Source organism: Reyranella sp., from assembly GCF_004297405.1.
In the GTDB taxonomy this organism is placed as follows: domain Bacteria; phylum Pseudomonadota; class Alphaproteobacteria; order Reyranellales; family Reyranellaceae; genus Reyranella.
The window spans coordinates 835,118-924,814 of sequence record NZ_SCVC01000006.1 but is presented as its reverse complement, the minus strand read 5'-3'; the positions used below and the strand labels follow the sequence as shown (position 1 = coordinate 924,814).

Below are 89,697 nucleotides of genomic sequence, written 5' to 3'. Positions count from 1 at the left end.
GCCTGGTACGGCATCCTGGCGCCGCGAGGGACTAACCCTGCCATCGTCAACAAGATGAGCCGGGCGATCGGTGAGGCTGCGGCCATGCCGGACATCAACGAGAAGCTGGTCGCCAGCGGCAACTACCCGAGCTACCTCGAAGCGCTGGCATTCCGCGAAACCATCGTCCGCGAAGCCCAATCCTTCGGCGAAATCATCAAGAAAGCCGACATCAAGATTTGACGTGCGGCTCCCATGTCTTGTTGCGTCGTCCGTTCGGCGCGACAATGGGGCATGACTGGAACATCGCGCCGTACTCTTCTCAAAGCTGCCACGGCCAGCTTGGCCTTTCCCGCTATTGTCCGCGCTCAGGGGACCTGGCCCAACCGGCCCATCCGCTGCATCGTGGCGCTGCCGCCGGGTGGTGGCACCGATGCGATTGGGCGCAAGGCCATGCAGCGTCTTTCGGAAGTGCTGGGCGTTCCCGTCGTTGTCGAAAACAAGCCCGGTGCCGGCGGAACGATCGGCAGCGATGTCGTCGCCAAGGCCGAACCGGATGGCTACACGCTGGGCATCGCGACCGCGAGCAGCCATGCCGCAGCGCCCGTGTTTCGCAAGGACCTGCCGTACGATCCCGTCAAGTCGTTTACTGCCGTCACCTTGCTGGGCACCACGCCCTATATCCTGATCGGCGGACCGGCAGCCGGATCGAAAGATCTCGCGGGTTTCATCGCGGCCACCAAGGCCAATCCCGGCAAGGTCGCCTGCGCGTCGCTCGGTACGTCGACCCTCGGCTACCTGCTGACGAAGCAGTTCGAGCTGATCGCCGGGTTGAAGATGATCGACGTACCCTACAAGGGTTCGGGCGTTGCCTATCCCGACCTGATGAACGGCACCGTCGCGGTAATGCTCGACAACCCGTCGGGTTCGGCCGGTCTGGTGCGCGAGGGGCGGTTGACGGGTTTTGCCGTCACGCGCAAGTCGCCGATGCTGCCGGATGTGCCGACCTTCGAGAGCCTGGGCGTGAAGGGCTTCGACAACGTCTTCTGGTATGGCGTGGTGGCGCCGGCCGGCCTGCCGCAGGAGATCGCGCTGCGTATTCAGAAGGCGCTGGCCGACGGCTTCCTCGTCGATCCGGGTCGCGCGGCGCTACGTGCGATGGACGTCGAGCCCGTCATGTCGACGCCGCAGGAGTTCGCGAGCCTGATGGCGAAGCAGACCGCTGATCTGCGCGCGCTCGCAGACCGTCTCGGCATCAAGCCGGAATAAGAAAGGACAACACCATGGATGGCAGCACGAGCCCGGCCTTCAAGGTCAACGAACTGACGCCCGATCCCAACGTCCAGTTCGATCCCAAGGTGACGAAGAGCTACGTCACCTATGCCCATCGCCTGGCCGCGCGCGGGCTGGTCAACAGCAGTGTCGGCGGCATGGTGATCCGTGTCGCTCACCCCGATCACGCCGATGGCGTCTGCTACGCCAAGCCCCAGGGCATCAGCCTTGAGGAGGTGGAGGAAGAGGATCTGGTGATCACCGACATCCCGTACGGCCGCATCCTGCGCGGCGAGCGGGCGACGACGGTGGGCCATCAAATGAATCGCGAGATCCTGCGCCTGCGGCCGGACGTCAACGCCGTGATCCACTTGCATCACGACGAGATGATCGCCTTCATGGCCGCCGGCTATGACCAGATCCGTTCGTTCAGCCTGACCTACGGCTACCTGATGCAGAAGCCGGCGCACTATCTGCCGGCCAGCATCAACGTCGAGGAGGACGTCAGCCCGATCAAGACGTTCATCCAGGACACCAACTGCATCATCATGAAGCGCCACGGCTTCACCGTGCTCGGGCGCAGCGTGTCAGAGGCCTACCATCGCACCTGCGTGCTGGTGAGCGAGATCAAGCGCAACATCATCGTCGAGCAACTGTGTGCGGCCAACGGCCGGACGCCGGAATACATCACCGACGAGGAGCTGGCGCACATGTTCTCCCATGGTGACGCAGTGATGTATCCGAAGGTGGTCAAGAGGAACGGATAGGGGCGGGCGGCCGTCAGGCCGCCGCCATCCGCACCATGTCCGCGCACTTCTCGCCGATCATGATCGAGGGAGCGTTGGTGTTGCCGGCGACGATGCTCGGCATGATCGAGGCGTCGGCAACGCGCAGCCCGGCGACGCCGTGGACCTTGAGCTGCGGATCGACCACGTCGTCAGGGCCGCGTCCCATGCGGCAGGTGCCGACGGGGTGCAGGTTGGAGACGCCGGTGCTGCGCAGGTAGTCGCGTAGTGCGGGCTCCTCGGTGACGCTGGGGCCGGGCATGATCTCTTCGACGATGAACGGCTTTAGCGCGGGCTGCTTGCTGATTTCGCGGCAGATGCGCATGCCCTGGAGCATGGCGCTCCAATCGTTGGCGGTTCGAAGGAAATTGAACCTGATCTCGGGCGCGGCCATCGGATCGGCTGACTTCAGCCGCACCGTGCCGCGGCCGTCGGGCCTGAGGTGTACCGGGCTCAAGCCAAAGGCGGAGAAGGGCTGGGCGACCACGCCGTTGCGGTCGCGCGTCTTGATTGCCCAAGCGAACATGTTGATCTGCAGATCAGGCCGCTCCAGGCGCTTGTCGCTGCGCACCATCGCGCCAACGTACAGGCCCATGCTGGCCAGCGGGCCGGTGCGGCCGAGGGCGTACATCGCGCCGGCGAGGAGGCGGCGCGGCAGGCTGTTCGCCAGGTCGTTCATCGTGACCGGCTGGCTGCACTTGTAGGCGATGTAAGTGTTGAAGTGATCGTGCAGGTGGCTGCCGACACCCGGCATATCTCTGACGACCCCGATACCATGTTGCTTGAGATGCTCGGCCGGGCCGAGGCCCGAGAGCATCAGGAGCTGCGGCGAGCCATAGACGCCGCCGGAGACGATCACCTCGCGCTTCGCCCGCACCGTCTGCAGGCCAGCCGGCGTCCTGTATTCGACGCCAACGGCGCGGCCGTTTTCGATCAGCACCTTCGTGGCATGAGCCGAGGTCGCGACGGTGAGGTTCCGGCGCTTCTTCGCGTCGCGCAGATAGGCCCGCGCGCTCGACCAGCGCCGCGCGTTGTTGATGGTGGTCTGGTAGTAGCCTACGCCTTCCTGCGTTGCGCCGTTGAAATCGGCATTGGCCGGAATGCCGGCTTCGACCGCGGCGTCGTGCATTGCCTTGGCGAGTGTCGGCTGCCAGCGGTGGTCCTGGACCTTGAGCGGACCGCCGGTACCGTGGAATTCATCGGCGCCACGTTCATTGTCCTCCGCGCGCTTGAAGTAGGGCAGGACGGAGTCGTAGTCCCAGCCCTCGCAGCCGCGCTGGCGCCACTCGTCGTAGTCGGCGGCATTGCCGCGCATATAGACCATGCCGTTGATCGAGCTGGTGCCGCCCAGCACCTTGCCGCGCGGCTGGTACATCACGCGGTTGTTGAGCTCGGGTTCCGGCTCGCTGTCGAACATCCAGTTGACCTTCGGATTGTTGAAGGTCTTGTGATAGCCGAGCGGCACATGGATCCACGGATAGGTGTCGCTCGGGCCTGCTTCGAGCAGGAGCACCGAATAGCGGCCATCCTCGCTCAGCCTGCCGGCGACGGCGCAGCCTGCCGAGCCCGCGCCCGTGACGATGAAATCGTATTTTCCCCCGTCCATGTCGCAGAGCGTACCGTCTCGGGGGAGAGTGCGCGACTCCCGCCGCGTTGCCATGTCATGCTGGGCGAAACTGAAGATGGCAGCAGGAGCCCGGCGATCTCCAACCTCTACCTCGCCCTCGGCGTGATGACGGTGCAGCAGACCTTCGCAACGATGGGTCGCTCGACCGTGCCGCTGATCGCAGCCGCCATCGTCGCAGACCTCGACGTCGATCCGGCGCTGGTCGGCGTCTATCTCGCCATCGGCTCCGTTGCGGCCTTTCTCACCACGATGGGATGCGGTGGCTTCATCCTGCGCTACGGTGCCTTGCGCATGACTCAGGTCGGCATGTTGGCGTTGGGCGTTGGCCTCGCCGTCGTGGTTTCCGGCTGGCTGATCCTGTTCGCCGTCGGTGCGTTCATCGGGGGCCTGGGGCAGGCACTGTCGACGCCGTCCAGTTCGCATCTGCTAGGCCGGCTCTCGCCGAAGCACCTGGCGCCGCTCGTCTTTTCGATCAAGCAGACCGGCGTTCCGGTGGGACTGATGCTGGCGGGTGTCGTGGCGCCCGTGCTGGCTACCGAAGCCGGCTGGCGTATGGCGCTTCTCGTTGTTGCCGGCATCTGCGCGCTGACCGTGATCGCGCTGCAGCCGTTGCGGGGGCGTTTCGATACGGACCGCAATCCCAACCAGCCGCTATCGCCGGCCGATATCCGGGCCAATGTTGCCGGCGTGCTGCGCAACCCGGCGCTGCGGGCGCTTTGCCTGGCAATGTTCAGTTTCGTCGGCCTGCAGACGCTCTTCACGGGCTTCTTCGTGCTCTATCTGGTGCGGGGACTCGGCTACGACCTGGAGCGCGCCGGCTTCGTGTTCGCCATCGCTGTCGCCGTTGCGGTGCCAGCGCGTATCGGGTGGGGCTGGCTCGCTTCGCGTTTCGTGAAGCCCGCAACCTTGTTGGCGTTTCTTGGAATCGGCATGGCGGTGGCCGCGGCGCTCACCGCTTCCATCGATCCCGCCTGGCCGACCTGGGTGGCCGCCGTGATCGCCACGTTGCTCAGCGTGTCGGCCGTGAGCTGGCACGGCGTCCTGCTGGCCGAGGTGGCGCGGCTCTCGCCGCCCGGCCGCATCGGCGCCACCACCGGCGCGGTGCTGGCATTCGGCGACGCCGGAGCGTTGCTCCTGCCGCTGTTGTTCAGTGCCGCGCTCACGCTGACCGGCGGCTATTCCACGGGATTCCTGATCGGTGGTGGGCTTGCGTTGATCGTTGGAGGGCTGGGCCTGCGCCAGCGGGTTCGTGCTAGCATTCCCTCATGAAGACCAAACTCCTCGGCCGCACCGGCATCTCCGTCTCCCAGCTCTGCTTTGGCACCATGTCCTTCGGCGGCGACGCCGACGAGGCCACTTCCGCTTCGATGTACAAGGCGGTCCGTGACGCCGGCATCAACTTCTTCGACACGGCGAACGAATACAGCAAGGGCAAGTCCGAGGAGATCCTGGGTCGGCTGACCAAGGATCATCGCGACGATCTCGTCATCACAACCAAATGCTTCAATGCCACGGGGCCCGACGTCAACGCGCGTGGCGCCAACCGCCGCCATGTCGTGCAGGCGGTCGAGGCGAGCCTGAGGCGCCTGCAGACCGATCGGATCGACGTGCTGTTCCTGCATCGCTTCGATCCGGTGACGCCGATCGACGAGATGATGCGCGCCCTCGAAGACCTCGTGCGCTCCGGCAAGGTGATCTATCCCGCCGTCAGCAACTGGTCGGCCTGGCAGACGCAGCGCGCCGTCGATATCCAAGAGCGTCACAACTGGGCGCGCCTACAAGTCGTTCAGCCGATGTACAATCTCGTGAAGCGCCAGGCCGAGGTCGAGATCCTGCCGATGGCGGCCGCCAACGGCATCGGTGTCATTCCCTACAGCCCGGCCGCGGCGGGGCTGCTCTCGGGCAAGTATCTTGGGCAGGCTTCAGGCCGGCTCAAGACCAATAAGATGTACGAGGCTCGCTACGGCGAGGCTTGGGCTTTCGAGGTCGCCGAAAAGTACGTGGCCTTCTGCAAGGAGAAGGGTCTGCATCCCGTCAGCGCGGCCATCGCCTGGGTCGGTGCGCATCCGGCGATCACGGCGCCGATCGTGGGCGCGCGCAACCTCGACCAGCTCAAGGATTCGCTGGCCTCGGTGAAGATCGACATGACGCCCGAGCTGTATCGGGAGATCGCCGATCTGTCGCGGACTCCGCCACCGGCCACCGACCGACTGGAGGAGCAGAAGGTGGCGAAGGGCTGACGCGCTTCAGCCCCGATCGCAGACATCGACCCATTCGGCGTTGACCAGCGTGGCCATGCGCTCGGGGCTGATCCGCAGGGCGGAGTTGGTAGAGCCGGCCGCCGGCACGACCTCGTCGAATTCCTTGAGCGAGACGTCGCAATAGACGGGTAGCGGCGTCGCGAGTCCGAACGGGCAGACGCCGCCTACCGGATGGCCGGTCAGCGCCACGACCTCGTCCTGACCCAGCATGCGCGGCTTGCCGCCCAGCACGTCCTTGATCTTGCGGTTGTTCAATCGCGCATCGCCCGCGGTGACGATCAGCAACGTGCGCTCCTTGATGCGCAGCGACAGTGTCTTGGCGATCTGCGCAGGCATCACACCGTGACCCTTGGCAGCCATCTCGACCGTGGCGGTGCTGGCATCCAGTTCGACGATGTCGATGTCGGGGGCATGTGCAGCGAAGAACGCACGCACGGTCTCTACACTCATGTCTCTGCAACCTTGCTATGTCGTCACGCCCTTGAACATCAGGGCGGGGCAACTTAGCGTCGCGCTTCACAAGAGGTAAGAGCCCAGCAGGTGGGCAAGAGGGAAGGACGCACATGCCGACGATCGACGCTCAGGTCCATTGCTACGAACGCAATCATCCGGGCCGGCCCTGGGCGGCAGTGCTTGCGGGACCGCCCGAGGTCACTGCAGAAGACATGATCAAGGCGATGGACGAGGTCGGCGTCGACGGTGCGCTGCTGGTCTCGGTCTATACGATGTATCGCTGGGACGAGAGCTATGCCGTCGCGGTGCAGAAGGCTCACCCCGGCCGCTTCGGCGTCATCAAGCCGGTGAACGCCAACGACCCCAAGGTCGCCGACACGATCGCGGCCTGGGCGGCGATGGACGGCACCGTAGCCGTCCGCATCATGTTCACGCCGGAAATCTCGACCGATGCCGCCGATCCCGGCATCAACCGCGTGCTGGCGGCCGCGGCGAAGCACGATCTGCCGGTGAACCTGATGGCGCGCGGCCGTCTGGAGCAGGTCGCGGAGCTTGCCAAGCGCAACCCGAACACGACGCTCGTCATTGATCATCTCGGCCTGGAACAGCCCTTCGCGCCACCGGCACCGCCCCAGCCGTGGCACGAGCTGCCGAAGCTGCTGGCGCTCGCCGCGCATCCCAATGTCGTGGTCAAGATCACCGGCGCCTGCACGCTCAGCCACGAGAAGTTCCCGTACAAGGACATCTGGGATCCGCTCGGCCGCATCTTCGATGCTTTCAGCCTCGACCGCTGCATGTGGGGCACCGACTGGACGCGCGCGGTGGCGTTGCTCACCTACAAGGAGGGCGTCGATTCCTTCCGCGTCACCGATCGCTTGTCCGACAGCGACCGTGCCGTGCTGATGGGCGGCTCGCTGCAGAAGATCTACGGCTGGTCGCCGAAGAAATGACGCTCTCTGTCTCGCGGGTGATCAAGGCATCGCCGCGGGCGCTCTATCAGGCGTTCCTCGATCCCCGGGCGATCGCCAAGTGGCGGCCGCCGACGGGGATGACGGCGCGCATCTTCGCCTTCGATGCTCGCGAAGGTGGGGGCTACCGCATGGCGTTTGACTATGCGGCTACCGACCACTCAGCACAGGGCAAGACGTCGGAGCATTCCGACGGCTTCGAGGGACGCTTCGCGACGTTGGACCCCGACCGGCGGATCGTCGAAGAGATCGACTTCGAGTCCGACGATCCCGCGTTCACGGGCACGATGCGTCTGACCACGACCTTCGAGCCCGTCGCTGCCGGAACCATGGTGACCGTGCTTTGCGAGAATGCGCCCTCGGGCATCAAGGACAGCGATCACCGCGTCGGCATCGAATCGAGCCTGGCGAACCTCGCAGCCTTCACGGAGTAGGCAGGCTCGCATTGCCGCCGCACAGCGGCCGCTGCATCAGCACCGAGTCGACCCAGCGCCCGAACTTGAAGCCCACGGCATCGAGTGTGCCGATCTGGCGAAACCCCTGGCTGGCGTGCAGGCCGATCGAGCCGGCGTTGTCGCTGTCCCCAATGACGGCCAGCATCTGGCACCAGGGGCCGGTCTCGCAGCGCTTGATCAGCATCGCGAGCAGGGCGCGGCCGATGCCGTGGCCCGCCAACCCGTCGCGGACATAGACCGAGTCCTCGATCGTGTGACGATAGGCAGGGCGGGGGCGGTAGCTCGAGGCGTAGCTGTAGCCCACGATACGGCCGTCCATCTCGGCCACGAGATAGGGCAGGTCGAGCTTCAGGACACTCTCGCGCCGACCGATCATCTCGGCCACCGTCGGAGCGGTCTCCTCGAAGCTCGCCAGCCCATGCCGCACGTGATGGGCATAGATCTCCTGGACAAAGGTCATATCGGCTTCGCGCGCATCGCGCACGACCACCGCCGTTTTCATCATCGGGCCTCCTGAAAGCACCTGCTCCCGCGTGAGGCCGATATCGGCCAGCAAGCGGTCGTCGAGGTTTCTGAGCGCCGCCCGCTGCCGGGTGCGCGACCAGGGTGATCCGCCGATGTAACGAGCGATCTCCACGATGACGTCTCCAAGTGAACAGCTACGCGACATGGGACCAATCTGCTGCCGCTGGTGCCATAAGGGAAATCTTGTCATTTTATGCGATCCATAAGGAGTTCTTTGGATGCGCGGCCTCAATCTCGACCATGTCAGGGCCTTCACCGAAGTGGCGCGGCTCGGCACCTTCTCGGCGGCGGCCGACCAGCTCAACCTGACGCAGCCGGCGATCAGCCAGCAGATTGCCCAGCTCGAGAAGCGGCTCGGGGTGGCGCTGGTCGAGCGGCTGGGCCGCCGTGCCACGCCGACGGCAGCCGGCCTCGAACTGCTCGACCATGCCGCGCGCATCGATGGCGCGGTGACGGCGGCGCTGGAACAGCTTGCCCATTACAAGAGCGGCGAGGTCGGCCGCGTGCGTCTGGGGACGGGCGCAACGGCCGCAATCTTCCGCCTGCCGCAGATGCTGCGCCGTTTGCGCCAACGCCTGCCGTCGCTGGAAATCACCATTGCTACGGGCAACACCTCCGATGTCGTGAAGGCCGTGCAGGACAATGCCCTCGACGTTGCCCTGGTGACGCTGCCGGCCGGCGGCCGCAATCTCGACGTGACGCCGGTGCTGGACGATGAGTTCGTGGCCGTGACGTCGCGCGATGGCGTGAAACTGCCGGCACGTGTCACACCGGAAGTGATGGCCCGCTTGCCGGTGATCATGTTCGAGCCGGGCGGGCAGACGCGACTGGTGACGGATCAATGGTTCTTCCAGGGTGGCGTCGAACTCCGGCCCAGCATGTCGTTGGGCAGTGTCGAGGCGATCAAGCGGCTGGTCGGTGTCGGGCTGGGCTGTGCGATTCTGCCAGCGGTGGCACTGCAGGAGCCGGGTGATCGCGCGCGGCTCGTCGTGCGCCGACTGTCGCCGAGACTTTACCGCAAGCTCGCCATCGTCGTGCGCCGCGACAAGGTCCTGCAGCGCGGCCTTCGCGAGACGGTGAAGGCCTTGCACGAACTGGCCGAAAAATCCTGAGCAGGAGTTTCAGTCCAAGCCTCATCGCCACTGCATGATGTTGGCCATGACGCAGGGCTCAACTTTGCGATAAGGGGAGCCAAGCGTTTTTCAGAGTAGGTGAGTCATGGCCAGTTTCGTCATTCCGAATTCGACCTTTCTTGACATGACCAGCCACGGAATGACGAACGCGACCAGCGTCGCGGAAGCCTACGGCCTTTCTGGCGATCCCGTCGCAGCCACCGCCACGATCAACGTCGCATTGGTCCTGGAGCGGGCCAACGATCCGACGGCGCTGCTCAACAGCGACTGGGGTACACGCCAACAACAGCTCGAGCAGCTCAACAGCGACGGCACACTGTGGTCGACTTACGGTGCCACGACGGACAACTACACGGCCGTCACCAATGCCTTGAACGACATGGGCATCCCAATCGTCGGCGATGCCAATGGCACCGGCGGCTACATCACCTCGCAGGAGTCGCGCACGATCTGGGTGTCGCTGACGCCGGAGAACTTCCAGACGCTGTTCAGCACGACGCCCTATCAGACAGCGTCGCTCGAGCAGGGCGGCATGCTCTACTGGGAGGGGCACCTCTCGCTGCCCGAGGGCATGAACGTCGCGGGCCTGTGGCTCGATGCGCCGCCGGTCTGGGGAACAGAGCCTGGGACCTCGAACCTTGCCGGAGAGGCGTCGGTGTCACCGCCAGAGGGTGCGCTCAGCATTGGCAACTCGCTGTCGAACAATCCGTCGACGCAGTATCCCAACGAGATCGCCGAGAATTTCTACAACTTCCCGCTGACGGGAAAGAACGTGCCGACCGCGACCGTCGCGCTGGTCGAACCCGGTATTGGCGGGGCATTGCCGCCGGGCTCCGACTACACCCTGCAGGAAGGTCTGAAGTCTTACCTTGAGAGCGCAGGCATCGACGCGGACGGTGAGTTCTATGTCGTCGCGAAGAACGGCGAGAAGTATAGCTGGGGCAACCCCGACGTCTCCAATCCCGGCGAACGGTCTCTTGATCTCGGCGTCGTCGCCGCCATCAATCCCTACGGCAAGGTCGGTCTCTACGCCGGCTCAGGCTTCGCGCCCGAGGGCGGAGCCTACGCGAACTCCTACACGGCCTACCAGTCGTCGTTCTGGGACCAGACCAACAATCCGGCGGCCGTCTCTTCGTCCTTCAGCATTGTTTCGCAATCGGCACCGAACTCGCCCTTCGCGTTCGCGGTCCGGGAGCTTTTCGTCGACGCGGCTTTGCGCAACGTCTCGACCTTCATTGCCAACAACGACTGGGGCTCGAGCTACAGTTTCTCCAACGGCCTGGCCAACCAGAACGCCAACCTGAGTTCGCCTTACGCCGTCCTCGTCGGTGGCACCTCCATCACCACGGTAGCCGCAGCACCTCACGATCCGACGGTCGCGCACGAGCCGTCGCCTTCGCAGTCGGTCTATGGCCAGGCGATGGCAGGGCACATGTCGATGCTGTGGCGGCTGATCGAAGGCGGCCTCACGCAATTGCCGAGCGGTGTTTCCGGAACCGACGCGACGCAAACCACCCTGCTCGAATCGGTGTGGAACAGCTACGTCATCGGCAAGAACAACGTCATCGGACCGGACGGCGGCCTGGAAGCTGCCGCTGGAAGCGATGGCGGTGTGGACACGACGCAGCCGACGCCCTGGTACCAGACGGCATTCGGCCTCACGCCGACCTCGGCAAACCCGTCGGGCGGCACCGGTCGCGGGGCACCGGACGTTGCGGCCAATGCCGGCGGCAACATGTTCTATCTCGCGCCCGGCGATACGATGCAGCCCGGCGACATCTGGGAAGACCTCGGGACGAGTGCTGCCACGCCGCTCTGGGCGTCGCTGGCGGCGCAGATCACCACGATCTTCGGCGATCAGGACCTGCCCAGCCTCGGCTACCTGAACGATCTTCTCTACACCGCAGCCGCGATCGCGCCGGCATCGTTCAACGACATCACCTTCGGCAACAACGTCACGTCGTTCTACTACGACAATGACGGCCAGTATTCGAGCGGCGGGTGGCCCATCACCTTGACCGGCTTCGGCTATTCGGCAGCGCCGGGTTATGACCTGACGACGGGTCTCGGGACCCCGAACGGTACGCTGCTGGCGCGTGCCCTGACGACGATTGCTCACGAGCAGTACACCTATAGCTCGACGCCCGATGTACTCGACAATACCGAGTCCGGCGCCTGGACGACGCCGGTCAGCGAGTCACTGCTCGTACAGTCGATGTCAAGCAAGAACGCAGCCATAGACGTGACGGCCGGCGAGCACAGCCTGACCTTCGGTAGCGGCACCTCGTCGGCCTTCGCCTGGACAAGTCAGTTCGCGCAGCAGTCGCTGCAGGCCGACTTCGATCCGCAACTCGTGCGTCTGTTCGACAAGCAAACGCATGGCTGGGTCGGGCAGTCATCGGCCTCGGCCGACGGCAGCTTCGCTGTCGAGATCAACGGCACCTCGACCACCACGCCGCAAGGAACACTGACCAACGACTTCGGCTTCGTCGATTTCGTTGGCAACGACGGCAACACCGTCGTGCGTGTCGCCTCTGCGGTGGCGGTTGCCGAGACGGTGAGCAACGCCAACGACCAGCAGGCCGTGGTGCGCATCCGGCAGAACGGCGAGGATTCGTTGTCGATCACCTTCTACAAGGTCGACGACCATAACGGCACCATCGGCAGCCTTCGGCCGGGAGAGGCGGGCTATGCCGAGGCGGCCGCCGGACGGGCCTACGCGACGAGCGTGGGCGGAACGTCAATCGCCGGGCCCGGTTATGGCAACTACGGCCAGGCGATGCTGACGAATGTCGATGCGGGCAACATCATCGCCATGCACCTTACGAACGACACTTCGGGAGAGTCGTTCTGGGCGTTCTCGGAGGCCAACGAGGCCAATGCCAGCGGCGGCCATGTTGGCCACCTGTGGAACTACGGCTTGAACACCTGGGGCTGGGAAGACACCTACGGCGGTGGCGACCGCGACTACAACGATCTGGTCGTCCAGCTCGACTTCACCAGTGCCTCAGGCCACGGCTGGCTCGTCTAGCCGAGGCGCCCATCAAAGCGCCGCCAGTGCCTCGCGCACTTCGTCGACGTGACCCTTCACTTTGACCTTGTGCCAGACCTTGCGGACGACGCCGTCCTTGTCGATCAGGAAGGTCGCGCGGTCGATGCCCATGTACTTGCGGCCGTAGAGGCTCTTCTCGATCCACGTGCCGTACTTCTCGCAGATCTTGCCGTCCTCGTCGGAGACCAGCGGGAAGTTGAGGTCGTACTTGGCCTTGAACTTGTCGTGGCGGGCAACGCTGTCCTTCGAGACGCCGACGATCTGCGCCTTCAATTTCTTGAAGTCCGGCGCGGCATCACGGAAACCACACGCTTCCGTGGTGCAGCCCGGCGTATCGTCCTTGGGATAGAAGTAGAGCACCACAGGCTTGCCGCGCAGTTCGGAAAGCTTGAGCTTCTTGCCGCCGTCGGTGGGGGCGGTGAAATCCGGAGCCTTCTTGCCTTCCTCGACGCTCATCGTTCGCTTCCTTTGCCTTCCTTGCGAGGGACCCAGCCGGCAGCGCGGGCCGGGGCCTCGACGATACGCTCGTATATAGCACGCACGGTGTCGGCTTCGCGGCCGATCCGCATCTGCAGATCGCCGAGATCGCTCGCGCCTTCGGTCGCCGCGATCAGGCGCCGCTGGCCTTCGGGTGCCTTCGTCTCGTCGAACGCGGCTTCATCGCCGTTCAGGGTGAGCCGCAACAGGCTTTGCACGTCCGACAGCAGGGTGCGCGTGGCGCACAGGCGATCGGCATCCTCGGTGGCGATCAGGCCAGCCGTTGCCATGCGCTGCAGCATCTCGGCGGGATGCGGATCGAGGATGTCGGGGTGCTTGGCGGCGTGATGCAGTGCCAGGTATTGCGCCACGAAGTCGATATCGAACAGGCCGCCACGCAGGTGCTTGAAGTCCCAGGCGCTCTTGGGTGGCGCATGCTGGGCGATGCGGTCGCGCATGTCGGCCACGTCGCGCACGAGCGTTGCGGGATCGCGTGTCCTGCAAAGGGTCGCCTTCACGATCTCGGTCAACCTGCCCACCAGCGCGGACGGGCCATGGATCACGCGCATGCGCGTCAGCGCCATGTGTTCCCAGGTCCAGGCGGATTGCGCGTGATAGGTCTCGAAGCCTTCCAGCGAATTGGCGAGCGGGCCGGCGCGACCTGACGGGCGCAGCCGCATATCGACCTCGTAGAGCGCGCCTTCGTTGGTGTGGGCGGTGAGCGCCGTCACGATCTTCTGGCTGAGCCGCGTGTAGTATTGGATCGGCGACAGTGGCTGGGCGCCGTCCGACACTTCCATGCCATCGGGGATATCGTAGACGAAGATCAGGTCGAGGTCGGATGTCGCCGACATTTCGCGGCTGCCGAGCTTGCCGAGGCCCAGCACCGCGAGCCGCTGACCCTGGAAACCACCATGCGTGTCGGCGAAGCGTTGTTCGACCCGGTCACAGAGAGCGGAGATCGAGGCGGCAGCGATATCGGAATAGGCGTGACCCGCCTGGGCCGGCTTCACGATGTGCTTGAGCTGCTGCACGCCTACCTGGAAACGACGGTCGTTGGTCCAGCGCCGCGCGAGATCGAGAATGTCCTGCTCGTGATCGACACGCGCCAGTATCGCGGCAAGCTCCGCGGTCATTTCCGCCGCCGGCGGCAGTGGCCGGTAGAAATCGGGTGAGAGCACCGAATCGAGGAGGAGGGCACGCCGGGAAAGATGGGCGGCGAGCCCCGGCGCGCTGCCCATGATGGTGGCCAGCAGTTCGAGCAGCGCCGGGTTGGCCTTGAACAGCGAGAAGAGCTGCACGCCGGCCGGCAGGTTGCCGAGGAAGAGATCGAAGTTCAGCAACGCCTGGTCGGGAGACGCCGTCTCGCCCAGGGACTTGAGCAGGCCCGGCATCAGTTCGGTGAGCAGCTCTCGCGCACGAGCCGTGGCGGTCGAGCGATAGCGGCCATGATGCCAGCGCCGCACGATCGCAGCGGCGGCGGAGGTATCGCGGAAACCCAAAGCTTTCAGGGTCTCGAGCGTACCGGGGTCGTCGTCCGTGCCGGTAAAGACCAGATTGCCACCAGGCCCAGCAAGGCTCGGTGCTTCCTCGAACAGACGCGCATAGTGGCTTTCCACGCAGCGTAGCGTGTCCAGGAGATCGGCCTGGAACTTCATCGGGTCGTCGTAGCCCAGGAAGGTCGCGACGGCAGCGACGCCCGCTTCGTCCGCGGGGAGCGAATGGGTCTGGCGGTCGTCGATCATTTGCAGCCGATGCTCGACCCGCCGCAGGTAGCCATAGGCCTCGATCAGTTCCTCGGCCGCGCGCGACGTGACGTGGCCCGCCGCGGCGAGGGCACGAAGCGTCTCGCAGGTTCCGCGCAGACGAAGCGAAGGATTGCGTCCGCCGAAAATGAGCTGCTGGGTCTGGGCGAAGAACTCGATCTCGCGGATGCCTCCGCGGCCGAGCTTCACATTGTGGCCCAGCACCTTGACCGTGCCGCCGCCGCGATGGGCGTCGATCTGGCGCTTGATCGAATGGATGTCGTGGATGGCCGCGAAGTCGAGGTGCTTGCGCCAGATATACGGCGTCATGTCCTTCAGGAAGGCCGCACCTACCGCGCGATTACCAGCCACCGGATGCGCCTTGATCATGGCGGCGCGTTCCCAGTTCTGGCCGACGCTTTCGTAATAGAGTTCTGCGGCCTGCACCGACATGGCCAGCGGCGTCGAGCCGGGGTCGGGGCGCAGCCTGAGATCGGTGCGGAAGATATAGCCTTCCGCCGAAGCCTCGGACATGAGCTGCACCAGGAGGCGGGCGCCGCGCACGAAGTGACGGGAAAGCTGCTCGTTGCCAGCCAACGCCGGCGCATCACGGTCGTAGAGCAGGATCAGATCGATATCGCTCGAATAGTTGAGCTCACCGGCGCCGAGTTTCCCCATGCCGAGTACGGTGAAAGCCGCCGCTTCGGGATCGTTGCCGATACCGAGCTGCCCGTCCCGGGAGAGCTGCAGGAGGATGGAGTCCATGAGCGCGCCCAAGCAGCCTGACGCAAAGTCGCTGAGTGCGCCGGTGACGCGGTCGAGCGACCAGACGTCGGCGATGTCGGCGACAGCGACAGTAAGAGCCACGCGACGCTTGAGCCGCCGCAGAGTTGCCCCGATCGCCTCGGGCTTGGCACCGGCCAGCGCGTCGGCATGCGCTGCGGCGAGTTGTGACATCTGATCGGCGAAGGCGGCGTCCGGCCCGTGACGCCATATATCGGTCATAAAATCGGGGTTTTGTAGCGCCGTCTCCGTCAGGTAGGGGCTGTTCCCGAACAGTGCATCGAGCAGGGCAACGCCTGCTGCGTTGTCCGGTGGTGCGGTGCGCTCTTTCCAGCGGGTCCATGCCACGCTCTGCCGTTCGGAATCGTGCGGTCGCGGCAGGCGGGTGATCGAAAGCCAAGACATTCAATACATCGACAGTTAAATTGCTCTTGTCCGTTGGCACGCTCGCTCAAGCGAGTCACCATCGTCAAGAACCGGGAAGAGTCGGTTTTGGTCAAGCGAACCTATCGGGTCTGTGTCCGTGCTGTGGCCGGTGTCGTGCTGGTTCTGGCTGCGCTGGTCATTGTGGCCGCGATTCGCCTGTCGGCCGGCCCGGTCGATCTCGACTTCCTGAAGCCCCAGATCACGCGACTGATCGACGTGCCGGGCAATGAGATTCGCCCCGAGTTCGACCGTCTCGCCTTCGAGTGGACCGGCATCAGCGAGCCCATGAAACTGGTTTTCCATGGACTGCGCTTCGCCAACGGCCAGAACCAGATCATCGCTTCGGCGCCGGATGCGGCGTTGACCTTCGAGCCCCGGTCGGTCTTTCAGGGCGTCTTCCTGCCGACCACGATCGTGGTCGAGCGACCGGTCATCGAGGCCGACATCGCCCGCGACGGCGGCGTGTTCAAGCGCATCTTCACGTCCGATTCAGGGGGCGCGCAGGGAGAGGCGGTGTCGATCCTGATCGACCAGCTTCTCGCCGAGCCGAACTACAAGTCCCTGATGGGCCAACTCGACTCGGTGAAGGTGGCGCAGGCAAAAGTGACCTTGCGAGACTTGAGGTCGGGCCTGGTCTGGACGGCGCCGGCGGCGAATGCCGAACTGAGGCGCGATGCGGCCGGCGTGTCGATCAAGGCCAATGCCCGATTCATCGGGCATGGCGACCCGGTCGATACGTCGCTCTCCGGAGTCTATACGCGCGACCGCAGCCGCATCTCCGTCGAAGCCGGGATCGACGGCTTCAAGCCTTGGGTGTTTGCCGACCTGTCGCCCGATCTCGTGCTGTTGCGCGGTGTCGACGTCAAGTTGTCAGGCCGCATGCAGATCGAAGCGACCGGGCAGGGCGAAATCCGGACCGTTGGCGTGGACATTACCGGTGGTGCAGGCAACGTTACCCTGCCGGGTATACTGCAGGCGGCGCACGAGGTGCGCGGCTTGACGGCTCGCTTCTCCGTCGACACCACCCAGCACACGGCCAATATCGACAAGGTCGAGATGGATTTTGGCGCCGCCAGGATTCTCGTTACTGGCAGTGGCACGCGGACCTCTGACAGCCGTACGTTCGCTGGCCGGGCCGAGATCCGGCAGATCCCGATCGACAAGCTCGGCGACTACTGGCCGCTGGAGTTCGCGACCGGCGGCCGGGAATGGGCGATGACGAACCTCAGCAAGGGAGCTCTGGACGTTGCTGCAGAGTTCGCGCTGAGTTCACCGGTCGATGACATCTCAGCCATGAAGGTCGACCGGCTGGTCGGCCTGCTCGACTACGGCGGCATGACCGTACGGTACATGCCGCACATGCCCGAGCTGCAGGACGTCTCGGGCAAGGCGCGTTACGAGAACGGGACCTTGCGCTTCGATGTGGAGCGGGGCAGCGCTGTCGGCCTGAAGGTTACCGATGGCACCATCGAACTTGCTGCCCTCGACAGCGCGCCGCCGCAGACGGCGACCTTGCGCCTGCCGATCACAGGCTCGGCGCAGGATGTCATCCGTTTCCTGGCGCGGCCCAAGCTCGGGCTGTCCAAGGACGTGCTCTACGACCATCGGCGATTGGGAGGCGAGGCCGCGATCGACCTGTCGCTGAGCTTCCCGCTCATCAACGCACTCGCCGTTTCCGATATCGACATCAAGGCCGACGCGACCCTCACGTCTTTCTCGTTGAAGGACGTGCTGGGCGAACTCGATCTCACCGATGCCACGGCGCGCCTGAAGTATGGCGACTCCGAATTCAATGTTGCGGGGCAGGGCAAGCTCGACGGCAATGCGATCGAACTCACCTGGCGCGAGATGTTCGCGGCCAAGGCGCCATTCCGCCGTCGCTACGACGTCAAGGGTACGGTGAATGCCGGGATCGTCGCGAAAGCGGGCTTTCCTTCGGTCGACGCCTTCATGTCCGGCCCGATCGGCACGACGCTGTCCTATCAGGTCGCGACCAACAACACGAGTGAGGTGGTAGGCCGCTTCGACCTCAAGGGGGCCAAGGTCTTCGTCGAACCACTCTCCCTCACCAAGGAGGCGGGCGCCGATGGTCTCGCCAATCTGACCCTGAAGCTCGCTCCCGGCGGCAAGCTCACCGCGGCTGAGTTCGAGGGCCGCGGTGCCGGCCTGCAGGCCAAGGGCCAGGCGCGTTTCGGTCCCGACAATGTGCTGCAACAGGTCACCATGCAGCAGGCCAAGCTTGGCCGGTCTGACCTATCCTTCGATTGGAAGCGCGTCCCTGGCGGGGTTGAGGTGGCCTTGAAGGGGCAGTCGCTGGAATTGGCGCGCGTGCAGGAAGCGCTACGCGCTCGCAACGAGATCGCAAAGCGGGAGCCCAAAGGCCCGGCAGCCGACGCACGCGCCAGCACGAAGATGACGATCCAGATCCAGGACGTGATCCTGAAGCACGGCTCGCTGGGGTACCTCAACGGCCGCTTCGAGATGATGGGCGATCGCGTGACCTTCGCCGATCTCGGCCTGGGTGGTGGCAAGGGCTCGACCTTCCGCGTGACGCCGGGACAATCTGGCCGCACGCTCTTCCTCTATGTCGCAGACTTCGGACAGCTCCTGTCGCAGGCCGGCTGGATGGACGGGCTGGTCAACGGCTACCTGCACATCGAAGGGAAGTTCAACGATCTCTGGGCGGATCCGCCGCTCGACGGCACTTTGAAGATGGGCCCCTATCGTCTGCAGAAAGTGACGCCGCGCGCGGAGATCGGAACGCTCAATGCCGCCATCGACGGGTTGAACAGTGCAGGCAACGCGCTGCAGCAGTTCGACAGCTTGAGCGCCAACGTTTCCAAGGCGGCCGATCGCATCCAGATCCGCAACGGCCGTACCAGCGGTCAGTCGATCGGGCTTACGACACAGGGCACCGTCGATATCGGTAACGATACGGCGCAGCTCTACGGCGTGATCGTGCCGGCGTTCGCGCTGAACAATCTTCTGTCGAATGTACCGCTGCTGGGGCCGTTGCTGACCGGCGGTAAGGACGGCGGCCTGTTCGCCATCTCGTATCGGCTGCACGGCCGGTTCGACGATCTCAAGAGCGACGTCAACATGATGTCGGCCGTGACACCTGGCGCTCTGCGCGAGATCTTCAACACGCCGCCGACCGATACATCACAGGCGCCGCCACCCCGCTAACCGGGAGATGTGACTGACGCGCTGATGCCGCGGCTCAGACCGCGCGCACCAGTACGTGCCGCTTGCGGCCGGCCGAGAGCTTCAGCGTGCCCGATGAATCGAGATCGCCTTCGCCCACCGTGGCCGTATCGCTGGCGATCGGCTTGTCATTCAGCCGTGCGCCGCCACCCTTGATGAGCTTGCGCGCCTCGTTGCGGCTTTCCACCAGACCAGCATCGTGCAGCAACTCGAAGGCGGGGATGCCTGCCTTGAGCTTCGCGCGCGCCATGTCGATGGTCGGCAGTGTATCGGCCTTCGTGCCTTCCTCGAACGTACGGCGCGCCGTCTCGGCGGCGCTCTCGGCCGCCTGCTTGCCGTGCGCCAGCGCCGTCACTTCGGTGGCGAGGATCTTCTTCGCCTCGTTGATCTCCTGGCCCTGCAGCGCTTCCAGCTTGGCGATCTCCGACAGAGGCATGTCGGTGAACAGCCTGAGGAAGCGGCCGACGTCGGCGTCCTCGGTGTTGCGCCAGTACTGCCAGAAATCGTAGGGCGACAGCCGGTCGGGATTGAGCCACACCGCGCCCGCCGCCGTCTTGCCCATCTTGGCGCCCGATGCGGTCGACAGCAGCGGCGAGGTCAGAGCGAACAGTTCGGCGCCTTGCATGCGGCGGCCGAGGTCGGCGCCCATGACGATATTGCCCCATTGGTCCGAGCCGCCCATCTGCGCGATGCAGTTGTAGCGCTTGTGCAGTTCCACGAAGTCGTAGGACTGCAGGATCATGTAGTTGAATTCGAGGAAGGTGAGCGGCTGATCGCGATCGAGCCGCAGCTTCACCGAGTCCATGGTCAGCATGCGGTTGACCGAGAAGTGCCGGCCGACGTCGCGCAGCAACGGGATGTAGAGCAGCCCGTCGAGCCAGTCGGCGTTGTTGGCCATGACGGCCTCTGTCGGGCCGTCGCCGAAGGTGAGGTAGTTCGAGAAGCTCCGCTTGATCGTCGCCATGTTGGAGTCGATCTGGGCCGTCGTCAGGAGCTGGCGCGTCTCGTCGCGGCCCGAGGGATCGCCGACCTTGGTCGTGCCGCCACCCATCAGCGCGATCGGCCGGTGGCCGCTCTTCTGCCACCAGCGCAGCAGCATGATCTGCAGCAGATGGCCGATATGGAGCGAATCGGCGGTGCAGTCGAAACCGATATAGGCGGTGCGGACGCCGCTCGCGAGAAGCTCGTCGAGGCGCTGGGCGTCGCTGCACTGATGCACCATTCCGCGCTCGTGCACGATCCGCATGAAATCCGACTTGAAACCAGACATTTCGCCGCCTGTTACCGCTTGGCTCGTTTGTTCATGGAGGGTCGTGGATGTAACATGAGCGCATCAGTGCCTCAACGGAGCCGTCGGGTCCGCATGTCGATGAAATCGTCCCCGACGACATTCGCCAAGGTTGCCGCCGAACGGCCGTTGCGCGCTCTCGGCCTGATGAGCGGTACGTCGGTCGACGGTGTCGACGTGGCCCTGATCGAGACCGACGGGGAGAGCATCGCTTCGTATGGACCCAGCATCACCGTTCCCTATACTGACGACGTGCGCCGCACGATCCGTGCAGCCTTTGGCGCGGAGCAGGCCTCCGAGGCGACACGCGCTGCCGAGCAGGTGGTGACGGAGGCTCATGCCGATGCTGTGCGGCGCTGGTCGAAAGAGCAGGGCATACCGCTCTCCACGATCGATCTCGTGGGCTTCCATGGCCAGACGATCACGCACCGTCCGGAGCGGCGCTTCACCTGGCAGATCGGCGATGGTGCTGCACTGGCGCGTGCGCTCGGCGTGCGCGTGGTCAACGATCTGCGGACTGCCGATGTCGCGGCAGGCGGGCAGGGCGCACCGCTCGTGCCAGCCTATCATGCGGCCCTCGTGCGCGATCTGCCACGGCCGCTTGCCGTGGTGAACATCGGTGGAGTCGCCAACGTCACTTGGGTAGGCGCCGATGCGTCGCTGCTCGCCTTCGACACCGGCCCCGGCAATGGGCCGATCGACGATTGGTGCGCGCGTCGTGCCGGTCAACGCTACGACAAGGACGGCACCTTGGCGGCATCGGGCAAGGTCGACCGTGCGAGGCTCGAACGCTTCAGCGAGCATCGCTATTTCGGGCGCACGCCACCCAAGTCGCTCGACCGTGGCGATTTCAACGATGCCTGGGCAGAAGGGCTGAGTGTTGCCGACGGCGCGGCCACGCTGACGCGCGGCACGGCGCGCGCCATTGCCTTGGCCGCCCGGCACTTCCCCGCGCCCGTCCTTCGATGGGTGATCTGTGGTGGTGGCGCGCGCAATCCGACGTTGTTGCGCGCGATTGAGGATGAGACGCACGGCAAGGTCGTGACGGCCGCCGATCTCGGCTGGGACGGCGATGCGCTCGAGGCGCAGGCTTTCGCTTTCCTGGCCGTGCGATCCTTGCGCGGCCTGCCGCTCACTTATCCGACGACCACCGGCGCGCCGCGTCCGATGACGGGCGGCCGGCTCAGCGAGCCTTAAGGCTCTTTGTTGCTCGTCGCACGGCCGGGTGGATTGAGCAGGCTCTTGGCGACGTACCGGTCGACATCTATGGCGAGCTTGTCGAGCGAGTCGTGGAAGAAGTGGTTGGCGCCCTTCACGGTGCGCGACTCCACGGTGATGCCCTTCTGCAAGGAGAGCCGTGCGACCAGCTTCTGGATGTCAGCCTGCGGCACCACCTCGTCACGCTCCGCACCCACGATCAGGCCCGAGGAGGGGCAGGGTGCGAGGAACGCGAAGTCGTAAGAGTTGGCAGGCGGCGCCACCGAGACGAAGCAATCGATCTCAGGGCGGCGCATCAAGAGCTGCATGCCGATCCAGGCGCCGAACGAATAGCCCGCGATCCAGCACGACTTGGCATCGGCGTTCATGCTCTGCAGCCAGTCGAGTGCGGCTGCTGCGTCGGACAGCTCACCCATGCCGTTGTCGAAGCGGCCCTGGCTGCGCCCGACGCCGCGCGTGTTGAAGCGCAACACTGAGAAGCCGCGATTCACAAAAACGTGGAAGAGCGAGAACACGACCTTGTGGTTCATCGTTCCGCCGTATTGCGGATGGGGATGGAGGATCAGCGCGATCGGCGCACGTTCTTCCTTGCTCTGGTGATAGCGGCCTTCGAGGCGACCTTCGGGGCCGGTGAACATCACATCAGGCATGGAGACTCCGGTTTTTCACCCTGTTGACCTCCGGTCGTAACCGATTTGGGGCGTTGAATGGGGGGGATTCTTGATACTTGACCGACTTACTCGGATTATTTAAATCCGAGCTACGCAGTTGGTTTTTCCCCGAACCCCGACTTGAGGGGTCGGAATATCTTAGTAACGCCTTGGTTTTCAAGACCTTTAGGCGTTCGGTAACGCAAGGCCGGGCGATCCGGCCATGAGGAGGATGCTGTGAAGCTCAGCACCAAGGGTCGTTACGCCGTTATGGCGATGGTCGATCTGGCGCGCCACGCCCAGGCGAAGCCGGTTTCCCTGTCGGATATTGCCACCCGGCAGGAGATTTCCCTGTCCTATCTCGAACAGCTCTTTGCCCGGCTGCGGCGTGCCGGCCTCGTGAAGAGCGTGCGCGGTCCCGGCGGCGGCTACCGTCTGGCCCGCTTGTCGATGGAGACCCGGGTCTCCGAGATCATTCTGGCGGTCGACGAGCCGATCAGCGCCACCCGCTGCACCGAGATGGGTGCCACCGGCTGCCGCGCCGACCGCAGCAAGTGCCTGACCCACGATCTGTGGGAGGAGCTGGGCAACCAGATCCATATGTTCCTGAGTTCGGTCACCCTGCATGACGTGCTGGAGCGCAAGCTTGCGCCGCGCATCATCGAGGCGCCGGGCGTCCCCGGTTCTGAATCGTCGATGGCTGCCGCCAGCTAGGAACTGCCTGGATCATGGCCGCGTCCGCGTACCTCGACCACAACGCCACCAGCCCTCTGCGGCCGGCTGCGTTCGAGTCGATGGTCGAAGTGCTGCGTGCCGGCGGCAATCCGTCGTCCGTCCATGCAGCCGGGCGCAAGGCCCGCGCCGTCGTCGAGGCGGCACGCCGTCAGGTGGCCTCGCTCGTCGGTGCATTGCCGACCGAGATCGTTTTCACCTCGGGAGGGACGGAGGCCAATAGCCTGGCGCTTTCTGGTGCTGGCCGCCGTCGCGTACTGGTTTCGGCCGTCGAGCACGACAGTGTGCTGCGGGCCGTACCCGGCGCAGAGATCGTTGGCGTGGATGGCAACGGCGTCGTCGATCTGGTGGCGCTGGAGCAGGCGCTGGCTTCGTCCGGAGACGAGCCGGTCCTGGTATCGGTCATGTTGGCCAACAATGAGACCGGCGTGCTGCAACCGATTGCCGAGGCCGTGCGTCTGGCGCGCGGCGCCGGCGCCCTCGTGCACTGCGATGCTGTTCAGGCGGCCGGCAAGGTCCCGGTCGATGTGCACGGGCTCGGTGTCGACTATCTCAGCCTGTCCGCTCACAAGATCGGTGGTCCGACCGGTGTCGGCGCGCTGATGGTGCGCAATGGCGCGCCCTTCGCGACCGACCGCAGGGGCGGCGGGCAGGAATCCAATCGCCGCGCCGGCACGGAGAACGTGGCCGGGATCGCAGGCTTCGGCGCGGCCGCCCAAGAGGCTGGCAAACAGGCCGCCGAGGGGCTCGACCTCGCCGGCTGGCGCGATCGAATCGAACTTTCTCTTGTCCAGATTGCGCCGCAGGCGCGTATTTTTGGCGCCTGCGCGAAGCGGATCACAAACACGAGCTGCATCGCCATGCCAGGAGTACCGGCCGAGACGCAGGTCATGGCGCTTGATCTTGCCGGCGTCTATATCAGTGCCGGAGCGGCCTGTTCCTCTGGCAAGGTCCAGCGCTCGGCCGTCCTGGCGGCTATGGGCGTACCGGCCGAGGAGGCCGCGACCGCCGTCAGAATTAGCTTGGGCTGGAACACCGAACTGGCCGATATCGAGCGCTTGATCACCGCCTGGCGGGACCTATATATCCGAGTGACACAGTCGGATATTTCTCAGGCTGAAGCAGCGTAGGAGTATCAAGGGGTTAGCATGACAGCCATTACCCAAATCCGGCGCAACGACCAGCCGATCTACCTGGATTACCAGGCTACCACCCCCATGGATCCACGGGTCCTGGAAGTGATGATGCCTTACTTTACCCACAAGTTCGGCAATCCCGGCTCGCGCAGCCACGCCTACGGCTGGGAAGCCGAGGAGGCGGTCGAGAAGGCGCGCGGCCAGATCGCCAAGCTGATCGGGGCGGACGAGAAGGAGGTCATCTACACCTCCGGCGCCACCGAATCGAACAACCTCGCGATCCGCGGCGTGGCCGAGTTCTACAAGGATCGGAAGAACCACATCATCACCACGGTAACGGAGCACAAGTGTGTGCTCGATACCTGCCGCCATCTCGAGCAGCAGGGCTTCGAGGTCACCTATTTGCCGGTCCAGCAGAACGGCCTGCTCGACCTCGACGTGCTGCGCGCGGCGATCACCGACAAGACGGTGCTGGTCTCGGTGATGGCCGTGAACAACGAGATCGGCGTCATCCAGCCGCTGGCCGAGATCGGCAAGATCTGCCGCGAGCGCAAGGTCTTCTTCCATACCGATGCCGCCCAGGCGGCCGGCAAGATCCCGCTCGATGTCGAGGCGATGAACATCGACCTCATGAGCATCTCGGGTCACAAGATCTATGGCCCCAAGGGCATCGGCGCGCTTTACGTCCGCCGCAAGCCGCGCGTGCGGCTGGTCGCCATGATCTATGGCGGTGGCCAGGAGCGCGGCTTCCGTTCTGGCACGCTGCCGACGCCGCTTTGCGTTGGGCTGGGCGAGGCCTGCGAGATCGCGATGAAGGAGATGGGCGTCGAGGCCAAGCGCCTGGCCAAGCTCCAGGAGCGCATGCTGAAGGGGCTTCGGGCCAAGCTGACGGATATCGTCGTCAACGGCGACCTGGAGCAGCGCATCCCCGGCAACCTCAACATCTCGTTCGCCTATGTCGAAGGCGAGTCGCTGATGATGGGCATCAAGAACCTCTCGGTGTCGTCCGGTTCGGCTTGCACTTCGGCGTCGCTGGAGCCCAGCTACGTGCTGCGGGCGCTGGGCGTCGAAGAGGAGATGGCGCACACCTCGCTGCGCATCGGCCTCGGGCGCTTTACGACCGAGCATGAGGTCGACACAGCCGTCGACGAGCTGGTGCGCCACGTCACCAAGCTGCGTGAAATGAGCCCGCTCTGGGAGATGGCCCAGGAGGGGATCGACCTGAAGTCGATCGAATGGGCGGCCCACTAGTTTTACCGATGCGCGGCCTTTTGGGGCGTCGCGCTGAGATTTGAGGAGAGTGTCATGGCCTACAGCGAAAAGCTGATCGACCACTACGAAAACCCGCGCAACATTGGGTCGCTCGACAAGAACGCCGAAGATGTCGGCACGGGTCTGGTTGGCGCTCCGGCCTGCGGCGACGTGATGAAGCTGCAGATCAAGGTCGGCCCGGACGGGCTGATCGAGGATGCCAAGTTCAAGACCTTCGGCTGTGGCTCGGCCATTGCATCGAGCTCGCTCGTCACCGAATGGGTGAAGGGCAAGACGATCGACGAGGCCGAGACGATCAAGAACACCGACATCGCACGTCATCTGGCGCTGCCGCCGGTGAAGATCCACTGCTCGGTCCTGGCTGAGGACGCGATCAAGGCGGCGATCGCCGACTATCGCGCCAAGGCCCAGAAAGAAGAGCCGAAAGAAGCGGCCGAGTAGCCAGCAGTCGGAGCAGAGTTCATGAGCACGACCACGGATACGGCAAAGCCTGCCGCACCACCCGCCGCGTCCGGTAGCGCCCCGAGGCCGCGCCGTCCGCGCCCGCAGGTGATGACGGTGACGCCGCTTGCCGCCGAGCGCGTCAAGGCGCTGATCGATGGCCGCGGCAAGCCCACGGTCGGTATCCGCATCGGCGTGCGCAGCAAGGGCTGCTCGGGCATGAGCTACACGCTCGAATTCGCTGACAAGCAGGAACCGATGGACGAGGTGGTCGAGAGCGGCGGCATCAAGCTGCTGATCGACCCCAAGGCGTCGCTGTTCCTGATCGGCACCGAGATGGACTACGAGGAAGAGAAGCTGAAGTCGGGCTTCGTGTTCAAGAACCCGAACGAGAAGGGCCGCTGCGGCTGCGGCGAATCCTTCCACGTCTGAAGTCGGATCATGGATCATTTCGCGCGGCTGGGGTTGCCGGCGGCGCTGGACCTCGAGGCCGCGTCGCTAGACCGGGCCTACTTCGCTCTCCAGCGCCAGTGGCATCCCGACCGCTTCGTCGCCAAGCCACCTGAAGAACGCGCACGCGCGTCGATCGAAGCGGCCGCCCTGAACGACGCCTACCGGACCCTGAAGGATCCGCTCAGCCGCGCCGTCTATCTCGCCGAACTCAAGGGCGTGGAACTGCCCGGTGACGGCAAGACCATCGACGATCCGGATCTGTTGATGGAGGCGATGGAGGCGCGCGAAGAATTGCACGAGGCGCCCAGCAGCGAGGCGATCGATGGGCTGGCGGCCAAGGCGCGTAACGAAATGAACAAGGCGATGGCGGATCTCGGTAGTTTGTTCTTGGCAAACGACAAGTCGGCCATCAGAAAAACGCTCCTTCGCTTGCGCTATCTCGACAAGTTCGCCGAGGAAGCGCGTGCGCGGCGCATGAATATAGAACGGTCCAGAGCATGACTTTGCTGGAGATCCACGAGCCGGGTGAAACGCCCTTGCCGCATGCCGGCGAGGGATCGCTGGCGGTCGGCATTGATCTCGGCACGACCAACTCCGTGGTCGCCATCGCACGGGAGAGTGTACCCGCAGCGCTGCACGACGAGTTGGGCAAGGCGTTGGTTCCGTCCGTGGTCGCCTATCCAGCCGCCGGTGGCGTTCTGGTAGGCGATGAGGCGCGTCAGGTCGCGGCCGCCGAGCCGAAGAACGTCGTTTCCTCGATCAAGCGGCTGATGGGCCGTGGCGCCGGCGATGTCCATGCGGTGGCTGGCGTGCTGCCCTACGAGATCGAGCCGGGCACCGGCGAGACCGACATGGTGAAGCTGCGCATCGGCGGCAAGGCGCGCTCGCCGGTCGAGATCTCCGCCGAGATTTTGAAGGCCTTGCGTCAGCGCGCCGAAGAAGCGCTGGAGAAGCCGGTCGAACGGGCCGTCATCACCGTCCCGGCCTATTTCGACGATGCCGCACGCACGGCGACCCGCGATGCCGCGCGCGTTGCCGGCCTCGAAGTGCTGCGCCTGGTGAACGAGCCGACGGCGGCGGCGCTGGCCTATGGCTTGGACAAGGGTTCCGAAGGACTTTACGCGGTCTACGATCTGGGCGGCGGCACCTTCGATTTCTCCGTGCTGCGGCTGGAGAAGGGCGTGTTCCAGGTGCTGGCGACCGGTGGCGACACGGCCCTGGGTGGCGACGATCTGGATCGCGCCATTGCCGAGCGCATGCTGGCGGAACGCAAGCGCGATGGCCTTGCCGACCAGGTCGACGAAGCCGCGGTGAAGACGGCATTGGCGCTCGCGCGTCACATGAAGGAACAGCTCTCCGACCGCGATCAGACTTCGGGACGGCTCGAAATTGCAGGCACGCCATCGTTCCATGCGCTGACGAAGTCCGAGTTCGACGCGATGGCCGATGCCCTTGTCGAGCGCACGCTCGGTATCGCGCGCCATGTGCTGGACGACGCCGGCATGACGGCGGCGGAAGTGCAGGGCGTGGTGCTGGTCGGTGGTTCGACGCGCGTGCCGCTGGTGCGCACGAAGGTCGCCGGCATGATCGGCAAGCCGCCGCTCACCGACATCGACCCCGACGAGGTCGTGGCGCTGGGCGCCGCACTACAGGCCGAGGCGCTGACTGGCGGTGGCGATACTTTGCTGCTCGATGTGACGCCTCTGTCGCTGGGCCTCGAGACCATGGGCGGCATCGTGGAGAAGATCGTGCCGCGCAATACGCCGATCCCGGTCCAGTTGGCGCAGGATTTCACGACCTATCAGGACGGCCAGAGCGCCATGGCGATCCATGTCGTGCAGGGCGAGCGCGAGATGGTCGCGGATTGCCGCAGCCTGGCACGCTTCGAGCTTCTGGGCATTCCGCCGATGACGGCCGGGGCGGCGCGCATCCGCGTCACCTTTGCGGTCGATGCTGACGGCCTGCTCACGGTCTCGGCGGAGGAGCGCACGACCGGTATCGCGCAGCGAATCGAAGTGAAACCGTCCTATGGCCTCAGCCACGAAGACATGGCCGACATGCTCTACGACAGCATGGACCACGCCGAGGCCGACATGACGTTGCGGCTGCTGACCGAAGCGCGCGTCGAGGCGCGGCGCAGCCTGCTGGCCCTGGAAGCAGCGCTGGCCAAGGACGGTTCGCTGCTGTCGGGTGAGGAACGTACGGCAATCGACGAGGCCCGCGCCACCGTCGAAGCCGCGATGGCCGGCGAAAGCCGCGACGAGATCAATGCGGCGGCCGAAGCGCTGGAGACATTGTCCAAGCCCTTCGCCGAACGTCGCATGGACCGCGGCATCCGTGAGGCGCTATCGGGCCTCTCGGTCGGCGAGTTGGAAAACAGAGTCGGCGAGTAGCGAGCAAGGAGTAAGAGAGACTGAGATGCCGAAGATGACGTTCATCCTGAGGGACGGATCGCGCAAGGAAGTGGAGGCGCCGATCGGTCTCAGCGTGCTCGAGATCGCCCATCGCAATCACATCGACGTCGAAGGCGCCTGCGAGGGTTCGCTCGCCTGCTCGACCTGTCACGTCGTGGTGGAGAAGGACTGGTTCGACCAACTGGCGCCGGCCAGCGATGACGAGGAAGACATGCTCGACCTCGCCTTCGGCCTGACCCACACGTCGCGGCTCGGCTGTCAGATCCGCATGAGCGAGGCGCTGGACGGGCTGGTGGTGCGCCTGCCGGCGGCGACCCGCAACATGATGGTCGACAAGTAAGGGGGAGAGGGCGCGATGGCACGCAAGCTGCGCTGGACCGACGTCCATGACATCGCGATCGAGCTCGAGGAGAGCCATCCCGATGTGGACAATGTCAATCTACGGTTCACCGACCTTCACCGCTGGGTGATGGAGCTGCCCGATTTCGAGGACGATCCCAATCGCTCCAACGAAAAGATCTTGGAAGCGATCCAGGCCGCCTGGATCGAGGAGCGCGACTAGCGTACCCGCGAGGTACTGGTTCGACGCCGCAATTTAGTCGAAAATAGAAGCGATTTTGCTCGGTCCCCGGAGGCCGTCGATGATCGTGACAAAGGTGCGTCCTGTGCTGCTGCCACTGATCCTCGTGGCGGGGCTCGGTGCCTGCGCGTCCAATGCAGTCCAACCTGGCATTGTCCAGACGACGGCAGGCCAACCCGGCGTCGTCACGACCTCGTCGAATGTCCCACCGCCACAGGCGGCGAACTCGGCCTACACCTACAACAGTGCAGTCGCTGGACCTGGCCGTGTCGTTTCCATTCGTGAAATCGCCCTGCAGGGCGGCGGTGGCTCCTACCGAAGCAGCGGTCAGGGGACCATGACCGGCGGGCTCCTGGGGGCAGCCGCAGGTGCGGCCCTCGGCGGCGCAATCGGTCAGACGGTTGGCAGCAGCGTCGTCGGCTTGCTCCTGGGCGCCGTTGGCGGCGCTATCGCCGGTAACATCTTCGAGGGCCAGCAGGCGGCGGGACGTGGCATCGAGGTCGTGGTCCAGCGCGACGACGGCCAGAACGTCACCATAGCGCAGCGTGACGACGGCGATGTGCAGCTCGGCGACCGGGTGCAGATCGTACAGGACGGCCGGGGTGTTGCCCGGGCCGTGCGAGACACCTCCCGCGCGCCCGACTGAATGCGCTAGAGTGTTCTGAACGAGACAGTGAAAGGTCGTCATCGGATGTTTGGCAAGTGGATCGGCAAATGGGCCTTGGCCCTGGTGGTTCCGGCTGCGCTCGCGGCCAGCCTCGGCGCCTGTAACGGCAGCAGCGGCGCGGTCCAGCCAGGTGTGGTCAATACGTCGGCGCAGGGTGCCAGCTACCGCGGTGAGGTGGGACGAGTAGTCTCCATCCGCGAGGTCCGGGTGCGCGGCCAACGTGGCGGCATGAACGATGGCACGATGATCGGCGGCACGGTCGGCGCCATTGGCGGCGCGGCGGCCGGCGGAGCAATCTCCAATTCGGTGGGCGGCGCGGTCGTGGGCGGCGTGCTGGGCGCCGTCGGCGGCGCCATCGTCGGCACCGCGGTCGATCAGGAATCCACGCGCCGCGGCATCGAGATCACCGTGCAGCGTGACGATGGCCAGCGCGTGACCGTGGCGCAATACGACGACGGCGACATCCAGATGGGTGACCGCGTGGCGATCGTCTACGACCGCAACGGCGTCGCCAAGGTCGTGCGCGACACCGGTCGCCGGCGCGACTGACGGGCTGTGGCCCCGGCCTCAGACGAGGCCGTGATCCTTCAGCACTTGCTGCTCATCGCCCGTGATGTAGGCGAAGATCTCCGGTGCGCCGCCATCGGGGATGCGCAGCAGGTAGATGTTGTCGAACTCGATCTCGACCCGTTCGCCGGATTTCTTGCGGTAGCTTGACCACCAGCTCGTCTTGGCCATGGCGTGGAAATCGTCGAGGGGCGTCACCTTGAGCGCGCGTACCTCCATGCGCTCGGTGCCGATCTTCCGGTAGAAGGCATAGCCGCGCGGGATCATGAACCGCAGGAGCCAGCCGTTCCGTCCGCCGGAGACGCCGCGGGGACTGCTTCCGACGAAGTACCTGGCGAAAGCGGCGAGCGCCTTCTTGATGTCGACCTGGGGCGGGGCCTTCAGAGCGTCGTTCATACGGGCCTGATAGGCCTCGAAAAAGCGCCGGATAGCGGGTTCATGGTCGCGCATAGGTCGACGGTAACGCGTCACCGGGCCCTGTTGTTGCCGTTTCGGCGGGCCTATATAGGCCCCGTTATGGCCCGCAATTCCCTCGGTCTCGACAAGGCGCCCGGCGACACCCGCGTGGTGGTCGCGATGTCGGGCGGCGTCGATTCGTCGGTCACGGCGGCGCTGCTGAAGGATCAGGGCTATGATGTTGTGGGAGTCACCCTGCAGCTTTACGACCATGGCGTGGCGGTCGGGAAGGCGGGGGCCTGCTGCGCCGGCCAGGATATCCGCGATGCCCGCCAGGTCGCCGACCGGCTGGGCATGCCTCACTACGTGCTCGATTACGAAAGCCGCTTCCGCAACGAGGTGATGGAGTCCTTCGCCGACGCCTATGCCCGTGGCGAGACGCCGGTGCCGTGCATCGCCTGCAATCGAACGGTGAAGTTCCGCGACCTCCTGAAGACGGCGCGCGAGCTCGGCGCCGAGGCGCTGGCGACCGGTCACTATGTACGACGCGTCGCAGGTGAGGCCGGGCCGGAGCTGCACCGTGGTGCCGATCCGGCGCGCGACCAGAGCTATTTCCTGTTCGGCACGACGCGCGAGCAGCTCGACTTCCTGCGCTTCCCCCTGGGCGACCTGCCCAAGAGCGAGACGCGCGCCTTGGCCGAGCGCTTCGACCTCGCCGTCGCCGACAAGCCCGACAGCCAAGACATCTGTTTCGTGCCGAACGGTGACTATGCCTCGGTCGTCCAGAAACTCCGGCCCGAGGCGGTCGAGCCCGGCGAGATCGTCGACATGGCGGGCAGGGTGGTGGGCCGCCACGAAGGCATCGTGCGGTTCACCGTCGGGCAGCGTCGCGGCCTGGCGCTGGGTGGCCGCGAGGGTACCGACAACGATCCGCTCTATGTCGTGCGGCTGGAGCCCGCGACGCGACGCGTCGTGGTCGGTCCACGCAGTGCGCTCGGGCGAGACGAGATCGCGCTCTACGACGTGAACTGGATTGGTCCCGTGACCTCGGGAGCATTGGACGTGCAGGTCCGCGTTCGATCCAGCCAGACGTTGCGACCGGCCACCGTCGAGCTGACAGAGGCAGGCGCCATCGTGCGCTTTGCCGACCCCGAGATCGGCGTGTCTCCCGGCCAGGCCTGTGTGGTCTACGATGCCGCCACCGGCAGCCGCGTGTTGGGAGGAGGTTTCATCAAGAGGTTCGAGTGATGATGAAGTTCGATCATCTCAACCTTCCGGTCAGCAATCTCGACCGGTCACGCACCTGGTACATGTCGACACTTGGTCTCAAGGTCGAATTCGAAGTCCCCGATCGGCGGACAGTCGCTCTTCAGGACGGCGAAGGCTTTGCGATCTTCCTGCAGGAATCGGGATCGCCTGTTGCAGCGAACGGCACTGCGCTCTGGTTCCAGGTCGACGACGTCGATGCAACGCATGCCGAATGGTCGAAGCGGGGTGTTGCTTTCGCGCACGGCCCGCAGAAGGTCTTCTGGGGATACGGCGCGGAGCTGCACGATCCCGACGGCTACATCGTGCGTCTGTGGGACGCGCGTTCGATGCAGGAAAAATAGGTCACAGGCGGTTGTCATTGCCGCGTCACGGGCCGCTCCGATAAGGCCCGGATGCACGATGATCGATCCCACCGCCTCCTCACACGGCGCCAACAGCTCCGTATCGCAACCGGCCTCTTAGCTCTCGGCGCGGCACCGTCTCTCGCGATGGCGCAGCCGGCGTCCTATCCCACCAAGCCGGTCAAGCTAGTCATTCCGTATCCGCCCGGCGGCGGCACGGACATTACCGGGCGGGCGATGGCTCAGAGACTCTCGGAATTCCTGGGGCAATCCGTCGTCATCGAGAACAAGCCGGGCGCCACCGGCATGATCGGCGCGGCGAGCGTCGCGAAGAGCGCGCCGGACGGCTACACGGTCCTGTTCGGTGCGGCGAGCGAGATGGCGATCAACGCCAGCCTCTTCAAGAACATGACCTACGATCCGCGGACCGATTTCGAACCGGTCAGCCTGCTGGCGACGTTCCCGCTTGTTTTCGTTGCGCCGGCCGCGACGTCGCAATCGCTCGGTGAACTCATCGAAACGGCGCGGGCCAAGCCGGGCACCGTCAGCTACGGCTCCATCGGCAGCGGCAGCCCTCAGCATCTGGCCGCCGAACTGCTCTCGTCCATGGCCAAGGCGAAGCTCCTTCATGTTCCCTACAAAGGCTCGGGACCGCTGGTGCAGGACGCTGTGGGCGGCCATCTCAACATGGCGGTGAGCAGCGTGCCGCCGGCGGTTCCTCTCGTCAGGTCGGGCAAGCTGCGCGCACTTGCCGTGACGTCGTCGAAGCGGTCGGAACCCTTGCCCGACGTTCCGACGATGGCCGAGCTCGGCTTCCCTGGCTACGAGTTCAACACCTGGGTGGGTGTTGCCGTGCCGAAGGGAACGCCGAAGGAGATCGTGGATCGCCTGCATGACGGGCTGATCGCAGCGCTGGCCGCCAGCGACGTCCAGGCGGCCCTGCGCGACCAAGGCGCTGTTCCGGCAGGCTCGACACCCGAGCAGTTCCGGCAGTTCGTGCGCGAGGAAGTGGCGAAGAGCGACAAGATCGTTTCGGAAGCCGGCATACAGGCGGAATGACGATGGCCCCGGACGTGGCATTGCCTATCATGTCGGCATGACTTCATCGCGTCGCCGCCGGGCCATCCTGATCGTCTGCGATGGCCTCGGCGCAGAATGGATCAATGCGGAACGGACGCCCACGTTGGCGGCCCTGCAGGCCGGCCATCGCAGCGCCAGCGATCATCGCGCGGTCTTCCCGTCGGTAACGCGCGTCTCGGCGGCGTCCATCGCGACGGGCTGCCATCCGGCGCGCCACGGCCTCGAAGGCAACCAGATGGCGCTGTTCGAGGACGGCCGCCTCACCGTGCACAATGTCGGGGCGCCGTCCTTCCGGCAGACCATGCGGCAGGTCACGGGCCAGACCTTGCGCGTGCCAACGCTCGCCGAACGGCTGGCCTCGTGCGGCGGGCAGGTGGCCTATTCGAATGTTTCTCCGGGGGCTGCCTACTTCCTCGATCCGGATCATTTCGGGACCGTGCTGCATCGCGCCGGTTCCTTCGGTCCCGGTGGTGCGGCACTTACAGGAGCGGCGCATCTGGCGGTCACTCACGATCTCGCCGGTGACATCGAGATGGCGCGGCGCTTCTGCGCCGAGATCGTGCCGTCGGATGAACATGCGCTGAGCGTCCTGTGGCTCGCCAATCCCGATCTCACGCTGCATCACGAGCCGCTGGGTTCGCCCGAGCACCTGCAGGCCCTCAAGGTGACGGATGGGCTGGTGAGGGAAGTCCTCGACGCGGTGAGGGCGCACGAGGATCGTTTCGACACATTGGTGGTGGTCGGATCGGATCATGGGCACGAGACGGTCGGTCGCTCGATTCACATCGCTCGATGGCTGTCGGAAAACGGTCTGGAGGCCGAGCTGCGGCACGGCCGGATCGCCGTTGCCTCGCAGGGCACCAGCGCCTTGATCTACGCAACGGAGAAGGCGAGGCCTGCGCTCGAAGGAGTGTTCCCGCACATGCGGCACGAGCCGTGGGTCGGCGCGATCCTGACTGGCGAGATGCTGGCGGCCACGGGCCTCTCGGGGAAGATGCTGTTCGCGGCCGTCGACACGGCACGCCACGATGAGCGCAACGGCTACGGCGTTGCCGGAACACGCTGGCTGGTCGAGGACGGCGAAGGCCCGCCGGAGATCGGCTGCGGTCATCATGGCGGATTGGGACCGCAGGAAACGCGACCCTTCCTGGTGCTCGTTCATCCCGATTTTGGCCAGGGCAGGATCGAGCGCACGACCAGCCTGGTCGATATCGCCCCGACGATCCTGAGCTTTCTCGGCCAGCCTGTGGATCGCTTCGATGGCACTGCAGTTACCGCGGGACAATAACCGCACGAAAGGCCGGTTCTGGCTTTCTTGACAGGCCGCCGCGGGGCCGCATAAAAGCGCGCACCCATGGCTGGGTAGCTCAGCTGGTTAGAGCACGGCACTCATAATGCCGGGGTCGGCGGTTCAAGTCCGCCCCCAGCTACCAAATTCTGGCCCCCGGTCCATCATGGCCGGGGGCCTTTCATTTGCGCGCTGCCTGCGCCAGTTTAGGACCATGGCCAACGGACATACGCACCAAACCGACGTCGTCATCATAGGCGCGGGGCCCGTGGGCCTCTTCACCGTGTTCGAATGCGGCATGGTTCGCCTCAACTGCCATGTCGTCGACGTGCTCGACGATGCCGGCGGGCAGTGCACGGCGCTCTATCCTGAAAAACCGATCTACGACATTCCGGGTTTTCCGCGTATCGAGGCGGCGGAGCTGATCGTCCGCCTGAAGGCGCAGGCATCGCCCTTTCGGCCGGTCTACCATCTTGGCCAGCAGGTCCAGGCGCTCGAGCCGCTGACCGGCGGCTTCTGGCGGGTGACAACCTCGAAGGGCACCGTGCTGCAGACCAAGGCGGTGATCATCGCCGCCGGTGTCGGCGCCTTCGGCCCCAACCGTCCGCCGCTGGAGGGCATCGAAGCCTACGAAGGCAAGAGCGTCTTCTACTATGTGACGCACCGCGAGACCTTCAGTGGCCGCAAGGTGGTGATTGCGGGCGGCGGCGACACGGCGGTCGACTGGGCGTTGTCGCTGTCCGAGGTCGCGAGCCGCGTGACGGTGGTCCATCGCCGCGACCGGTTCCGCGCCGCCCCCGAGAGCGAGGCGCGTCTGAAGGCACTGGCCCAGGCCGGCAAGATCGACCTCGTCGTGCCGTATCAGCTCCATGGTCTGGAAGGGACCGCTGGACATCTCTCCTCGGTGGTCGTGTCGACGCTCGATGGCGCCACGAAGAAGATCGCGGCTGACGTGCTGTTGCCGTTCTTTGGCCTCTCGATGTCGCTGGGGCCGATCGCGGAATGGGGCCTGGCGCTGGAGCGCAACCAGATCGAGATCGACCCCTCGACCTCGGCCACCAGCAAGGCCGGCATCTTCGCGGTCGGTGACGTCGTCACTTATCCTGGCAAGCTGAAGCTGATCCTGACGGGCTTCTCCGAGGCCGCCATTGCGGCACGCTCGGCCTATGCGCTGATCCATCCCGAGACGCCGCTGCACTTCGAGTATTCGACGACCTCGGGCGTGCCCGACGCCTAACGCCAACCTTCGTCGACGTCACGTCACCGGACGCGACTGCGGCAAGCGTTCGCGCGTGCCGTAGACGGGCGGGGCGAGCTGTTCGGCGCTGCGGCCGGCCCAATCGCGCTGGCTCACCGTTTCGAGCCGCTTGCGCTGGCCCTCGATCAGGCCGGCCGTTGCGGCTTCGACATCGACCGTCAGCACCTTGCCGTCACGCACGACCTGCGCACCGTCGACATAGACGTGGCGGATGGCGCGGTCGCTCGCCGAGTAGATCAGGCTGCGGACCGGCTCGTGCGCCGGCTGCATGTAGGGATGGCTCATGTCGACCAGCGAGAAGTCGGCCTTGCAGCCCGGCGCCAGGCGTCCGAGATCGGGCCGGCGCAGGATCTTGGCGCCGCCGACTGTGGCCGCTTCGAAGGCATGCCGCGTCGTGCCCATTTTGTAGTTCATGGTGAAGACACGGGCGAGGTAACAGACCAGCCGGATCTCATCGAGCATGTTGTGCGGGAAGGTATCGGTGCCGATGCCGACGGTGATGCCCGCGTTCATGTAGCGGCCGATCGAGTTCATCACCATGCCGCGGCGGGCGAACACGGTCGGGCAGTGGGCGACCGATGCTCCCGAATCGCGCAAGCGCTCGAAGTCGTTGGCATGCGGGTAGTGGATCTGCGGGTGGTCGTTGAGGAAGATGCCGTGGCCGATGATGAGATCGGGCCCGAGCACGCCGATCGAATCGAGCCACTCGATGGGCGTCTTGCCGTGGCGGTGGACCATCTCGTGAAACTCGACGACGGCCTGGCAGGCATGCGTCTGCATCGGCAGGCCACGCCGCCGCGCCTCCTGCAACGCCTCCTTGAAGAAGCCTTCACGGCAGGTGTCGATCTGCGCCGGGCCGACCATGCCCGAGATGCGGCCGCTCGGATGCCTGGCCGCTGCGTCGAGGGTCTTCATCGAGGTCTCGAAGGCCTTCTCGCCGGCCTTCTCGTCCCAGGCATATTCAACGGTGTAGCCGTTCTTGGTGTACCAGACGCCCTGGCGCATCATTGGGCAGACGACGGCGCGAATGCCGGTCGAGGCGAGGTCGTCGACCCAGCCGTCGCGCGCCATCGACAGGTCGGTGATGGTCGTGACGCCGCTCTTCAGCAGCTCGGACACCGCAACCTTCGAGGATGGGCCGGCATCCTCGGGATTGAGACCGAAGACGGTGAGATATTCGTAGAGCGAACTTTGGCCGAGCTTGTCGCTGCCATACTCCTCAGTGAGCCCCTTGTTGGCGGGCTCCGAGAAGGGATGGCTGTGCACGTTCACCAGGCCGGGGATCGCCATCATCCCGTTGCCGTCGATGGTCGTGTCGACCGGACCCGTGTAACCCGGTCCGACATGGGCGATCTCATTGCCCTTGAACACGAGATCGGCGTCTTCGAGGTAGACGTGTCGCTGTTCGGCCTCGTCCCACGCAACGATATGGTCGAGGCCGGCGATCTTGGTCGTCTTCATGTTCATTTTTATCCGAAACTTGCTTCTCTTCGGGTAAGAACACTGGCCGACCCGACGATGCTCGACAAGCGCCCCGCGGGTGGCATGATCGCTGCAAGAAGCGCGCCGAGGAGCGTCGACCATGTCGTCAAACAAGCTGAATGAGCAGGCAAAAGGCGTTTTCATCATCGCGGCGACGCCGTTTACCGACGATGGTGCGCTCGATTTGCAGAGCGTCGATACGTTGACCGATTTTTATTTGGGCTGCGGCGTACATGGATTCACCCTGCTCGGCATGATGGGCGAGGCGCACAAGCTCACGGCCGAAGAATCGATCTCCGTCGTCAATCGCGTGATCGGCCGCGCGCAGGGCCGCCAGGTGATCGTGGGCGTGAGCCATGCCGGACTCGAGAATGTGCGTCGTCTCTCGCATGAGGCGATGATCGCGGGCGCCGCGGGCGTGATGGTGGCACCTCCGCCGGGCCTCAAGGGCGACGACGGCATCTACAATTACTATGCGCAGGTCTTCCAGGCGCTGGGTCCCGACATTCCGGTCGTCTACCAGGACTATCCGCAAACCACCGGCGTCTATCTGCCGGCCAACGTGTTTGAGCGGCTGGTCGACGACTTCAAGCAGCTCGTCATGCTGAAGCACGAGGATGCGCCCGGCCTCGCCAAGCTCACCCGCATTCGCGAGGGCGAGAAGAAGCCGGGCCGCCGCCGCGTTTCGATCCTGGTCGGCAATGGCGGCATCTACTATCCGCAGGAGATGCGGCGCGGCGCCGACGGCGCCATGACGGGCTTCGCCTGGCCGGAGATGCTGGTGCAGGTCTACGACCTCTTCGCCAAGGGCAAGCCCGAGGAGGCGGAGGATCTGTTCGACATTTATCTGCCGCTCGTGCGCCACGAGGTGCAGCCGGCAATAGGCCTGGCGCTTCGCAAGGAAGTCCTGTTCCGCCGCGGCGCGATCAAGAGCCCGAAGCAGCGTGCGCCCGGCTCGTCGCTGACCGCGACCGACAAGACCGAACTCGACTCCTTGATCGCACGCCTCGAAAGGCGATTGGCCAGCGCAGGCCGTTTGCCCAAGGCGGCGGAGTAGGGACATGGCCGACTTCGACCTCATCGTCCGCAACGCCAAGATCGTTACCGCCGAACGCCAGACCGAGGGCGACATCGCCGTCAAGGGCGGGCAGGTCGTCGAGATCGGTCCCGATATCAAGGGCAAAGGCACGCGCGAGATCGATGCCGGCGGCAAATTCGTCCTGCCGGGCGGCGTCGACAGCCATTGCCACATCGAACAGAAGTCGGGCTTCGGCATCATGTGCGCCGACGATTTCTACTCCGGCACCGTCTCCGCCGCTTTTGGCGGCACCACCACCGTGATTCCCTTCGCGGCCCAGCATCGCGGCATGTCACTGCGCCAGGTGGTGAAGGACTATCATGAGGCCGCGACGCCCAAGGCGGTGATCGACTACGCCTTCCATCTGATCGTCACCGATCCCACGGAGCAGGTGCTGGGGCAGGAGCTGCCGGCGCTGATCAGGGACGGCTATACCTCGTTCAAGATCTACATGACCTACGATGCGATGAAGGTCAGCGACTACCAGATCCTGGACATCCTGGCGCTCGCCCGCCGGGACGGTGCGCTGGTCATGGTGCACGCCGAGAACCACGACATGATCCAGTGGCTGGCGCATCACCTGATCGAGCAGGGCCATGGTGCGCCGAAGTTCCATGCCATTGCCCATGCGCGAGTCGCCGAAGCCGAGGCGACCAACCGTGCGATCTCGCTGGCGCGGCTGGTCGATGCGCCACTGCTGCTGGTGCACATGTCGGAGATCGAGGCGATCGAGACGCTGCGTCAGGCGCAGAAGAAGGGCCTGAAGATCTTCGGCGAGACCTGTCCGCAGTACATCGCGCTCACTGCCGACGACATGGACAAGCCCGGTGTCGAAGGCGCCATGTGGTGCTGCAGCCCGCCGCCGCGCGATTCGGAAGCACAGGAAGCCGTGTGGGCCGCACTGAAGGATGGGACCTTCCAGACCTTCTCGTCGGATCATGCGCCCTATCAGTTCAACGAAAAGGGCAAGATCCCCAAAGGTGACAAGACCACCTTCAAGGAGATGGCCAATGGCGTGCCGGGTCTGGAGATCCGGTTGCCGATCCTTTTCTCCGAGGGCGTGCAGAAGGGCCGTATCACCCTGCAGCAGTTCGTGGCGTTGACTTCGGCCAACCACGCCAAGCTCTACGGCCTCTATCCGAAGAAGGGCACGATCGCCGTCGGCTCCGACGCCGACTTCGCCATCTGGGACGCCGACAAGGACGTCACGGTCCGCTGGGCGGACCTGCACGACAATGTCGGCTACAGCCCTTACGAAGGCCGTCAGCTCAAGGGCTGGCCGATCACCGTCGTGAGCCGTGGCCGGGTCGTGGTCGAAGACGGTAAACTCAATGCCGAGCGCGGCTCGGGCCAGTTCCTGCCCTGCGCGTCGCCCGATTCCGCCAAGCCGCAGGGTCAGACTGCGCCCGAACTGCAGGCCATGTCCCGCTTCGGCCTGAAGCCGCTGTTTTAGAGGAGAGAAGAACGTGTCCCGTCGTCTGAAGGTCTCTTCCGCCCAGCTCGGGCCAATCCATCGTGCCGATAGCCGCGCAAGCGTGGTCAAGCGCATGATGGAGATGCTGAAGGAGGCCGACTCGCGTGGCTCGAAGTTCGTGGTGTTCCCCGAACTCGCGCTCACGACCTTCTTCCCGCGCTACTGGATGGAAGACCCGAACGAAGTCGAGAAGTACTTCGAGAGCCAGATGCCGAGCCCGGAGACGCTGCCGCTGTTCGAGCTGGCGCGCTCCAAGGGCATCGGCTTCTACCTGGGCTATGCCGAGCGCACTGAGGAAGGCGGCAAGCCGCACCACTTCAATACCTCGATCCTGGTCGGGCCCGACGGCCGGCTCGTCGGCAAGTACCGCAAGGTCCATTTGCCGGGCCACGACGATCATCGCCCGAACGTGCCATACCAGCATCTCGAGAAGAAATACTTCGAGGTCGGCGACTTCGGCTTCAACGTCTGGAAGATGTTCAAGGACGACGTGATCGTCGGCCAGTGCATCTGCAACGACCGGCGCTGGCCCGAGACCTTCCGCGTCATGGGCCTGAAGGGCGCCGAGATGGTCGTGCTGGGCTACAACACGCCGAGCGACAACGTCTATGCGCCGCACGAGCCGCCGTACCTGCGCGTGTTCCATCACATGCTCTCGCTGCAGGCCGCGGCCTACCAGAACGGCATCTGGGTCGTGGCCACCGCCAAGGCCGGCAAGGAAGACGGCTTCTGGCTGCACGGCGGCTCGGTGATCGTGGCGCCGACTGGCGAAGTCGTCGCCAAGGGCACGACCGAGGAGGACGAGGTCATCTCCTACGATTGCGACCTGTCGCTCGGCGAGTACATCCGCAACACCACCTTCAACTTCGCCAAACACCGCCGGCCGGAGCACTACAAGCTGATCTCCGAGCGTGCCGGCGTCAAAGTGGAGCCGAGTAACTGACATGCAATACGCCGTCGACGACGTGAACCATCACGATCGCTACAAGATACTGACCGCCTTCGTGCTGCCGCGGCCCATCGCCTGGGTGACCACGCTGGGGCCGACCGGCATCGTCAACGCCGCGCCCTTCAGCTTCTTCAATGTCTTCGCCGAAGACCCGCCGCTCTGCATGTTCGCCATCAACAAGCGGCCGGACGGGCGGATCAAGGACACTTGGACGAACATCGAGCGCACGGGCGAATTCGTGGTCAACCTGACCGACGAGCCGCTGGCGCGAGTGATGCACGAGTCGAGCGGCGACTTTCCGCCGAACGTGGGTGAGCCCGACTATCTCGGCCTGAAGCTCGCGCCGTCGGTCGACGTCAAGGTGCCGCGGCTGGCCGATGCGCCGTGGTCGATGGAGTGCAAGACCTGGCAGGTCATCAACGTCAAGGACGACCGCCAGCTCGTGATCGGCGAGGGGCTGCGCTTCCACATCCGCGACGAACTGTGGGACCCCAAGGCGATGCGCGTCCACATGGACAAGTACCACCCGGTCGGTCGCATGTTCGCCGACCGCTACTGCCGTACCGACGACCGCATGGAGTTCCCGGCAGCGCCTGTCGTGAAAGCCAAGGCGGCGGAATGAGCGTTCTCGCGGTTCAGGCCAACGCCTCGCCGCGCGCCATCGCTTCTCTATAGGCTTCCTCGAACCAGACGGCTCGCTCTTCGAAGGCGCCGGCTCGCCGCTTCCCGGGCATCTGGTGGGCGACAGTCTGGTGGTTTTCGCAGACGGCATGGTCTTGGCGCTGCACATGACGCAGGGCCAGTCCCACCAGGTGAGGACGTACCAGCTCCGTCAAACGCATGGTCCAGCGTTTGAGCGGGCTGCGGTCTGCCGGAAAGGGAGCGGGATAGAACCAGCTGCGCATGGTCGTGCGATCCGGCCCCTCCGCCACATGCTGCAGCACGACCACATACCAGAAGCCGTGATCGACCATGAAATGGGCGACGATGAAATTGGGAAACATCTGGAACAACCGGAAGTCTGCCGAACGCCATTCGCCCGCCCGGCATTCCGTCGCCATCGTCTCCAGCGCCGTGCGGTCGGGCGTGGTGAAGTAGGCGCTGTGCGGTCCGAAACGGAAGTAGCTCATCTTTCGGGCTTCAGGTATCCCTGCTTGCCGAGCGTGCCGGGATGGACGGCAACGATGTGATAGTCGTCGAGATTGATCTGATGGCAGAACTTCCAGTTGGCTTTCACTGATCTTTTTGATCGAACGCCGCTTGCTTTGCCCTCCCGACATGGCCTCCAGGATGGGGAAGCCTTCGGCGAGATACTGCTCGAGCGTTTCACTTGTACCGAGGCCGCGGAACCGGCCGAAGATGAAGTCGCCGCAGAGGGCAATCTCGACTTCGGTCAGCCGGGCGTTGAGTTCGTGCGGCGTCTTGCCGAACAGCTGGCGGCATTGTGGGATTCCGACGGCCCGACCTTCCCGATCGTATTGCCAGTGATGGAAGCCACAGACGACAGGGCCATTTCCCTTGTCGGCGTTGCGCAGAGGAAACGAGCGATGAGCGCAGACATTCTCGAAAGCACGCAGCTGCTTGCCGAAGCGCTGCACGAAGACCGAGCGCGAGGCCAGTGACGTGCGGAACCAGTCGTTGTCGTTGGGCAGGTCACTGGCAAGACCGAGAAAGGTCCAGATCGACGCCAGCTTCGATTGCTCGAAGGCGAATGCCGCGGGATCCGTGAAAGTGTCGAGCCGTGAAAACTCATGCTGGTGCGACGGCGTCAAGGACCCTCACTCAAACTACGCTAGCCCCAGGCCAACCTTGTCCGCCCGATCGCCATGGAGACGGCGGCCTGGCTGGGCTCGACGACGGGGAGGCCGACATGGCGCTGCAGGCGGTCGCGGTAACGCGCCATGCCGGCGCAACCCATGACCAGCACATCGGCTCCGTCCTCGTCGCGCAGCTCGGCGGCGACTTCGGCCATGCGGCTGAAGGTGCGCGCCTCGTCACTGAGTTCGACGACGCCGAGCCCGATCGCGCGATCGCCGGCCATGCGGTCGTTCAGGCCCATCTGCCCGACATAGCGCAGGTGGCGCGGAATCGACTTCCGCAGGATGGAGATCACGCCGAAGCGCTGTCCGAGCGTGAGCGCTGTCAGGATGCCGCACTCGGCGATGCCGAGGACCGGCTTCAGCGTCAGTTCGCGTGCCGCATGCAGGCCGGGATCGGAGTAGCAGGCGATGACGAAGGCCGAGCAATCGTTGTCGCGTTTCTTGACCATCTCGCCGATCAGTCCGACGACCTGTTCGACATGCGCCTGGTTCTCGATGCCAGGCGGACCTTCCTTCAGGGTGACGCACTCGATGGCCGGGCCGCCCTTTATGCGCAGCGGTTCCATCGTGGCATCGATGCCTTTGGTTACGGCTTCGGTGGAGTTGGGGTTGATGACCAGGATACGGTCGGATCTGGGGTCGGGCATGGCGCCGAAGATGGCCTCTAAATTGCTATTCAACAATGGCTGATCTAACGTCGCCGCCTGGGGAAAATGGCCTGGAAAAATGGGAAGGGAGGCATTCGAAATGTTGAATCGTCGTTTGGTCGCGCTCGCTGTCGTGGCGCTGATCTCAGCAAGCCCGGCGCTGGCGCAGGACAAGAAACCGCCGTTGCGCACCGGCGTCGACGGCACCTTCGCGCCGCACGCCATGCCCAAGCTGGGCGGCGGCATCGAGGGGTTCCAGATCGACCTCTTCAACGAGGTCGCCAAGCGCATGAAGCGTGAGATCGTCATCGACGCCGTGAGCTTCTCGACCCTGATCCCGGGCATGCAGGCCGGCCGCTACGATTTCATTGCCGCGCCGACGACGGTGACCAAGGAGCGGGCCGAGAACATGCTGTTCACGGCGGGCTATATCTGGACGTCTTTCCAGTTCGGCATCAAGAAGGGCAGCGCGCCGATCAAGGGCTGGGAAGACCTCAAGGGCAAGGCGGTCGCCGTCAACAAGGGCACGCCCTACGAGAAGCTCGCCAAGGAGATGGGCGAGAAGCACGGCTTCACCGTGCAGGTCTACGACACGCAGCCCGACGCGACGCAGGCCGTGCTCTCGGGCCGTGCCTACGCCACCTTGGGCGGCAACACGACGATCGTCTACGCCGCCTCGAAGAACCCGCAGTTCGTCGCCGATCTCGAGCTCAAGGAGACGCGCGCGCATTGGGCGGCCCCCGTGCCGAAGAACAATCCGCAGCTTCGTGCCGAGCTCCAGGATGCACTCGATTGCATGAAGAAGGACGGCACCATCGCCAAGATGGCCGAGAAGTGGTTCGGCAAGAAGCCCGAGGCCGACGATCTCGCCGTGGTGATCACGCCGGGCTACGGCGTGCCGGGCATGCCGGGCTACGATCCGACGCCGCACGAACTGAAGTGCGGCGGCTGATCCGAGCCGATGGTTCAGAAGCACATTGTAGAGGCCCGCGGCATCCACAAGCATTTCGGCCCCCTTCATGTCCTGAAGGGGGTCGATCTCCAGGTGGATGAACGCGAGCTGGTGTTCGTCATCGGGCCGTCGGGCTCGGGCAAGTCGACCTTGCTGCGTTGCCTCAACCGGCTGGAGGAGCCTTCCTCCGGTTCGGTCGTGGTCGACGGCATCGATATGCTCGACCCGAAGACCGACATCAACCATGCGCGTCAACGCATCGGCATGGTGTTCCAGTCCTTCAATCTCTATCCGCACATGACGGCGCTGGGCAACGTGACCCTGGCGCTGCGCAAGGTGGCCGGCAAAAGCCGCGCCGAAGCTGATACGCTGGCGCGCAAGGCGCTGGAGCGGGTCGGGCTCGCCGACCGCGCCGACCATACGCCGGGCCAGCTCTCCGGCGGCCAGCAGCAGCGGGTCGCCATCGCGCGGTCGATCGCGCTCGAGCCCAGGGTCATGCTGTTCGACGAGCCGACCAGTGCGCTCGATCCCGAGCTGGTAGGCTCGGTGCTGGAGGTCATGCGGTCGTTGCGTGAAACCGGCATGACCATGATCGTAGTCAGTCACGAGATGGGCTTCGCCCGCAATGCCGCGGATCGCGTGGTGTTCATGGATGACGGGCTGATCGTGGAGCAGGGGCCGCCGGCCGCCATCTTCGAGAACCCGGCTCACGAACGCACGCGGGCGTTCATCGGGCAGATCCAGAGACACTGATGGGTGGTTGGGACCGTTTCGTCGAGACCTTCTTCAACGCGAAGGTCATGGCGAAGTACCTGCCGGACATCCTGTCGGGGATGGTGGTCACGATCGAGCTCGCGCTCCTGATCGTCGTCACCGGCCTGGGGGCGGGCCTTGCACTGGCGCTGCTGCGCTCGCTCGGCATCCGGCCGTTGAACTGGTTGATCATCTTCATCGTCGACCTGTTCCGGTCGCTGCCGCCGCTGGTGATCATCGTCCTGATGTATTTCGGGCTGCCCTATGCCGGCCCGTCACCTTCCGGCTTCGTCTCGACCTGGCTGTCGCTCGCTTTGGTGCTGATGGCCTTCTCCGAGGAGATCTTCTGGGCCGGCATCACGTCGATCCCGCGCGGGCAATGGGAAGCCTCGCGTTCGACCGGCCTGTCCTATGGTCAGACTTTGTTCAACGTGATCCTGCCGCAGGCCTTCCGGCTCACCATCCCGCCGCTCACCAACCGTACCATCGCCATCACCAAGGGCACGGCGCTGGGCACAGTCGTCGCCGTCACCGAGATACTGGGGCAGGCGAGTTCGGCCGTGTCGAACTCCTACAATCCGTCGCCGCTGATGATGGGCGCTGCTGCCTACATCGTGTTGTTCTTCCCGGTGGTCGTCGCTGCCCGCTGGATCGAAACCAAGTTCGCCTGGAAGCGGTGAGGGCGACACCATGATCCAGACCTTCTTCAATCTAGACATCATCGTCGCAGCCTGGCCGATCGTGATGTCGGGCCTGTGGAACACCATCCTGCTGTCGCTGATCGTGGTGCCGCTCGGCCTGTTCGGCGGACTGATCCTGGCGCTGCTGGCGTCGATCCGTCATCCGCTGGTGCGCTGGCCGCTGATGGCCTGGGTCGATTTCTTCCGCGCCTTCCCGCCGCTGGTGCTGCTGGTCCTGCTGTTCGCGGGCCTGCCCTTTGCCGGGCTGGAACTGGGCGGCTTTGCCTGCGTGGCGATCGCGTTCTTCCTCAACACCGGTTCCTACTACGGCGAAATCTTCCGGGCCGGCATCGACTCCGTGCCGAATGGACAGGTCGAGGCGGCGCGCTCCACGGGCCTCAGCCGCATGCAGGCGATGCGCTATGTCGTGCTGCCTCAGGCGGTGCGCAACGTGTTGCCTGACCTGCTGTCGAACACCCTGGAAGTGGTGAAGCTCACCTCGCTCGGCAGCGTCGTCGCCGTGCCGGAACTGCTCTACGAAGCGCGGCAGGCCCAGAGCCTCACCTACAATCCGACGCCGATCGTCATGGCGGCCGTGATCTACTTCCTGATCCTCTGGCCGCTGGTCCGACTGCTCAGCCGTCTCGAAAACCGCGCTCTGGCAGGGCGTCGCTAGCTTTTGGCGGCGACGCAGCCGGCATAGGTCATCGCCTTGCCTTCCTCGACGAAGGCGGTGTTGCCCTTGCTCCAGAATACGAACGATTCGTCCGCATTGGCGTAGCGAATGCCCGAGCCCGACAGGGTCTGCGGCAGGTTGAGTTTCCGCCCATCACTCAGCGAAATCGCGACGCGGCCGCCGGGGATCGGCTGACCGTTCGGCGCCGTACGTGAAGGCCCATCGAAGTAGTCGGCGACGATCGTCTTGTTCTGCTGGCAGGTGTAGCGGACGGTCGAGATCGGCTGGTCGGGCGCGGGCGCCTTGATCGGCGGACCGTCGTGGCAGGCGACCGCAGCGAGAGCCAAAGGCAGGAAGAGGAAACGAACGGTCGCTCTGCGCATGGTCATTCTTCCCCACACTGGATCGGTGATCCTCTATCCCATAGCCTGATGCCGAACGGCGATAAATAACGCCTGGGAGGAACTACCGATGCATTCGATCGTCCGCGCACTCGCGGGCTGCCTGTTGGCATTTGGTCTCGTCCAGCACGCGGCAGCGCAAACCAACTGGCCCGAGAAGCCCGTGAAGCTGGTGGTCGGCTTCACCGCCGGCAGCGCCACAGATGTCACCGCACGCCTGTTTGCACAGAAATTCACCGAAGCGTGGGGCCAGCCGGTGGTGGTCGAGAACGTTACGGGCAACTCCGGCGCCATCGGCGTCGATCGCGTCGCCAAGGCCACGCCCGACGGCTACACGTTGATGTGGTCGGGCAATGCCGCCATCACCATCCTGCCCAGCATGCAGGCATTGCCTTTCGATCCGTTGAAGGACCTGACGCCGATTTCGACCTCGCTGGTCATGCCATCGGTCTTTGTGGTGAACAACGATCTGCCGGTGAAGTCGATCGCCGAGCTGATCGCCTACGCCAAGGCCAATCCGGGCAAGCTCTCCTACGGCACGCCGGGAGTGGGGACGCCGCAGCATATCGCGGGTGAGCTGTTCGCCCATCTCGCCGGAATCAAGATGGAACACATCCCTTACCGCGGGGCCAATCTCACCGACGTGATGAGCGGCGTCGTGCCTCTGGGTATCCAGAACGCCGGCGCAGCCATGCCGTTGGTGCGCGACGGCCGCGTGCGCGGCATCGCGGTCACGTCGCTGAAGCGCACCTCCTCGGCGCCCGATCTGCCCACGCTGGCGGAGCAGGGCTTTCCGGGCTTCGAGGCGACGTCGTGGTTCGCGCTTTTAGGGCCGGCCGGGCTGCCCAAGCCGATCGTCGACAAGGTGCGGGCGGAATCGCTGAAAGCGCTGGCCGATCCTGAGCTCAAGAAGAAGATTGCCGCCATGGGCCTCGATCTGGTCGGCAGCACGCCCGAGGAAACCCGGGCAGCCATCGCCGCCGATATCCCGAAATGGGCCAAAGTGATCAAGGACGCCGGCATCAAGCCGGGTCAGTAGCAGCCGGCACGGCTGGCCTGCTCCGGCCATGAGCTGTAAGATTGCACGACCATCAGGGGATCGTGCATGTCAGGCAGATCCATCCTCACAGCTGTTGCGCTCAGCCTCTGGTTTCTCATCTCTGTCGCCGTCGTTGCGACCGTGGCCTATGTCGGCTTTATCGGTGTGGGCGTCGCCGGCCTCATAATGTGGTTCATCTGGACATTGGTCGAGCTGGACACCGATGCTGCCGTGGGCGACGAACTCTCGCCGGGCTTTCCGGCGCGTCAGGTCGAAGCGAAGGCGAGCCGATCGAACGAGGAACTAGCAGCTTCGTTCGGCGAACGCTTGCTGACCATGCAATCCGTTCGCTTCTTCCGCAAATTCGGCGCCGGCCTGGCTGTCGTCGGTATCGGCGGGTTCCTGCTCTTCCAGGTCTGAGGCGCGCAGGTCTGGCGAGGCGATCACCATTCCTCGATCATCTGCCCGTTGGGCAGGATGGTGATCTTCTTCGGCACGCCCTGGGGCCGCGTCGGTACGGCATCGCGCGTGACATCGGCCTTCCATGAGCCATCGGGACGCTGCTGCAGGCGCTGGACCTTGTAGTCCTGGCTCTGGATGCGATCGCGCGTCATCGATTGCGTGCTGGGATAGGGGGCTGGCGGCGCCATCACGGGCGCAGCCGGCGGGGTCGGGGGCGGCGGCAAGGCACCCGGCGACATCGTATCGGGCATACGGCCGGCATTGCCGATCGAACCCGGCGGGAGCTGGGCGAAAGCTGCCCCGGTGGCCACGACCATGGCCACTAAAGTGGCGGACATCGGAAGGAGGCGCATGGGACTCATATGGGACGTCCCGGCCTGTCTTCCAGATGCGCAAAAAGAAGCAAACGCGCGAAAACGGGACGCCCAACTTACGCAGGGCGCCCCGCCGTTCGCGTGCAGAGGGTGTGGCGCCTACTGCTCGCGAATCCTGCCTGTCGTGTCGAGCATCACGGCAATTTCGGCGTTGTTCTTCATCGCCTTGCCGCTCCAGTTGCCGGCGTTGTCGCGCTTGAGCTGCTTCACGCCGCTATAGCCCTTGGCTTCGAGCGCGGCCTTTGCCGCGGCCTCGCTGGCAATCGGCTTCACGGTTGGACTTTCGGTCCGAGGCATCGTCGTTGTGCCGGTCGGTGCGCTCGGTGTGCCGGGCTGCGTTGTCGTTTGGGCGTAGACGGCGCTGCTGACGCCAGTGGCTGCGATCAGGGCGAGAGTGACGAGAGTGGTCTTCATGTCGGTCGTCCTCTGTTCGAGCAAGCGAGAGGGTGGGCTTGCGCAGGATCAACGCCACGTCGCGCGAGGGCGTTGCATCGAAAATTGCCACCGACGAATCGAGCGTGGTCCATGCTAGGAGAGTGTTCGGCAGCGCACCGCATGAGGGAGGACGAGCGAAATGGCGAAGGCAGCAATGACGGTGGTTCGCGGTGGTCGTGTGCTCGATATCAAGCGCCACGCTGCACCAAAGGCTGACATCCTCATAAAGGGCGACACGATCCTCGAGATCGGCAAGCCCGGCCTTGCGGCACCGGCGACCGCGACGCTGATCGACGCACGCGACCGATTGCTGCAGCCCGGACTGGTCAACGGCCATACGCACAGTCACGGCAATCTCGCCAAAGGCATGATGGATCGCATCACGCTCGAACTGTTGCTGACCGCCAGTCCTTACATGAGTGGTGCGCGTACGCTGGAAGACAAATACTTATCGAGCCTGATCGGCGCGGCCGAAATGGTGCTGAAAGGATGCACGGCGGCGTACGATCTCGCGGCTGAGTTTCCCATGCCGACGGCCGAAGGGCTGGCGGCAATCGGCCAGGCCTATGCCGATATCGGCATGCGCGCGACCTTGGCGCCGATGGTGGCCGATACCAGTTTCTTCGAGGCCATTCCCGGCCTGATGGAGCGCCTGTCACCGGCACTGCAGAAGGAAGTCGAGCGCTATCGCCTGGCGCCTTACAAGGCGAGCGTATCGCAGATGAAGAAGGCGCTGCACGGCTGGAAGCTCGGATCGAAGGGCGTACATCTCGCGGTGGCGCCGACCATCCCGCATCATTGCAGCCGCGAATTCCTGCTGGCCTGCCTGAAGCTTTCGAAAGACTACGGCACCGGCCTGCACAGCCATGTCGCGGAGTCGAAGGTCCAGGTGATCGCGGGTTACCAGCTCTACGGCAGCTCGCTCACCGCGTACATGGATTCGCTCGGACTTATCGGGCCCGACTTCACGGTCGCGCACGGCGTATGGCTCGACGGTGACGACATGAAGCTGCTGGGCGATCGCGGCGCCTCGGTCTCGCACAACCCCGGCTCTAACATGCTGTTGGGTAACGGCATGGCCGACATGCGCGGCATGCTCGATGCCAAGGTGAATGTCGGCATCGGTACCGACGGTGCGAGCTGCTCGGACAATCAGAACATGTACGAGAACATGCGTCTCGCCTCGATGGTCTCGAAGGTGCAGGGGCCGGACCGGCAGAACTGGATCTCGACGGACGAGGCGCTGCAGGCGGCGACCGCCGGCAGTGCGCAGGCTCTGGGACTGGGGGACCGTATCGGCAAGCTCGAAGCGGGCTACAAGGCCGATATCGTGTTCCTCGACCTCGGCCACGTGAACTGGATTCCGTTCAACGACCCGACCAACCAGATCGTGCACACCGAAGACGGCTCGGCCGTTCATTCGGTGATGATCGGCGGCCGTATGGTGGTCGAAAATCGCAAGCTCCTGACCGTCGATCTCGCCCAGATAGCGAAGCAGGCGGAGAAGGCGCGCGAGCGGCTGGCCAGGGGGCGTGGTCCGGCGAAGGCGCTCTACGATAGATTGGAAAAAGTGGTGGGAACGTTCTGTCCGGGGCTCGCCAAGCAACCGCTACATATCGACCGGTTCGGCGGCGGGCATCACCATGCCCACCATTAAGATCGCTGCTCGTGCCAGCCTCTGCGCCGGTAGCCGTAGCGGGCGAGGCCGACGGCGACCATGCCATTCACCACCAGGGCGCCGGTCACGATCGCAAGCATGACGATCAGGCCGGTCATCGACGCATCGAACAGGTAGACGGAGACGGTGAGGCCGACGACGGCGCCGCCGGCGATCACCAGCATGACCAGGAGCATCACGATGGCCAGCGCGTAGAGGCCCTTGGCGAGAAGGTAGAGCGGACCGCCCAGTGCGCCCCAGACGTACGACCCCCGATCGAGGACGAGTGTCTCGTCCGTCTCGGGATTGTCCAGTCGGTAGGTATTCAGCACACTGTCACATCGCGCAATAGGGGCGCGAAGCTAGCACGGGGTTGCGCCCGAAGCCAACAATACGACCTCAAGCTGCTGCCACGCCTATCAGAGTGTCGTGCAGCCAGAACATGAGGACATAGGCCGCCGTTCCGAGCAGAAGCACCAATGCATCGTTCTTCGACCAACCGACCTGTGCGGCGCCGGCATCGCCGCGCCGCTTGAGGGAAATGCGATCGTATACCGCCCAGATCAGCAGCCCACCGAACAGGATCATGGAGCCGAGATCGCCGTTCACCAGCAGATGCGACAGCGCCCAGGCCTTGACGGCGACCAGCATCGGATGGCGCAGCAGGGATTTGATCCGGCTGGGCGGTGAATAGGCCGAAACCAGCGCCACGAAAGCGAACCACAGCAGGAACAGGGCGATCGGATGGAAGATCGCGAAGGGCGGGTTCCAGGCCTGGACGTAGCCCGCGCTGCGATACGCGCCGAAGCCGACGACGATCAGGACAAGCCCGGCGAGCGAGACGAGCGAATACAGGCCCTTGTAGGGACCTTCACCCAATCGGCCGATGAGGGCGGCTCGGGTGCCGCGCAATGTTCCGAGCGTATGGACGCCGAGAAAGAGAATTAGACCGCCAACGAGCCATGCCATGCCTGCGATCATAGCATGGCTGGCTGTGGGGGATTGAACGGCGCTTTATTCTATCGCGTCATCTGCGTGACGTTGCCGGTGGAGTCGACAGCGATGGCGACTTCCTCGTTGTTCTTGGTCGCGCGCGCACGCCAGGAGCCGTCGTCCTGGCGTTTCAGGTCCTTGATATTGGTGTAGCCGCTGGCTTCGATTTGCGTGCGTGCAGAGGTGGCGCTTTGCGCCGTGCCGGGCATACCGGCAGGCGGTACCGACGGTGTCGTCGACGTGCCGGATGGGCTCCCTGTTTGCGCTATCACGATCGACGTGGACGCCAGGAGGGCGATGGCTGTCAGGGGGACGAGTTTCATGGGAGGCACTCCTCGGCGTTACGGATGCCCCTCAGTAATGCGGTTCGGCTCCTAACGTTGCACGCCGTCTCAGCTGAGATCCTCGGTCGACACCTTGAACGCATAGCCAGGGGCGCAGCCCATGACCTTCAGGAAGGTTTCGTCGACCAGACGCGCAATCGCCTCGGGCTGGTTGCCGCCGGTGCCGACGGTGGCAAAGGCGTTGGCGTCCCAATCGACCAGCGCGAGGTCGAGATCATGCAGAGTCTCGAGCGCGCCGCTCAATTCCAGGCGGCTGAGCGGATCGTCGGCATAGGGGTAGGGCGCCAGATTGATGGTTTCCGCCATGACCTGAATGGATACATCCAGGCCGTCGGCATTCACCGCTTCGAGAGTGCAGCAGAGCATGCCGCCTTCGTTCTTCTCGCTGTAAACATCCCCTATTGCGGCGGCAATCGCCTCCGCTTGACCCTGACTCATGGACTGGTTCTCCTATCCTCGAGGGTTATTGCTGGCGAGTCGCCTCAAGCGCAAAAATGCCCCACTGCCTCCATGATTCGGCCTCAGACCGGGGCAACTCTCCATGGCGTACCGCGTTCCATTTCGACGGTCGAGGGGGCCGTTGAGGGGTGTCGTGAGAATCTTTCCTGTACTCATATCGTCAGCTCTGATGTTGACGGTTCTTCCGGTGGCTGCGCAACAGATCCAGTCTGCTGCGGCAAAGATGGATTGCGCTGTCGACGAACCAGATCCCGTCCAGATCAGTTGGGATGCACCGTGCGAAAAGGGCAACTGGCTGTTCGAACCGGGCATCGGCTGCCGCATGTGGGACTGGCATCCCGATCTCGACGACAAGGCGAGCTGGACCGGCTCCTGTCGCGGTGCTCTGAAGGAGGGGCAGGGCGTCGTGCAGTGGACCGAACACGGCTCGCTGATCGATCGCTTCGAAGGCACCTATCGCAATGGCCGGCGCGAAGGCCCCGGCCGCTATAGCTGGAACGCCACCGACTGGTTCGAAGGCACCTATGCCAAGGACGTTCCGAACGGTCCCGGCACGGTGAGCCTGAACGGCGTCACGCTCTCGGGCAATTGGCGCAACGGCTGCCTTGCGGTGGACGACAAGGTGGTCGCCATCGGCGTGTCCCGCTCGAGCTGCGAGGGCACGCCCCAGGAAACGGCCAACCTGAAGTAGATCAGCTCAAGCCGAAATAGTGCATCCCTATGCCGATCAGGCCGGAAGCGATGATCGGGTAGGCGGGATTGATCTTGGTCCGCCACAGCAGCAGGAAGACTGCGAGGCCGATGGCGCCGTAGAAGACATCGGTGATGGCGCCCATTCCCATGATGATGGCGCCGGCCAGCACCAGGCCGACGGCGACGGAGCCGAGGCCGGTCTGGATCGCCGGCCGCCAGCGCCAGGTCGCCAGATGCGTCCACAGGCGGCCCACGGCGAAGGTGAGCAGGCCGGTCGGCAGGAAGAAGGCCACCAGAGCGACGATCGCCCCCGGGATGTGACCCACCACGGCGCCGATCGACGCCACCATCATCATGTTGGGCCCGGGCGAGAGCTGCCCAAGGCTGTAGAAATGCAGGAGCTCCGGGAAGGTCACCCAGTGATAGGTGTTGACCGTGAGTTCCTTGAGTTCGGGGAAGGCGGCCATGCCGCCGCCGACAGTCAGCAGCGACAGATAAGCGAAGACGCCGGCGAGATCCCAGAGCTGCTTCACTTGGGATCCCCCTTGGAATCCCGGTCGCGCGGCCTGTGCCACCAGATCGCGATTGCGCCGGCGGCGAGCAGGACGATGGGCACGGACACTTTGAAGAACGCCACGGCGGCAGCCGTCGCGGCAACGAACAGGTAATCGGCCGGCGTCTTCAGCACCTTGGCGCCGAGCTGGACCATCACCACGACGATCAGCCCGACCGCGCCGGCGGCGATCCCATGTAGGAACGCCTTCGACCAGGGATCATCGCCACCGATGCCGTAGGCGAAGGCCGCGCCCGTCATCAGGATGGCGCCGGGCAGACACATGCCGAGCGTGGCGACCAGCGCCCCCATGCCGCCGCGCAACCTGTCGCCGACCAGGATCGACATGTTGGTGGCATTGAGGCCGGGCAGGGTCTGGCTGATCGACAGCAACTCGACGAAGGTGAGGTCGTCGAGCCAACGCTGGCGAACGACGAGCCCGGTGCGCAGATAGGCGACGACGCCGCCGCCCAGGCTGGTCGCGCCCATCACCAGGAAGACCCAAAAGAGCTTTCCGAGGGACGGCGGCGGAGGTGCAGCTTCGGCGTCGCTCATTCGTGGGCTTGCGGCGGATTACCCTTGAGGCGGTACACCGCGCCGGTCTTGGTCGTGGTGAGGGCGAGCCAGTCGCCGGCCACCTGCTGCAGTTCGAGGAAGAACTGCTCGCAGTGGTTCAGCGCCTTGTGGCTGATGTCTTCCGGCCCGGTGAAGCGGAGCTGGAAGGCGAACTCGCCGACGAAGGCATGATGGTCGCCGCGTGCACGCCACAGGCCGAGATTGGCCGTCGCGGCCGTGTGATGTCCGAAGTCCAGCGTGCAGATGTCCTGCAGCAGTTCCTCGACGATGGTCTGGTTGACCAGCGAGACGTCATCCGGCCCATCGCACGAGATCGACGAGAGGGCCGGGAAGATCTTGGTGAGTTCGGGCAGCGACATGTGGCCGAGCGACGACATGACGATGCGAGCTGCCTCTGGTGCCTGGCTGAGGCCAAACTCGACGTTGTGGGACAGCAATCGCCGCAGGCCGCCGATCTTCTCCTTGAGCGGCATGACCTCGAGCTTGAACTTGATCTTGTACTTGCCATCGATGCGCGGCCGCACGTCCAGCGCCTGCGCCTTTACCATGTCGTCGCTGCGGTACTTGAAGACGATCTCCGGATCGCCGATGGCGAAGCCGTCCTGATAGGCGATGCGCCGGCGGACGATGAAGGCATTGTTGTAGAGGTGATAGGCGCCGGTATCGAGGAACAGGACCTCGCGCACCTCGGGCCGCTGCATGAACTTCGGCGTATGCTGGAAGCCGACGCCGGTCGTCTCGGCGGCGCGCTGTACCAGGGCCGCGAACTCCTTGAAGACGTGCGCCGAGGTGAAACGGTCAGGCTTCAGGATCAACTTGCACTGGAGATAGCCTATCTCGTCGCAACGGCGTCCGTCCGCGTAGGTGCTTGCCTGACGTTCGCCCAGCCAGGTCGCGATCTGGCCGTCTTGATGGTGTTGATGCATTCTTGCTCCCTAGGTGCAAGGTATCTCGCAGTCACTGCGCTGTCACCTGTGCAACATCAGGCCGGTCGGCCCGTCCGAAGGTCTCGACCTTTCCGTCGGTGTAGCAAACGTAGTAGCGGTCCGACATGGTCCAGGGCGTGCGCTGCCAGAAGTCCTTCAACACTGTGTAATAGGCGCACTCTTTACCCGGCGAATGGGTCGAGCTTTCCGATGGGCCCAGGATGGCCTGGACCTGGTCGCGGCTCATGCCGGCGTGCAGCCGCTCGACGTTGTCGCCATGCACACAGGCGCCCAACAGGACGGCGAGCAAAGCGGTCGATAGCAAAGCGATAGGGTGTTTCATCTCCTTCTCCATCAGAGGATGAGGCCGACATGACAGGCGATTAGTCAGGCTTGGCCTCGCCGCCAACAATTGTCGGGCAGGTGGACGTCTGGCGCAATTCCAGACGATGCGCTACGTCGGAAGGATGCAAGATCAGACCAGATTTGTCGCGCCGGGCATTGCTGCCTCGCTGAGCGGCGCCACTGCCGGCATGCCCGATACCCCCATTGCCGAAGTGTCCATGTCTGTGTTTGGCGATCCCGAGGTCGTGCCCCTGTGGTTCGGCGAAAGCGATCTCGTGACGCCCGATTTCGTGCGCGATGCTGCGGCCAAGGGGCTGCAAGCCGGCGAGACCTTCTATACCTGGCAGCGCGGCATTCCCGAGCTTCGGGCGGCGCTCTCGGCCTATACCGAACGGCTCTATCGCATCAAGTGTCCACCCGACCGCGTCACGGTGACGACGGGCGGCATGCAGGCGATCCTGCTGACCTGCCAGCTCTTGCTCGATCCCGGCGACAACATCGTGATCGTCTCGCCGATCTGGCCGAACATCACTTCCGCCACCAAGCTGGTCGGCGGTGAGCCGAAGTATGTCGCCCTGGATCGGACGCCCAACGGCGGCTGGAAGCTCGATCTCCAGAAGGTCTTCGACGCCGTCGATGCGCGCACGCGCGCGATCTTCGTTAACTCGCCGGGCAACCCGACGGGCTGGACGATGACGGCCGATGAGCAACGGGCACTGCTCGACTTCGCGAAGAAGCGCGGCGTCTGGATCATGGCCGACGAGGTCTATGCCCGCCTGATCTACACCAAGCGCCCCGATGGCCGGCAGGTCGCGCCGTCTTTCCTCGAACTCGCGGGACCCGACGATCCGCTGATCGTGCTCAACAGCTTTTCGAAGCCCTGGGCGATGACCGGCTGGCGGTTGGGCTGGCTGACGCATCCGGCGCAGCTCGGCGAGCAGTTCGCCAAGCTGGTCCAGATCAATACGTCCGGTGTGCCGAGCTTCCTGCAGCGCGGCGGCATCGCCGCGGTCGAGAAGGGCGATGATTTCGTCACCGAGATGGTCGAGCGCTGCCGCGCCGGCGGCGAGCTCGTATTCCAGCGACTGTCGGCTTTGCCGCGGGTCACGATTTCGCGGCCGGAGGCGGCGTTCTACGCCTTCTTCTCGGTCGACGGCGTGACGGACACGCTCTCCTTCTGCAAGACGTTGGCGAAGAAGCACAAGGTCGGTCTCGCGCCGGGTGAGGCGTTCGGGCCGGGCGGGCAGGGCAATGTTCGCCTCTGCTTCGCCTCCAGCGCAGAGCGGCTCAGCAAAGGTCTCGATCGCATCGAAGCGGCGATCAAGGCATCTTGATGCAAGCATGTCGAATGTCCCGTCCATCGAGGTCCAGCACCTCCGCAAGGTGTATGGCGAGGTCGTCGCTGTCGACGACCTGACCTTCTCCGTGCCGCGCGGCACGGTGCTCGGCCTGCTGGGTGGCAATGGCGCCGGCAAGACGACGACGATTGCCATGCTGCTGGGCCTGCTCGAGCCGACGGCGGGAAGCATCAGCATTCTCGGCATCGATATGCTGAAGCGCCGCTATGCGGCCCTGCCGCGCATGAACTTCTCCTCGCCTTACGTCGACCTGCCGCACCGGCTGACGGTACGGCAGAACCTGATGTTCTATGGCGGCCTCTACGGCGTGAAGGACCTCAAGGCGCGGATCATCGAGGTGGCGCGCCAGATGCAGGTTGAGCCGTTCCTCGACCGTCAGGCCGGCAAGCTTTCGGCCGGGCAGAAGACGCGCGTGGCGCTGGCCAAGGCGCTGATCAACAAGCCCGACGTGCTGCTGCTCGACGAGCCGACGGCGTCGCTCGATCCGGACACGGCCGACTGGGTACGCGGCTATCTCGAGGAGTATCAGCACGAGACGCACGCCACGATCCTGCTGGCCTCGCACAACATGGGCGAGGTCGAGCGCCTCTGCGACGACGTGATCCTGCTGCAAGCGGGCAAGGTCTTCGAGCGTGGCAGCCCGCGCGAGCTGATCGAACGGTTCGGCCGCGAGGACATGGAGGAGGTGTTCCTCGACATGGCGCGCGGCCGCGGCCGTGGGCTCGACGCTCTGAAGAAACAGGGGACGACGCCATGAGCGGTTCGCTGCGCCGGATCTTCGCCCTGGTCATGCGCCACATTCACCTGTGGAGCGGGTCGGTGATGCGCATCGTCGATTCGATCTACTGGCCGGCCGTGCAGATGGTGATGTGGGGCTTCCTGACCCAGTTCCTGGCGAACCAGACCACGTATGTCGGCCATGCCGCCGGCGTGCTGCTGGCCGGCCTGCTGCTATGGGAACTCGTGGTGCGCGGCAACCTCTCGCTCAGCATCGCCTTCCTGGAGGAGATGTGGTCGCGCAACCTCGGCCATCTCTTCGTCAGTCCCATCCGTTCCTGGGAGATGGCGGCCGGCATCGTGATCGTGGCGCTGCTGCGCACCTTGCTGGGCATGGTGCCGGTGTCGCTGCTGGCCTGGGCCTTCTTCGGCTACTCGATCTACACACTCGGCCTGCCACTGATCGCCTTCTTCGTGATCCTGCAGATGTTCTCCTGGTCGATCGGGCTTGCCATGTCCGGGCTGGTGATGAGGGTCGGCCAGAGTGCGGAGACCTTCGCCTGGGCCGCCGTCTTCATCCTGATGCCGGTGAGCGGCGTCTACTATCCGATCTCTGTCTTGCCGCACTGGCTGCAGGTGATCGCCTGGGGCGTGCCGACCTCCTATGTCTTCGAGGGCATGCGCTCGATCCTGGCGGAAGGGACCGTGCACTGGGATCTGATGGCGTTCGCCTTCGGCCTGTCGATCGTTTATCTGATCGTAGGCTTCCAGGTATTCCAGTGGTTCTTCCGGTCCTCGCGCCGGGCAGGGTCTCTGCTGGGACAGGGGGAGTAGGGTAGGATCGACCGTTCACCGAGGTGAGAGATGTCCAAGCATGCTGTGTTGCCCATCCTGATCGCGCTTGCCGCCGCAGCCTGTGTCACGACGACCTCCCAGACGCCGCCGACGCCGGCGTGGACGAGCATCTACACCGTGCCGCTCGACTACATGGTGAGCTGCCTGTCGCAACCGGCTGGCGAGGGCTTCGTGGTCGCCCAGACGCCGTCGCCGCAGCCGGGCGTCACCGCGATCTCCTTCGTGCCGCGCAGCGCTCCGCAGGCCGAATCGCGCTATCTCGTGAGCCGCGTGCCCGACGGCACCCTCCAGGTGAGCTGGCAGCGGCTGGGCAGTGTCGGCGGCCTCGACTGGCTCGACGTCCAGGCCCGCGAGCGCGCCAACCGCTGCGGCGGTACGGCCTAAGGCCGTTGAGGGCCTGTCGCTCCAGGCGCCGCCGCTTTCAGCCAGAACAACGGCTGCCGGATCGTTATTGATCCGGCTCGACGATTGTCGGCGTGGAGGCGCCGCAGTTTCTGGCGAGCCGCGGGAATGGTGAAATCAGGATAAACAAACGGCAGGTTCTTCAGGTACCAGGCGAGGGCACCGACATCGGCGAACTCGATAATCTCGAAGCCCTCGGCCTTCTCCGTGACAGTGAAACCGGCACCTTCGAGCTGCCGAACCGCAAAGGCGAGGTTCCACGCGATCGGAACCGACGGAGGAGGCGCGTCGAAGAGGCGATAGAAATCGTTGGCGCCACCCGAGGCGACTTGCTGGGTGAGAAATATCCCACCTGGCGCGAGCACCCGCAGCACCTCGCTCGGCACGTAGGATTCGTGGCGGCTGATGACGAGGTGAAAGTCGGCCGCCGGAAAGGGCAGGACGCCCTCTGCCGTGAAATCTTCTAGATCGACATTGTCGGGTGCGCCGTGCACGGCAATCACATCGATCCCGCGTGGTTCGAGTCGGGCGCGTGCCACTGGAACGTTGGGCGCCCACCCCTCCGTTGCGACCGTTCGTGTCGGAAGATGCGGCCGCTCGTTCAGCCATTCGCCACCGCCAGTGCCGAGGTCCAGCAAGTCGGCCGAGAGACGGGCATGGGCGTCGACGATCGCTCCGAAATCCCAGGGTGGTGTGATCCGTATGCGCTGGTCATAGGAGACATCCCACCCGACGAAGGGCCGCCGTTCTGCTTCTTCCAGTAGGACGTCGAAATCTTGGCCGATCGTCATGTGCCCTTTGGCTTCGCATCTGCTCCACTCGGCAGGCGCAACGTCATCAAGACTTCATTGACGTAGCCGGCCGATGTCTTGAGGGCGCGAGGCTCCACGCCATAGGTGGTGAATCCGAACTTCGTGTAGAGGGCGATCGCGGGGTCGTTACCCTCGACGACCGTTAGGGTGAGCTGTTCCACGACATCGCGGGCCGCCTCGATCAGTGCGGCGACGAGAGCCGATCCTGCGCCTCGTGCACGCCACGCCGGCTCGACATAGAAGCCCCAGACGAAGGCCTTGTGGGAGACTTTCGGGCCGGCTTCCTGCATGAAACCGGCCATGCCGACAACTTGCTGGCCGTCGTAGGCGCCGAAAACGGCAGAGGAAGAGAGCCGTTCGGCAAAGGTGCTCAGAGGCCGGTTCGCCTCGATCTCGTATGTCGAGCCAAACGCCTCCGGTGCAGTCCGTAGCGCGGCCAAGCGAATGGTCCGGAACGCCTCGGCGTCGGAGGGTTGGAGGCGGGTGATCCTGAACGAGCCGGACATTTAGCGCGCGTTGAGTACGGCCTGGCAGGCGGCGGGCAGCTTGGGGCGATAGGGCTTCGGCGGGCCCGGAGGCGGTGGCGTGGGTGGCGCTTTGCGGAACCACGACTCCAGCGCTTCGCCGCAGCCATCGTCGTCAGAGTAGGCGGCTTGCGGCTGGCACTGCGGATTGCCGGGTGGGCAGTAGAGCCGGACGTGGAAATGCTCGTCATGCCCGTACCAGGGCACGAGCTTGCGCAGCCAGCTCCGATTGCCGGTGGCCGTGTTGCAGATCCGCTGCTTGATCCACTTGTTCACGAACATGCGGTCGAGGTTCGGCATCTCGGCGGCCGTGCGCAGCAACAGCACGTGCTGCTGGGAGAACACCGTGTCGTCGATGCCGCTGTCGTTGGGAAGTAGCAGCGAACGCAGCCGCGGGTTCTCGCGCTCCGCAGGCGCGCGTCGCGCGCCGGGCTGGCGCTCGAACCAGATGTCGGCATCGAGGCCGACCTGATGGCTGGCATGGCCCGAGGGAGCAGGCCCGCCGCGCGGCTGCCCGAGGTCGCCGATGTAGAGATGCGCCTGGCCGGCGGCGCGCATCTTCTCGGCGAGGGTCGTGATGAAATCGACGGTGACGGGCTGTCCCCAGTAGCGATTGCGGCTGATCCGGATCGCCTCGTAGCCCGGACCGTCGAGCGGAAGCGCCTGAGCGCCCTGCAGACAACCTGCAGTGTAGAAGCCGATGGATTGGGGTGGGCCGGGCGCCGGCGTGGCGACATCGGCCCAATCGTTCGCCGCCGCTTCGGCAGCCATCAACAGGAAGCCCGCGAGCAGCGGAATGACGAAACGCATCATCTTGTTGGCAGGATAGTCGCTCGTTAAGACTTTGCCCATGGCCGACTATGTCTTCCTGAAGCTCGACCGCCGCGACGCCGTCGCATGGCTGACGCTCAACCGGCCGGAGCGCCGCAATGCGCTGACCCACGGCATGATGCTGGAACTCGAAGACGTCTTCGCACGCGTCCGCGACGATGCGGCTTGCCGGGTGTTGGTGATCCGCGGCGCGGGCGGGCACTTCTGCGCCGGTGGTGATCTCGACGCGATGGCCGACATGCCGCCGCGGCCGGCGAACGGCGCCGAGGATCCGCTGCTGCCGGCGTACCGGCAGTTCGGCAACGCGCTGCTCGCCCTCGATGCGCTGCCACAGGCGACGATCTCCGTCGTCGAGGGCTCGGCCGTCGGCGGCGGCTTCGGCATGGCCTGCTGTTCCGACGTCGTGGTGCTGCACCAGAGTGCGCATTTCGGTGTGCCGGAACCGAAGGTGGGATTCATCCCCTCGCAGATCATTCCGTTTCTGGTGCGACGCCTGGGCGAGGGGCCGATGCGTGACCTCGCCGTGACGGGCCGCGTCATCGACGCGGCCGAGGCCCATCGGCTGGGCGTGGGACGTTACCTCTGTGGAACCGCCGAGGAAGTCGAGGCGACACTCCAGGCCCTGCTCGACGACATTCTCAAGATGGAACCGGCAGCCCTCGCGGCGGCCAAGCGTCTGGTACTGTCGTGTGCGACCCAAGACGATCGCACGGTCCTCGACGCCGCGGCGGAAAGTCTGGTCAGCCTGCTGCGACGGCCGCAGGCGGCAGAGGGGATCAAGGCGTTCAAGGCCAAGACGTCGCCATCTTGGCGCAAAGGATAGGGAGCGGGCACATGCGTAACTATCGCCACATCGAGGTCAGGCCGATCGCCGGTGCACTGGGCGCGGAGATCCATGGCATCGACATGTCGCGCGACCTCGAAGCCGATATCGTCGCCGAGATGCGCCAGGCGCTGCTCGACCATCTCGTGATCTTCCTGCGCGGGCAGACCGTGACGCCGCTGCAGCAGCTTGCCTTCGCGCGCAAGTTTGGCGAGCCGATCGAATATCCGCAGCTCAAGGGCCTGCCGGAATCGCAGATGATCACGCCAGTGGTGAAGCTCGAACACGAGCGCAACAATTTCGGCGGCATCTGGCACTCCGACACGACCTATCTGCCGGTCCCGCCGATGGGCAGCATGCTGCTGGCGCGCGAGGTGCCGCCCTACGGCGGCGACACGATGTTCGCCAACCAGTATCTCGCCTACGAGGCGCTCTCGGAGGGACTGAGGGCGACGCTCGATGGTTTGATCGGCATCAGCTCCTCGGCCAAGGCCGATGTCTCGAAGACCCGCGAAGATCGCATGAAGGCGGCGGGGGCCGAGCTCAAGGAGCTGACGGCCGAGCATCCGATCGTGCGCACGCATCCCGAGACCGGCCGTAAGGCGCTCTACACGTCCGACGCCCATACCTCGCACATCAAGGGCTGGACCGAGAAGGAGAGCCTGCCGTTGCTGAAGTTCCTGTGGGAGCACCAGACCCGGCCTGAATTCACCTGCCGGTTCCGCTGGGAGGCAGGGTCGCTCGCCTTCTGGGACAATCGCGCGGCCATGCACAACCCGATCAACGACTATCACGGCTATCGCCGCGTCATGCACCGCATCACGCTCGCCGGCGACAAACCTAGATAGCGACGACCCTGAGCTGGAGCAGATAATGTCCGATATTGGCGGTTTGATCGCTGTTCTCGTCCTCGTCGCCGCCAACGGATTTTTCGTCGCTGCAGAATTCTCCCTCGTTGCCGTTCGCCGCAGCCGTGTGGTCGAGCTGGTGGCGGCGGGCCGGATGAATGCCAAGGCACTCGATAAGGCACTGGGCAGCCTCGATGCCAATCTGGCCGCTACCCAGCTCGGCATCACCATCTCCTCGCTGGGACTGGGCTGGGTCGGCGAGCCGGCGTTGGCTCACCTGATCCAGCCGCTGCTGGGCGACACCATGGGGGCGTGGGCGGGGATCACCAGCTACACCATCGCCGTTGCGCTCGCCTTCATCGTGATCACCACCCTTCACATCGTGCTGGGCGAATTGGCGCCGAAGAGCCTCGCCTTGCAACGCAGCGAAGGGACGGCCCTCTGGATCGTGCGGCCGCTGGCGGTGTTCCTGTGGCTGTTGCGGCCGGCCATCTTCGTGCTGAACGGATTGGGCAATCTGGTGCTGCGGCTTTGCGGGCTTCGGCCTGGCACCGGTGAAGGATCGCTGCATTCGGCGAGCGAGCTGAAGCTGCTGGTCGCCGCCAGCCAGGATGCCGGCCTCCTGCAGGCGGCGCAGGAAGAGGTCGTTATGCGCGCCCTCGACGCCGGCAACCGGCGTATCGGCGACATCATGACCCCGCGCACCGAAGTCGACTGGATCGATTTCGACGACAGTTACGAAGACATCGTGAAGACGCTCCGGGAGAGCCGGCACGAGCAGCTCATCGTGAGCCGCGGCAGCGTCGACGAGCTGATGGGGGCGGTGTCCAAGAAGCATCTCCTGAACCAGCTCCTGGCCGGCAGCCCGCTCGATCTCGAAGCCGTCATCGGCAAGCCGCTGCTGGTCCACGAGGCCACACCCGTGTTCAAGGTGCTCGACGAGTTCAAGCAGGCGCCGGTGCGGCTGGCCGTGGTCGTCGACGAGTATGGCGGGCTGGAGGGCATCGTCACCCAGGCCGACCTTCTGGAGGCGCTGGCCGGCGAACTGCCGGAGGCGGATGGCGACAGGCCGGACGTCCAGGTACGCAACGACGGCTCGCTCCTGATCGACGGAATGGCGCCGGCCGCTGACATCTTCAATCGGCTGGCCCTTGCGGCTCCGTCCGGCAGCGGCCGCTTCCATACGATCGCGGGCTTTGCGCTGGCTCAGCTCGGGCACCTGCCGGTCGCCGGTGAAAAGTTCACCTACGAAGGCTGGTCCTTCGAGATCGTCGACATGGATGGCCGGCGCATCGACAAGCTCCTTGCCCACCGGGAAGTGCCGCCGATCGACGAGGCTTAGGGGGCAGCCAGCGGAAGGCTATTTAATCAAGGTCGGCAAGGTGGCCGCTAGGAGGCTGGCGATCATCGAATTGCCGCGCGCATTCATATGTGCGTTCGCGTAGAAATCCTGCGGCTTGGGTTCGGTAGCAAGTCGGCGGAAGGTGTCTACGGTGGCAATCCCGTGGGCTGCCGCACAATCGAACAACGCCTGCACGAAACGGCGTTGTTGATTGAGGTATCCCCTGTTGATCCAGGTGTCGGGCGGATACTGCGCCAGGAGGATGACCTTGAGGTCGCGCTCGGCCTGCATACGGGCCAAGCGCTCGATGAGCCGCTTGGAGATCTCCAATCCGAAGCCCGCGCGATGGGCGCGCCTGTGGTAGCCGAACAGATGTTGCAGAAACGGCGGCAGGGCGAGCAAGGCGGTGTCGATTCGCCTTTGGATGTGGACGGGCAGTCGCGCCTGACTGTTCCGGTTCGGCACCGGCACGCCCTTCAGCACCAGTAGATCGCCCTCGATCGCGAACCACGGCTTGTTGCGCCACCACATGCAGCGCATTTCGGCGCGTTGAATATTGTGCGTGATGAAGCCGACGATGACGACCGACGGATCGTGGCGGTCGACAAGCTGTTCGGCGCGCAGGACCGTCTGGTCGAAGCCGTAGCCGGTCACGCCGCCGTTGAGCACCGGGCGGCCCATGATCCTTTGCAATTGTGCGGGCCACGCCTCTTCGTCGCGGACCTCGTCGCCGTAGGTATAGGAATCGCCAACGGTCAGGATCGGCCTTTCGCTCGATACCGGCCTCTCTCCGCTGAATCGAAGGCCATCGGCATCGATCGTGTGGAATGAACGGCCAACCCCGGGTCCGCTGAATCCGGGGTTGGGCACGTGGCCCAGGAGATCGCTGTGGATGAAGAGCGAGCTTTCCGACATTGCCGACCGAAGTGATGCTGCCTGTCCGAGCAGATCAAGTCGAGACGGAAAGTCCCTAGCGTTGCGGTGGCGCCAGGGTGATCGTGCCGATGGCGGTGCGGGCCGTCTCGGCGCGCGTGCCGCCAATCCCGATGTAGGAAAGGTTCTGCCAGCTCTCGACGAAGTTGCGCGCCCAGGGCGAGAGCATGTTGCCCGACTGGCCGAGCGGCATGGCGAAGCGGCTGTTCTCGAGGTCGCTGAAATCGTAGATGCCGCGATAGCCGGCACCGTGCACCGCGTCGAACGGCCGGTTGCCTCGATAGGAGGGCGAGGCGCGGTTGAGCGTCTGGCTGCCGCCATCCGACGTGAAACGCACCGAAGCGAAGTTGCTGAGCAGCGGGATGCGGTCGAACAGGGGATGGCGATGCACGGCAAGATGCTCCTTGCCCCACTGCCATGTGGACATGTCCGGTCCGTGCCGTCGCGCGATCCAGTCCAGTGCGCGCTCTAGCGCGAGCGCGATGGCATCGTCGCAGGTTTCCGTCTGTATGGTGCCGCCATCGTCGCACCAGCCGGGCTTGTCGCGCAGGATACGCACCATCAGAGGGACGTTGGGCGCGGCGAGGGCATCGAAGAGGCTTGCTCCCAGTTCATCGGCCAGCAGGCCACGCTGCAGTTCGGTGATCCAGGCGGTGTAGATCAGCGGCTCGGGCCGGCTCGCCAGCATGAAGCGGTTCCAGCGGCCCAGCATCTCATGTGCCCGGGCAGCGCGGGCATTGCGCGCCGTGCCACGTAGCAGGAACGGCAGGATGTCGTTGGTGTCGAGCGAGAGATTGTCGGCCTGCATGACGATCATGCCGTAGACCGGGTGGCGCTCGACTTCGCGCAGGAGCTGGTTGGCGCGGCGCTGGCGATAGGGCTCGGCCCAGTCCTTGCTGATGAAGTGGCGGTAGTCGTCGGGCACCAGTCGCGCATTGGCGTTGACGATGAGCCCGGCCGGCGGATTGTAGACGCGCGGCAGCTCATCGAACGGCACGAAGCCCGCCCAGTCGAATTCACCGGTCCAGCCCGGCACCGGCATCGAGCCATCGCCCTTGCGGCGGATCGGCACCTTGGCCGGCGCGATCAGGCCGATGTTCCCGGAGGTGTCGGCATAGACCATGTTCTGCATCGGCGAGCCGATGCGCCGCGCCGCCGCGAGGAATTCTTCCCAGTTCTGCGCCGTGCCGAGGCGGCCGAAGCCTTCGGCTGACGTGTCCGCCCCGTCGAGTGCAGTCGCCTGCAGCGCCAGCACGTGCCCCTGTGGCGGCAGCCCTTCGGTGCGGCGGATGAAATCGTCGATCACCGGCCCGTGCCGCGTCTCGCGCACGCGCATCGTGACGGGATCGCCCCAGGCGACGTTGATCGTCTCCTCGCGCACGCCGAAGGAGCGGGCGCCGTCCGGCGTGATGTAACGGTTGGGATCGGTAGGATCGACCCGCTCGACGAACACGTCCTGGCTGTCGAGGTTGGTGGTGGTGAAGCCCCAGCCGATCGTGCCGTTGTGGCCCAGCACGACGGCCGGCGAGCCGGGCGAGGTGGCGCCGCGAATGTCGAACCCTGGCCCGACCAGACGAGCGAGATACCAGACGCCGGGGAAGGAGAAGCCGAGGTGCGGGTCGTTGGCGAGCAGCGGCTTGCCCGACACCGCATGGGCGCCGGACAGCACCCATTCGTTGGACGCCTCGCGCTTGCGCGTGGCGACATTGTCGGTCTCGCGATAGAGCCGATCGAGATCGATGCCCCGCACTGCCTGCGTCACCAGCGAGAGCGTGGAGTCACGACTCTCACCAGCCGGCTCGATAAGGAACTTCACGCCATCATCGCCGATCTTGTTGGCGAGCCGCAGTCGCAGGAGTTCCGCGCGCCAGTTGCCGTCGAGACCCAGCGCCATCAGCTTGGCCCAGACCAGCGAATCGGCCGGCCGCCACGGGTCGGGCCGGTAGCGGCCGCCGGACAGGAGCTTCACCACCGTGAGTTCGAGGCCAAACTGCTGGTCCTCGTTGGAGATCCAGGCGTTGACGCCCGCGGCATAGGCTTCGATCTGCGCGCGCATGGTGGGCGAGAGCGCATTCACGCTATCGGATGCCTTGCGATAGACGCCGAGCCCGCGCATCGTGCGGTCGCTTTCGACCAGGCCACCGCCGACGAGCGCTGGCGGCACGAGTTCGGCGAGACGGCCCTGACCCAGCCGCCGCATCAGCTCCATCTGCCAGAAGCGATCCTGTGCATGGACATAGCCGAGTGCGAAAGCCGCATCCTCGAGCGAGCCCGCGATGATGTGCGGTACGGCGTTCTTGTCGCGCTGGATTTCGACCGGCGCTTTCAGGCCGGCCGCATCGAGGTGGCCATTGTAGACCGGCAACGCACCGCGCACCTGGAAGTACGTGCCGAGCAGGAGGACGGCGAGCGCCAACACGGCGCCGACCAGCAACTTGCCCAGGCCGGCGGCAATACGCAGCAACGCCCGCACGATCTCAGCCGCCGATGTAGGAAAGAATCGCCTGGCGATCGGCGTCGAGATCGGGTGCGGCCGCCCGTGTCGACGGATCGGCGAAGGCCGACATCTTGAGCGGGTTGCCTGCGAGCTTCAGAGTGCCGCCGCTGCCGTCCGGCACCTCGACCAGCATGTTGCGCGCCGCGACCTGCGGATGGGCGATCGCCTGGGCGATGTTGTTGATCGGGCCACAGGGCACGCCGCCCTTGGACACGACGGCAATCCAGTGATCGGTCGTATTCGTCTTCAGCACGGACTCGATTTCCTGCTTCAGCTTCTTCTGGCTCTTCTGGCGCAGTGCGTTCGACTTGTACTCGGGGTTGGTGGCCATGTCGGACCGGCCGAGGGCCTCGCACATCTTGATGAACAGGCTGTCGTTGCCCGCTGCGATGATCATCGAGCCGTCGGACGTGGCGAAAGCTTCGAAGGGGGTGATGGTCGGATGGCGCGCGCCGAGCGGGCCGGGGATTTCCTTCTCGACCGTGTAGCGCATGATCGCGTTCTCGAGCAGCGCGAGCTGGCAGTCGAACATGGCGATGTCGACCTTGGTCGATTCGCCGGTCTTGAGGCGATGGACGATTGCGGCGTTGACCGCGACGGCGGTGTAGAGGCCGGCGCCAATGTCGCCGACGGACATGCCGACGCGGCTGGGCGGCTGGCCCTCGTTGCCGGTGATGCTCATGATGCCGCCCATGCCCTGCATGACCATGTCATACGCCGGGTCCTTGGAGTTCGGGCCGGTATGGCCGAAGCCCGAAGCCGAAGCGTAGATGAGCTGCGGATACTTGGCGTGCAGCGTCTCCCAGCCGTAGCCCAGCTTTTCCATCGTGCCGGGCCGGAAGTTCTCGACCACGACGTCGGCCTTCTCGAGCAGCTTCTCGAAGATCTTGCGGTCGCCCTCGGCCTTGAGGTCGAGCGCGATGCTCTCCTTGCCGCGATTGACCGAGGCGAAATAGGTCGACTTGCCGTTGACGAAGGGACCGTAGGCGCGCGCATCGTCGCCGCCCTTGGGCGGTTCGACCTTGATCACCCGTGCGCCCATCTCGGCCATCAGCAGGGTGCAGTAGGGGCCCGCGAGGATGCGGGAGAGATCGACGACGGTGATGCCCGACAGTGGGCCTTTCGTATTCTGGGTCATATCAAGTTCTTAGCCAGAGGGTCGGCGCGAATCCAGCCACACGTTGGCCGCAGCCGCACTGATCACGATGGCGCCGCCGATCAAGGTGAGATCGCCCGGCTTTTCGCCATCGAACAGCCATACCCAGATGGGACCGAGGACCAGTTCCAGCAGGCCAAGCAAGGCTGCACGGCCTGCCGGAATGCGCTTGAGGCTCGCCATGTAGAGCATCAGCCCGACGGCAAGCTGGCCGGGACTGAGCGCAAACAGCCAGGGAAGCTGCGCCCAGGTAACATTTTCGGGATGCGCAAAAGGCAGGGCCACCAGGCCGGAGATGAGGCCAGCCAACCAGATTGCCGGCGCCATGCCGACATCGCGACGATGGCGCACGACCACGTAGTTGCCGCTCATGCAGAGCACGACAATGAAGGCGACCGCCATGCCGGCGAGCGCACCGGCCTGCAGCGACCCTGCAACGCTGATGGCGAGTCCGATTACGGCGACGCCCATGGCCAGAATCGTATGACTGTGCAGGCGTTCACCGAGGAAGATTCGTGCAGCGATGGCGGTGATGAACGGCGTCGCGCCGAACATGATGAGCACGTTGGCGACAGGTGCGAGACCCAGCGCGAGAATGAAGCTGACGAAGCTACCTGCCAGCAACACCGCACTCATCACAAGAGCCAGGCCGGCATTGCGCGAATCGATCAGGATGGCGCGGCGTTGCCAGATCATTAATGGCAACATCGTGACAACCAACAATGCACTGCGCCAGAACGATACATCCCATGCGGGAAGATCGATGCGCCGCACAATGACACCAGCCGTGCTGAAAGCGATCGCGGCGCTGACGGCGTAGAGGGCGCCAAGCAGCGCGGAACTTGGCAGGGTATTCGACGTTTTCATCCTGAAGAACAAATGAATACGGTTTCCGACGTGCCCCCGTCCATCGATTCTCTCGACCTGCCGCCGTTTCGGCCGCGTTTTCCCTGGTGGGGGGCTGATCTCCAGACGATCGCCATCCGGCTGACCTCGTCGCGCGTGCTCGATCTTGCACCGCACACCAGCGAGCGGCTGGCCTTTCCGATGGCCGATCGCACCGGCGACATTCTCCTCGGCATGCTCGACCGGCCGGCGGAAACGGTTGCGGGGCGGCCGCTGGCGTTGCTGGTTCACGGATGTACGGGCAGCGAAGACAGCGCCTATATGCTCAACACGGCACGCCATCTTCTCGATCGTGGCTACTGCGTGCTGCGACTCAACTTGCGCGGCAGCGGACCGTCGCGGCCCTATTGCCGGGAGCATTATCACCTCGGCCGCACCGCCGACTTCCGGCGTGTGCTGTCGCAGATTCCCGACGATCTCACCAACAACGGCATCGTCGCCGTGGGCTATTCGCTTGGCGGCGCGATGCTGCTGAAGTATCTCGGCGAGGAGGGGGCTTTCTCGCCCTTGCGTGGTGCGGCGACGATCTGCGCGCCGATCGATCTGGCGCGCAACTGCAAGCACATGATGCGCCCGCGCAACTGGCTCTATCACGCCTATCTGCTGAACGACATGAAGGCCGAGGCGCTGGCCGATGGCGCGTCGAACACGGCGGAGGAGTGCGAGATCATCCGGGCGGCGCGCAGCGTATGGGACTTCAACGACAAGTTCCTCGCGCCGCGCTACGGTTTCCGTGGCGTTGAGGACTACTACGAGCTTTGCTCGCCGATGGCCTTCATGCCGGAGATTCGCGTGCCGAGCATGGTCATCGCCTCCTGCGACGATCCGTGGATTCCGGTCGAGTACTATCGGGAAATCAACTGGGCGGAAAATCCCTGGCTGTTGCCGGTGATGCCGCCGGCGGGCGGTCATATCGGCTTCCATGCCCACGACAGCGAGCAGCCCTGGTGCGATCTCGCGGTGGAGAAATTCTTCGATCAGCTTGCCGGTTCGGCTTGCTAATATCGGGGTGTGAGCCTCGATCCGCCGCCCTTTCGTCCGCGCTTTCCCTGGTGGGGTGGCGATCTGCAGACCGTCGCCAATGTCCTGGTGCCGCCTCGTTGCGATCTGGCGCCTCATGCGAGCGAGCGGCTGCCCATCGCCTTGAACGACGGCACCGGCGATACGCTGGTCTGCACGCTCGACCGGCCGCAGACGCCGAGGCCGGGAACGCCGCTCGTCATCCTGATCCACGGCCTGACGGGTTCGCAGGAAAGTCACTACATCTACAGCATGGCCCGCACGATGCTGGAGCGCGGGCAGCGCGTGCTGCGCGTGAACCTGCGCGGTGCCGGTCCGTCGCGGCCGAGCTGCAAGGGGCAATACTATGCTGGCCGCAGCCAGGACTTTCGCGCGTTGTTGGCCGGATTGCCGGACGAGCTGACGCGCGAGGGGATGGTCGCGGCGGGGTACTCGCTGGGCGCCGCGATGCTGCTGAAGTACCTGGGCGAGGAGGGCAGCGCCTGCCCGTTGGCGGCGGCGGCCAGCATCTCCGCGCCCATCGACCTTTCGGTGACGTGCCGCAACATGATGCGGCCGCGCAACACGCTCTATCATCGTCACATCCTGGGCCAGATGAAGATCGAGGCGACGGCTGCGGGTGCGGAGGTGACGGCGGTGGAGCGCGCCGCAATTCTCGGCTCGCGCTCGGTGTGGGACTACGATGAGGTCTTCATCGCCCCGCGCCACGGCTTTGCCGGTGCCGAGGATTATTACGAGCGCTGCAAGCCGCTGCGCTTCATGGGCGGTATCCGGGTGCCGACCCTTGTGATCGCCGCCCTCGACGATCCCTGGATTCCCGGCGCGCTTTACAGCGGCTATGATTGGGCCAGCAGCCCGTCGCTGACGCCGCTGCTGTCGCGGTATGGCGGACATGTCGGTTTCCACGGCGTTGGTAGCCGGCGCCCCTGGAGCGACACGGCCGTCGCGAGGTTTTTCGACCGCTGAGGTCCCGATATGACTAACATCGAACCCATGGCTCTGATCGTCGGTTTGGCCTGCTCGCTGGTTGCTCTCGTGCTCGCCTGGCGCGCTTACCGCGGCGCTTCGGCTGAACACGAGGAACGCAAGCGCGAGAAGGAACGGGATCGCCACTGACCGATGCACCTCTCAGCGCGTGCAATCGGTTGCACGAACTGTGGGAGAGGGGCCGCGGCGGCGAAGCCGACCGCAATCTTAGTTTCTAATTAGAGTTTACTATGAAGGTTTACATATAGGGATGGCCCTAAAGGGCCATCCTGGCTGGGCCCCGGAGGGCCTGCCTGGGTGGGCCCTTCGCCAGTCAGGGCAAGGAAGAGCGTTCCCGTCGGTTGCACGAACAGCGATGGCTTGTTGCCGCTGAAGAAGTGCTGTTCGCGCACGATGAAGTCGAGGGCCGTCATCTTTTCGAGAACGAGACGGATCTGTTTGGGCGTGCAGTGCAGTTCCGCCTGCCATTCCGCGCGCGTCAGCGTCACCCACTTGTATCCGTTGCGGGTGACCTTGGTGTATCGGTGCCACCGCAGGAGCTTGTGCAGGAACAGGCCGCATCGCTCTCCACCGGCCACGGCGATGCAGCGGTCAAAGTGATAGTTCGTGCAATCGATTGCACGAGCGAGGGCCAAGTATTCCGCCGAAGCCATCGTCATCGCTGCATACCCTCCTTGGTATCCTGCCGAAGTCGACTAGCGATGCTGGCACCGTCCGGCAAGGTTAGGCGCGATTCACGAGCCCTTCGCGCGGCGCGGCTTCAGGCGCAGCGTACCGCCCGTCAGCAAGGCCAGCAGAGCCTTGGCAGCGGGGCTGAGATAGCCGTTGCGGCGATGGAGCGCGATGATCGGGATGGTGGTCCGTATCGCCGGCACATCGAGCGCGACCAGCAAACCTTGGCGCAGCTCGTCGCGCACGCTGCTCTCCGGCACCAGCGCGAGGCCAAAGCCCGCCTGGGTGAGACGCTTCTGGGCCGTCAGGCTGTCGATCAGGGTGAGGTCGGCCGCATCCAGCCCGGCCCTGATCAACTGCCGCGCGAGAATATGACCCGAGGAGTCGCGTTCGCCCTGCACCGGCGGAAAGCCGATCCAGCGATCGCCGGCGAGCGCACGCGCGTCGCGTATGCGGCGTCCAGCCAGGCGGTGACCGGGAGCGGCGACCACCAGCATCGCCTCGCCGCCGGCGTCCAGCGAGACGAGTTCCGGCCGTTCGCTGGCGAAGTAGCGCAAGCCTAACGTTGCTTCGCCGCGGCGCACGAGATCCGTGATCTCCGCGCTCGACGCCGTGCGCAGTTCGAGCCGGACATCCTGCGAGCGACGCGCGAACCGGCGCAGCACGTCGACGATGTGCGTGTCGGCCAGCGTGCCGACCAGGGCCAGCGAGATCGCGCCCTGCAGGCCGGTCTGCAGGGTGCGTACGGCCTCGCGCGCATCCTTGAGAGCGGCGAGGGCGGCCTCGGCATGAGGCAGGAAAGCGCGGCCGGCCTCGGTCAGGCGGGCATGGCCGCGGATGCGCTCGAACAGCGGCGCGCCCAACTCCTGTTCCAGCAGGCCGAGGCGGCGGCTGATGGCGGGCTGCGAGCGGTGCAATCGCTGAGCGGCGCGGGTGAAGCCGCCGAGTTCGGCGATGGCGACGAAGGTCTGGATCTCATCGATATCCATGGATCAGTAATCCTGATGGAAACTGTAAGAACAATGCATTTCACAATGATTGGCGAACCGGCAATTGTCACGGCGACCCACTAACGACATCCAGGGAGGGGCGCATGCCCAGCCAAGCCGACAAAGCCTCGACGTTCCGCGCCCTGCACGAGCGGCCGGGCGCCTTCGTCATTCCCAATCCGTGGGACGCCGGCACGGCGAAGCTGCTCGCGGCCATCGGCTTCGAGGCGCTGGCGACCACGAGCCTGGGCCTCGCCAACATGCTCGGCCGCGCCGACAGCAAGGTGAGCCGAGCCGAGGTGATCGCCAACTGCCGGGCGATTGCCGAAGCGACCGACCTGCCGGTGAACGTCGACCTGGAGAATTGCTTCGCACACGAGCCCGCAGCGGCGGCCGAGGCGATCCGTCTTGCGTCAGAAGCCGGCGCCGTCGGCGGCTCGATCGAGGATTCGACCGGTGATCCGAAGAACCCGATCTATGACTTCGACCTCGCCGTAGCGCGCGTGCGTGCCGCGGTGGAGGCAGCGCGGGCGTTGCCGGTGCCGTTCATGCTGACCGCCCGTGCCGAGAACCTGCTGCACGGCCGCAACGACAAGGGCGACACGATCCGCCGGCTGCAGGCCTACGAAGCCGCCGGTGCGGACGTGCTCTACGCGCCGGGCCTGCGCAACGTGGCCGAAGTGCGCGAGTTCGTCGGCGCCGTGAAGCGTCCGTTCAACGTGGTCACGGGCTGGCTCGATCCCGACGTCACCGTGGCGCAGCTCGCCGAGGCCGGCGCCAAGCGCATCAGCGTCGGCGGCGCGCTCTCACGCCTCGCGCTGGCGGCCTTCGTCGATGCCGGCCGTGCGATGAAGGAGCAGGGGTCGTTCGCCTGGATGCGCGAGATGATGGCCTTCGCAGACGTGCGAAAGATGCTCGCTGCGGGTTAGCCGAGGACGACGGGCTCCGCCGGGGGGCCGTCGCGCAGCAGCGTCCCGAGACGGGCGCCGAGGTCGAGCGGCTCGAAGCGTTCGCCGGACGCGGCGATCTCGTCGGCGGTCCACCAGCGATGGCCGCGGGTCCAGCTCCGTTCCTTCTCGTCGAGGCCGGACGTGTCGATCTCGGTGCGGTCGGTGCGCGCCAGGAAGAAGCGCTCCTTGTGCATCACATCCTTGCCGCGCCAGCTCATGCGCCGCTCACGCGTCCAGACCCAGCGGGGCTCGTCGATCACCGGCAGCTTGGTTTCTTCGCCGGCCTCACGAACCGCGGCTTCGGCGAAATCCTCGCCGGGATCGACCAGGCCGCCGATCATCACCCAGAACGGATCGAAGAACGGCTGGGCGGGATCGAACACCGCGGGGTCGTGCACGTTGAACAGGAAGAGGCGGTCCTGCGGGTCGAGCAGGATCAGCCGGGCCGATGGACGCTCAATCATGCGGGGCGATCACTTGCTCTTCAGCAGCCGGGCCGCATCCACGGCGCCATAGGTCAGGATGCCGTCGCAGCCAGCGCGCTTGAAGCCGGTCAGCGTCTCGATCAGCACCTTGTTCCAGTCGAGCCAGCCGCGATCGGCAGCGCCGCGCAGCATCGCGTACTCGCCGCTCACCTGGTAGGCGTAGGTCGGCACGCCGAACGTGTCCTTCACGCGGCGCACCACGTCGAGATAGGGCAGGCCAGGCTTGACCATGACCATGTCGGCGCCTTCCTCGATGTCGAAGCTCACTTCGCGCAGCGCTTCGTCGGAGTTGGCGTAGTCCATCTGATAGGTCTTCTTGTCGCCCTTCAGCGCGCCCGAGCTGCCGATGGCGTCGCGGAACGGATTGTAGAAGGCCGAGGCAAACTTGGCGGCGTAGGACATGATCTGGGCATTGCCATAGCCCTTGCCGTCGAGCGCCTTGCGGATCGCGCCGATGCGGCCGTCCATCATGTCGGAGGGCGCCTGTATGTCGGCGCCGGCTTCGGTCTGCACGATCGCCTGCTTGACCAGCGCCTCGACCGATTCGTCGTTCTGCACGTAGCCGTCGCGCACGATGCCGTCATGGCCGTCGCTGTTGAAGGGATCGAGCGCCACGTCGCACACGATGCCGACATCGGAGACGGACTTCTTCACGGCCCTGATGGCGCGGCAGACGAGATTGTCCGGATTGTAGGCCTCGCGCGCATCGGGCGTCTTCGCCTTGGGATCGGTTTCGGGGAAGATCGCGATGGCGGGGATGCCGAGATCGCGTGCTTCCTTGGCGGCCTCGACGAAGAGATCGATCGAGAGGCGGTCGACGCCCGGCATGGAGGAGACCGGCGTGCGCTGGTTCTGGCCTTCCTGCACGAATACCGGCCAGATCAGATCGTCGACCGAGAGCTTGTTCTCGGCGACGAGGCGGCGGGACCAGTCCTCGCGGCGGTTGCGGCGGAGCCGCGTGGTGGGAAAACGGCCGAGGGTGGTAAAGCGAGCGGGCATGGCTGGGTCTTATAGCCGCTCAGGCCGTGGGTAGGCGACGGCGATAATAGGCATTGGGTCGCACCGCGCCGGCCATATAGCCGCAGAAGCCAGCAGCCAGGGCGGCCTCTGCAGTGAGATCGACCAGCAGCGGCCAGTGCGATAGCGCGCCTCCGGAGATCACGATGCCGGCGCGGCCGGCGATCCAGAGTAGGAGCCCGGCACTCGCGACGAGGGGCGTTCCGCGCCAACGCAGGAGGGTCATCACGAGGAAGGTGAGCGACCACACGGTGACGAAGCCCACGGCGAGCATGTATCGCAGACCGAGTTCGCGCAGCCTGTCGAATGCCAGCACCGAGCCCAGGAGTGCCACAAGGCAAACAGCCGACGCGGCAACGACGAGCCAGAGCAGGGCGCCACCCAGCCGGGCCTCGGGAAGCACTGCGGCTTCGTCCTCACTCAGGGTGCGCCAACTCATCGCGCAAGTGTAGGGCTCCGCCCCTGCGGTTGCCATCGCGGTTGACCGGGGGAGACCCCCAGATATGATCCGCCGCGCATGGATTTTTCGCTTTCCGAAGACCAACAAGCCTTCCGCGACACGGCGCGGCAATTCGCGACGGAGCGGATGCTGCCCGAGGCTGCGCGCTGGGATGCCGAGAAGATCTTTCCCGAGGACGTCCTGCGCGAGGCGGCGGCGCTGGGGTTCGGCGGCATCTATGTGAAGGACGATGTCGGCGGCAGCGGCCTCTCGCGCTTCGACGCGGCCCTGATCATGGAGGAGCTGGCCGCGGCCTGTCCCAGCACGGCGGCCTACATCTCCATCCACAACATGGCGGCGTGGATGATCGACGGCTTTGGCGACGACGAGCAGCGCAAGCGCTTCCTGCCCAAGCTCTGCTCGATGGAGCATTTCGCGAGCTACTGTCTCACCGAGCCAGGCGCCGGGTCGGATGCGGCAGCACTCGCCACGCGCGCGGAGCTGAGTGGCGATCACTACATCCTGAACGGCACCAAGGCCTTCATTTCGGGCGGCGGCCGCAGCGACATCTATGTTGTGATGCTGCGCACCGGCGGGCCGGGGGCGGGCGGTGTCTCGACCCTGGTGGTCGAGGCGGGCACGCCGGGGCTTTCCTTCGGCAAGCAGGAGAACAAGCTCGGCTGGAACAGCCAGCCGACCGCGGCGGTGATCTTCGACAATTGCAAGGTGCCGGTCGCCAACCGGCTGGGACCCGAAGGCCACGGCTTCAAGATCGCGATGACGGGTCTCGACGGCGGCCGCATCAACATCGGCGCCTGCTCGCTGGGCGGCGCGCGCGCCTGCCTCGAGACGGCGTCGCGCTACGTCGTGGAGCGCAAGCAGTTCGGCAAGCCGATCGCCGATTTCCAGGCGACGCAGTTCAAGCTCGCGGACATGGCGACTGAACTGGACGCGGCGCGGCTGATGATCTGGCGGGCGGCGTCACTGCTCGACGCCAAGTCACCGGAGGCGACACAGGCCGCGGCCATGGGCAAACGCTTCGCCACCGACGTGGGCTTCCGTGTCGTCAACGACGCATTGCAATTGCATGGCGGCTACGGCTACTTGAAGGACTTCCCCATCGAGCGCTATCTCCGCGACTTGCGCGTCCACCAGATCCTCGAAGGCACCAACGAGATCATGAGGGTGATCATCTCGCGCAGACTGTTGATGGGATGATGAGGGCGCCGCCGGCACGGCCTCTTCGCGGCGCGGTTTTTCTTTTGGAGTTGTGATGTCTGAAGCAGAGATTCTGTTCGAGGTGAAAGACGGCCTGGGCGTGATGACGCTGAACCGTCCCAAGGTCCTGAATTCCCTGTCGCACAACATCATCCAGGAAATGGAACGGATGATGCCGCAGTGGGAGAAGGACCCCGCGGTCAAGGCGGTGATCCTGCGCGGCGCCGGCGATCGCGCCTTCTGCGCCGGCGGCGACGTGGCCGGCCTCTATCGCGAGATGCGCGACAATCCTGCGGGCACCCTGCGCCGCGACTTCTTCCGCGACGAGTACATCGTCAACCGCCGCATCTATCGCTACGCCAAGCCGTGGATCTCGCTGATCGACGGCATCAACATGGGCGGCGGCGTGGGCCTCTCGGCGCACGGCTCGCACTCGGTGGCGAGCGAGAAGTTCCTGTTCGCCATGCCGGAAACGACCATCGGGCTCTTTCCCGACGTCGGCGGCGGCTATTTCCTGACGCGCCTGCCGGGCGCGCTCGGAACCTTCCTGGCACTCACCAGCTACCGGCTGAAGGTGGCTGACGCGCTGTGGGCCGGCATAGTGCAGGCGCATGTGCCGAGTGCCAAGATCAACGACCTGCAGGCAGCGCTGGGCGCGGCCGATCTCTCGGGGCCGCGCGCCAACGAGAAGGTCGATGCGGTGATCGCCAAGTTCACGGCCGATCCGGGTGAGGCGACGCTGCCGTCGTTGATGCCCGAGATCGACCGCTGCTTCTCGGCTGAGACGCTGCAGGAGATCGTGGCCAAGCTCAAGAAGTCGAACAGCGAGTTTTCGCAGAAGCAGCTCGCGGCGCTAATGAAGCTCTCGCCGCTGTCCATGGCGATCACGCTGGAGCAGCTTCGCCGCTGTGCGAATCGATCGTTCGAGGACACGATGACCATCGAATACCGTATGTCGCAGCGCTGCATGCAGAAGGGCCACGACTTCTTCGAGGGCGTGCGCGCGCTGCTGATCGACAAGGACCAGAAGCCGGTCTGGAATCCGCCGACCATCGAAGGCGTGACCGCGGCGATGGTGGAGGAGCATTTCCGGCCGGTGTCGAACGACCTGTTCTTCGACTGAGCGGCCAAAGAGGGAGGAAACCATGGCGAAAATCGCCTTCATCGGCCTCGGCAACATGGGCGGCCCGATGGCCGCCAATCTGGCCAAGGCACAGCATCATGTGACGGCGTTCGACCTGTCGGACGCGGCGCTCAACACGGCGGTCGAGAAGGGCGCGCACAAGGCGGCCTCCGCCGCCGAGGCGGTGAAGGGAGCCGAGATCGTCGTCACCATGCTGCCAGCCGGCAAGCATGTGCGCGAGGTCTATGAGAAGGACGTACTGCCCAACGTCGCCAAGGGCACGCTCCTGATCGACTGCTCGACCATCGATGTCGACAGCGCCCGTCATGTCGCCGCGCTCGCCGACAAGGCCGGCATGGAGATGATCGACGCGCCGGTGTCGGGTGGTGTCGGCGGCGCCACTGCCGGGACGCTCACCTTCATGGTCGGCGGCAAGGACGGCGCCTTCGCCAAGGCCAAAGCTGTATTGGAGAAGATGGGCAAGAACATCGTTCATGCCGGCGGCAGCGGAAACGGCCAGGCGGCCAAGATCTGCAACAACATGGTGCTGGGCGTCTCCATGATCGCCGTCAGCGAAGCCTTCATGCTGGCCAAGCGCCTGGGCCTCGATGCGCAAAAGCTGTTCGACGTAGCCTCGACCTCGTCGGGCCAGTGCTGGTCGCTCACCAACTATTGCCCAGTGCCGGGCCCCGTGCCGACGTCGCCCGCCAACCGCGACTACCAGGCGGGCTTCACGGCGGCGATGATGCTGAAGGACCTGGTGCTGGCCCAGCAGGCCGCCAATGCCGCCGGCGCCAGCACGCCGCTCGGTGCCGAAGCCGCTCAGCTCTTCAACCTGTTCGTCAACTCGGGCCACGGCGGCAAGGATTTCTCCGGCATCGTTCAGATGCTGGATGGCAAGTAATCCACGGGCAGGGGGTCGCACCCTCTACGATCTGAAGTCGCTGGACGGGCGTCAGCTCAGCCCGTTCGGCCAACGCGTCCATCTTGCTCTCAGGCACAAGGGCCTCGCTGTCGACCGCATTGAGCTGGTGCGCTTTGTCGACAAGGAGGCAATCGCTTTCGCCAAGTCGCAGACCGTCCCGGTGCTGGTCGATGGCGACAAGGTCGTGGTCGACTCCTGGCGCATCGCCAACCATCTCGAAGAGACCTATCCCGACCGGCCGTCACTGTTCGGCGGCGACGCGGGACGCGCGCTCGCACGCTACTTTAACAACTGGTGTGGCCTTTGGCTCACGCCGGAGATCGCGAGCTTCATCCTGTTCGACATGCTCGACCATATCGATGAGGAAGATCGCGCCTACATCCGCCGCACGCGCGCACCACGCTTCGGGCCGCTAGAGAAATTGAACGAGACGCGCGCGGCGCGATTGCCGGCTTTTCAGAAGGCACTCGATCCCTTGCGTCTCACGGTGAAGCAGAACGGCAACCTGCATGGCGCGACGCCGGGCATGGCGGATTTCATGGTCGCTGCGGCGTTCCATTGGGCGGAGCAGTCGAGCCGATTTGCGCTGCTTCAAACAGACGATCCGCTCTACTCTTGGAGCCAACGCCTCAACGCTCCCAGTCACGCGTAAAGTTCAACGGATAGTGTAGATGATCACGCTTTATGACCTCGTCTTTCAGAATGACCGCCGCCCCAGCCCGTTCTGCTGGCGCGCCAAGTTCGCTTTGGCCCACAAGGGGCTGGCGTGGAAAGACGAGCCGACGGGCTTCACCGAAAAGCACAAGATCGCCTTCGCCGATGCCCAGCTTCTGCCGGTGATCAAGGATGGCGAAGTGGCGGTGAAGGATAGCTGGGCGATCGCCTGCCATCTCGACAAGGCCTATCCAGACAAGCCGCTGTTCGCCAACGAGCAGGAGCGGCTGGCGGGGCAGTTCACCAACGGCTGGACGGACGTGACGATCAACGCCCAGGTGTTCCCGCTGGTGGTCGCCGATCTGGTGGATCGCGTGCGCCCGGAGGACAAGGCCTACATCATCGAGTCGCGCGGCAAGCGCTTAGGGACTGCGGACTTCGCGGGCTTCCAGGCGCGAGCGCGGGAGAAGGGGGTCTCGACCCTGAGGACTGCGCTGGAGCCGGCGCGTCGCGTGTTGCGCGAGCAGAAGTTCCTGGGCGGCGCGACCTCCAACTATGCCGACTACGCCCTGTTCGGCACCTTCATGTGGGCCTATGCGACCAGCCCGCTGGTGCTGCTGGAGAACGACGATCCCGTACATAGCTGGCGCGAACGCATGTTCGACCAGTTCGACGGGATGGGCCGCAAGGCCAAGGCCGCCTGACGGAAGCTAAGGTAAAGAGGAGACATCCGATGGCGGACGCCAATACCAAACCCTTCGATCCGGCCGAGCATCGCTTCGGGCCGGCGCACTGGTTCGAGGATCTGAAGGTCGGGCAGAAGTTCTACATCAACTCGCGCACCCAGACGGAGGCGCTGTTCTCGGCCTTCCAGCTGGCCAGCGGCGACAACCATCCGATCCATTACGACCGCGAATACTGCAAGGCGCTGGGCCATCGGGACATGCTGGCACACGGTCTGCAGGTCGCGATCCAGGGCGCGGCGGGCGGAGGCATCTTCCCCCATATCGTGGGCGAGTCGCTGATCGGCTTCCTGGAGCAGTCGTCGCGCTTCCTGAAGCCGGTCTATGTCGGCGACACGCTCTATCCCATGCTGGAGATCACCGAGCTCAAGCCCGGTCGCACCACCGGCGTGGCCATCCTGAAGCTCACCATCCATAACCAGTCGGGCGAGCTGGTGTGCGACGGCGAGCACAAGTACCTTGTCAAAAAGCGGCCGCAGTAGCCGACGGAGGAGAGACTATGATTGGCGTTATCGCGAAGCTCACCATCAAGCCCGGTACCAATGCCGACTTCGAGGCGACGATGAAGGCCCTGCAGGCCAAGGTGCAGGCCGACGAGCCGGGCAACAAGCTCTACGCCCTGCACAAGACGGCCGACGTTAATGTCTATGTCATGCTGGAACGCTACGAAAACCAGGCAGCGCTCGAAGCCCATCGGGCAGCGCCGCACTTCAAGGAACTCGGCCGCAAGCTCGGTGACTACCTTGCCGGCCGTCCCGACGTGCAGGTGATGGAAGAAGTCTGAGACCCTGAACTCGGGGAAAGCCTGGGGGACGCATGGACGGCATCATCCACCGGCACACCAAGCCGGGCACCGCTCCTGGAACGCTAGCCGGCCGTGCGCCGGTCCCCGACGAGGCACTCGACTTCACTTTGGTCGAGTACACCCCGGATGATGTCCAGGTCGTGCATGGGGTGGAGGTCGACGAATGTCGCTTCCATCTCGGCACGCCCGGCCATACCTGGATCGACGTTGCCGGCCGACCGAGTTCCGAGATGCTGCGCAACCTCGGCATGGCCTTCAACCTGCATCCGCTGGCCATGGAAGACGTCTTCCACGCCAACCAGCGCAGCAAGCTCGATCTCTACGAGGGGCAGGGCTTCATCGTCCTCAACGACCCGAGCTACGAGGACGGCGCGCTGACCTCTCGGCAGGTCAGCATCTTCTTCGGCGACAACTATGTGATCTCCTTCCACGATCACAAGGTCGACATGTTCAAGCCGGTGCGTGACCGCATCCAGACGGCGGGCTCGCGGCTGCGGACCTTCGGCATCGACTATCTCGTCTATGCGCTGATCGATCTCGTGGTCGACCGCAAGTTCCCGTTGATCGAGGCGGTGTCGAACCATCTCGAACAGCTCGAGGACGAGGCGCTGGAACGTCCGACGCAGGACACGCTCTATCACATCCATCAGGCACGACGCGCGCTGGTCGCCTTCCATCGCATCCAGTGGGCGGAGCGCGAGACGGTGCTCGCGGTGATGCGCCCCGACGTGCCGTTCATCATGCCGGAGACGCGCACCTACCTGCGCGACTGTTTCGACCATGCGGTGGCCGTGCTCGAACTGGTCGAGAGCTATCGCGAAATGACGAACAGCCTGATGGAAGTCTATCTGATGGACTCCTCGAACCGCATGTCCGAGGTGATGAAGACGATGGCGATCATCACCGTCTTCTTCATGCCCCTGAGTTTTCTCGCCGGCATCTACGGCATGAACTTCGAGCGCGACGTCGGCAACATGCCGGAGCTGGGCTGGAAATACGGCTACTATTTCTTCTGGTTCATGGTCGTCATGGTCGTGGGCGGCATCTTCTTCTGGTTGAAACGCAAGCGGTGGATCTGAAGCGATGACGAACGCCTATCGTATTTTCGGCTCCGAGCTGTCGCCATACTCGGTGAAGGTGCGCTCCTTCTTCCGTTTCAAGGGCATCGAGCACACCTGGATTCCGCGCTCGCCGGCCGTACAGGCCGAGTTCCAGAAATACGCCAAGCTGCCGCTGGTTCCGCTGGTTGTGACGCCCGAAGACGAAGGCCTCCAGGATTCCACACCGATCCTGGAGCGCATCGAGGCCAAGCACGGCGACCCCTCGGTGATACCGGACGATCCCGCGCTCGCCTTCGTCTCGGCGCTGCTGGAGGAGTATGGCGACGAGTGGGGCAACAAATGGATGTTCCACTATCGCTGGCGCTACCAGCCGGATGCCTGGTCGACCGCGGAACGCATTGCGCAGCAGATGATAGGGGCGGAGGGTACGCTGGCCGTTGCGCAGGCGCGGGCCGCCGTCGCCGAGCGCATGCTGGGCCGCCGGGGCTTCGTCGGCTCGAACGACAAGACCCAGCCGTTGATCGAAGCCTCGTTCAAGAAGGCGGCGGCGCTGCTCGACGCTCATCTCGCGACACGACCCTATGTTCTGGGCGGCCGGCCGGCGATGGCGGACTTCGGTCTGTGGGGTCAGCTCTACGAGGCCGCGACCGATCCGACGCCGGGCGCGCTCCTGCGGGCGTCGGCGCCGCATGTGATGGCCTGGGTGAAGCGCATGCTGTCGCCCAAGGTCGAGGGTTCCTTCGAGACGTTGGCGGCGCTTTCGCCGACCCTGATGCCGCTACTCAAGGAGGAAGTGGCGGATCTCTTCCTGCCGTGGTCGCAGGCGAACGCCCAGGCGATCGAACGCGGCGACAAGAGCTTCACGACGACGCTCGGTGGCTCGGAGTGGACGCAGGAGCCGCAGAAGTACCATGCGCGGTCACTCGCGGAGATCCGACGCAAGTATGCTGCTGCCAAAGGCGCTGCAGGACTGGAGCCGATACTTGCCGAGAGCGGCTGCCTGAAAGGCCTGGCGGGCTAACGCCCCGTCATCGCAGCGACGATACGATCAGCGTTGCTCCCGAGAAGGCCAGCAGCGCAAGCAGGATCCGGCGGAACTGCGTATCGTCGATGCGGCCGTAGAGGGCGAGGCCGATCCGCGCCCCGATCAAGGTCGTGGGCACGCAGATCGCCGCCCAGATGAAGAAGGTCCGATCGAGAAAGCCCGCGATGCCGGCGGAGATCAACGCGAGGAAGAGCACGCTCATGTTGAAGGGCTGGTTGACGCCGCGCTGCTCGTTCTTGCCGTAGCCGCGAAGCTGCGCCCAGATCGTGGGGGCGGGGCCGCTCAGGCTCGCCATGCCTCCCAGCACGCCGCCGACCAGACCTACCGCGGCGTCAGCGACGCGGCCGCCACCGGTGACGATGGGCGGGCGGCGCACGAAGGCCATCCAGGCGCTGTAGACGATCAGCAGGATGCCGACGCCAACCTTCAGCGGCTGCGGCCGGACATCTTCGAGGAGCATGGTGCCGATCGGCACGCCGATCGCTCCGGCGAGGAGAAAAGGCCAGAGCCGCGGCCAGCGGATCCCGCTCCAGATGCGCGGCAGCGATTGTATGTGGCCGGCGACGCTGCAGAGGGCGGTCAGGGGGGCGGCAGTCAGCGGCGACATGGCCTGCAGCCAGAAGCCCAGCGCCACCAGCGCATAGCCGGTGCCGCTCAATCCGTTGACGAAACCCGCAGCCAGTGCCCCGGCGACGACGATTGCGATGTCGCCGGGGGGAGGGAGATCCACGCCGGTTACGCTCCGGCGCTGAACGCCTGGATGCCGGTCATGGCGCGGCCGAGGATCAGTGCATGCACGTCGTGCGTACCCTCGTAGGTGTTCACCGCCTCGAGGTTCATGACGTGGCGGATCACGTGATACTCGTCCGACACGCCGTTGCCGCCGTGCATGTCGCGGGCGACGCGGGCGATATCCAGCGCCTTGCCGCAGTTGTTGCGCTTGATCAGGGAGATCATCTCCGGCTGGGCGTGGCCCTGGTCCTTCAGGCGGCCGACGCGCAGACAGGCCTGCAGGCCGATGGCGATCTCGGTCTGCATGTCGGCGAGCTTCTTCTGGATGAGCTGGTTGGCGGCCAGCGGCCGGCCGAACTGCTTGCGGTCGAGCGTGTAGTTGCGCGCCTGCTTCCAGCAGAACTCCGCAGCGCCCATGGCGCCCCAGGCAATGCCGTAGCGGGCGTTGTTGAGGCAGCCGAACGGACCGCCGAGGCCCGAGACGTTGGGCATCAGGTTCTCGACCGGCACGAAGACCTCGTCGAGCATGATGGCGCCGGTCGTCGAGGCGCGCAGGCTGAACTTGCCTTCGATCTTGGGCGTCTCGATGCCCTTCCAGCTACGCTCCAGAATGAAGCCGCGGATCGCGCCGCCGTCGAGCTTGGCCCAGATCACCAGCACGTCGGCGATTGGCGAATTGGTGATCCACATCTTGGAGCCGGAGAGCTTGAAGCCGCCCGGCACCGTCACGGCGCGGGTCTTCATGCCACCGGGGTCGGAGCCGTGATCGGGCTCGGTGAGGCCGAAGCAACCGACCCACTCGCCGGTCGCGAGCTTGGGCAGGTACTTCATGCGCTGCTCTTCGCTGCCGTAGGCGTAGATCGGATGCATGACCAGCGAGGACTGCACGCTCATCGCCGAGCGGTAGCCGGAGTCGACACGCTCGACCTCGCGCGCCACCAGGCCGTAGGTCGTGTAGTTGGCGCCGGCGCAGCCGTACTTCTCGGGGATCGTCGAGCCGAGCAGGCCGAGGGCGCCGAACTCGTTCATGATCTCGCGGTCGAACTTCTCGTTGCGATTGGCCAGCAGCACGCGCGGCATCAGCTTGTCCTGGCAGTAGTCGCGCGCGGCATCGCGGATCGCGACTTCCTCCTCGGTGAGCTGGTCGTCGAGGAAGAAGGGATCTTCCCAGTCGAACGGCTTGGCGTCGGCGGAAATGCCCTTGGCGGCACTCTTCATCGGGGTCGCGGCGGTGGCCATATCTTCTCCTGGCTATTTCCGCGGCGTCTTAACAGGCGAGGCGGGCCACGCCAACCGTTGCGGCGAAGGGTCCTGGCAGTACAAATACGCAATGATCGTTCGCGATGTTCAACCAGCCGACCTGTCGGCGGTAGCCGTTTTGCTGGGCCAGCTCGGCTACGAACTCGACGAGCAGGAGGTCCGTGGGCGCCTCGATCGCGTCCGGAAAGCATCGGATCACAGCGTCAGAGTAGCCGTTGTCGATGGAAAGATTGTCGGGCTGCTGCATGTTTTCGAGCGGCCTGCCCTGGAGAAGCCTTGCGAGGCGGTTGTCCAGTCACTCGTGGTGGACGCCGGCCTGCGCGGTAACGGGGTGGGTGCGGCCCTGATGCAAGAAGCCGAGGCTTGGGCGCGCGATCGGGGCCTGGCGTCGGTGGTCCTGTATACCCGTACTGACCGGGACGCCGCCCGGGCCTTCTACGAGCGTATTGGCTACGGGCTCTCTGCCACGTCGCACTTCATGAGACGCGACCTGTAGGCGGATCTCAGGCGGTTCCGGCTGCACCTTCGGTGCGGCCTGTCAGGGCTCGGAAAATCTCCAGGGTGAGTTTGCCGAAGGCCTCGGAGGCCCGGAGTTCGACCGTGCGCGGGCGGGGCAGGTCGATGCGCAGGTCCGCGGCAATGCGGCCGGGCCGGGCCGACATGACGAGGACACGGTCGGACAGGAACACGGCCTCGGGGATCGAATGGGTGACGAACAGGACCGTCTTGCGGGCCTCCTGGGCCAGGTCCTTCTCACCCCAGATGCGCAGCAGCTCGAGCGCCATGTCGTCCCGTGTCATGGCGTCCAGGGCGCCGAACGGCTCGTCCATCAAGAGGAGCGGGGGATCGAGCAGCAGGGCGCGGCAGAGCGCGGCACGCTGCTGCATGCCGCCCGACAATTCGCGCGGCAGCTTGGGGCCGAAGCCGCCGAGACCGGCCATCTCGAGAAGCTGCTCGGCCCGAGGTCGCAGCGCCTTGGCATCCTTGCCGGCAAGCTCGGCCGGCAGCAGCACGTTCTCCAGGATCGACCGCCATTTCAGCAGGATCGGCGCCTGGAAGACCATGCCGATGTCGGGGATCGGCTGCGTTACCGCCCGGCCGGAGACCGCGACCGTGCCCGATGTGGCGGGTCGCAGCCCGGCCACGATCCTGAGCAGAGTCGACTTTCCGCAGCCGCTCGGGCCGACCAGCGAGACGAACTCGCCGGCGCCGATGGCAGAAGTGATGCCGGCGAGGGCCTCGACAGGGCCGCTCGCCGCCTCATACGTCATGCCGACCTGGTCGAGGTCGATCAGTACCTTGGTCACGCTACGCGAACGCCTGGATCAGTTGCTGGTGCTGGGCATCGCGACTTTGGTGAAGAAGTCGGTCGAATAGGTGTCCTTGCACTCGACCTTCTTCGGCAAGCCCATGTAGGTGTTCACGAGATCGACCGAGTCGCACATCTTCTTCGAGTCGATCCAGCCGATGCCGTTCTTGGCGTAGCGTTCGGTCTTCATCAGGCCGAGCCCGATCAGCATGTTGGGCGTCATCACCTCGACATCGACTTCGGGGACGCGCTTCTTGAAGATCTCCATGGCCGCTTTCGGATCGGCCATCACATCGCGCCAGCCCATGTAGGAGGCTTCGAGGAAGGCCTTCAGCACGGCCGGGCGATCCTTCATCGTCTTGGCGCTGGCAATGATCGACATCGAGTACATGTCGAAGCCGAAATCGGCCCACGGCATCATCACCACGTTGCCCTTGCCGGCGGCCTTCTCATAGAGCGGCAGGCCGGTCGAATAATCGCCGACGCCGTCCATGCGCTTCTCGGCGACGGCGGCGATCTTGGCCGCCGGCTCGATGTTCACCCATGAGACCTTGCTGACGTCGATGCCGTTCACCTTGGCGAAAGCCGGGAACATCTGACGCTGGCTGTCGCCCGGAGGGGCGCCCAGGGTCTTGCCCTCGAGATCCTTGGGCTTGGTGAGCGGCTTGTCCTTCAGGCTGAAGATGTTGAGCGGCGTCTTGTCGAACACCATGCCCACGGTCTTGATCGTAGTGCCGCGGCCGATCGAGGCGATCACCACGGCAGCATCGGCCAGACCGGCATCGGCGCGGCCGGTATCGACCTTGGCGATCGAATCGCCGGAGCCCTTGGAGTTCTCCAAGGTCACGTCGAGGCCCTTGGCCTTGTAGTAGCCCTTGTCGAGAGCGACCCAGTAGGCCGCGTGGTCGCCGACGGCGAACCAGTTCAGCGCGAACGTGAATTTCTCCTGCGCCGAGGCAGTGCCCGTGCCCGCGATCAGCGCGGCCAGGGCCAACGACAATGTCCTCTTCATGATTTTCTCCCTTTACCCTTCCCCGTAATCAGTCGACGCCCTCGGCCCACGGCGCCCAAAGCTGCGCCAGCAGGACGACGGCGCCATAGAGCAGCAGTCCGACGATCGATATCCAGATCAGCGCGGCGAAGGCCACAGCCGTATTCATACTGCTCTGCGTTGTGGTGATGACGTAGCCCAGGCCCTTCTGCGAGGCGACGAACTCGCCGACGATGGCGCCGACGACGGCGGCGGTCGCCGTGATCTTGAGCGCGCTCAGGATGTAGGGCAGGGCGTTGGGGATACGGATCTTGGCGAAGATCTTCCATTTCGGCGCGTTGAAGACGCGGCCGAGGTCGAGCATGTCGGCTTCGACCTGGCTCAAGCCGACAGCGGTGTTGATGACCACCGGGAAGAAGCCGATGAGTGCCCCCATCAGCATGTTGGGAAAGATGCCGTAGCCCATCCAGATCAGGAACAGGGGCGCGATCGCCACCTTGGGCAGCGTGTTCACGAACACCAGGAAGGGCACCAGTGCATTGGCAATCAGCGGTGACCAGGCAATTGCCACGCCAAGTGCCACGCCAACGACGGCCGCCAGCAGAAAGGCGCCGATGATCTCGATCGTCGTCGTCCACAGATGCTGGGACCAGCCGATCTCACTGTGCCACAGCGCATTCCAGACGGAGAGCGGCGAGGGCAGGAGGTATTCGCGGATGCCGCCCAGGCTCACGGCGAGTTGCCAGCAGGCTAAAAGGAAGGCGAACAGGGCGATCGTTGGCCAGTATTGTCGGCTGAGGCTCGAAAATTTCGTCATGCGCTGGCAGCGATGAATCGCTTCACCGGTTTTGTCTCGCTGTTAGTATGTGCGCACATGATGTGAGACTGGCGAACGCGGATTTGCCCGTCAAGGCGAGGATCGTCCGTGAAGCTCTCTCTGTGCAATGAAGTGATCCGCGAACTCTCTTTCGAGCGTCAATGTGTGTTGGCGGCGAGCCTCGGCTACCGCGGCCTCGAAGTCGCGCCCTTCACCTTGGGCGACGATGCCTGGCAGATGCCGGCGGCGAAGCGCAGCGAGATCCGGCGCGCTTGCAGCGATGCCGGGATCGAGGTGAGTGGACTGCACTGGCTGCTGGCGGCGCCGACAGGCCTGTCGATCACCACCGCCGACAAGGTGGTCTGGCAACGAAGCGTCGATGTCCTGTGCCATTTGGTCGACCTCTGCGCGGAATTGGGCGGCGCCTACCTTGTCCATGGTTCGCCAGCGCAGCGCCGGGTGACGGACACCGACGATGGCAAGCGCGC

At 64.9% G+C, this 89,697-nt stretch carries 101 protein-coding genes, 1 tRNA gene and 1 pseudogene (1 of these 103 running past the window's edge); 62 read left to right on the top strand and 41 right to left on the bottom strand.

Annotated features, from left to right (window positions below; all coding sequences use genetic code 11):
- From EPO50_RS06970 to EPO50_RS06960, 3 genes are all read left to right on the top strand, one after another.
- The coding region (locus EPO50_RS06970; protein ID WP_296342318.1) for a tripartite tricarboxylate transporter substrate-binding protein at nt 1-222 on the top strand (222 nt) is incomplete at its 5' end.
- A gap of 51 nt (nt 223-273) precedes the next feature.
- The gene (locus tag EPO50_RS06965) at nt 274-1,248 is read left to right on the top strand and encodes a tripartite tricarboxylate transporter substrate binding protein (protein WP_296342316.1); all 975 of its coding nucleotides are present in this window, start codon (nt 274-276) and stop codon (nt 1,246-1,248) included.
- A gap of 14 nt (nt 1,249-1,262) precedes the next feature.
- On the top strand, nt 1,263-2,018 hold the full coding sequence (locus EPO50_RS06960) for a class II aldolase/adducin family protein (protein WP_296342314.1): 756 nt from the start codon (nt 1,263-1,265) through the stop codon (nt 2,016-2,018).
- Between the two features lie 13 nt (nt 2,019-2,031).
- On the opposite strand, the gene EPO50_RS06955 is transcribed toward EPO50_RS06960, so the two are convergent.
- Entirely contained in the window at nt 2,032-3,642 is a 1,611-nt protein-coding gene (locus tag EPO50_RS06955) for a GMC family oxidoreductase (RefSeq protein ID WP_296342312.1), read from the bottom strand.
- A gap of 57 nt (nt 3,643-3,699) precedes the next feature.
- On the opposite strand from EPO50_RS06955, the gene EPO50_RS06950 reads away from it, so the two are divergent.
- Nucleotides 3,700-4,932 carry an MFS transporter gene (locus EPO50_RS06950; protein WP_296342310.1) on the top strand — a complete coding sequence of 411 codons (1,233 nt, stop codon included), beginning with the start codon at nt 3,700-3,702 and terminating at the stop codon, nt 4,930-4,932.
- On the top strand, nt 4,929-5,903 hold the full coding sequence (locus EPO50_RS06945; RefSeq protein WP_296342309.1) for an aldo/keto reductase: 975 nt from the start codon (nt 4,929-4,931) through the stop codon (nt 5,901-5,903). Before EPO50_RS06950 ends, EPO50_RS06945 begins: the two co-directional genes overlap by 4 nt.
- 6 nt (nt 5,904-5,909) lie before the next feature.
- Here the strand turns inward: EPO50_RS06945 and EPO50_RS06940 are convergent, their stop codons facing one another.
- The gene (locus tag EPO50_RS06940) at nt 5,910-6,374 is read right to left on the bottom strand and encodes a YbaK/EbsC family protein (RefSeq protein ID WP_296342307.1); all 465 of its coding nucleotides are present in this window, start codon (nt 6,372-6,374) and stop codon (nt 5,910-5,912) included.
- Between the two features lie 113 nt (nt 6,375-6,487).
- On the opposite strand from EPO50_RS06940, the gene EPO50_RS06935 reads away from it, so the two are divergent.
- Complete coding sequence (locus EPO50_RS06935) at nt 6,488-7,327, top strand: amidohydrolase (protein WP_296342305.1); 840 nt, start codon at nt 6,488-6,490, stop codon at nt 7,325-7,327.
- Nucleotides 7,324-7,779 carry an SRPBCC domain-containing protein gene (locus EPO50_RS06930; RefSeq protein WP_296342304.1) on the top strand — a complete coding sequence of 152 codons (456 nt, stop codon included), beginning with the start codon at nt 7,324-7,326 and terminating at the stop codon, nt 7,777-7,779. The genes EPO50_RS06935 and EPO50_RS06930 overlap by 4 nt, the downstream gene beginning before the upstream one ends.
- On the opposite strand, the gene EPO50_RS06925 is transcribed toward EPO50_RS06930, so the two are convergent.
- Nucleotides 7,769-8,437 (bottom strand): GNAT family N-acetyltransferase, encoded by a 669-nt coding sequence (locus tag EPO50_RS06925; protein ID WP_367268027.1) that lies wholly within the window; start codon nt 8,435-8,437, stop codon nt 7,769-7,771. The two genes, EPO50_RS06930 and EPO50_RS06925, sit on opposite strands and share 11 nt — an antisense overlap.
- A gap of 106 nt (nt 8,438-8,543) precedes the next feature.
- Between EPO50_RS06925 and EPO50_RS06915 the strand changes: the two genes are divergently transcribed.
- Nucleotides 8,544-9,437 (top strand): LysR family transcriptional regulator, encoded by an 894-nt coding sequence (locus tag EPO50_RS06915; protein ID WP_296342303.1) that lies wholly within the window; start codon nt 8,544-8,546, stop codon nt 9,435-9,437.
- A 106-nt stretch (nt 9,438-9,543) separates the two neighbouring features.
- Entirely contained in the window at nt 9,544-12,489 is a 2,946-nt protein-coding gene (locus tag EPO50_RS06910) for a DUF4114 domain-containing protein (protein ID WP_296342301.1), read from the top strand.
- Between the two features lie 12 nt (nt 12,490-12,501).
- Here the strand turns inward: EPO50_RS06910 and bcp are convergent, their stop codons facing one another.
- Nucleotides 12,502-12,966 (bottom strand): thioredoxin-dependent thiol peroxidase, encoded by a 465-nt coding sequence (gene bcp / locus EPO50_RS06905; RefSeq protein ID WP_020695578.1) that lies wholly within the window; start codon nt 12,964-12,966, stop codon nt 12,502-12,504.
- Nucleotides 12,963-15,920 (bottom strand): bifunctional [glutamine synthetase] adenylyltransferase/[glutamine synthetase]-adenylyl-L-tyrosine phosphorylase, encoded by a 2,958-nt coding sequence (locus tag EPO50_RS06900; protein WP_296342298.1) that lies wholly within the window; start codon nt 15,918-15,920, stop codon nt 12,963-12,965. The genes bcp and EPO50_RS06900 overlap by 4 nt, the downstream gene beginning before the upstream one ends.
- Before the next feature lie 33 nt (nt 15,921-15,953).
- Here EPO50_RS06900 and EPO50_RS06895 point away from each other — a divergent pair, with 33 nt between their 5' ends.
- Nucleotides 15,954-19,127: a DUF3971 domain-containing protein gene (locus EPO50_RS06895; protein ID WP_296342295.1), complete on the top strand. Its 3,174-nt coding sequence runs from the start codon at nt 15,954-15,956 to the stop codon at nt 19,125-19,127.
- A 34-nt stretch (nt 19,128-19,161) separates the two neighbouring features.
- On the opposite strand, the gene tyrS is transcribed toward EPO50_RS06895, so the two are convergent.
- Nucleotides 19,162-20,415 carry a tyrosine--tRNA ligase gene (gene tyrS / locus EPO50_RS06890; protein ID WP_296342293.1) on the bottom strand — a complete coding sequence of 418 codons (1,254 nt, stop codon included), beginning with the start codon at nt 20,413-20,415 and terminating at the stop codon, nt 19,162-19,164.
- A 99-nt stretch (nt 20,416-20,514) separates the two neighbouring features.
- On the opposite strand from tyrS, the gene EPO50_RS06885 reads away from it, so the two are divergent.
- A complete protein-coding gene (locus tag EPO50_RS06885) occupies nt 20,515-21,630 on the top strand; it encodes an anhydro-N-acetylmuramic acid kinase (protein ID WP_296342290.1) in 1,116 nt (371 codons plus the stop codon).
- Here the strand turns inward: EPO50_RS06885 and EPO50_RS06880 are convergent.
- The gene (locus EPO50_RS06880) at nt 21,627-22,301 is read right to left on the bottom strand and encodes an alpha/beta hydrolase (RefSeq protein WP_296342289.1); all 675 of its coding nucleotides are present in this window, start codon (nt 22,299-22,301) and stop codon (nt 21,627-21,629) included. The genes EPO50_RS06885 and EPO50_RS06880 overlap by 4 nt on opposite strands.
- A 237-nt stretch (nt 22,302-22,538) precedes the next feature.
- On the opposite strand from EPO50_RS06880, the gene EPO50_RS06875 reads away from it, so the two are divergent.
- From EPO50_RS06875 to EPO50_RS06825, 11 genes are all read left to right on the top strand, one after another.
- A complete protein-coding gene (locus tag EPO50_RS06875; RefSeq protein ID WP_296342288.1) occupies nt 22,539-23,015 on the top strand; it encodes an Rrf2 family transcriptional regulator in 477 nt (158 codons plus the stop codon).
- Between the two features lie 14 nt (nt 23,016-23,029).
- On the top strand, nt 23,030-24,163 hold the full coding sequence (locus tag EPO50_RS06870; protein WP_296342287.1) for a cysteine desulfurase family protein: 1,134 nt from the start codon (nt 23,030-23,032) through the stop codon (nt 24,161-24,163).
- 18 nt (nt 24,164-24,181) lie between these two features.
- A complete protein-coding gene (locus tag EPO50_RS06865) occupies nt 24,182-25,420 on the top strand; it encodes an IscS subfamily cysteine desulfurase (protein ID WP_296342286.1) in 1,239 nt (412 codons plus the stop codon).
- 54 nt (nt 25,421-25,474) lie between these two features.
- The gene (gene iscU, locus EPO50_RS06860; RefSeq protein ID WP_020695587.1) at nt 25,475-25,882 is read left to right on the top strand and encodes a Fe-S cluster assembly scaffold IscU; all 408 of its coding nucleotides are present in this window, start codon (nt 25,475-25,477) and stop codon (nt 25,880-25,882) included.
- A 21-nt stretch (nt 25,883-25,903) separates the two neighbouring features.
- The gene (locus EPO50_RS06855) at nt 25,904-26,314 is read left to right on the top strand and encodes an iron-sulfur cluster assembly accessory protein (protein WP_296342281.1); all 411 of its coding nucleotides are present in this window, start codon (nt 25,904-25,906) and stop codon (nt 26,312-26,314) included.
- A gap of 9 nt (nt 26,315-26,323) precedes the next feature.
- On the top strand, nt 26,324-26,836 hold the full coding sequence (hscB, locus tag EPO50_RS06850; RefSeq protein ID WP_296342278.1) for a Fe-S protein assembly co-chaperone HscB: 513 nt from the start codon (nt 26,324-26,326) through the stop codon (nt 26,834-26,836).
- Nucleotides 26,833-28,728: a Fe-S protein assembly chaperone HscA gene (hscA, locus tag EPO50_RS06845; RefSeq protein WP_296342277.1), complete on the top strand. Its 1,896-nt coding sequence runs from the start codon at nt 26,833-26,835 to the stop codon at nt 28,726-28,728. Before hscB ends, hscA begins: the two co-directional genes overlap by 4 nt.
- 25 nt (nt 28,729-28,753) lie before the next feature.
- Nucleotides 28,754-29,089, top strand: a complete 336-nt coding sequence (locus tag EPO50_RS06840) for a ferredoxin family 2Fe-2S iron-sulfur cluster binding protein (protein WP_296342275.1) — start codon at nt 28,754-28,756, stop codon at nt 29,087-29,089.
- Nucleotides 29,090-29,104: 15 nt separating this feature from the next.
- The gene (gene iscX / locus EPO50_RS06835) at nt 29,105-29,311 is read left to right on the top strand and encodes a Fe-S cluster assembly protein IscX (protein ID WP_296342273.1); all 207 of its coding nucleotides are present in this window, start codon (nt 29,105-29,107) and stop codon (nt 29,309-29,311) included.
- Between the two features lie 79 nt (nt 29,312-29,390).
- Entirely contained in the window at nt 29,391-29,975 is a 585-nt protein-coding gene (locus EPO50_RS06830) for a hypothetical protein (protein WP_296342271.1), read from the top strand.
- Between the two features lie 45 nt (nt 29,976-30,020).
- The gene (locus tag EPO50_RS06825; RefSeq protein ID WP_296342270.1) at nt 30,021-30,545 is read left to right on the top strand and encodes a glycine zipper domain-containing protein; all 525 of its coding nucleotides are present in this window, start codon (nt 30,021-30,023) and stop codon (nt 30,543-30,545) included.
- Nucleotides 30,546-30,563: 18 nt separating this feature from the next.
- Here the strand turns inward: EPO50_RS06825 and EPO50_RS06820 are convergent, their stop codons facing one another.
- Complete coding sequence (locus tag EPO50_RS06820) at nt 30,564-31,013, bottom strand: nuclear transport factor 2 family protein (RefSeq protein ID WP_296342268.1); 450 nt, start codon at nt 31,011-31,013, stop codon at nt 30,564-30,566.
- 66 nt (nt 31,014-31,079) lie between these two features.
- Here EPO50_RS06820 and mnmA point away from each other — a divergent pair, with 66 nt between their 5' ends.
- The 6 genes from mnmA to EPO50_RS06790 all read left to right on the top strand — a co-directional run bounded on the left by mnmA (nt 31,080) and on the right by EPO50_RS06790 (nt 36,174).
- Entirely contained in the window at nt 31,080-32,207 is a 1,128-nt protein-coding gene (mnmA, locus tag EPO50_RS06815; RefSeq protein ID WP_296342265.1) for a tRNA 2-thiouridine(34) synthase MnmA, read from the top strand.
- Nucleotides 32,207-32,569, top strand: a complete 363-nt coding sequence (locus EPO50_RS06810) for a VOC family protein (RefSeq protein WP_296342263.1) — start codon at nt 32,207-32,209, stop codon at nt 32,567-32,569. The genes mnmA and EPO50_RS06810 overlap by 1 nt, the downstream gene beginning before the upstream one ends.
- Nucleotides 32,570-32,716: 147 nt before the next feature.
- The gene (locus EPO50_RS06805) at nt 32,717-33,628 is read left to right on the top strand and encodes a tripartite tricarboxylate transporter substrate binding protein (RefSeq protein WP_296342261.1); all 912 of its coding nucleotides are present in this window, start codon (nt 32,717-32,719) and stop codon (nt 33,626-33,628) included.
- A gap of 37 nt (nt 33,629-33,665) precedes the next feature.
- Nucleotides 33,666-34,937 carry an alkaline phosphatase family protein gene (locus EPO50_RS06800; protein WP_296342259.1) on the top strand — a complete coding sequence of 424 codons (1,272 nt, stop codon included), beginning with the start codon at nt 33,666-33,668 and terminating at the stop codon, nt 34,935-34,937.
- A 68-nt stretch (nt 34,938-35,005) separates the two neighbouring features.
- Nucleotides 35,006-35,082 (top strand) — tRNA-Met (locus EPO50_RS06795).
- Nucleotides 35,083-35,151: 69 nt separating this feature from the next.
- Nucleotides 35,152-36,174, top strand: a complete 1,023-nt coding sequence (locus EPO50_RS06790) for an NAD(P)/FAD-dependent oxidoreductase (RefSeq protein ID WP_296342257.1) — start codon at nt 35,152-35,154, stop codon at nt 36,172-36,174.
- Between the two features lie 18 nt (nt 36,175-36,192).
- Here EPO50_RS06790 and EPO50_RS06785 read toward each other — a convergent pair whose 3' ends face one another.
- Nucleotides 36,193-37,656: an amidohydrolase family protein gene (locus tag EPO50_RS06785; protein WP_296342255.1), complete on the bottom strand. Its 1,464-nt coding sequence runs from the start codon at nt 37,654-37,656 to the stop codon at nt 36,193-36,195.
- Between the two features lie 121 nt (nt 37,657-37,777).
- Between EPO50_RS06785 and EPO50_RS06780 the strand changes: the two genes are divergently transcribed.
- Genes EPO50_RS06780 through EPO50_RS06765 form a run of 4 tightly spaced genes read left to right on the top strand, consistent with a single transcriptional unit; the run spans nt 37,778 to nt 41,800 of the window.
- Entirely contained in the window at nt 37,778-38,734 is a 957-nt protein-coding gene (locus EPO50_RS06780; protein WP_296342254.1) for a dihydrodipicolinate synthase family protein, read from the top strand.
- A 4-nt stretch (nt 38,735-38,738) separates the two neighbouring features.
- Nucleotides 38,739-40,208 carry a dihydropyrimidinase gene (gene hydA / locus EPO50_RS06775; protein WP_296342252.1) on the top strand — a complete coding sequence of 490 codons (1,470 nt, stop codon included), beginning with the start codon at nt 38,739-38,741 and terminating at the stop codon, nt 40,206-40,208.
- A 13-nt stretch (nt 40,209-40,221) separates the two neighbouring features.
- Nucleotides 40,222-41,172 carry an N-carbamoyl-D-amino-acid hydrolase gene (locus EPO50_RS06770; RefSeq protein WP_296342250.1) on the top strand — a complete coding sequence of 317 codons (951 nt, stop codon included), beginning with the start codon at nt 40,222-40,224 and terminating at the stop codon, nt 41,170-41,172.
- A gap of 1 nt (nt 41,173) precedes the next feature.
- Nucleotides 41,174-41,800: a flavin reductase family protein gene (locus tag EPO50_RS06765; protein WP_296342248.1), complete on the top strand. Its 627-nt coding sequence runs from the start codon at nt 41,174-41,176 to the stop codon at nt 41,798-41,800.
- A 13-nt stretch (nt 41,801-41,813) separates the two neighbouring features.
- Here the strand turns inward: EPO50_RS06765 and EPO50_RS06760 are convergent, their stop codons facing one another.
- The 4 genes and pseudogenes from EPO50_RS06760 to EPO50_RS06750 all read right to left on the bottom strand — a co-directional run bounded on the left by EPO50_RS06760 (nt 41,814) and on the right by EPO50_RS06750 (nt 43,645).
- A complete protein-coding gene (locus EPO50_RS06760; RefSeq protein WP_296342246.1) occupies nt 41,814-42,308 on the bottom strand; it encodes a hypothetical protein in 495 nt (164 codons plus the stop codon).
- Entirely contained in the window at nt 42,305-42,415 is a 111-nt protein-coding gene (locus EPO50_RS31510) for a hypothetical protein (RefSeq protein WP_367268032.1), read from the bottom strand. The genes EPO50_RS06760 and EPO50_RS31510 overlap by 4 nt, the downstream gene beginning before the upstream one ends.
- Before the next feature lie 253 nt (nt 42,416-42,668).
- Nucleotides 42,669-42,950: pseudogene (locus EPO50_RS31505) on the bottom strand (Rieske 2Fe-2S domain-containing protein); the annotation flags it as partial.
- Nucleotides 42,951-42,970: 20 nt separating this feature from the next.
- On the bottom strand, nt 42,971-43,645 hold the full coding sequence (locus tag EPO50_RS06750; protein ID WP_296342242.1) for an aspartate/glutamate racemase family protein: 675 nt from the start codon (nt 43,643-43,645) through the stop codon (nt 42,971-42,973).
- Between the two features lie 100 nt (nt 43,646-43,745).
- Between EPO50_RS06750 and EPO50_RS06745 the strand changes: the two genes are divergently transcribed.
- The 4 genes from EPO50_RS06745 to EPO50_RS06730 are packed head-to-tail and all read left to right on the top strand — an operon-like array spanning nt 43,746 to nt 46,706.
- On the top strand, nt 43,746-44,597 hold the full coding sequence (locus EPO50_RS06745) for a transporter substrate-binding domain-containing protein (RefSeq protein WP_296342240.1): 852 nt from the start codon (nt 43,746-43,748) through the stop codon (nt 44,595-44,597).
- Between the two features lie 9 nt (nt 44,598-44,606).
- On the top strand, nt 44,607-45,350 hold the full coding sequence (locus EPO50_RS06740; RefSeq protein WP_296342238.1) for an amino acid ABC transporter ATP-binding protein: 744 nt from the start codon (nt 44,607-44,609) through the stop codon (nt 45,348-45,350).
- Nucleotides 45,350-46,030, top strand: coding sequence for an amino acid ABC transporter permease (locus EPO50_RS06735; RefSeq protein WP_296342236.1), 681 nt, complete (start codon nt 45,350-45,352; stop codon nt 46,028-46,030). The genes EPO50_RS06740 and EPO50_RS06735 overlap by 1 nt, the downstream gene beginning before the upstream one ends.
- A 10-nt stretch (nt 46,031-46,040) precedes the next feature.
- Nucleotides 46,041-46,706 (top strand): amino acid ABC transporter permease, encoded by a 666-nt coding sequence (locus EPO50_RS06730; protein ID WP_296342234.1) that lies wholly within the window; start codon nt 46,041-46,043, stop codon nt 46,704-46,706.
- On the opposite strand, the gene EPO50_RS06725 is transcribed toward EPO50_RS06730, so the two are convergent.
- A complete protein-coding gene (locus EPO50_RS06725) occupies nt 46,703-47,089 on the bottom strand; it encodes an MliC family protein (RefSeq protein ID WP_296342232.1) in 387 nt (128 codons plus the stop codon). The two genes, EPO50_RS06730 and EPO50_RS06725, sit on opposite strands and share 4 nt — an antisense overlap.
- Before the next feature lie 88 nt (nt 47,090-47,177).
- Here EPO50_RS06725 and EPO50_RS06720 point away from each other — a divergent pair, with 88 nt between their 5' ends.
- Both EPO50_RS06720 and EPO50_RS06715 read left to right on the top strand, forming a co-directional pair.
- The gene (locus tag EPO50_RS06720) at nt 47,178-48,146 is read left to right on the top strand and encodes a tripartite tricarboxylate transporter substrate binding protein (RefSeq protein WP_296342230.1); all 969 of its coding nucleotides are present in this window, start codon (nt 47,178-47,180) and stop codon (nt 48,144-48,146) included.
- 66 nt (nt 48,147-48,212) lie between these two features.
- On the top strand, nt 48,213-48,566 hold the full coding sequence (locus tag EPO50_RS06715) for a hypothetical protein (RefSeq protein ID WP_296342228.1): 354 nt from the start codon (nt 48,213-48,215) through the stop codon (nt 48,564-48,566).
- 23 nt (nt 48,567-48,589) lie between these two features.
- Here the strand turns inward: EPO50_RS06715 and EPO50_RS06710 are convergent, their stop codons facing one another.
- Nucleotides 48,590-48,946, bottom strand: a complete 357-nt coding sequence (locus EPO50_RS06710) for a hypothetical protein (RefSeq protein ID WP_296342227.1) — start codon at nt 48,944-48,946, stop codon at nt 48,590-48,592.
- 135 nt (nt 48,947-49,081) lie between these two features.
- Nucleotides 49,082-49,396, bottom strand: coding sequence for a hypothetical protein (locus EPO50_RS06705; protein ID WP_296342225.1), 315 nt, complete (start codon nt 49,394-49,396; stop codon nt 49,082-49,084).
- A gap of 160 nt (nt 49,397-49,556) precedes the next feature.
- On the opposite strand from EPO50_RS06705, the gene EPO50_RS06700 reads away from it, so the two are divergent.
- Nucleotides 49,557-51,074: an amidohydrolase family protein gene (locus EPO50_RS06700; RefSeq protein WP_296342223.1), complete on the top strand. Its 1,518-nt coding sequence runs from the start codon at nt 49,557-49,559 to the stop codon at nt 51,072-51,074.
- Here the strand turns inward: EPO50_RS06700 and EPO50_RS06695 are convergent.
- The 4 genes from EPO50_RS06695 to EPO50_RS06680 all read right to left on the bottom strand — a co-directional run bounded on the left by EPO50_RS06695 (nt 51,071) and on the right by EPO50_RS06680 (nt 52,849).
- Nucleotides 51,071-51,406, bottom strand: coding sequence for a hypothetical protein (locus tag EPO50_RS06695; protein ID WP_296342221.1), 336 nt, complete (start codon nt 51,404-51,406; stop codon nt 51,071-51,073). The two genes, EPO50_RS06700 and EPO50_RS06695, sit on opposite strands and share 4 nt — an antisense overlap.
- Before the next feature lie 67 nt (nt 51,407-51,473).
- Nucleotides 51,474-52,043 (bottom strand): NnrU family protein, encoded by a 570-nt coding sequence (locus EPO50_RS06690; protein WP_296342217.1) that lies wholly within the window; start codon nt 52,041-52,043, stop codon nt 51,474-51,476.
- 50 nt (nt 52,044-52,093) lie between these two features.
- Nucleotides 52,094-52,390, bottom strand: a complete 297-nt coding sequence (locus EPO50_RS06685; protein WP_296342216.1) for a hypothetical protein — start codon at nt 52,388-52,390, stop codon at nt 52,094-52,096.
- 69 nt (nt 52,391-52,459) lie between these two features.
- Nucleotides 52,460-52,849 (bottom strand): hypothetical protein, encoded by a 390-nt coding sequence (locus EPO50_RS06680; RefSeq protein WP_296342214.1) that lies wholly within the window; start codon nt 52,847-52,849, stop codon nt 52,460-52,462.
- 190 nt (nt 52,850-53,039) lie between these two features.
- Here EPO50_RS06680 and EPO50_RS06675 point away from each other — a divergent pair, with 190 nt between their 5' ends.
- Nucleotides 53,040-53,561, top strand: a complete 522-nt coding sequence (locus EPO50_RS06675) for a hypothetical protein (protein ID WP_296342212.1) — start codon at nt 53,040-53,042, stop codon at nt 53,559-53,561.
- Nucleotide 53,562: 1 nt separating this feature from the next.
- Here the strand turns inward: EPO50_RS06675 and EPO50_RS06670 are convergent, their stop codons facing one another.
- From EPO50_RS06670 to bamE, 4 genes are read right to left on the bottom strand one after another with little or no spacing between them, the layout of a single operon-like run.
- Nucleotides 53,563-54,096 (bottom strand): chromate transporter, encoded by a 534-nt coding sequence (locus tag EPO50_RS06670; protein WP_296342209.1) that lies wholly within the window; start codon nt 54,094-54,096, stop codon nt 53,563-53,565.
- Nucleotides 54,093-54,671, bottom strand: a complete 579-nt coding sequence (locus tag EPO50_RS06665; protein WP_296342208.1) for a chromate transporter — start codon at nt 54,669-54,671, stop codon at nt 54,093-54,095. Before EPO50_RS06665 ends, EPO50_RS06670 begins: the two co-directional genes overlap by 4 nt.
- Nucleotides 54,668-55,618 carry a hypothetical protein gene (locus EPO50_RS06660; RefSeq protein ID WP_296342205.1) on the bottom strand — a complete coding sequence of 317 codons (951 nt, stop codon included), beginning with the start codon at nt 55,616-55,618 and terminating at the stop codon, nt 54,668-54,670. The genes EPO50_RS06665 and EPO50_RS06660 overlap by 4 nt, the downstream gene beginning before the upstream one ends.
- Nucleotides 55,619-55,649: 31 nt before the next feature.
- Entirely contained in the window at nt 55,650-55,961 is a 312-nt protein-coding gene (gene bamE, locus EPO50_RS06655; protein ID WP_296342204.1) for an outer membrane protein assembly factor BamE, read from the bottom strand.
- 124 nt (nt 55,962-56,085) lie between these two features.
- Between bamE and EPO50_RS06650 the strand changes: the two genes are divergently transcribed.
- Genes EPO50_RS06650 through EPO50_RS06635 form a run of 4 tightly spaced genes read left to right on the top strand, consistent with a single transcriptional unit; the run spans nt 56,086 to nt 59,277 of the window.
- Nucleotides 56,086-57,297 carry a pyridoxal phosphate-dependent aminotransferase gene (locus EPO50_RS06650; protein ID WP_296342200.1) on the top strand — a complete coding sequence of 404 codons (1,212 nt, stop codon included), beginning with the start codon at nt 56,086-56,088 and terminating at the stop codon, nt 57,295-57,297.
- 7 nt (nt 57,298-57,304) lie between these two features.
- A complete protein-coding gene (locus EPO50_RS06645; RefSeq protein ID WP_296342198.1) occupies nt 57,305-58,078 on the top strand; it encodes an ABC transporter ATP-binding protein in 774 nt (257 codons plus the stop codon).
- Entirely contained in the window at nt 58,075-58,872 is a 798-nt protein-coding gene (locus tag EPO50_RS06640) for an ABC transporter permease (protein WP_296342196.1), read from the top strand. Before EPO50_RS06645 ends, EPO50_RS06640 begins: the two co-directional genes overlap by 4 nt.
- Nucleotides 58,873-58,902: 30 nt before the next feature.
- Complete coding sequence (locus tag EPO50_RS06635) at nt 58,903-59,277, top strand: hypothetical protein (RefSeq protein ID WP_296342193.1); 375 nt, start codon at nt 58,903-58,905, stop codon at nt 59,275-59,277.
- Here EPO50_RS06635 and EPO50_RS06630 read toward each other — a convergent pair.
- The 3 genes from EPO50_RS06630 to mepA are packed head-to-tail and all read right to left on the bottom strand — an operon-like array spanning nt 59,274 to nt 61,483.
- Nucleotides 59,274-60,086, bottom strand: coding sequence for a class I SAM-dependent methyltransferase (locus EPO50_RS06630; protein ID WP_296342191.1), 813 nt, complete (start codon nt 60,084-60,086; stop codon nt 59,274-59,276). The genes EPO50_RS06635 and EPO50_RS06630 overlap by 4 nt on opposite strands.
- Nucleotides 60,083-60,613, bottom strand: a complete 531-nt coding sequence (locus EPO50_RS06625; protein ID WP_296342190.1) for a GNAT family N-acetyltransferase — start codon at nt 60,611-60,613, stop codon at nt 60,083-60,085. Before EPO50_RS06625 ends, EPO50_RS06630 begins: the two co-directional genes overlap by 4 nt.
- Complete coding sequence (gene mepA, locus EPO50_RS06620) at nt 60,614-61,483, bottom strand: penicillin-insensitive murein endopeptidase (protein WP_296342188.1); 870 nt, start codon at nt 61,481-61,483, stop codon at nt 60,614-60,616.
- Between mepA and EPO50_RS06615 the strand changes: the two genes are divergently transcribed.
- Genes EPO50_RS06615 through EPO50_RS06605 form a run of 3 tightly spaced genes read left to right on the top strand, consistent with a single transcriptional unit; the run spans nt 61,482 to nt 64,475 of the window.
- Nucleotides 61,482-62,285 (top strand): enoyl-CoA hydratase/isomerase family protein, encoded by an 804-nt coding sequence (locus EPO50_RS06615; RefSeq protein ID WP_296342186.1) that lies wholly within the window; start codon nt 61,482-61,484, stop codon nt 62,283-62,285. The two genes, mepA and EPO50_RS06615, sit on opposite strands and share 2 nt — an antisense overlap.
- Nucleotides 62,286-62,296: 11 nt before the next feature.
- The gene (locus EPO50_RS06610; protein WP_296342184.1) at nt 62,297-63,133 is read left to right on the top strand and encodes a TauD/TfdA family dioxygenase; all 837 of its coding nucleotides are present in this window, start codon (nt 62,297-62,299) and stop codon (nt 63,131-63,133) included.
- A 25-nt stretch (nt 63,134-63,158) separates the two neighbouring features.
- Entirely contained in the window at nt 63,159-64,475 is a 1,317-nt protein-coding gene (locus EPO50_RS06605) for a hemolysin family protein (protein ID WP_296342182.1), read from the top strand.
- Nucleotides 64,476-64,493: 18 nt separating this feature from the next.
- On the opposite strand, the gene EPO50_RS06600 is transcribed toward EPO50_RS06605, so the two are convergent.
- The 4 genes from EPO50_RS06600 to EPO50_RS06585 are packed head-to-tail and all read right to left on the bottom strand — an operon-like array spanning nt 64,494 to nt 69,928.
- Nucleotides 64,494-65,390 (bottom strand): GDSL-type esterase/lipase family protein, encoded by an 897-nt coding sequence (locus tag EPO50_RS06600; protein ID WP_296342180.1) that lies wholly within the window; start codon nt 65,388-65,390, stop codon nt 64,494-64,496.
- A gap of 55 nt (nt 65,391-65,445) precedes the next feature.
- Complete coding sequence (locus EPO50_RS06595; RefSeq protein WP_296342178.1) at nt 65,446-67,872, bottom strand: penicillin acylase family protein; 2,427 nt, start codon at nt 67,870-67,872, stop codon at nt 65,446-65,448.
- 13 nt (nt 67,873-67,885) lie between these two features.
- Nucleotides 67,886-69,043 (bottom strand): CaiB/BaiF CoA-transferase family protein, encoded by a 1,158-nt coding sequence (locus EPO50_RS06590; RefSeq protein ID WP_296342176.1) that lies wholly within the window; start codon nt 69,041-69,043, stop codon nt 67,886-67,888.
- A gap of 9 nt (nt 69,044-69,052) precedes the next feature.
- Nucleotides 69,053-69,928, bottom strand: a complete 876-nt coding sequence (locus EPO50_RS06585) for a DMT family transporter (RefSeq protein ID WP_296342174.1) — start codon at nt 69,926-69,928, stop codon at nt 69,053-69,055.
- A gap of 12 nt (nt 69,929-69,940) precedes the next feature.
- On the opposite strand from EPO50_RS06585, the gene EPO50_RS06580 reads away from it, so the two are divergent.
- The 3 genes from EPO50_RS06580 to EPO50_RS06570 are packed head-to-tail and all read left to right on the top strand — an operon-like array spanning nt 69,941 to nt 72,103.
- Nucleotides 69,941-70,969 carry an alpha/beta fold hydrolase gene (locus EPO50_RS06580; RefSeq protein ID WP_296342172.1) on the top strand — a complete coding sequence of 343 codons (1,029 nt, stop codon included), beginning with the start codon at nt 69,941-69,943 and terminating at the stop codon, nt 70,967-70,969.
- Between the two features lie 9 nt (nt 70,970-70,978).
- Nucleotides 70,979-71,953: an alpha/beta fold hydrolase gene (locus tag EPO50_RS06575; RefSeq protein ID WP_296342169.1), complete on the top strand. Its 975-nt coding sequence runs from the start codon at nt 70,979-70,981 to the stop codon at nt 71,951-71,953.
- 9 nt (nt 71,954-71,962) lie between these two features.
- Nucleotides 71,963-72,103: a hypothetical protein gene (locus EPO50_RS06570; RefSeq protein WP_296342167.1), complete on the top strand. Its 141-nt coding sequence runs from the start codon at nt 71,963-71,965 to the stop codon at nt 72,101-72,103.
- An 89-nt stretch (nt 72,104-72,192) separates the two neighbouring features.
- On the opposite strand, the gene EPO50_RS06565 is transcribed toward EPO50_RS06570, so the two are convergent.
- Nucleotides 72,193-72,633, bottom strand: coding sequence for a hypothetical protein (locus EPO50_RS06565; protein WP_296342166.1), 441 nt, complete (start codon nt 72,631-72,633; stop codon nt 72,193-72,195).
- A 75-nt stretch (nt 72,634-72,708) separates the two neighbouring features.
- The gene (locus tag EPO50_RS06560; protein ID WP_296342164.1) at nt 72,709-73,635 is read right to left on the bottom strand and encodes a LysR family transcriptional regulator; all 927 of its coding nucleotides are present in this window, start codon (nt 73,633-73,635) and stop codon (nt 72,709-72,711) included.
- 104 nt (nt 73,636-73,739) lie between these two features.
- On the opposite strand from EPO50_RS06560, the gene EPO50_RS06555 reads away from it, so the two are divergent.
- Nucleotides 73,740-74,564 carry an oxaloacetate decarboxylase gene (locus EPO50_RS06555; RefSeq protein WP_296342162.1) on the top strand — a complete coding sequence of 275 codons (825 nt, stop codon included), beginning with the start codon at nt 73,740-73,742 and terminating at the stop codon, nt 74,562-74,564.
- Here the strand turns inward: EPO50_RS06555 and EPO50_RS06550 are convergent.
- From EPO50_RS06550 to EPO50_RS06540, 3 genes are read right to left on the bottom strand one after another with little or no spacing between them, the layout of a single operon-like run.
- A complete protein-coding gene (locus tag EPO50_RS06550; protein ID WP_296342160.1) occupies nt 74,561-75,049 on the bottom strand; it encodes an NUDIX domain-containing protein in 489 nt (162 codons plus the stop codon). The two genes, EPO50_RS06555 and EPO50_RS06550, sit on opposite strands and share 4 nt — an antisense overlap.
- Before the next feature lie 9 nt (nt 75,050-75,058).
- Nucleotides 75,059-76,069, bottom strand: coding sequence for a porphobilinogen synthase (gene hemB / locus EPO50_RS06545; RefSeq protein ID WP_296342158.1), 1,011 nt, complete (start codon nt 76,067-76,069; stop codon nt 75,059-75,061).
- Between the two features lie 19 nt (nt 76,070-76,088).
- The gene (locus EPO50_RS06540) at nt 76,089-76,526 is read right to left on the bottom strand and encodes a hypothetical protein (protein ID WP_296342155.1); all 438 of its coding nucleotides are present in this window, start codon (nt 76,524-76,526) and stop codon (nt 76,089-76,091) included.
- Between the two features lie 78 nt (nt 76,527-76,604).
- On the opposite strand from EPO50_RS06540, the gene EPO50_RS06535 reads away from it, so the two are divergent.
- Genes EPO50_RS06535 through EPO50_RS06495 form a run of 9 tightly spaced genes read left to right on the top strand, consistent with a single transcriptional unit; the run spans nt 76,605 to nt 84,076 of the window.
- Complete coding sequence (locus EPO50_RS06535) at nt 76,605-77,744, top strand: acyl-CoA dehydrogenase family protein (protein ID WP_296342153.1); 1,140 nt, start codon at nt 76,605-76,607, stop codon at nt 77,742-77,744.
- 55 nt (nt 77,745-77,799) lie between these two features.
- The gene (locus tag EPO50_RS06530) at nt 77,800-78,867 is read left to right on the top strand and encodes an enoyl-CoA hydratase/isomerase family protein (RefSeq protein ID WP_296342150.1); all 1,068 of its coding nucleotides are present in this window, start codon (nt 77,800-77,802) and stop codon (nt 78,865-78,867) included.
- A 22-nt stretch (nt 78,868-78,889) separates the two neighbouring features.
- The gene (gene mmsB / locus EPO50_RS06525) at nt 78,890-79,771 is read left to right on the top strand and encodes a 3-hydroxyisobutyrate dehydrogenase (protein WP_296342149.1); all 882 of its coding nucleotides are present in this window, start codon (nt 78,890-78,892) and stop codon (nt 79,769-79,771) included.
- A complete protein-coding gene (locus tag EPO50_RS06520) occupies nt 79,761-80,444 on the top strand; it encodes a glutathione S-transferase N-terminal domain-containing protein (protein WP_296342146.1) in 684 nt (227 codons plus the stop codon). The genes mmsB and EPO50_RS06520 overlap by 11 nt, the downstream gene beginning before the upstream one ends.
- 19 nt (nt 80,445-80,463) lie before the next feature.
- On the top strand, nt 80,464-81,150 hold the full coding sequence (locus tag EPO50_RS06515) for a glutathione S-transferase N-terminal domain-containing protein (RefSeq protein ID WP_296342144.1): 687 nt from the start codon (nt 80,464-80,466) through the stop codon (nt 81,148-81,150).
- Nucleotides 81,151-81,179: 29 nt separating this feature from the next.
- Nucleotides 81,180-81,671 carry a MaoC family dehydratase gene (locus EPO50_RS06510; RefSeq protein WP_296342142.1) on the top strand — a complete coding sequence of 164 codons (492 nt, stop codon included), beginning with the start codon at nt 81,180-81,182 and terminating at the stop codon, nt 81,669-81,671.
- 17 nt (nt 81,672-81,688) lie between these two features.
- Entirely contained in the window at nt 81,689-81,973 is a 285-nt protein-coding gene (locus EPO50_RS06505) for a putative quinol monooxygenase (protein ID WP_020695661.1), read from the top strand.
- A 32-nt stretch (nt 81,974-82,005) separates the two neighbouring features.
- Entirely contained in the window at nt 82,006-83,073 is a 1,068-nt protein-coding gene (gene corA, locus EPO50_RS06500; RefSeq protein ID WP_296342138.1) for a magnesium/cobalt transporter CorA, read from the top strand.
- A 4-nt stretch (nt 83,074-83,077) separates the two neighbouring features.
- Complete coding sequence (locus EPO50_RS06495) at nt 83,078-84,076, top strand: glutathione S-transferase family protein (protein ID WP_296342136.1); 999 nt, start codon at nt 83,078-83,080, stop codon at nt 84,074-84,076.
- A 7-nt stretch (nt 84,077-84,083) separates the two neighbouring features.
- Here EPO50_RS06495 and EPO50_RS06490 read toward each other — a convergent pair whose 3' ends face one another.
- The gene (locus EPO50_RS06490) at nt 84,084-84,830 is read right to left on the bottom strand and encodes a sulfite exporter TauE/SafE family protein (RefSeq protein ID WP_296342134.1); all 747 of its coding nucleotides are present in this window, start codon (nt 84,828-84,830) and stop codon (nt 84,084-84,086) included.
- 5 nt (nt 84,831-84,835) lie between these two features.
- Nucleotides 84,836-86,050 (bottom strand): acyl-CoA dehydrogenase, encoded by a 1,215-nt coding sequence (locus EPO50_RS06485; protein WP_296342342.1) that lies wholly within the window; start codon nt 86,048-86,050, stop codon nt 84,836-84,838.
- Between EPO50_RS06485 and EPO50_RS06480 the strand changes: the two genes are divergently transcribed.
- Nucleotides 86,034-86,588 (top strand): GNAT family N-acetyltransferase, encoded by a 555-nt coding sequence (locus EPO50_RS06480; RefSeq protein ID WP_296342132.1) that lies wholly within the window; start codon nt 86,034-86,036, stop codon nt 86,586-86,588. The genes EPO50_RS06485 and EPO50_RS06480 overlap by 17 nt on opposite strands.
- Before the next feature lie 7 nt (nt 86,589-86,595).
- On the opposite strand, the gene EPO50_RS06475 is transcribed toward EPO50_RS06480, so the two are convergent.
- From EPO50_RS06475 to EPO50_RS06465, 3 genes are read right to left on the bottom strand one after another with little or no spacing between them, the layout of a single operon-like run.
- The gene (locus tag EPO50_RS06475) at nt 86,596-87,399 is read right to left on the bottom strand and encodes an ABC transporter ATP-binding protein (protein WP_296342130.1); all 804 of its coding nucleotides are present in this window, start codon (nt 87,397-87,399) and stop codon (nt 86,596-86,598) included.
- Between the two features lie 18 nt (nt 87,400-87,417).
- Nucleotides 87,418-88,413 (bottom strand): ABC transporter substrate-binding protein, encoded by a 996-nt coding sequence (locus EPO50_RS06470; protein WP_296342128.1) that lies wholly within the window; start codon nt 88,411-88,413, stop codon nt 87,418-87,420.
- Nucleotides 88,414-88,441: 28 nt separating this feature from the next.
- Nucleotides 88,442-89,209, bottom strand: coding sequence for an ABC transporter permease (locus EPO50_RS06465; protein WP_296342127.1), 768 nt, complete (start codon nt 89,207-89,209; stop codon nt 88,442-88,444).
- 108 nt (nt 89,210-89,317) lie between these two features.
- On the opposite strand from EPO50_RS06465, the gene EPO50_RS06460 reads away from it, so the two are divergent.
- Nucleotides 89,318-89,697, top strand: partial view of a sugar phosphate isomerase/epimerase gene (locus tag EPO50_RS06460; RefSeq protein WP_296342125.1) — the start only. 439 nt of this gene lie beyond the right edge of the window; 380 of the gene's 819 nt are visible here — the first part of the coding sequence; the start codon lies at nt 89,318-89,320; the stop codon falls past the right edge of the window.

Coding starts and splice junctions, on each gene's coding strand:
- EPO50_RS06965 (WP_296342316.1), top strand. CDS start 274: ATGACTGGAACATCGCGCCGTACTCTTCTCAAAGCTGCCACGGCCAGC.
- EPO50_RS06960 (WP_296342314.1), top strand. CDS start 1,263: ATGGATGGCAGCACGAGCCCGGCCTTCAAGGTCAACGAACTGACGCCC.
- EPO50_RS06955 (WP_296342312.1), bottom strand. CDS start 3,642: ATGGACGGGGGAAAATACGATTTCATCGTCACGGGCGCGGGCTCGGCA.
- EPO50_RS06950 (WP_296342310.1), top strand. CDS start 3,700: ATGCTGGGCGAAACTGAAGATGGCAGCAGGAGCCCGGCGATCTCCAAC.
- EPO50_RS06945 (WP_296342309.1), top strand. CDS start 4,929: ATGAAGACCAAACTCCTCGGCCGCACCGGCATCTCCGTCTCCCAGCTC.
- EPO50_RS06940 (WP_296342307.1), bottom strand. CDS start 6,374: ATGAGTGTAGAGACCGTGCGTGCGTTCTTCGCTGCACATGCCCCCGAC.
- EPO50_RS06935 (WP_296342305.1), top strand. CDS start 6,488: ATGCCGACGATCGACGCTCAGGTCCATTGCTACGAACGCAATCATCCG.
- EPO50_RS06930 (WP_296342304.1), top strand. CDS start 7,324: ATGACGCTCTCTGTCTCGCGGGTGATCAAGGCATCGCCGCGGGCGCTC.
- EPO50_RS06915 (WP_296342303.1), top strand. CDS start 8,544: ATGCGCGGCCTCAATCTCGACCATGTCAGGGCCTTCACCGAAGTGGCG.
- EPO50_RS06910 (WP_296342301.1), top strand. CDS start 9,544: ATGGCCAGTTTCGTCATTCCGAATTCGACCTTTCTTGACATGACCAGC.
- bcp (WP_020695578.1), bottom strand. CDS start 12,966: ATGAGCGTCGAGGAAGGCAAGAAGGCTCCGGATTTCACCGCCCCCACC.
- EPO50_RS06900 (WP_296342298.1), bottom strand. CDS start 15,920: ATGTCTTGGCTTTCGATCACCCGCCTGCCGCGACCGCACGATTCCGAA.
- tyrS (WP_296342293.1), bottom strand. CDS start 20,415: ATGTCTGGTTTCAAGTCGGATTTCATGCGGATCGTGCACGAGCGCGGA.
- EPO50_RS06885 (WP_296342290.1), top strand. CDS start 20,515: ATGAAATCGTCCCCGACGACATTCGCCAAGGTTGCCGCCGAACGGCCG.
- EPO50_RS06880 (WP_296342289.1), bottom strand. CDS start 22,301: ATGCCTGATGTGATGTTCACCGGCCCCGAAGGTCGCCTCGAAGGCCGC.
- EPO50_RS06870 (WP_296342287.1), top strand. CDS start 23,030: ATGGCCGCGTCCGCGTACCTCGACCACAACGCCACCAGCCCTCTGCGG.
- EPO50_RS06865 (WP_296342286.1), top strand. CDS start 24,182: ATGACAGCCATTACCCAAATCCGGCGCAACGACCAGCCGATCTACCTG.
- iscU (WP_020695587.1), top strand. CDS start 25,475: ATGGCCTACAGCGAAAAGCTGATCGACCACTACGAAAACCCGCGCAAC.
- EPO50_RS06855 (WP_296342281.1), top strand. CDS start 25,904: ATGAGCACGACCACGGATACGGCAAAGCCTGCCGCACCACCCGCCGCG.
- hscB (WP_296342278.1), top strand. CDS start 26,324: ATGGATCATTTCGCGCGGCTGGGGTTGCCGGCGGCGCTGGACCTCGAG.
- hscA (WP_296342277.1), top strand. CDS start 26,833: ATGACTTTGCTGGAGATCCACGAGCCGGGTGAAACGCCCTTGCCGCAT.
- EPO50_RS06840 (WP_296342275.1), top strand. CDS start 28,754: ATGCCGAAGATGACGTTCATCCTGAGGGACGGATCGCGCAAGGAAGTG.
- iscX (WP_296342273.1), top strand. CDS start 29,105: ATGGCACGCAAGCTGCGCTGGACCGACGTCCATGACATCGCGATCGAG.
- EPO50_RS06830 (WP_296342271.1), top strand. CDS start 29,391: ATGATCGTGACAAAGGTGCGTCCTGTGCTGCTGCCACTGATCCTCGTG.
- EPO50_RS06825 (WP_296342270.1), top strand. CDS start 30,021: ATGTTTGGCAAGTGGATCGGCAAATGGGCCTTGGCCCTGGTGGTTCCG.
- EPO50_RS06820 (WP_296342268.1), bottom strand. CDS start 31,013: ATGCGCGACCATGAACCCGCTATCCGGCGCTTTTTCGAGGCCTATCAG.
- mnmA (WP_296342265.1), top strand. CDS start 31,080: ATGGCCCGCAATTCCCTCGGTCTCGACAAGGCGCCCGGCGACACCCGC.
- EPO50_RS06810 (WP_296342263.1), top strand. CDS start 32,207: ATGATGAAGTTCGATCATCTCAACCTTCCGGTCAGCAATCTCGACCGG.
- EPO50_RS06805 (WP_296342261.1), top strand. CDS start 32,717: ATGGCGCAGCCGGCGTCCTATCCCACCAAGCCGGTCAAGCTAGTCATT.
- EPO50_RS06800 (WP_296342259.1), top strand. CDS start 33,666: ATGACTTCATCGCGTCGCCGCCGGGCCATCCTGATCGTCTGCGATGGC.
- EPO50_RS06790 (WP_296342257.1), top strand. CDS start 35,152: ATGGCCAACGGACATACGCACCAAACCGACGTCGTCATCATAGGCGCG.
- EPO50_RS06785 (WP_296342255.1), bottom strand. CDS start 37,656: ATGAAGACGACCAAGATCGCCGGCCTCGACCATATCGTTGCGTGGGAC.
- EPO50_RS06780 (WP_296342254.1), top strand. CDS start 37,778: ATGTCGTCAAACAAGCTGAATGAGCAGGCAAAAGGCGTTTTCATCATC.
- hydA (WP_296342252.1), top strand. CDS start 38,739: ATGGCCGACTTCGACCTCATCGTCCGCAACGCCAAGATCGTTACCGCC.
- EPO50_RS06765 (WP_296342248.1), top strand. CDS start 41,174: ATGCAATACGCCGTCGACGACGTGAACCATCACGATCGCTACAAGATA.
- EPO50_RS06760 (WP_296342246.1), bottom strand. CDS start 42,308: ATGAGCTACTTCCGTTTCGGACCGCACAGCGCCTACTTCACCACGCCC.
- EPO50_RS06750 (WP_296342242.1), bottom strand. CDS start 43,645: ATGCCCGACCCCAGATCCGACCGTATCCTGGTCATCAACCCCAACTCC.
- EPO50_RS06745 (WP_296342240.1), top strand. CDS start 43,746: ATGTTGAATCGTCGTTTGGTCGCGCTCGCTGTCGTGGCGCTGATCTCA.
- EPO50_RS06740 (WP_296342238.1), top strand. CDS start 44,607: ATGGTTCAGAAGCACATTGTAGAGGCCCGCGGCATCCACAAGCATTTC.
- EPO50_RS06735 (WP_296342236.1), top strand. CDS start 45,350: ATGGGTGGTTGGGACCGTTTCGTCGAGACCTTCTTCAACGCGAAGGTC.
- EPO50_RS06730 (WP_296342234.1), top strand. CDS start 46,041: ATGATCCAGACCTTCTTCAATCTAGACATCATCGTCGCAGCCTGGCCG.
- EPO50_RS06725 (WP_296342232.1), bottom strand. CDS start 47,089: ATGCGCAGAGCGACCGTTCGTTTCCTCTTCCTGCCTTTGGCTCTCGCT.
- EPO50_RS06720 (WP_296342230.1), top strand. CDS start 47,178: ATGCATTCGATCGTCCGCGCACTCGCGGGCTGCCTGTTGGCATTTGGT.
- EPO50_RS06715 (WP_296342228.1), top strand. CDS start 48,213: ATGTCAGGCAGATCCATCCTCACAGCTGTTGCGCTCAGCCTCTGGTTT.
- EPO50_RS06710 (WP_296342227.1), bottom strand. CDS start 48,946: ATGTCCGCCACTTTAGTGGCCATGGTCGTGGCCACCGGGGCAGCTTTC.
- EPO50_RS06705 (WP_296342225.1), bottom strand. CDS start 49,396: ATGAAGACCACTCTCGTCACTCTCGCCCTGATCGCAGCCACTGGCGTC.
- EPO50_RS06700 (WP_296342223.1), top strand. CDS start 49,557: ATGGCGAAGGCAGCAATGACGGTGGTTCGCGGTGGTCGTGTGCTCGAT.
- EPO50_RS06690 (WP_296342217.1), bottom strand. CDS start 52,043: ATGGCATGGCTCGTTGGCGGTCTAATTCTCTTTCTCGGCGTCCATACG.
- EPO50_RS06685 (WP_296342216.1), bottom strand. CDS start 52,390: ATGAAACTCGTCCCCCTGACAGCCATCGCCCTCCTGGCGTCCACGTCG.
- EPO50_RS06680 (WP_296342214.1), bottom strand. CDS start 52,849: ATGAGTCAGGGTCAAGCGGAGGCGATTGCCGCCGCAATAGGGGATGTT.
- EPO50_RS06675 (WP_296342212.1), top strand. CDS start 53,040: ATGTTGACGGTTCTTCCGGTGGCTGCGCAACAGATCCAGTCTGCTGCG.
- EPO50_RS06665 (WP_296342208.1), bottom strand. CDS start 54,671: ATGAGCGACGCCGAAGCTGCACCTCCGCCGCCGTCCCTCGGAAAGCTC.
- EPO50_RS06660 (WP_296342205.1), bottom strand. CDS start 55,618: ATGCATCAACACCATCAAGACGGCCAGATCGCGACCTGGCTGGGCGAA.
- bamE (WP_296342204.1), bottom strand. CDS start 55,961: ATGAAACACCCTATCGCTTTGCTATCGACCGCTTTGCTCGCCGTCCTG.
- EPO50_RS06650 (WP_296342200.1), top strand. CDS start 56,086: ATGCAAGATCAGACCAGATTTGTCGCGCCGGGCATTGCTGCCTCGCTG.
- EPO50_RS06645 (WP_296342198.1), top strand. CDS start 57,305: ATGTCGAATGTCCCGTCCATCGAGGTCCAGCACCTCCGCAAGGTGTAT.
- EPO50_RS06640 (WP_296342196.1), top strand. CDS start 58,075: ATGAGCGGTTCGCTGCGCCGGATCTTCGCCCTGGTCATGCGCCACATT.
- EPO50_RS06635 (WP_296342193.1), top strand. CDS start 58,903: ATGTCCAAGCATGCTGTGTTGCCCATCCTGATCGCGCTTGCCGCCGCA.
- EPO50_RS06630 (WP_296342191.1), bottom strand. CDS start 60,086: ATGACGATCGGCCAAGATTTCGACGTCCTACTGGAAGAAGCAGAACGG.
- EPO50_RS06625 (WP_296342190.1), bottom strand. CDS start 60,613: ATGTCCGGCTCGTTCAGGATCACCCGCCTCCAACCCTCCGACGCCGAG.
- EPO50_RS06615 (WP_296342186.1), top strand. CDS start 61,482: ATGGCCGACTATGTCTTCCTGAAGCTCGACCGCCGCGACGCCGTCGCA.
- mepA (WP_296342188.1), bottom strand. CDS start 61,483: ATGGGCAAAGTCTTAACGAGCGACTATCCTGCCAACAAGATGATGCGT.
- EPO50_RS06610 (WP_296342184.1), top strand. CDS start 62,297: ATGCGTAACTATCGCCACATCGAGGTCAGGCCGATCGCCGGTGCACTG.
- EPO50_RS06605 (WP_296342182.1), top strand. CDS start 63,159: ATGTCCGATATTGGCGGTTTGATCGCTGTTCTCGTCCTCGTCGCCGCC.
- EPO50_RS06600 (WP_296342180.1), bottom strand. CDS start 65,390: ATGTCGGAAAGCTCGCTCTTCATCCACAGCGATCTCCTGGGCCACGTG.
- EPO50_RS06590 (WP_296342176.1), bottom strand. CDS start 69,043: ATGACCCAGAATACGAAAGGCCCACTGTCGGGCATCACCGTCGTCGAT.
- EPO50_RS06585 (WP_296342174.1), bottom strand. CDS start 69,928: ATGAAAACGTCGAATACCCTGCCAAGTTCCGCGCTGCTTGGCGCCCTC.
- EPO50_RS06580 (WP_296342172.1), top strand. CDS start 69,941: ATGAATACGGTTTCCGACGTGCCCCCGTCCATCGATTCTCTCGACCTG.
- EPO50_RS06570 (WP_296342167.1), top strand. CDS start 71,963: ATGACTAACATCGAACCCATGGCTCTGATCGTCGGTTTGGCCTGCTCG.
- EPO50_RS06565 (WP_296342166.1), bottom strand. CDS start 72,633: ATGACGATGGCTTCGGCGGAATACTTGGCCCTCGCTCGTGCAATCGAT.
- EPO50_RS06560 (WP_296342164.1), bottom strand. CDS start 73,635: ATGGATATCGATGAGATCCAGACCTTCGTCGCCATCGCCGAACTCGGC.
- EPO50_RS06555 (WP_296342162.1), top strand. CDS start 73,740: ATGCCCAGCCAAGCCGACAAAGCCTCGACGTTCCGCGCCCTGCACGAG.
- EPO50_RS06550 (WP_296342160.1), bottom strand. CDS start 75,049: ATGATTGAGCGTCCATCGGCCCGGCTGATCCTGCTCGACCCGCAGGAC.
- hemB (WP_296342158.1), bottom strand. CDS start 76,069: ATGCCCGCTCGCTTTACCACCCTCGGCCGTTTTCCCACCACGCGGCTC.
- EPO50_RS06540 (WP_296342155.1), bottom strand. CDS start 76,526: ATGAGTTGGCGCACCCTGAGTGAGGACGAAGCCGCAGTGCTTCCCGAG.
- EPO50_RS06535 (WP_296342153.1), top strand. CDS start 76,605: ATGGATTTTTCGCTTTCCGAAGACCAACAAGCCTTCCGCGACACGGCG.
- EPO50_RS06530 (WP_296342150.1), top strand. CDS start 77,800: ATGTCTGAAGCAGAGATTCTGTTCGAGGTGAAAGACGGCCTGGGCGTG.
- mmsB (WP_296342149.1), top strand. CDS start 78,890: ATGGCGAAAATCGCCTTCATCGGCCTCGGCAACATGGGCGGCCCGATG.
- EPO50_RS06520 (WP_296342146.1), top strand. CDS start 79,761: ATGGCAAGTAATCCACGGGCAGGGGGTCGCACCCTCTACGATCTGAAG.
- EPO50_RS06515 (WP_296342144.1), top strand. CDS start 80,464: ATGATCACGCTTTATGACCTCGTCTTTCAGAATGACCGCCGCCCCAGC.
- EPO50_RS06510 (WP_296342142.1), top strand. CDS start 81,180: ATGGCGGACGCCAATACCAAACCCTTCGATCCGGCCGAGCATCGCTTC.
- EPO50_RS06505 (WP_020695661.1), top strand. CDS start 81,689: ATGATTGGCGTTATCGCGAAGCTCACCATCAAGCCCGGTACCAATGCC.
- corA (WP_296342138.1), top strand. CDS start 82,006: ATGGACGGCATCATCCACCGGCACACCAAGCCGGGCACCGCTCCTGGA.
- EPO50_RS06495 (WP_296342136.1), top strand. CDS start 83,078: ATGACGAACGCCTATCGTATTTTCGGCTCCGAGCTGTCGCCATACTCG.
- EPO50_RS06485 (WP_296342342.1), bottom strand. CDS start 86,050: ATGAAGAGTGCCGCCAAGGGCATTTCCGCCGACGCCAAGCCGTTCGAC.
- EPO50_RS06470 (WP_296342128.1), bottom strand. CDS start 88,413: ATGAAGAGGACATTGTCGTTGGCCCTGGCCGCGCTGATCGCGGGCACG.
- EPO50_RS06465 (WP_296342127.1), bottom strand. CDS start 89,209: ATGACGAAATTTTCGAGCCTCAGCCGACAATACTGGCCAACGATCGCC.